This window comes from Streptomyces sp. NPDC024687, from assembly GCF_055559055.1.
Map to the genome: position 1 here is coordinate 911,555 of NZ_JBVHLJ010000003.1, position 115,343 is coordinate 1,026,897.

General features: G+C 70.3%; 95 protein-coding genes and 1 pseudogene (2 of these 96 running past the window's edge). 71 read left to right on the forward strand and 25 right to left on the reverse strand.

Annotated features, from left to right (window positions below):
* From lepB (ACZ39I_RS16040) to ACZ39I_RS16080, 9 genes are all read left to right on the forward strand, one after another.
* Nucleotides 1-720, forward strand: the 3' portion of a protein-coding gene (gene lepB / locus ACZ39I_RS16040) for a signal peptidase I (protein ID WP_467244996.1). 264 nt of this gene lie to the left of the window's left edge; the window shows 720 of its 984 coding nt (coding positions 265-984); its start codon lies off the left edge, out of view; the stop codon is at nucleotides 718-720.
* Between the two features lie 114 nt (nucleotides 721-834).
* Complete coding sequence (lepB, locus tag ACZ39I_RS16045; protein WP_467244997.1) at nucleotides 835-1,608, forward strand: signal peptidase I; 774 nt, start codon at nucleotides 835-837, stop codon at nucleotides 1,606-1,608.
* On the forward strand, nucleotides 1,598-2,122 hold the full coding sequence (locus tag ACZ39I_RS16050; protein ID WP_352389432.1) for an NUDIX hydrolase: 525 nt from the start codon (nucleotides 1,598-1,600) through the stop codon (nucleotides 2,120-2,122). The genes lepB (ACZ39I_RS16045) and ACZ39I_RS16050 overlap by 11 nt, the downstream gene beginning before the upstream one ends.
* A 56-nt stretch (nucleotides 2,123-2,178) precedes the next feature.
* Nucleotides 2,179-2,487 (forward strand): DUF2469 domain-containing protein, encoded by a 309-nt coding sequence (locus ACZ39I_RS16055; protein ID WP_003965949.1) that lies wholly within the window; start codon nucleotides 2,179-2,181, stop codon nucleotides 2,485-2,487.
* Nucleotides 2,488-2,602: 115 nt separating this feature from the next.
* Nucleotides 2,603-2,965: a YraN family protein gene (locus ACZ39I_RS16060; RefSeq protein ID WP_467244998.1), complete on the forward strand. Its 363-nt coding sequence runs from the start codon at nucleotides 2,603-2,605 to the stop codon at nucleotides 2,963-2,965.
* Nucleotide 2,966: 1 nt separating this feature from the next.
* A complete protein-coding gene (locus ACZ39I_RS16065; protein ID WP_352389434.1) occupies nucleotides 2,967-4,592 on the forward strand; it encodes a YifB family Mg chelatase-like AAA ATPase in 1,626 nt (541 codons plus the stop codon).
* Nucleotides 4,589-5,746 carry a DNA-processing protein DprA gene (gene dprA, locus ACZ39I_RS16070; protein WP_467244999.1) on the forward strand — a complete coding sequence of 386 codons (1,158 nt, stop codon included), beginning with the start codon at nucleotides 4,589-4,591 and terminating at the stop codon, nucleotides 5,744-5,746. Before ACZ39I_RS16065 ends, dprA begins: the two co-directional genes overlap by 4 nt.
* 243 nt (nucleotides 5,747-5,989) lie before the next feature.
* Complete coding sequence (whiG, locus tag ACZ39I_RS16075) at nucleotides 5,990-6,832, forward strand: RNA polymerase sigma factor WhiG (RefSeq protein ID WP_403664107.1); 843 nt, start codon at nucleotides 5,990-5,992, stop codon at nucleotides 6,830-6,832.
* Nucleotides 6,833-6,915: 83 nt separating this feature from the next.
* Nucleotides 6,916-7,473 carry a TetR/AcrR family transcriptional regulator gene (locus ACZ39I_RS16080; RefSeq protein WP_467245124.1) on the forward strand — a complete coding sequence of 186 codons (558 nt, stop codon included), beginning with the start codon at nucleotides 6,916-6,918 and terminating at the stop codon, nucleotides 7,471-7,473.
* A gap of 33 nt (nucleotides 7,474-7,506) precedes the next feature.
* On the opposite strand, the gene ACZ39I_RS16085 is transcribed toward ACZ39I_RS16080, so the two are convergent.
* The gene (locus tag ACZ39I_RS16085; RefSeq protein WP_467245000.1) at nucleotides 7,507-8,100 is read right to left on the reverse strand and encodes a M23 family metallopeptidase; all 594 of its coding nucleotides are present in this window, start codon (nucleotides 8,098-8,100) and stop codon (nucleotides 7,507-7,509) included.
* Between the two features lie 272 nt (nucleotides 8,101-8,372).
* On the opposite strand from ACZ39I_RS16085, the gene rpsB reads away from it, so the two are divergent.
* From rpsB to ACZ39I_RS16145, 12 genes are all read left to right on the forward strand, one after another.
* Complete coding sequence (gene rpsB, locus ACZ39I_RS16090) at nucleotides 8,373-9,323, forward strand: 30S ribosomal protein S2 (protein ID WP_467245001.1); 951 nt, start codon at nucleotides 8,373-8,375, stop codon at nucleotides 9,321-9,323.
* 182 nt (nucleotides 9,324-9,505) lie between these two features.
* On the forward strand, nucleotides 9,506-10,342 hold the full coding sequence (tsf, locus tag ACZ39I_RS16095) for a translation elongation factor Ts (RefSeq protein WP_467245002.1): 837 nt from the start codon (nucleotides 9,506-9,508) through the stop codon (nucleotides 10,340-10,342).
* 188 nt (nucleotides 10,343-10,530) lie between these two features.
* Nucleotides 10,531-11,289 (forward strand): UMP kinase, encoded by a 759-nt coding sequence (gene pyrH / locus ACZ39I_RS16100; protein ID WP_403664116.1) that lies wholly within the window; start codon nucleotides 10,531-10,533, stop codon nucleotides 11,287-11,289.
* A gap of 148 nt (nucleotides 11,290-11,437) precedes the next feature.
* Nucleotides 11,438-11,995 (forward strand): ribosome recycling factor, encoded by a 558-nt coding sequence (frr, locus tag ACZ39I_RS16105; RefSeq protein WP_352389441.1) that lies wholly within the window; start codon nucleotides 11,438-11,440, stop codon nucleotides 11,993-11,995.
* Nucleotides 11,995-13,179, forward strand: a complete 1,185-nt coding sequence (locus ACZ39I_RS16110) for a phosphatidate cytidylyltransferase (protein ID WP_467245003.1) — start codon at nucleotides 11,995-11,997, stop codon at nucleotides 13,177-13,179. Before frr ends, ACZ39I_RS16110 begins: the two co-directional genes overlap by 1 nt.
* A 237-nt stretch (nucleotides 13,180-13,416) precedes the next feature.
* Nucleotides 13,417-13,746, forward strand: a complete 330-nt coding sequence (locus ACZ39I_RS16115) for a WXG100 family type VII secretion target (protein WP_467245004.1) — start codon at nucleotides 13,417-13,419, stop codon at nucleotides 13,744-13,746.
* Nucleotides 13,743-14,681, forward strand: a complete 939-nt coding sequence (locus ACZ39I_RS16120) for a WXG100 family type VII secretion target (RefSeq protein ID WP_467245005.1) — start codon at nucleotides 13,743-13,745, stop codon at nucleotides 14,679-14,681. The genes ACZ39I_RS16115 and ACZ39I_RS16120 overlap by 4 nt, the downstream gene beginning before the upstream one ends.
* A complete protein-coding gene (locus ACZ39I_RS16125; protein ID WP_467245006.1) occupies nucleotides 14,678-14,941 on the forward strand; it encodes a hypothetical protein in 264 nt (87 codons plus the stop codon). Before ACZ39I_RS16120 ends, ACZ39I_RS16125 begins: the two co-directional genes overlap by 4 nt.
* Nucleotides 14,942-14,978: 37 nt before the next feature.
* Entirely contained in the window at nucleotides 14,979-16,085 is a 1,107-nt protein-coding gene (rlmN, locus tag ACZ39I_RS16130; RefSeq protein ID WP_403664130.1) for a dual-specificity RNA methyltransferase RlmN, read from the forward strand.
* Between the two features lie 131 nt (nucleotides 16,086-16,216).
* Entirely contained in the window at nucleotides 16,217-17,323 is a 1,107-nt protein-coding gene (locus ACZ39I_RS16135; RefSeq protein WP_467245007.1) for a thiamine ABC transporter substrate-binding protein, read from the forward strand.
* Nucleotides 17,299-18,969 carry an ABC transporter permease gene (locus ACZ39I_RS16140; protein ID WP_467245008.1) on the forward strand — a complete coding sequence of 557 codons (1,671 nt, stop codon included), beginning with the start codon at nucleotides 17,299-17,301 and terminating at the stop codon, nucleotides 18,967-18,969. Before ACZ39I_RS16135 ends, ACZ39I_RS16140 begins: the two co-directional genes overlap by 25 nt.
* A complete protein-coding gene (locus tag ACZ39I_RS16145) occupies nucleotides 18,969-19,994 on the forward strand; it encodes an ABC transporter ATP-binding protein (protein WP_467245009.1) in 1,026 nt (341 codons plus the stop codon). The genes ACZ39I_RS16140 and ACZ39I_RS16145 overlap by 1 nt, the downstream gene beginning before the upstream one ends.
* 370 nt (nucleotides 19,995-20,364) lie before the next feature.
* On the opposite strand, the gene ACZ39I_RS16150 is transcribed toward ACZ39I_RS16145, so the two are convergent.
* The 7 genes from ACZ39I_RS16150 to ACZ39I_RS16180 form a co-directional block, all read right to left on the reverse strand.
* On the reverse strand, nucleotides 20,365-21,057 hold the full coding sequence (locus ACZ39I_RS16150; protein ID WP_467245010.1) for an LAETG motif-containing sortase-dependent surface protein: 693 nt from the start codon (nucleotides 21,055-21,057) through the stop codon (nucleotides 20,365-20,367).
* 147 nt (nucleotides 21,058-21,204) lie between these two features.
* Nucleotides 21,205-22,326 carry an LOG family protein gene (locus tag ACZ39I_RS16155; protein ID WP_467245011.1) on the reverse strand — a complete coding sequence of 374 codons (1,122 nt, stop codon included), beginning with the start codon at nucleotides 22,324-22,326 and terminating at the stop codon, nucleotides 21,205-21,207.
* Nucleotides 22,327-22,362: 36 nt separating this feature from the next.
* On the reverse strand, nucleotides 22,363-22,782 hold the full coding sequence (locus ACZ39I_RS16160; protein ID WP_454335736.1) for a VOC family protein: 420 nt from the start codon (nucleotides 22,780-22,782) through the stop codon (nucleotides 22,363-22,365).
* Nucleotides 22,783-22,890: 108 nt separating this feature from the next.
* Entirely contained in the window at nucleotides 22,891-24,228 is a 1,338-nt protein-coding gene (locus tag ACZ39I_RS16165; RefSeq protein WP_467245012.1) for a hypothetical protein, read from the reverse strand.
* On the reverse strand, nucleotides 24,210-24,950 hold the full coding sequence (locus ACZ39I_RS16170) for an ABC transporter ATP-binding protein (protein ID WP_352389467.1): 741 nt from the start codon (nucleotides 24,948-24,950) through the stop codon (nucleotides 24,210-24,212). The genes ACZ39I_RS16165 and ACZ39I_RS16170 overlap by 19 nt, the downstream gene beginning before the upstream one ends.
* 189 nt (nucleotides 24,951-25,139) lie before the next feature.
* Complete coding sequence (locus tag ACZ39I_RS16175; RefSeq protein ID WP_467245013.1) at nucleotides 25,140-26,504, reverse strand: aspartate aminotransferase family protein; 1,365 nt, start codon at nucleotides 26,502-26,504, stop codon at nucleotides 25,140-25,142.
* 19 nt (nucleotides 26,505-26,523) lie between these two features.
* A complete protein-coding gene (locus ACZ39I_RS16180) occupies nucleotides 26,524-27,066 on the reverse strand; it encodes an Lrp/AsnC family transcriptional regulator (protein WP_390001786.1) in 543 nt (180 codons plus the stop codon).
* A gap of 185 nt (nucleotides 27,067-27,251) precedes the next feature.
* On the opposite strand from ACZ39I_RS16180, the gene ACZ39I_RS16185 reads away from it, so the two are divergent.
* From ACZ39I_RS16185 to ACZ39I_RS16195, 3 genes are all read left to right on the forward strand, one after another.
* Complete coding sequence (locus tag ACZ39I_RS16185) at nucleotides 27,252-28,691, forward strand: gamma-aminobutyraldehyde dehydrogenase (RefSeq protein ID WP_467245014.1); 1,440 nt, start codon at nucleotides 27,252-27,254, stop codon at nucleotides 28,689-28,691.
* A gap of 487 nt (nucleotides 28,692-29,178) precedes the next feature.
* Nucleotides 29,179-29,601, forward strand: coding sequence for an SRPBCC family protein (locus ACZ39I_RS16190; protein ID WP_467245015.1), 423 nt, complete (start codon nucleotides 29,179-29,181; stop codon nucleotides 29,599-29,601).
* 43 nt (nucleotides 29,602-29,644) lie between these two features.
* Nucleotides 29,645-30,160 (forward strand): hypothetical protein, encoded by a 516-nt coding sequence (locus ACZ39I_RS16195; RefSeq protein WP_467245016.1) that lies wholly within the window; start codon nucleotides 29,645-29,647, stop codon nucleotides 30,158-30,160.
* Here ACZ39I_RS16195 and ACZ39I_RS16200 read toward each other — a convergent pair.
* The gene (locus tag ACZ39I_RS16200) at nucleotides 30,153-31,298 is read right to left on the reverse strand and encodes a serine hydrolase domain-containing protein (RefSeq protein WP_467245017.1); all 1,146 of its coding nucleotides are present in this window, start codon (nucleotides 31,296-31,298) and stop codon (nucleotides 30,153-30,155) included. The two genes, ACZ39I_RS16195 and ACZ39I_RS16200, sit on opposite strands and share 8 nt — an antisense overlap.
* A gap of 223 nt (nucleotides 31,299-31,521) precedes the next feature.
* On the opposite strand from ACZ39I_RS16200, the gene ACZ39I_RS16205 reads away from it, so the two are divergent.
* On the forward strand, nucleotides 31,522-33,189 hold the full coding sequence (locus ACZ39I_RS16205) for a sigma-70 family RNA polymerase sigma factor (RefSeq protein ID WP_467245018.1): 1,668 nt from the start codon (nucleotides 31,522-31,524) through the stop codon (nucleotides 33,187-33,189).
* A gap of 130 nt (nucleotides 33,190-33,319) precedes the next feature.
* On the opposite strand, the gene ACZ39I_RS16210 is transcribed toward ACZ39I_RS16205, so the two are convergent.
* Together ACZ39I_RS16210 and ACZ39I_RS16215 are read right to left on the reverse strand one after the other, a co-directional pair.
* The gene (locus tag ACZ39I_RS16210; RefSeq protein WP_467245019.1) at nucleotides 33,320-34,033 is read right to left on the reverse strand and encodes a glycerophosphodiester phosphodiesterase; all 714 of its coding nucleotides are present in this window, start codon (nucleotides 34,031-34,033) and stop codon (nucleotides 33,320-33,322) included.
* Nucleotides 34,030-35,085 carry an adenosine deaminase gene (locus ACZ39I_RS16215; protein ID WP_467245020.1) on the reverse strand — a complete coding sequence of 352 codons (1,056 nt, stop codon included), beginning with the start codon at nucleotides 35,083-35,085 and terminating at the stop codon, nucleotides 34,030-34,032. The genes ACZ39I_RS16210 and ACZ39I_RS16215 overlap by 4 nt, the downstream gene beginning before the upstream one ends.
* Before the next feature lie 451 nt (nucleotides 35,086-35,536).
* Here ACZ39I_RS16215 and ACZ39I_RS16220 point away from each other — a divergent pair, with 451 nt between their 5' ends.
* Nucleotides 35,537-36,190: a DUF4190 domain-containing protein gene (locus ACZ39I_RS16220; RefSeq protein WP_467245021.1), complete on the forward strand. Its 654-nt coding sequence runs from the start codon at nucleotides 35,537-35,539 to the stop codon at nucleotides 36,188-36,190.
* Nucleotides 36,191-36,233: 43 nt separating this feature from the next.
* On the opposite strand, the gene ACZ39I_RS16225 is transcribed toward ACZ39I_RS16220, so the two are convergent.
* The gene (locus ACZ39I_RS16225; protein WP_467245022.1) at nucleotides 36,234-36,803 is read right to left on the reverse strand and encodes an NADAR family protein; all 570 of its coding nucleotides are present in this window, start codon (nucleotides 36,801-36,803) and stop codon (nucleotides 36,234-36,236) included.
* A 211-nt stretch (nucleotides 36,804-37,014) separates the two neighbouring features.
* On the opposite strand from ACZ39I_RS16225, the gene ACZ39I_RS16230 reads away from it, so the two are divergent.
* From ACZ39I_RS16230 to ACZ39I_RS16260, 7 genes are all read left to right on the forward strand, one after another.
* Nucleotides 37,015-38,550, forward strand: coding sequence for a gamma-aminobutyraldehyde dehydrogenase (locus ACZ39I_RS16230; RefSeq protein WP_467245023.1), 1,536 nt, complete (start codon nucleotides 37,015-37,017; stop codon nucleotides 38,548-38,550).
* 55 nt (nucleotides 38,551-38,605) lie between these two features.
* Entirely contained in the window at nucleotides 38,606-39,853 is a 1,248-nt protein-coding gene (locus tag ACZ39I_RS16235) for an ABC transporter substrate-binding protein (RefSeq protein ID WP_352389480.1), read from the forward strand.
* Nucleotides 39,850-41,016: an ABC transporter ATP-binding protein gene (locus ACZ39I_RS16240; protein ID WP_467245024.1), complete on the forward strand. Its 1,167-nt coding sequence runs from the start codon at nucleotides 39,850-39,852 to the stop codon at nucleotides 41,014-41,016. The genes ACZ39I_RS16235 and ACZ39I_RS16240 overlap by 4 nt, the downstream gene beginning before the upstream one ends.
* A complete protein-coding gene (locus tag ACZ39I_RS16245; RefSeq protein ID WP_467245025.1) occupies nucleotides 41,016-41,945 on the forward strand; it encodes an ABC transporter permease in 930 nt (309 codons plus the stop codon). Before ACZ39I_RS16240 ends, ACZ39I_RS16245 begins: the two co-directional genes overlap by 1 nt.
* Nucleotides 41,946-42,746: an ABC transporter permease gene (locus tag ACZ39I_RS16250; protein ID WP_451472123.1), complete on the forward strand. Its 801-nt coding sequence runs from the start codon at nucleotides 41,946-41,948 to the stop codon at nucleotides 42,744-42,746. It abuts the gene before it with no gap.
* Between the two features lie 3 nt (nucleotides 42,747-42,749).
* Nucleotides 42,750-44,153 (forward strand): NAD(P)/FAD-dependent oxidoreductase, encoded by a 1,404-nt coding sequence (locus ACZ39I_RS16255; protein WP_467245026.1) that lies wholly within the window; start codon nucleotides 42,750-42,752, stop codon nucleotides 44,151-44,153.
* A gap of 120 nt (nucleotides 44,154-44,273) precedes the next feature.
* Entirely contained in the window at nucleotides 44,274-44,729 is a 456-nt protein-coding gene (locus ACZ39I_RS16260; RefSeq protein ID WP_352389485.1) for a hypothetical protein, read from the forward strand.
* A gap of 133 nt (nucleotides 44,730-44,862) precedes the next feature.
* Here ACZ39I_RS16260 and ACZ39I_RS16265 read toward each other — a convergent pair whose 3' ends face one another.
* The gene (locus tag ACZ39I_RS16265; protein ID WP_467245027.1) at nucleotides 44,863-45,654 is read right to left on the reverse strand and encodes a phosphatase PAP2 family protein; all 792 of its coding nucleotides are present in this window, start codon (nucleotides 45,652-45,654) and stop codon (nucleotides 44,863-44,865) included.
* A gap of 154 nt (nucleotides 45,655-45,808) precedes the next feature.
* On the reverse strand, nucleotides 45,809-47,143 hold the full coding sequence (gabT, locus tag ACZ39I_RS16270; protein WP_467245028.1) for a 4-aminobutyrate--2-oxoglutarate transaminase: 1,335 nt from the start codon (nucleotides 47,141-47,143) through the stop codon (nucleotides 45,809-45,811).
* A 225-nt stretch (nucleotides 47,144-47,368) separates the two neighbouring features.
* On the opposite strand from gabT, the gene ACZ39I_RS16275 reads away from it, so the two are divergent.
* From ACZ39I_RS16275 to ACZ39I_RS16285, 3 genes are all read left to right on the forward strand, one after another.
* Nucleotides 47,369-49,501 carry an ATP-binding protein gene (locus ACZ39I_RS16275; RefSeq protein WP_467245029.1) on the forward strand — a complete coding sequence of 711 codons (2,133 nt, stop codon included), beginning with the start codon at nucleotides 47,369-47,371 and terminating at the stop codon, nucleotides 49,499-49,501.
* A 129-nt stretch (nucleotides 49,502-49,630) separates the two neighbouring features.
* Entirely contained in the window at nucleotides 49,631-51,289 is a 1,659-nt protein-coding gene (locus ACZ39I_RS16280; RefSeq protein ID WP_467245030.1) for a PucR family transcriptional regulator, read from the forward strand.
* 122 nt (nucleotides 51,290-51,411) lie between these two features.
* Nucleotides 51,412-52,857, forward strand: a complete 1,446-nt coding sequence (locus ACZ39I_RS16285; protein ID WP_467245031.1) for an aldehyde dehydrogenase family protein — start codon at nucleotides 51,412-51,414, stop codon at nucleotides 52,855-52,857.
* A gap of 96 nt (nucleotides 52,858-52,953) precedes the next feature.
* Here ACZ39I_RS16285 and ACZ39I_RS16290 read toward each other — a convergent pair whose 3' ends face one another.
* Nucleotides 52,954-55,809 carry a glycoside hydrolase family 3 C-terminal domain-containing protein gene (locus ACZ39I_RS16290; RefSeq protein ID WP_467245032.1) on the reverse strand — a complete coding sequence of 952 codons (2,856 nt, stop codon included), beginning with the start codon at nucleotides 55,807-55,809 and terminating at the stop codon, nucleotides 52,954-52,956.
* Nucleotides 55,810-56,136: 327 nt separating this feature from the next.
* Between ACZ39I_RS16290 and ACZ39I_RS16295 the strand changes: the two genes are divergently transcribed.
* From ACZ39I_RS16295 to ACZ39I_RS16330, 8 genes are all read left to right on the forward strand, one after another.
* Nucleotides 56,137-57,825 carry an extracellular solute-binding protein gene (locus ACZ39I_RS16295; RefSeq protein ID WP_467245033.1) on the forward strand — a complete coding sequence of 563 codons (1,689 nt, stop codon included), beginning with the start codon at nucleotides 56,137-56,139 and terminating at the stop codon, nucleotides 57,823-57,825.
* A complete protein-coding gene (locus tag ACZ39I_RS16300; RefSeq protein WP_467245034.1) occupies nucleotides 57,825-58,877 on the forward strand; it encodes an ABC transporter permease in 1,053 nt (350 codons plus the stop codon). The genes ACZ39I_RS16295 and ACZ39I_RS16300 overlap by 1 nt, the downstream gene beginning before the upstream one ends.
* Nucleotides 58,874-59,800: a carbohydrate ABC transporter permease gene (locus tag ACZ39I_RS16305; protein WP_467245035.1), complete on the forward strand. Its 927-nt coding sequence runs from the start codon at nucleotides 58,874-58,876 to the stop codon at nucleotides 59,798-59,800. Before ACZ39I_RS16300 ends, ACZ39I_RS16305 begins: the two co-directional genes overlap by 4 nt.
* 147 nt (nucleotides 59,801-59,947) lie before the next feature.
* Entirely contained in the window at nucleotides 59,948-62,155 is a 2,208-nt protein-coding gene (locus ACZ39I_RS16310; protein ID WP_467245036.1) for a WD40/YVTN/BNR-like repeat-containing protein, read from the forward strand.
* On the forward strand, nucleotides 62,155-64,134 hold the full coding sequence (locus tag ACZ39I_RS16315; protein ID WP_467245037.1) for a beta-galactosidase: 1,980 nt from the start codon (nucleotides 62,155-62,157) through the stop codon (nucleotides 64,132-64,134). The genes ACZ39I_RS16310 and ACZ39I_RS16315 overlap by 1 nt, the downstream gene beginning before the upstream one ends.
* A complete protein-coding gene (locus tag ACZ39I_RS16320) occupies nucleotides 64,131-66,344 on the forward strand; it encodes a glycosyl hydrolase family 95 catalytic domain-containing protein (RefSeq protein ID WP_467245038.1) in 2,214 nt (737 codons plus the stop codon). The genes ACZ39I_RS16315 and ACZ39I_RS16320 overlap by 4 nt, the downstream gene beginning before the upstream one ends.
* A 39-nt stretch (nucleotides 66,345-66,383) precedes the next feature.
* Nucleotides 66,384-67,094: a glycoside hydrolase family 12 protein gene (locus ACZ39I_RS16325; protein ID WP_403664245.1), complete on the forward strand. Its 711-nt coding sequence runs from the start codon at nucleotides 66,384-66,386 to the stop codon at nucleotides 67,092-67,094.
* 35 nt (nucleotides 67,095-67,129) lie between these two features.
* The gene (locus ACZ39I_RS16330; RefSeq protein ID WP_467245039.1) at nucleotides 67,130-67,750 is read left to right on the forward strand and encodes a chorismate mutase; all 621 of its coding nucleotides are present in this window, start codon (nucleotides 67,130-67,132) and stop codon (nucleotides 67,748-67,750) included.
* Nucleotides 67,751-67,823: 73 nt separating this feature from the next.
* Here ACZ39I_RS16330 and ACZ39I_RS16335 read toward each other — a convergent pair whose 3' ends face one another.
* Both ACZ39I_RS16335 and ACZ39I_RS16340 read right to left on the reverse strand, forming a co-directional pair.
* Nucleotides 67,824-69,863, reverse strand: a complete 2,040-nt coding sequence (locus tag ACZ39I_RS16335; protein ID WP_467245040.1) for a glycoside hydrolase family 31 protein — start codon at nucleotides 69,861-69,863, stop codon at nucleotides 67,824-67,826.
* A gap of 84 nt (nucleotides 69,864-69,947) precedes the next feature.
* Nucleotides 69,948-70,961, reverse strand: coding sequence for a LacI family DNA-binding transcriptional regulator (locus tag ACZ39I_RS16340; protein ID WP_393604396.1), 1,014 nt, complete (start codon nucleotides 70,959-70,961; stop codon nucleotides 69,948-69,950).
* Between the two features lie 692 nt (nucleotides 70,962-71,653).
* Here ACZ39I_RS16340 and ACZ39I_RS16345 point away from each other — a divergent pair.
* The 8 genes from ACZ39I_RS16345 to ACZ39I_RS16380 all read left to right on the forward strand — a co-directional run bounded on the left by ACZ39I_RS16345 (nucleotide 71,654) and on the right by ACZ39I_RS16380 (nucleotide 83,179).
* Nucleotides 71,654-73,585 carry an acyl-CoA dehydrogenase family protein gene (locus tag ACZ39I_RS16345; RefSeq protein ID WP_467245041.1) on the forward strand — a complete coding sequence of 644 codons (1,932 nt, stop codon included), beginning with the start codon at nucleotides 71,654-71,656 and terminating at the stop codon, nucleotides 73,583-73,585.
* Nucleotides 73,586-73,660: 75 nt separating this feature from the next.
* Entirely contained in the window at nucleotides 73,661-74,917 is a 1,257-nt protein-coding gene (dxr, locus tag ACZ39I_RS16350; RefSeq protein ID WP_467245042.1) for a 1-deoxy-D-xylulose-5-phosphate reductoisomerase, read from the forward strand.
* Nucleotides 74,918-74,925: 8 nt separating this feature from the next.
* The gene (locus ACZ39I_RS16355) at nucleotides 74,926-76,218 is read left to right on the forward strand and encodes a M50 family metallopeptidase (protein ID WP_467245125.1); all 1,293 of its coding nucleotides are present in this window, start codon (nucleotides 74,926-74,928) and stop codon (nucleotides 76,216-76,218) included.
* Between the two features lie 256 nt (nucleotides 76,219-76,474).
* Nucleotides 76,475-78,346: a recombinase family protein gene (locus tag ACZ39I_RS16360; RefSeq protein WP_467245126.1), complete on the forward strand. Its 1,872-nt coding sequence runs from the start codon at nucleotides 76,475-76,477 to the stop codon at nucleotides 78,344-78,346.
* A 181-nt stretch (nucleotides 78,347-78,527) separates the two neighbouring features.
* Complete coding sequence (gene ispG / locus ACZ39I_RS16365; protein WP_389999288.1) at nucleotides 78,528-79,685, forward strand: flavodoxin-dependent (E)-4-hydroxy-3-methylbut-2-enyl-diphosphate synthase; 1,158 nt, start codon at nucleotides 78,528-78,530, stop codon at nucleotides 79,683-79,685.
* A gap of 145 nt (nucleotides 79,686-79,830) precedes the next feature.
* Nucleotides 79,831-80,679, forward strand: a complete 849-nt coding sequence (locus ACZ39I_RS16370) for a GNAT family N-acetyltransferase (protein ID WP_467245043.1) — start codon at nucleotides 79,831-79,833, stop codon at nucleotides 80,677-80,679.
* A 77-nt stretch (nucleotides 80,680-80,756) separates the two neighbouring features.
* Nucleotides 80,757-81,287: a GNAT family N-acetyltransferase gene (locus ACZ39I_RS16375; protein WP_393604401.1), complete on the forward strand. Its 531-nt coding sequence runs from the start codon at nucleotides 80,757-80,759 to the stop codon at nucleotides 81,285-81,287.
* Between the two features lie 188 nt (nucleotides 81,288-81,475).
* Nucleotides 81,476-83,179, forward strand: coding sequence for a proline--tRNA ligase (locus tag ACZ39I_RS16380; protein ID WP_467245044.1), 1,704 nt, complete (start codon nucleotides 81,476-81,478; stop codon nucleotides 83,177-83,179).
* 56 nt (nucleotides 83,180-83,235) lie between these two features.
* Here ACZ39I_RS16380 and ACZ39I_RS16385 read toward each other — a convergent pair whose 3' ends face one another.
* The 3 genes from ACZ39I_RS16385 to ACZ39I_RS16395 are packed head-to-tail and all read right to left on the reverse strand — an operon-like array spanning nucleotide 83,236 to nucleotide 85,139.
* A complete protein-coding gene (locus ACZ39I_RS16385) occupies nucleotides 83,236-84,126 on the reverse strand; it encodes an aminoglycoside phosphotransferase family protein (RefSeq protein ID WP_467245045.1) in 891 nt (296 codons plus the stop codon).
* Nucleotides 84,127-84,144: 18 nt separating this feature from the next.
* A complete protein-coding gene (locus ACZ39I_RS16390; RefSeq protein ID WP_467245046.1) occupies nucleotides 84,145-84,606 on the reverse strand; it encodes a ferritin-like domain-containing protein in 462 nt (153 codons plus the stop codon).
* Complete coding sequence (locus ACZ39I_RS16395; protein ID WP_467245047.1) at nucleotides 84,603-85,139, reverse strand: hypothetical protein; 537 nt, start codon at nucleotides 85,137-85,139, stop codon at nucleotides 84,603-84,605. Before ACZ39I_RS16395 ends, ACZ39I_RS16390 begins: the two co-directional genes overlap by 4 nt.
* A 175-nt stretch (nucleotides 85,140-85,314) precedes the next feature.
* On the opposite strand from ACZ39I_RS16395, the gene rimP reads away from it, so the two are divergent.
* The 9 genes from rimP to ACZ39I_RS16440 all read left to right on the forward strand — a co-directional run bounded on the left by rimP (nucleotide 85,315) and on the right by ACZ39I_RS16440 (nucleotide 97,106).
* On the forward strand, nucleotides 85,315-85,830 hold the full coding sequence (rimP, locus tag ACZ39I_RS16400; RefSeq protein WP_467245048.1) for a ribosome maturation factor RimP: 516 nt from the start codon (nucleotides 85,315-85,317) through the stop codon (nucleotides 85,828-85,830).
* A 2-nt stretch (nucleotides 85,831-85,832) separates the two neighbouring features.
* Nucleotides 85,833-86,819: a transcription termination factor NusA gene (gene nusA, locus ACZ39I_RS16405; protein WP_352389512.1), complete on the forward strand. Its 987-nt coding sequence runs from the start codon at nucleotides 85,833-85,835 to the stop codon at nucleotides 86,817-86,819.
* A gap of 115 nt (nucleotides 86,820-86,934) precedes the next feature.
* Complete coding sequence (locus tag ACZ39I_RS16410; RefSeq protein WP_467245049.1) at nucleotides 86,935-87,231, forward strand: YlxR family protein; 297 nt, start codon at nucleotides 86,935-86,937, stop codon at nucleotides 87,229-87,231.
* A gap of 147 nt (nucleotides 87,232-87,378) precedes the next feature.
* Nucleotides 87,379-90,543 carry a translation initiation factor IF-2 gene (infB, locus tag ACZ39I_RS16415; protein WP_467245050.1) on the forward strand — a complete coding sequence of 1,055 codons (3,165 nt, stop codon included), beginning with the start codon at nucleotides 87,379-87,381 and terminating at the stop codon, nucleotides 90,541-90,543.
* Between the two features lie 136 nt (nucleotides 90,544-90,679).
* Nucleotides 90,680-90,973 carry a DUF503 domain-containing protein gene (locus tag ACZ39I_RS16420; RefSeq protein WP_352389515.1) on the forward strand — a complete coding sequence of 98 codons (294 nt, stop codon included), beginning with the start codon at nucleotides 90,680-90,682 and terminating at the stop codon, nucleotides 90,971-90,973.
* 32 nt (nucleotides 90,974-91,005) lie between these two features.
* The gene (gene rbfA / locus ACZ39I_RS16425; protein WP_352389516.1) at nucleotides 91,006-91,458 is read left to right on the forward strand and encodes a 30S ribosome-binding factor RbfA; all 453 of its coding nucleotides are present in this window, start codon (nucleotides 91,006-91,008) and stop codon (nucleotides 91,456-91,458) included.
* The gene (gene truB, locus ACZ39I_RS16430) at nucleotides 91,455-92,360 is read left to right on the forward strand and encodes a tRNA pseudouridine(55) synthase TruB (protein ID WP_467245051.1); all 906 of its coding nucleotides are present in this window, start codon (nucleotides 91,455-91,457) and stop codon (nucleotides 92,358-92,360) included. The genes rbfA and truB overlap by 4 nt, the downstream gene beginning before the upstream one ends.
* A 256-nt stretch (nucleotides 92,361-92,616) precedes the next feature.
* Nucleotides 92,617-95,997, forward strand: a complete 3,381-nt coding sequence (locus ACZ39I_RS16435) for a trypsin-like peptidase domain-containing protein (RefSeq protein WP_467245052.1) — start codon at nucleotides 92,617-92,619, stop codon at nucleotides 95,995-95,997.
* 158 nt (nucleotides 95,998-96,155) lie between these two features.
* The gene (locus ACZ39I_RS16440; protein ID WP_467245053.1) at nucleotides 96,156-97,106 is read left to right on the forward strand and encodes a bifunctional riboflavin kinase/FAD synthetase; all 951 of its coding nucleotides are present in this window, start codon (nucleotides 96,156-96,158) and stop codon (nucleotides 97,104-97,106) included.
* Between the two features lie 70 nt (nucleotides 97,107-97,176).
* Here the strand turns inward: ACZ39I_RS16440 and ACZ39I_RS16445 are convergent, their stop codons facing one another.
* The 4 genes from ACZ39I_RS16445 to eccE form a co-directional block, all read right to left on the reverse strand.
* Nucleotides 97,177-100,179 (reverse strand): SCO5717 family growth-regulating ATPase, encoded by a 3,003-nt coding sequence (locus tag ACZ39I_RS16445; RefSeq protein WP_467245054.1) that lies wholly within the window; start codon nucleotides 100,177-100,179, stop codon nucleotides 97,177-97,179.
* Between the two features lie 287 nt (nucleotides 100,180-100,466).
* On the reverse strand, nucleotides 100,467-100,793 hold the full coding sequence (locus tag ACZ39I_RS16450) for a DUF397 domain-containing protein (protein ID WP_467245055.1): 327 nt from the start codon (nucleotides 100,791-100,793) through the stop codon (nucleotides 100,467-100,469).
* Nucleotides 100,794-100,930: 137 nt separating this feature from the next.
* Entirely contained in the window at nucleotides 100,931-101,761 is an 831-nt protein-coding gene (locus ACZ39I_RS16455) for a hypothetical protein (RefSeq protein WP_467245056.1), read from the reverse strand.
* Complete coding sequence (eccE, locus tag ACZ39I_RS16460) at nucleotides 101,761-103,092, reverse strand: type VII secretion protein EccE (protein WP_467245057.1); 1,332 nt, start codon at nucleotides 103,090-103,092, stop codon at nucleotides 101,761-101,763. Before eccE ends, ACZ39I_RS16455 begins: the two co-directional genes overlap by 1 nt.
* Nucleotides 103,093-103,287: 195 nt before the next feature.
* Between eccE and eccB the strand changes: the two genes are divergently transcribed.
* From eccB to ACZ39I_RS16495, 7 genes are all read left to right on the forward strand, one after another.
* A complete protein-coding gene (eccB, locus tag ACZ39I_RS16465; RefSeq protein WP_467245058.1) occupies nucleotides 103,288-104,868 on the forward strand; it encodes a type VII secretion protein EccB in 1,581 nt (526 codons plus the stop codon).
* 223 nt (nucleotides 104,869-105,091) lie between these two features.
* Complete coding sequence (locus ACZ39I_RS16470; RefSeq protein WP_007385064.1) at nucleotides 105,092-105,412, forward strand: WXG100 family type VII secretion target; 321 nt, start codon at nucleotides 105,092-105,094, stop codon at nucleotides 105,410-105,412.
* Nucleotides 105,413-105,479: 67 nt separating this feature from the next.
* Nucleotides 105,480-105,773: a WXG100 family type VII secretion target gene (locus tag ACZ39I_RS16475; protein WP_057616722.1), complete on the forward strand. Its 294-nt coding sequence runs from the start codon at nucleotides 105,480-105,482 to the stop codon at nucleotides 105,771-105,773.
* Nucleotides 105,774-105,906: 133 nt separating this feature from the next.
* Entirely contained in the window at nucleotides 105,907-107,202 is a 1,296-nt protein-coding gene (gene mycP / locus ACZ39I_RS16480; protein WP_467245059.1) for a type VII secretion-associated serine protease mycosin, read from the forward strand.
* Nucleotides 107,203-107,207: 5 nt separating this feature from the next.
* Nucleotides 107,208-107,522 (forward strand): WXG100 family type VII secretion target, encoded by a 315-nt coding sequence (locus ACZ39I_RS16485; protein ID WP_007385067.1) that lies wholly within the window; start codon nucleotides 107,208-107,210, stop codon nucleotides 107,520-107,522.
* A gap of 39 nt (nucleotides 107,523-107,561) precedes the next feature.
* Nucleotides 107,562-108,995, forward strand: a complete 1,434-nt coding sequence (locus ACZ39I_RS16490; RefSeq protein WP_467245060.1) for a hypothetical protein — start codon at nucleotides 107,562-107,564, stop codon at nucleotides 108,993-108,995.
* Nucleotides 108,996-109,120: 125 nt separating this feature from the next.
* Entirely contained in the window at nucleotides 109,121-110,401 is a 1,281-nt protein-coding gene (locus ACZ39I_RS16495; protein WP_467245061.1) for a S8 family serine peptidase, read from the forward strand.
* A gap of 876 nt (nucleotides 110,402-111,277) precedes the next feature.
* Here ACZ39I_RS16495 and ACZ39I_RS16500 read toward each other — a convergent pair.
* Nucleotides 111,278-111,779 (reverse strand): annotated as a pseudogene (locus tag ACZ39I_RS16500) (hypothetical protein).
* 351 nt (nucleotides 111,780-112,130) lie between these two features.
* Between ACZ39I_RS16500 and ACZ39I_RS16505 the strand changes: the two are divergent.
* The 3 genes from ACZ39I_RS16505 to ACZ39I_RS16515 form a co-directional block, all read left to right on the forward strand.
* Nucleotides 112,131-112,895 carry a hypothetical protein gene (locus tag ACZ39I_RS16505; RefSeq protein WP_467245062.1) on the forward strand — a complete coding sequence of 255 codons (765 nt, stop codon included), beginning with the start codon at nucleotides 112,131-112,133 and terminating at the stop codon, nucleotides 112,893-112,895.
* A 328-nt stretch (nucleotides 112,896-113,223) separates the two neighbouring features.
* Nucleotides 113,224-113,598: a hypothetical protein gene (locus tag ACZ39I_RS16510; RefSeq protein ID WP_467245063.1), complete on the forward strand. Its 375-nt coding sequence runs from the start codon at nucleotides 113,224-113,226 to the stop codon at nucleotides 113,596-113,598.
* Between the two features lie 86 nt (nucleotides 113,599-113,684).
* Nucleotides 113,685-115,343, forward strand: partial view of a DUF6571 family protein gene (locus ACZ39I_RS16515; protein ID WP_467245064.1) — the 5' portion only. Its footprint extends 555 nt past the window's final position; 1,659 of the gene's 2,214 nt are visible here — the first part of the coding sequence; the start codon lies at nucleotides 113,685-113,687; its stop codon lies off the right edge, out of view.

Consider the following 115,343-nt stretch of genomic DNA (forward strand, 5'->3'; position numbering starts at 1 on the left):
CTGATCAAGACGTTCCTGGTGCAGGCCTTCTCGATCCCGTCCGACTCGATGCAGAACACCCTCCAGCAGGGCGACCGGGTGCTGGTCGACAAGCTCACCCCGTGGTTCGGCTCCGAGCCCGAGCGCGGCGAGGTCGTCGTCTTCCACGACCCGGACAACTGGCTGGCGGGCGAGCCGGTGGCGGACCCGAACGCCGTACAGACGTTCCTGTCCTGGATCGGTCTGATGCCCTCCGCGACGGAGAAGGACCTCATCAAGCGCGTCATCGGCGTGGGCGGTGACACGGTCTCCTGCAAGGACACCGGCCCGCTCAAGGTCAACGGCAAGGCACTGAACGAGGCGTCGTACGTCTACGCCGGCAACACGCCGTGCAGCCAGGACGACCAGGGCGGCCAGTTCACCGTGAAGGTCCCCAAGGGCTACATCTGGGTGATGGGCGACCACCGGCAGAACTCCCGTGACTCGCGCTACAACCAGTCGGACAAGCACCACGGCATGGTCCCGGTCGACGACGTCGTGGGCCGCGCCATCGTGAAGGCCTGGCCGATCAACCGCTGGGGCACCCTGCCCAAGCCGGACACCTTCGACCAGGCGGGCATCAACGACCGGTCGTCCGCTTCGGCCGCCCTCAGTGTGGCTCCCCAGGGGATCGCTCTCGTCGGTGTGGTGCCGGTGGCGCTGTGGCGTCGCAGGAAGGCCGCCGTCGAGCGGACCCGCTGAGCGTTGCCCGGCCGACCGATGCCACGGGCCTGGTGAAAGCTTTGCGGAGCTTGTCGCTCCGTCCGGGCAGGAGGGGCTGACCCGCTCAGGTACCGCCGGGTAGGGTGCGGAGCCATGGGTGGCGAGAGCACGACACGTACGGCCCCGCGCAGCGGGAGCACCAGCACGGGCCCGGTGGGCAGCCGGACCGGACAGCGACTGTCCGGACTGGCCGTCGCGCTGGGCCTGGTGCTGTTCCTCGGGGGATTCGCCTGGGGAGCGGTGGTCTACCTGCCGTACACCGTGCCCACCAGCTCGATGACGCCCACGATCGACGCCGGCGACCGGGTGCTGGCGCAGCGCGTCGACGGCGACGAGATACGCCGGGGTGACGTCGTCGTCTTCACCGACGAGACCTGGGTGAGCAACGCGCCCGTGGTCAAGCGGGTCGTCGCGGTCGGCGGCGACACGGTCTCCTGCTGCACGGACGGGAAGCTGACCGTCAACGGCAAGCAGATCGACGAGACCTACCTCAAGGGCGGCCCGGTCGAGGACAAGACCATCCCGACCGTGAAGGTGCCCCAGGGCCGGCTGTTCCTGCTCGGCGACGAGCGCCAGGGCTCGCTGGACTCCTCCGCCCACCTCACCGACGCCGCCCAGGGCACCGTCGCCCGCTCGGCCGTGACCGCCCGCGTGGACGCCGTTGTCTGGCCCATGAAGGGCATGCTGGAGCGCCCCACCGGCTTCGAGCCCCTGGGCGCGCTCTCCTCGCCCGGCCCGCTGCGTACGATCTTCTTCCTGATCGTCGCCGGCGGGGCGCTGGTGCTGGGCGGCGGGGCGTACGGGCCCGTGGCCAAGCTGTTCGGCAGGCGCTCCCGGGTCCGGACGGAGCCCGTCGGTGCCCGCTGAGGCGCCGGCCGCGTCCGGGGACTCGCCCGAAGGCGCGCTGCGCAAGGTGGCCCGAGTGGTACTGCTCGATCCCGAGGACCGCATCCTGCTGCTGCACGGGCACGAGCCGGACGATCCGGCCGACGACTGGTGGTTCACGCCCGGCGGCGGACTGGAGGGCGACGAGACCCGTGAAGAGGCCGCTCTGCGGGAACTCGCCGAGGAGACCGGCATCACCGAGGTGGAACTCGGGCCGGTGCTCTGGCGGCGGATGTGCTCGTTCCCGTTCGCGGGCCGTCGCTGGGACCAGGACGAGTGGTACTACCTGGCCCGTACGACGGTGACGGCCACCCGGGCCACGGCCCTGACCGAGCTGGAGCGACGCAGTGTCGCCGGAGCGCGCTGGTGGACGTGTCAGGAACTGAGCCAGGCACATGAGACGGTGTATCCGACCAGACTCGCCGAGCTGCTGCGCAGGCTGCTCGACGAAGGTCCCCCGGCCGGGCCCGTGACCCTCGACACCGAAATCGTCTAGGTGCTGACGGGACTGGCGCACAATGGTGGGATCGCACGGCTGAAGGGGAACATGCCATGAGCGCCGAGGACCTCGAGAAGTACGAGACCGAGATGGAGCTCAAGCTCTACCGGGAGTACCGCGATGTCGTCGGTCTGTTCAAATACGTGATCGAGACCGAGCGGCGCTTCTACCTGACCAACGACTACGAGATGCAGGTGCACTCGGTCCAGGGTGAGGTGTTCTTCGAGGTGTCCATGGCGGATGCGTGGGTGTGGGACATGTATCGGCCGGCTCGCTTCGTGAAACAGGTCCGGGTGCTGACGTTCAAGGACGTGAACATCGAGGAGCTGAACAAGAGCGATCTGGAGCTGCCGGGCGGGTGACGGGCGCTTTTTCGCCCGTGTGGGTGACGGGGTTTTCCACAACCGCTGAGTAGTCCACCAAGATCAACTCGGTGGGCGGGGTTGCGTGATCGTTGGCGCCGGAGGTGGTGCCGACATGAACGCACGCAGTGCACTCGGCAAGTACGGCGAGAGTCTGGCCGCGCGGCGGCTGACCGAGGCCGGGATGACCGTCCTGGAGCGCAACTGGCGCTGTGGCAGGACGGGCGAGATCGACATCGTGGCGCGGGACGGCGAGATCCTGGTCGTCTGCGAGGTCAAGACACGACGGGTGGGTGCGTTCGAGCACCCCATGGCCGCGGTGACCCCCGAGAAGGCGGAGCGCCTGCGGGGCCTCGCCGCCTGCTGGATCCATGCCCACGGAGGGGCGCCACCGGGAGGCGTCCGCATCGACCTGGTGGGCGTCGTCCTGCCCCGCCGCGGCGCGCCCGTGGTCGAGCATGCGCGGGGGGTGGCCTGAGATGGGGTTCGCGCGTACGTGCTCGGTGGCGCTGGTGGGCGTCGAGGGGGTTGTGGTCGAGGTCCAGGCCGACCTGGAGCCCGGGGTCGCGGCCTTCACGCTGGTGGGGCTGCCGGACAAGAGCCTGACGGAGAGCCGGGACCGGGTGCGGGCGGCCGTCGTGAACTCGGGTGGTGAATGGCCCCAGAAGAAGCTCACGGTGGGACTCAGCCCGGCCTCGGTGCCGAAGGCGGGCTCGGGATTCGACTTGGCTGTTGCATGTGCCGTCCTGGGTGCCTCCGAGCGGATCGACCCGCGCGTGCTCGCCGACATCGTGATGATCGGGGAGCTGGGCCTGGACGGCCGGGTGCGTCCGGTCCGGGGCATCCTGCCCGCGGTGCTGGCCGCCGCGGACGCCGGCTACGTCCAGGTCGTCGTGCCGGAGTGCGCCGCGGCCGAGGCTTCGCTGGTGCCCGGGGTCTCCGTGCTGGGCGTCCGCAGTCTGCGGCAGCTCATCGCGGTCCTCGCCGACGAACCGGTGCCCGACGAGGAGCCGCATGAGCCGGGCCGCCCCGATCCGCTGCTGGCGGGCCTGCGGGTGCCGGGCACGGGCGCGGCGACGGGCATGCACAGCGCCGGAGCCGCTCAGCAGGACCACGGACACGACCTCGCCGACGTGGTGGGGCAGACCTCGGCGCGGACGGCCGTGGAGGTCGCGGCGGCCGGGCGCCACCATCTGTTCCTGGAGGGTCCCCCCGGCGCGGGCAAGACGATGCTCGCCGAGCGGCTGCCCGCGGTCCTGCCCCCGCTGGCCCGGGAGGAATCGCTGGAGGTGACGGCGGTGCACTCGGTGGCCGGACTGCTGCCCCCGGGCAAGCCCCTGATCGACGTCGCCCCCTACTGCGCCCCGCACCACTCGGCCACCATGCAGGCGCTGGTGGGCGGCGGCAACGGCATCGCCCGTCCCGGCGCGGTCTCGCTCTCGCACCGGGGGGTGCTCTTTCTCGACGAGACTCCCGAGTTCAACACCCAGGCTCTCGACGCGCTGAGGCAGCCACTGGAGGCGGGGCACGTGGTGATCGCGCGCAGCGCGGGTGTCGTACGGTTCCCGGCGAAGTTCCTGATGGTCCTCGCGGCCAACCCGTGTCCCTGCGGTCGCTTCTCGCAGACCGACGACTTCTGCGAGTGCCCGCCCTCGGCGATCCGGCGCTACCAGGCCCGGCTCTCCGGTCCACTGCTCGACCGGGTCGACCTGCGGGTGCAGGTGGACCGTGTCACGCGTGACCAGCTTGCCGGACGCGGCGCACGGGGCGAGTCGACCGCCGTGGTCGCGGACCGCGTGCGGGCCGCCAGGGAACGCGCGGCGACGCGCTTCGCCGGCACCCCGTGGCGGACCAACAGCGAGGTGCCCGGACGCGAGCTGCGCAACCGCTGGCACGCCGTGTCCGGGGCGATGGACGAGGCCGAGCGCAATCTGGAGCGGGGCGTCCTGACCGCCCGGGGACTCGACCGCGTCCTGCGCGTCGCCTGGACCGTCGCGGACCTCGTCGGACACGACCGCCCGGACGCGACGGACGTCGCCCTGGCGCTGCAACTGCGCACCGGAGTGCCCCGGGGCGTGCCCATGGCCATCGGGGCGCTGACGTGACCCGCGACCAACCCGACGACGAGCTGCTCGACCGCGTCTTTCTGGCTCGGGTCGTCGAGCCCGGTGACGAGGCCGCGGGGCGGTGGATCCGGGAATGGGGCGTGGAGGAGGTGGCCTCGCGGTTGCGCGGGTGCGGGGAGCCGCTGCCCGGGGTGAGCGAGAAGAGATGGAGCGGCATGCGGGCCCGGGCTCTAGTGGCCGAACCGCTCCGGGATCTCGCCGTCGCGTTCCAGGCCGGCGCCCGGTTCGTCGTTCCCGGGGCAGCCGAGTGGCCGGGGCAGCTCGACGACCTCGGGGACGCGCGGCCGCTCGGACTGTGGGTCCGGGGGCGGCCCAGCCTGCGGATGTGGGCGCTCAGGTCCGTCGCCCTCGTCGGGGCCCGTGCCTGTACCGAGTACGGGGGCCACATGGCGGCCACCCTCGCCACCGGGCTCGCCGAGCTCGGGTGGGTCGTCGTGTCCGGCGGGGCCTACGGGGTCGACGGTGCCGCCCACCGCGGTGCCCTCGGCGCAGGGGGTGCCACCGTCGCCGTCCTGGCCTGCGGGGTCGATCGGCCCTATCCGCGCGGACACACCCAGTTGATCACCAGGATCGCGGAACAGGGCCTGGTGATCGGGGAGTTGCCGCCCGGCGATCATCCGACGCCCAGCAGATTCGTGCTGCGCAACAGGGTGATCGCCGCCCTCACCCGGGGCACCGTGGTCGTCGAGGCCGCCCACCGCAGCGGCTCACTGGTCACCGCCCGCGCGGCACAGCGGCTGGGCCGTCACACGATGGGGGTCCCCGGGCCGGCCACCAGCAGTCTGTCCGCCGGGGTGCACGAGCTGCTGCGGAGCGGTGCCACGCTGGTCACGGACGCCGCCGAAGTGGTGGAACTGGTCGGCGACATGGGGGAGCTGGCCCCCGACCGGCGCGGACCCGTGCTGCCGCGCGACCTGCTGGACCCGGAGGTGCGCAGGGTCCTGTCCGCGCTGCCCGGGCGACGGGAGGCCGGCGTGGACGAGATCGCGCGCGGGGCCCAGACGACCCGGGACGACGCCATCGCGAGACTGTACGAACTCCGTGCACTTGGTTACGTCGAACGACACGGCGACGGCTGGAAGTTGACACGCCAGGCGATGATCTCCGTGCGGGGCGGCCGCGGCCCGTGTTGACCGAGCGTGTTCGGCCGTCCGGGGGAACCCCGAAGGCCTTGGGAATTCCCGCAGTTGAGGCGTTCCGTTGATCACACAGTGCGACGGCCGTGCCCTGCGGGTGCGGCCCGCGGAACGCGTCCGTGCAGGAACCCGGGCGCACTGTTTGCGCACTGCGACGCCTCAGTCACGCTACGCTCACGGGGATTCCGACGCACTTCACGTACATCGCGTACTTCACGGCAGAACGGCACAAGGCGACGAATGCCCCAGCACACTTCCGGGTCCGACCGGGCGGCGATCCCCCCAGCCGCCCGTGACGGTGGCAGCGTGCGGCCGCCCGCTCCCTCGACCCTCGACGAGCTGTGGCGGTCGTACAAGGCGACGGGAGACGAGCGGCTGCGAGAGCAGCTGATCCTGCACTACTCACCGCTCGTGAAGTACGTCGCCGGGCGGGTGAGCGTCGGTCTGCCGCCCAACGTCGAGCAGGCCGACTTCGTCTCCTCGGGGGTCTTCGGGCTCATCGACGCGATCGAGAAGTTCGACATCGACCGGGAGATCAAGTTCGAGACGTACGCGATCACCCGGATCCGGGGCGCGATGATCGACGAACTGCGGGCGCTGGACTGGATCCCGCGCTCCGTGCGGCAGAAGGCGCGCAACGTCGAGCGGGCGTACGCGACGCTGGAGGCACGGCTCAGACGGACGCCCACGGAGGGGGAGGTCGCCGGCGAGCTGGGGATCGCCGTGGACGATCTGCACGCGGTGTTCAGCCAGTTGTCGCTGGCCAACGTGGTGGCCCTGGAGGAGCTGCTGCATGTCGGCGGCGAGGGCGGCGACGGGCTGAGCTTCATGGACACGCTGGAGGACCCCGCAGCGGACAACCCCGTGGAGGTCGCCGAGGACCGGGAGCTCCGGCGGTTCCTCGCGCGGGCCATCAACACCCTGCCCGAGCGGGAGAAGACCGTGGTGACCCTCTACTACTACGAGGGGCTCACGCTCGCCGAGATCGGGAACGTGCTCGGTGTGACCGAGAGCCGGGTCAGTCAGATCCACACCAAATCCGTGCTGCAACTGCGGGCGAAGCTGGCCAGTTTCGGCCGCTGACCTGGCCGGACGGGTGGAGTGACTCCCGTCGGCGGTGGTGCGTCCGTACAGTGGTTGACGTGCCAAGGATTCGAGCGGCCTCCGTGGCCGAGCACCGGTCGATGCAGCGAGCCGCCCTGCTGGACGCGGCTCGCTCTTTGCTGTCCGAGGGCGGGACGGAGGCGCTGACCTTCCCGGCTCTCGCCGAGCGGACGGGGCTCGCGCGCTCGTCCGTGTACGAGTACTTCCGGTCGAGGGCCGCCGTGGTCGAGGAGCTGTGCGAGGTCGACTTCCCGGTGTGGGCCGCGGAGGTCTCGGCGGCGATGGCCGCGGCGCAGGGCGCGGAGGCCAAGGTCGAGGCGTATGTCCGGCGGCAGCTGACACTGGTGGGGGACCGACGGCATCGGGCCGTCGTCGCCATCTCCGCGAGCGAGCTGGACGCGGCAGCCCGGGAGAAGATCCGGGCGGCGCACGGCGGACTGGTCGCGATGATCGTCGAGGTGCTCGGCGATCTGGGGCACGAGCAGCCTCGGCTGGCGGCGATGCTGGTGCAGGGCGTGGTGGACGCGGCGGTGCGGCGGATCGAGCTGGGGGCCGCGGAGGAGCCCTCGGTGATCACCGAGGCCGCGGTTTCCATGGCGCTGCGGGGCGTGCGGGGCTGAGGCCCGTCCGGGCTGCTGGGCTGTCGAGGGCGGTCAGGGCAAGGGGACGCCGAGTACGGGGAGCAGCCTCGACGGGCCCCTGCGCAGGAGCCACGGCGGGAGCAGGGACAGGGGATCGAGATAGGTCTCGCCTCTGCGCAGCCCCCAGTGCACGCAGGTCGTCGTGCAGTGGGAGCCCGTTGCTTCCACCGTGCCCACCACCTCGCCCGCCTCCACCTCGTCGCCCTTCTCCACCGACGCCGTCACCGGCTCGTAGGTCGTTCGCAGATCCGTGCCCGTCAGCTCCACCGAGACGACCCCCTTGCCCGCCACTCGGCCCGCGAAGGACACCCGGCCCGGTGCCACCGCCCGGACCGGGGTGTCGGCGGGTGCTGCCAGATCCACGCCCCGGTGGCCGCGGCCGTACACCGTCGCCGGTGGTTCCCAGCCGCGCAGGACCGTCGGGCGGGTGCCCAGCGGCCAGGTGCGGCCGATCGCCGGTACCGAGACGTCCGTAGCCGTAGCCGTAGCCGTCGGGGCGAGGGGGGCCTGCTCCGGCGCGGGTGCCGGTGCCGTCAGGAACAGCAGAAACCCCAGCACCAGCCACGTACCGCACCGCCCGAATCGACCGCATCGCTTCGCTCGCATGCGGAAACCGTCCCGCATCCGCCCCGGCCGCGGCCGGGACCTGTGGACTACTCCCGGGTTGTGGACAGCGGCGTCACCCGGTACCTCGCCGGTCCCGTACACTTCTTCTGGCGATCCGGGTCACCGGGTCGACTTCGCACGCCCCGACATCTCGCCGTCACACGGTCGGTGTCAGCGCCTCTCGGTCCTTTGCGGCAAGGCGCGTCGCGGGCGTCAGGCGCGGGTGCCCTCCGGTACCCGCGGTACAACCGAGAACACCAAGGAGAACGGCCATGGCCGTCGTCACGATGCGGGAGCTGCTGGAAAGCGGCGTCCACTTCGGTCACCAGACCCGTCGTTGGAACCCGAAGATGAAGCGCTTCATCTTCACGGAGCGCAACGGCATCTACATCATCGACCTGCTCCAGTCGCTGTCGTACATCGACCGCGCCTACGAGTTCGTCAAGGAGACCGTCGCCCACGGCGGCACGGTCATGTTCGTCGGCACGAAGAAGCAGGCGCAGGAGGCCATCGCCGAGCAGGCCACCCGCGTCGGCATGCCCTACGTCAACCAGCGCTGGCTGGGCGGCATGCTCACCAACTTCTCGACCGTCTACAAGCGTCTGCAGCGCCTCAAGGAGCTCGAGCAGATCGACTTCGAGGACGTCGCCGCTTCCGGTCTGACCAAGAAGGAGCTTCTCGTGCTCTCGCGCGAGAAGGCCAAGCTGGAGAAGACCCTCGGTGGTATCCGCGAGATGTCCAAGGTGCCCAGCGCCGTCTGGATCGTGGACACCAAGAAGGAGCACATCGCGGTCGGCGAGGCTCGGAAGCTCAACATCCCGGTCGTCGCGATCCTCGACACCAACTGCGACCCCGACGAGGTCGACTACAAGATCCCGGGCAACGACGACGCGATCCGCTCCGTCACCCTGCTCACCCGCGTGATCGCCGACGCCGTCGCCGAGGGGCTCATCTCCCGCTCGCGCGTCGCCACCGGTGACAAGGGTGAGAAGGCCGCGGGCGAGCCGCTCGCCGAGTGGGAGCGCGACCTGCTCGAGGGTGGCGAGAAGAAGGCCGAGGAGGCTCCCGCCGAGGCCGCTCCGGCCGCCGAGGCCACCGAGGCTCCTGCTGCCGAGGCCCCCGCCGCCGAGGCCGAGGCCCCGGCTGAGGCTCCCGCCGCCGAGGCTCCTGCCGCCGAGGCCGAGGCCGAGGCCGCTCCGGCCGCGGACGCCGAGCAGGCCTGATCCGTCAGCGTCAGGGGTGACGGCGGGAGCGGTACCGCATTCATCAGCGCCTCCGGCGCGGTGAACTCCGCTCCCGCCGTTCACCCGTAGGTCATCGGAGAGTCGGCGGCCCCCGGCTACATGGGGGCCGCAGACCCCGTAGATCTTCGATCTTCCAGACTTCGAGAAAGATTCACAGACTCATGGCGAACTACACCGCCGCCGACGTCAAGAAGCTCCGTGAGCTCACGGGCGCCGGCATGATGGACTGCAAGAAGGCGCTGGACGAGGCCGAGGGCGACGTCGAGAAGGCTGTCGAGGCGCTCCGGATCAAGGGCCAGAAGGGCGTCGCCAAGCGCGAGGGCCGCTCCGCCGAGAACGGCGCGGTGGTCTCCATCATCGCCGACGACAACGCCTCCGGCGTTCTCGTCGAGCTGAAGTGCGAGACGGACTTCGTCGCCAAGGGCGAGAAGTTCCAGGCCGTCGCCAACGCGATCGCCGAGCACGTCGCCAAGACCTCCCCGGCCGACCTGGAGGCCCTGCTCGCCTCCGAGATCGAGGCCGGCAAGACCGTCCAGGCATACGTGGACGAGGCCAACGCCAACCTCGGCGAGAAGATCGTCCTGGACCGCTTCGCGCAGTTCACCGACGGCTTCGTGACCGCGTACATGCACCGCACGATGCCCGACCTGCCCCCGCAGATCGGTGTCCTCATCGAGCTGGACAAGCCGAACGCCGAGATTGCCAAGGGCGTCGCCCAGCACATCGCCGCCTTCGCGCCGAAGTACCTCTCCAAGGAGGACGTGCCGGCCGAGGTCGTCGAGTCCGAGCGTCGTATCGCCGAGGAGACCACCCGCGCCGAGGGCAAGCCCGAGGCCGCGATCGCCAAGATCGTCGAGGGTCGCCTGAACGGCTTCTTCAAGGACGCCACGCTGCTCGGTCAGCCGTACGCGCTCGACAACAAGAAGTCGGTCCAGAAGGTTCTGGACGAGGCCGGTGTCACCCTGAAGCGCTTCACGCGTATCAAGGTCGGCATCTGAGTCCGTACCGCGAGCGACGCGCGGGCCCTATAGGGTCGTCAGCAGTCGTCCGGTACGCCGCCACGCACGCGCGTGGCGGACGACAGCAGATCTGACGAGGAGGCCATTGCCGCGCATGGGATGCGAACCAGTTCCCACCGGCAGTGGCCTTCTTCGTATGTGCAACAGGTGAAAGAGGCGGGATCCCCATGACCACCAAGGCCCAGAAGAGCGACGACGGCAATGTGCGCGGCCGGTTTCTGCTGAAGCTGTCCGGAGAGGCGTTCGCCGGTGGCGGGGGCCTGGGTGTGGACCCCGACGTGGTGCACAAGATCGCCCGTGAGATCGCCGCCGTCGTCCGGGACGGTGCCGAGATCGCCGTCGTCATCGGTGGCGGCAACTTCTTCCGCGGTGCCGAACTCCAGCAGCGCGGCATGGACCGCGCCCGCTCGGACTACATGGGCATGCTCGGCACCGTGATGAACTGCCTCGCCCTCCAGGACTTCCTGGAGAAGGAGGGCATCGACAGCCGGGTGCAGACCGCCATCACCATGGGCCAGGTGGCCGAGCCGTACATCCCGCTGCGCGCCGTCCGCCACCTGGAGAAGGGCCGCGTGGTCATCTTCGGCGCCGGCATGGGCATGCCGTACTTCTCCACCGACACCACCGCCGCCCAGCGCGCCCTGGAGATCGACGCCGAGGCACTGCTCATGGGCAAGAACGGCGTGGACGGGGTCTACGACTCCGACCCGAAGACCAACCCCGACGCGGTCAAGTTCGACTCCCTCGGATACGGCGAGGTCATCACCCGTGACCTGAAGGTCGCCGACGCCACGGCCGTCACGCTGTGCCGCGACAACAAGCTCCCGATCCTGGTCTTCGAGCTCCTGGCCGAGGGCAATATCGCCCGAGCCGTCAAGGGTGAGAAGATCGGCACGCTTGTGGGTGAGCAGGACAGCCGGGACTGACCCGGGATACACCCGGTCCCTGGCCGGGGGATGGACAATGTCCTGCCGGTCCGGAACCGTGCAGGAAGAAGACGCGACGCAGCCGGCCGCCGCCCCCACGCATACGGAACAGCAGCCGGGCCTACTTCAAGACACGCAGGAGCAAGTGGTGATCGAAGAGACCCTCCTCGAGGCCGAGGAGAAGATGGAGAAGGCCGTCGTGGTCGCCAAGGAGGACTTCGCCGCGATCCGCACCGGGCGTGCGCACCCGGCGATGTTCAACAAGATCGTGGCCGACTACTACGGCGCGCCGACGCCGATCAACCAGCTGGCTTCGTTCTCCGTGCCGGAGCCGCGCATGGCCGTGGTGACCCCGTTCGACAAGAGCGCGCTGCGCAACATCGAGCAGGCGATCCGCGACTCCGACCTGGGCGTCAACCCGAGCAACGACGGCAACATCATCCGAGTGGTGTTCCCCGAGCTCACCGAGGAGCGCCGCCGCGACTACATCAAGGTGGCCAGGAGCAAGGCCGAGGACTCGCGCGTGTCCATCCGCTCGGTCCGCCGCAAGGCCAAGGACGCGATCGACAAGCTCGTCAAGGACGGCGAGGTCGGCGAGGACGAGGGCCGCCGTGCGGAGAAGGAGCTCGACGACGCGACGCACAAGTACGTCGCCCAGGTGGACGAGCTCCTCAAGCACAAGGAAGCGGAGCTTCTCGAGGTCTGATGAACGACTCTTCCTGGGCGACTCCGCCACACGCCGGGTACTGGGGGCCGTCCGACCAGGGGCCTGTCCAGGGGGCCGCCCCGGCGGGTCCCGCGTACGATGCGCATGACGCGCAGCACACTCGCCCCATGCCCATCGTGCCCGACGGACCCGCCGTACCCCGATACGGCGACGACCAGGATGACGACCGGGGGACCGCTCGGCTGAGCGGTCCCTTGTTCCGGGACGGTACGTCCCGGGACGGGACGTACCGCGACGACACGTTCCGTGCAGAGACCGCATCGGCGCAGCCCTACGCGGCGGCACCGCAGAAGCAGAATCCGGAGCCCATGCCCGACGCCTCGCAGCCGGCACCCGCGCCGCAGAAGAAGAGCGCGGGGCGGGACCTGGGCGCGGCCATAGGGGTCGGGGTCGGGCTCGGCGTGGTGATCATCGCGTCGCTGTTCTTCGTCAAGGCCGCGTTCGTCGGCGTGATAGCGGTCGCCATCGTGGTCGGGCTGTGGGAGCTGACGAAGCGGCTGGAGGAGCGCAAGGGCATCAAGGCGCCGCTCGTGCCGTTGGCGCTCGGCGGGGCCGCGATGGTCGTCTCCGGGTACGTCCGGGGCGCGGAGGGTGCCTGGGTCGCCATGGCGCTCACGGCACTCGCGGTCCTCGTCTGGCGGATGACGGAACCGCCGGAGGGATACCTCAGGGACGTCACGGCGGGTGTCTTCGCGGCGTTCTACGTGCCGTTCCTGGCCACGTTCGTCGCCATGATGCTGGCGGCCGAGGACGGGGCGGCTCGCGTGCTGACCTTCCTGCTGCTGACCGTCGTCAGCGACACCGGCGCCTACGCGGTCGGCTGGCGCTTCGGCACCCACAAGCTCGCGCCGCGCATCAGCCCCGGCAAGACCCGGGAGGGCCTGGTCGGAGCGGTCACCTTCGCGATGGCGGCGGGTGCGCTGTGCATGGAGTTCCTGATCGACGACGGCGCGTGGTGGCAGGGCCTGCTGCTCGGGCTCGCGGTGGCGGCCAGCGCCACGCTGGGTGACCTCGGCGAGTCGATGATCAAGCGGGACCTCGGCATCAAGGACATGGGCACGCTCCTGCCGGGCCACGGCGGCATCATGGACCGTCTGGACTCCCTGCTGCCGACGGCGCCGGTGGTGTGGCTGTTGCTGGTGCTGTTCGTGGGCAGCGGCTGACGCACGAGGACGGGCGAGGGGCGGTAGCGACGGCTGCCGCCCCTTTGCGTTGCGTCACCGCAGGCGTGGTGGGGCCGTCATCGCGGGCATGGCGGAGATCTGTCACGTGGGCATGGCGGAGGCCAGGGCGGCGCAAATTGTGTGTCAGGCCTTGCTTGGCATACGTAAAGGGGCCGTTTCCGCGGGAGTTCGTCCGGGATGCTGACCGCCGCGTCGGTTTTCGAACGGGGGAACAGGATGAGCGGGCAGTTCGGGGTGGACCCCGAGACGTTGACGGATCTGGCGGGCAGGTTCGACCGGGAAGCGACGGGGCTTGCCGGGCCGATCGGGGCGTTCTCGGGGAGCGCGGCGGAGATCGGGCAGGCATTCGGGCTGCTGGGGATCTGTGACGGGGCGACGGAGAAGTACCGGCAGCTGCTGGAGAGCACTGTCAGGGCACTCGGGCAGCTTCCGGACGTGCTCAGGAGCGACAGCGACCGGCTGCGGTTGAACGCGACTCACTACACGGCCTCGGACCGCACTGCCCTCGACTATCTGCACTCCGCGGCCTCGGGTGGCCGTCCGTGAGCATCAACAGCTGGATCGACGGCAAGGTCCTGGAGATCCTGCAGGCCGCCGGTGTGGAACTCCCGGGCGGCGACGGCGACACGCTCCGGGCCATCGCCCGCGCCTGGGACGCCATGGGCACCGAACTGACGGACGTCGTAGGAGCCGTCGACGCCGCGATCGCCGGAGTCGACCGGCAGGGGTGGCACGGAGCCGCTCGGGACGCCTTCGAGAGCCACTGGGCGGAGCGGAAGAAGGTGGTTCAGGACGTTGCCGGCAACTTCCACCACGTCGCCGACGGTCTGCGCTCCTATGCCGACGAGATCGACGGGATCAACAAGGAGATCATCGACATCTGTGTGGAGATCGCCGAGATGGAGATCGCCGGGGTCGCGCTGTCGTTCTTCACCGGCTTCATCTCCGACCTCGTCGCGAACACGGCGGTGGCGGACTCGGGAAGCCTCATGGTGACCCAGGCCGTCAACGGGCAGCCGGTGACCGTGGGCGCCGACCTCAGGAACGGCGCGCTGCTCGCGGGCGGCACCGCCGGGTTCACCGCGGGCGCCGGCGCCATCGGGACCCGGGTCACGGGGGTGGCCGGAGACCTCCTGAGGGGGGAGGGCCTGCTCGGCACCGCGGTCAACGGAGCGCTCGGCAACGTGACGGGCGGTCTGACGGCCGACCACGCGAACGGCCAGGACGCCTCGACCATGGGTCAGGACGCTCTGACCAACGCCGTCGCCGGTGCCGCCGGAAACGCCCAGAACCACGGGGTCAACCATGCCTTGGAGGAGCACGGCAGCCTTGGCGGGGAACACCTCAGCGACCGGGGGAAGCTCGCGGACGCGGCGTTCAAGAACACCGTGGGGACCACTCTCAACACCGGCGTCTACGCCGCCGCGTCCGGTATCGAGTCCGACATCCAGAACCTGACGAAGGACGAGAACGACAAGTGAGCCCCCTCGGCGGAGCGGCCCTCGCGGCCGTGTTCACCCCCAACCCGGACCACCCCTCGACCTGGTCCGGCTTCTTCGGACTCGCCGCCTTCGTCATCGGATGCGTGATCGCCCTCGTCGGCATCTACGCGGCGGTCAGCACCTACCGTGGCCTGGAGCCGTCCCGCCGCCGCGGCCAGGCGCTCCCGATGACCCTCGCCGGCGGCTTCTTCGCCCTCGTCGGCCTGGCGGTGATGGCCCTCGGCGTGTGGATCTACTGACCGCGGTCCCGGAATGATCTGCGACACTGGTTGAGCTATGCCTAAGCCCGGAGAACTCACTTTCATCGCCCCCCGCGGAGCCAAGAAGCCGCCGCGGCATCTCGCCGACCTCACGCCCGCCGAGCGCAAGGAGGTCGTGGCCGGGATCGGGGAGAAGCCGTTTCGTGCGAAGCAGCTCTCGCAGCACTACTTCGCGCGGTACGCGCACGACCCGGCGCAGTGGACGGACATCCCGGCGGGCTCGCGCGGCAAGCTCCAGGAGGCGTTGCTTCCCGAGCTGATGACCGTCGTACGGCATCTGTCGACCGACCAGGGGACCACGCGCAAGACGCTGTGGCGGCTGTTCGACGGGACGCTCGTGGAGTCGGTGCTGATGCGGTACCCGGACCGGGTGACCATGTGCATCAGCTCTCAGGCGGGCTGTGGCATGAACTGTCCCTTCTGTGCCACCGGGCAGGCGGGACTGGACCGGAATCTGTCCACCGCCGAGATCGTGCATCAGATCGTGGACGGGATGCGGGCGCTGCGGGACGGGGAGGTTCCGGGCGGGCCCGCCCGGCTGTCCAACATCGTCTTCATGGGCATGGGTGAGCCGCTCGCCAACTACAAGCGAGTCGTCGGCTCCATTCGCGCGCTCACCGATCCCGCCCCCGACGGGCTCGGGCTCTCGCAGCGCGGTATCACCGTGTCGACCGTCGGGCTGGTGCCCGCGATCCAGCGGTTCTCCGACGAGGGCTTCAAGTGCCGGCTCGCGATCTCCCTGCACGCCCCCGACGACGAACTGCGCGACACCCTCGTCCCCGTGAACACGCGGTGGAAGGTGCGCGAGGTCCTCGACGCCGGGTTCGAGTACGTCGAGAAGAGCGGGCGCCGGCTGTCCATCGAGTACGCGCTGATCCGGGACATCAACGACCAGGCGTGGCGCGGTGACCGGCTGGGACGGCTGCTCAAGGGCAAGCCGGTGCACGTCAACCTCATCCCGCTGAACCCGACTCCGGGGTCCAAGTGGACCGCCTCCCGGCCCGAGGACGAGAAGGCGTTCGTGGAGGCCATCGCCGCCCATGGGGTGCCGGTGACGGTCCGGGACACCCGTGGGCAGGAGATCGACGGGGCCTGTGGCCAGCTCGCGGCCACCGAGCGGTAGTCTGACGACCGTACGCACGTACATCTTCATATCCGACAGGGGAGCGCCACAGCGCTGAGAGTGCGGCAATCGGGCCGCAGACCCTCTGAACCTCGCCCAGGTCATTCTGGGTAGGAAGTTCGGTCATCACCGTGAACAACAAGAAGTTCTGTGCTGTCGTCGTCGGCCTCGGCCTGGTCACGCTGTCCGCGTGCGGCTCGTCGTCGGACGACTCCGCAAGCTCCGGCTCCAAGACCGTCACGCTCGTCAGCCACGACTCGTGGGCCGTCTCCAAGAGCGTTCTCGCCGACTTCGAGAAGAAGTCCGGCTACCGGGTCAGGGTCCTGGAGGATGGCGACGCCGGGCAGGCCGTCAACAAGGCGATCCTCACCAAGGACAACCCCCAGGGCGACGTCTTCTTCGGTGTCGACAACACGCTGTTGTCCCGCGCGCTCGACAACGGCCTCTTCCAGCCGTACGAGGCCAAGGGCGCCGATGGGATCAAGGCCGGGTACCGGGTCGACGGGGACAAGGTCACGCCCATCGACACCGGCGACATCTGCGTCAACTACGACAAGGCCTACTTCACCGCGCACAAGCTCCAGCCGCCGACGTCGTACGACGATCTGATCAAGCCCGCCTACAAGAACCTCCTCGTCACCGAGAACGCCTCCACCTCCTCGCCGGGCCTCGGCTTCCTCCTCGGGAGTGCCGCGAAGTACGGAGATGGGGGCACCTCCCGCTCGAGCGAAGCCGAGAGTGGGGGAGGCTGGCAGGGCTACTGGAAGAAGCTCAAGGCCAACGGCGTCAAGGTCGTCGACGGCTGGGAGCAGGCCTACAACGAGGAGTTCTCCGGTTCCGCCGGGGGCAAGAAGGCGAAGGCCGACCGGCCGCTCGTCGTGTCGTACGCCTCCTCGCCGCCCGCCGAGGTGATTTACGCCGACCCGAAGCCGAAGACCGCCCCCACCGGGGTCGCGCAGGGCACCTGCTTCCGGCAGATCGAGTACGCCGGACTGCTGAGCAACGCGAAGAACAGCAAGGGCGGCAAGGCGCTCCTGGACTTCCTGCTCACCAAGGAGTTCCAGCAGGACATGCCGCTCAACATGTTCGTCTATCCGGTCATCGACGGCGCCCAGGTGCCGGCCGAGTTCACCGCCTACGGTCCGCAGGCCAAGGATCCCGAGACCATGGACCCGGCGAAGATCGCCGACAACCGTGACGACTGGGTCAAGTCATGGACCTCGCTCGTACTGAAGTAAGGCCCCGCAAGGGCGTCAGGAACGCGGCGGCCCGGCTCGGGCTCGTGGCCGTGCCCGTCGCGTTCTTCGCCGTCTTCTTCGCCTATCCCGTCGCCGCGATCGTCACGCGCGGACTCAAGGCGGGCGGGACCTGGCACTTCGGCCGGATCACCGATGTCCTCGCCCAGCCGGACATCCGGCACGTCCTGTGGTTCACCACCTGGCAGGCGCTCGCCTCCACCGCGCTCACGCTCCTGATCGCGCTCCCCGGCGCGTACGTCTTCGCGCGCTTCGACTTCCCCGGCAAGCAGATCCTGCGGGCCGTGGTCACCGTCCCCTTCGTGCTGCCGACGGTCGTCGTCGGTACGGCCTTCCTGGCGCTGGTGGGACGCGGCGGGCTGCTGGACGACCTGTGGGGCGTACGGCTGGACACCACCGTGTGGGCGATCCTGCTCGCGCACGTCTTCTTCAACTACGCGGTCGTCGTACGGACCGTCGGCGGCCTGTGGGCCCAGTTGGATCCGCGTCAGGAGGAGGCCGCGCGGATGCTGGGCGCGTCCCGGCTCCGGGCCTGGCGGACGGTCACGCTCCCCGCGCTCGGGCCCGCCGTGGCCGCCGCCGCTCTCATGGTGTTCCTCTTCACCTTCACCTCCTTCGGCGTGGTGCAGATCCTCGGCGGGCCGACCTTCTCGACCCTCGAAGTGGAGATCTACCGGCAGACCTCCGAGATCTTCGACCTGTCCACGGCCGCCGTGCTGACGCTGATCCAGTTCGTCGCGGTGGGCGCGGTCCTCGCCCTGCACGCGTGGACCGTACGGCGCCGGGAGACCGCGCTGCGGCTCGTGGACGCGTCCGTGACCGCCCGGCGGCCGCGCGGCGCGGGGCAGTGGGGGCTGCTGGCCGGGGTCGTGGGCTGTGTCGCCGTACTCCTCGTGCTGCCGCTCGCCGTGCTCGTCCAGCGGTCGCTGGATGCCCCCGGTTTCGGCTACTACCGGGCGCTGACCCGCAGCGACGGCGGGATCTTCCTCGTCGCGCCCATCGAGGCGGTCGGGAACTCGCTGGAGTACGCCCTCGCCGCGACCGCCATCGCGGTGGCGGTCGGGGGTCTGGCGGCGGCCGCGCTGACGCGACGGGACGCGGGACGGTTCGTACGGGGCTTCGACGCGCTGCTGATGCTGCCGCTCGGGGTGTCCGCGGTGACCGTGGGCTTCGGGTTCCTGATCTCCCTCGACGAGCCGCCGCTGGACCTCAGGCAGTCCTGGATCCTGGTGCCGCTCGCCCAGGCGCTGGTCGGGGTGCCCTTCGTCGTGCGGACCATGCTGCCGGTGCTGCGGGCCGTGGACCACCGGCTGCGGGAGGCCGCGGCCGTGCTCGGGGCCTCCCCGTGGCGGGTGTGGCGGGAGGTCGATCTGCCCATGGTGCGGCGGGCGTTGCTGATCGCGGCGGGCTTCGCCTTCGCCGTGTCGCTGGGCGAGTTCGGGGCGACCGTGTTCATCGCACGGCCCGACAATCCGACCCTGCCGGTCGCCGTGGCCCGGCTGCTCGGGCGGGCCGGGGACCTCAACTACGGCCAGGCAATGGCCCTTTCGACGATCCTGATGGTGGTGTGCGCGGTGGCGCTGCTGGTGCTCGAACGGCTGCGGACCGACCGGACCGGGGAGTTCTGATGCTGCTGAGCCTTGAGGACGCGACGGTTCGGTTCGGCGGGCGGGCCGTCCTCGACGGAGTCGGTCTCGATGTCGCCGAGCACGAGATCGTGTGCGTGCTCGGGCCCAGTGGCAGCGGGAAGTCGACACTGCTGCGGGCGGTCGCCGGGCTGCAACCTCTCGACGAGGGACGGGTCCTGCTCGACGGGCGTGACCAGGGCGGGGTGCCCGCGCACAAGCGCGGGGTCGGGCTGATGTTCCAGGACCATCAGCTGTTCCCACAGCGGGACGCGGGCGCCAACGTGGCCTTCGGGCTGCGGATGCAGGGGGTTTCCAGGGCTCGACAGGACGAGCGGGTGCGCGAGTTGCTCGACCTCGTCGGGCTTCCGGGGGCCGGCCGGCGGGCCGTCGCGGGACTCTCCGGGGGTGAGCAGCAGCGGGTCGCGCTGGCCCGGGCGCTCGCTCCGCGGCCCCGGCTGCTGATGCTGGACGAGCCGCTCGGGCAGCTGGACCGTTCCCTGCGGGAGCGGTTGGTCGTCGAACTGCGGGAGCTGTTCGGGCGGTTGGGAACCACCGTGCTCGCGGTGACCCACGACCAGGGGGAGGCCTTCGCGCTCGCCGACCGGGTCGTGGTGATGCGGGACGGGCGGATCGCCCAGTCCGGTACGCCGCTCGAGGTCTGGCAGCGGCCGGCGGACGAGTTCGTGGCCCGCTTCCTCGGCTTCGAGAACGTGGTCGAGGGGACGGTGACGGGCGAGGCCGCGGACACGGTGTGGGGCAAGGTGCCGGTGCCTTCGGGAGCCGCCCAGGGGGTCCGGAGCGTGCTGGTGCGGCCCGCGGGGGTGCGGCTCGTGGCGGCCGACGAGGGGCTGCGCTGCACGGTCGGCGCGCGGACCTTCAAGGGCACGCATGTCGCCGTACACCTGCATCCCTCGGAAGGCGACGGGCCGCGGCTGGAGGCGGCGTGCGCGCTGCGCGAGGCGCCGGAGGTGGGGGACGTGGTCGGGGTCGAATTCAGCGCTGCCGAAATTGTGGTGCTTGGCTGACGGGGGCGGACCTACGACTCACGTCGATATGCAGTGCTCGGCGTCGTCGTCGGCCGGGGGGGAGGTTGCGCTCACCCGCGCTTGCGGCGTGCCGCTGCGCCCACCCGTGCCGCCCCAGCAGCATGACTGCCCGCAGCTGCGCACGGAATGCGGTGACGGGATGCGGCCGGTCGGAGCTACGTAAGCCTCCTCGCACGCCCCTCTGTTCCGCGCACCGACAAGCCGGGGCCGTTGACCTCCGTCATGCTCGCCTTCTACCGGCGACTGCCGCCGGGCCACCCGGAGTTCTGGCTGGAGCGGACGGCCTTCGGGTGAACAGGGCGGTGGCCCGCCCCCGTTGAGGGGACGGGCCACCGAACTGCTGTGGGTGTCAGCGGCTGCCGGCGCCACGGCGGCGCAGGCCGAAGAACACGGCGCCGCCACCGAGGGCGACCAGGGCGATCGCGATCCCGGCGATCAGGCCGGTGTTGGAGTTCGCACCGGTCTCGGCGAGGTTGGAGTCGCCGGCCGCGGGCGACGGGGCGTTGCTCTCGACGGTCGCCGGAGCGGTGGTGCCCTCCGAGGCCGACGGGGTCGGGGTCGGGGACTCCTCGGCCGGGGTGCTGGCGGAGTCCGACGGGGTGGGCGTGGGCGTCGGGGTCGGCGTGTCCTCGGTCTTGCAGGCGGTCGCCGGGGTGGTCAGGTTGGGCTTGATGTCCTCGCCCTTGATGTAGGGCAGGGCTTCGACGTGGATGCGGTACTCCGCGTTGGGCGCCCAGTCCTCCTCGAAGGTGATGGTGGTGCCGGCCTTGGAGCCCTTCACCGTCTGCTCGCCGACCTTCTTCGCGTCGGCGCCGTTGTTCTGCAGGTACACCGAGACGGTGGCCTCGACGCCGGCCTTGTCCACGTCGGTGACGGTGATGACGCCCTTGTCGCCGTCACACTTCGCTTCGGCGGAGAACTCGTTGATGTTGCAGGCAAGGGCGTTGCCGGAGGCGCCGAGCACGATCGCGGTCGTGGCGGCGGCGACGCCGAGGAAGCGCGCGGCGCGGGAGGTGCGGCGGGATATGGGCGTGAATGCCACGTTCATCCTTCACGGGGTGCGCAAATGCGGGGGGTTGGAAGGTTGGTGATACGACATCACCAACCCCAGGAGTCTCACAGGTCTATAAGCGCTGCATAAGAAGTGTCAACGTGCAGGGGCCTTACAACCGTTGACTTTGCCTTCTTATTACACTGTGAGACGTTTCAGCGCCGCCGGAGCGTCCTCGATCCGGTCGACCAGGGCGATGCGGGACTCCATCGACCGCTCCCGCGCGAGCGCCTGCAGCAGCGGCCAGGTGGGCAGCTTGTTCGTCCAGTGGGCGCGGTCGACGAGGACCATCGGTGTGGGTTCGCCGCGCGACTCGTAGTAGTTGGGCGTCGCGTTGTCGAAGATCTCCTGCACGGTGCCGGCGGCACCCGGCAGGAAGACCACACCGGCGTTCGAGCGGGCCAGCAGGCCGTCCTCGCGGGTGGCGTTGGCGAAGTACTTGGCGATGTGCGAGGCGAAGGCGTTCGGCGGCTCGTGCCCGTAGAACCAGGTCGGGATGCCGACGGAGTGGCCGCCCCGGGGCCAGCGGGCCCGGATCCGGAACGCGGCGCGCGCCCAGTCGGTGATCGACGGGGTGAAGGACGGCGCCGCGGCGAGGAGTTCGCACGCCTCGTCGAGCATGGTGTCCTCGAAGGGGGCCGCGTAGGCGCCGAGATTGGCCGCCTCCATCGCGCCCGGGCCGCCACCGGTGGCCACGGTGAACCCGGCGCGGGTCAGTTCGCGGCCGAGGCGGGCGGCACCGGCGTATTCGCGTGTGCCGCGGGCCATCGCGTGACCGCCCATCACACCCACGACCTGTGTGCCGCGCAGGAGTTCGTCGAGGGCGTCGGAGACGGCGTCGTCGTGCAGGGAGCGGAGCATCGACGCGTATATGTCGCCGTCGGCCCTGGTGCGCTGGAACCAGGCGTAGGCGAGGGCGTCGGGAGTCTGCTCGTACCCCTTCTCCAGTCCGTCGAACAACTCGTCGGGGGAGTAGAGCAGTCCGCGGTACGGGTCGAAGGGCAGGTGCGGGACGGGCGGGAAGACCAGGGCGCCGTCCGCGCGGAGCTTGGCCGCGGCGTTCTCCCGCATCGGGCAGCCCAGGAAGACGGCTCCCGAGGTGTCGGTGGCGAGCAACTCCCGTGTGCGGTCGGTCAGATCGACGGACTGGACCCGGAAACCGGTGAGGGTGCCGCGGGCCGGTACGACCGCGTCGAACTCCTCCAGCGTCTCGATCTCACGGTCGTCGTGGTGTGCCGCATGGGCGGGGCTCGTCTGCACCCGCCCATGCTCGCACGCCGTGTTGCGGCCCGTGGGTCAGCCCTGGATCGCCGCCGGGTCCATCCACACGACCTCCCAGCCGTGGCCGTCGAGGTCGTTGAAGGAACGGCCGTACATGAAGCCCTGGTCCTGGACGTCGTCGTTGGCCGTGCCGCCCGCGGCGACCGCCTTCTCGACCAGCTCGTCCACCTTGGCGCGGCTCTCGGCGCTCAGACAGAGCAGCACCTGGCTGGTTTTCGTCGCGTCCGCGATCTCCTTCTTGGTGAAGGTCGCGTAGAACGGCTTCGTGAGCAGCATCGCGACGATGGTCTCGCTGATCACGACGGAGGCCGCTTTGTCGTCGCTGAACTGTTCGTTGAGCGGGTAGCCGAGCTCCGTGTAGAACTTCTTCGAGGCGTCGAGGTCGTTCACGGGCAGGTTCACGAAGATCATCTGCTGGTACGTCGGCGAGGTCATCTGAGTCTCTCCCATCGGGGTGCGTGCTGTTCGGTGGGTTAGACGGGTGGGACCGGCGGAAGTCATCGGCGACCCGAGATTTTTTTCGTACGAGTTTCCGTGCCCGGTTCAGGAGGACAGGGGCAGGGCCGCCAGCTCGGCCACGACCAGGGTCAGCGGGCCGAAGAGGGCCAGCAGGGCGCCCGCACGGAGGGCCGCGGCGCTGCGGAGCATCGTCGCGGGGGCGCCGAGGCGGACGAGCGCGGCCGTGGTGTCCGACCGCGCGTGCTTCGCCTCCACGGCGGCGGTCAGAAGCGTGGCGAGCGTGCAGCTCGTCACGAGGAGCAGACCGAGGGTGGTGAGGGGCCCCACTTCGGGTCCTGTCGTGTCGTACAGGCTGGCCATGGCGTAGGCACCGGAGGCCACCGCGCAGACGATGCCCAAGGGGCGGCCGATACGGGTGGCTTCCGCCATGAGGACCCGTCCGGCGAGGAGGCGGAGGGCGCCGGGCCGGGTGGACTGGAGGAGGCGGCCGCAGAGGTGGGTCAGGCCCGGCCCGGCGACGGCCAGGCCCACGGCGGTGAGCAGCCAGCCGATGAGGACGGAGGGGGCGCCCACGAGGCCGCCGGGGAGAGGGGCTGCCGGGGTGCTGCCCTGACGGTTGGCGTAGGCCTCCACGGCCAGGCCCGCGGCGAGGACCGCGACACCCCAGGGGAGGCCTTTGGGCGCTTCCCGGGGAAGTGGGGGCAGAGCGCTGTCCTGGCCGGGGTCCGGGGCCGGGTTCTCGTCGGTGGGGGTGGCCGCGGGGGTGCCGTCGGCCGGGACGGCGGGCTCACCGGCGGTCCGGCGCGCGCGGAAGCGGCCGTACGCGCCGAAGGGCTCCCTGGCCGTCGTCCTGCCGTACGCCCCGAAGCGGCCGTACGACCGTGCCTCCCTCTTCGCCGCCGCCGGCCTGTCGTCCCGTGGCCGCAGGACGAGTGCCACCGTCACCGACGCGATCGCCGGGACCAGGCCCAGCAGGGTCAGGGCCGCCGGCAACGGGAGGGGGGCGCCCGCTGCCAGGAAGTCCGCCGCCGCTCCGTCGAAGGGCATACCCGTCAGGTCGCCGCGCAGGTGGAGGAAGAACAGCAGCGCCAGCATCGAGCCGAGGGTGCAGGACAGGGCCGTCGTCGTGGCCGTGACGGCCATCAGGCGGGCCGGGCCGAGGCCGATCGCGGCGAGACCGGGGCGGGGGCGGGTGCCCGGGTCGGTGCGGGCGACCGCCAGCGCGAAGTGGACCGTCGCCGCCACGGGCGTCAGGCACCACGCCAGGCGCAGGGCTGCGCCGGACGGGTCCTCGGGGTGGCTGATCGCGTGGCCGAGGGTGCACAGGAGGAGGAAGCCCGTGCCCGCCGAGGCGAGCGCCACCAGGAGGCGGCGCAGCTGTACGGCGGGACGGGCGCCCCAGGTCAGACGGAGAGCGAGCACGCGGTACGGCCTTCCGAGTCGGCCATCGGGGGCAGGTGCACGGTGTTCACCCGGCGTCCGTCCAGGAGGGTGACCGTGCGGTCCGCCAGGGCTGCGGTGTCGGCGTCGTGCGTCGCCAGGACCACGGTGATGCCGTGGGAGCGTGCGGCCGTCGTGAGCGTGCGCAGGACGTGCGCGCGCTCCGCCCGGTGCAGCGGAGCCGTCGGCTCGTCCGCGAACAGGACCGACGGGGCCGGGGCGAGGGCGCGGGCGACACAGACGCGCTGGCGTTCCGACTGGGTCAGCTCGTGCGGGCGGCAGCGGGTCCGGTCGCCGATGTCGAGGCGCTCCAGCCACTCCACGGCGGCCGTCCTGGCGCGCCGGCGGCCCGTGCCGCGCAGCATGAGGGGGAGGGCGGCGTTCTCCCAGGCGTTGAGCTCGGGGACGAGCACCGGGGACGGGTCGATCCAGCCGAAGCGGTCGCGGCGCAGGCGCTCACGGGTCATCGGGCCCATGGTGTGCACGGGCACGCTGTTGAACCAGACCTCGCCGCGCTGGGCCGGGGTGAGTCCCGACAGACATCTGAGCAGCGCGGTCTTGCCGCTGCCGCGCGGCCCGCTGACGGCGAGGATCTCGCCCTCGCGCACTCCCAGGGAGACGCCCTGCAGCGCCGGCGAGCCGTCGCGGTGGGTGAAGTGCAGGGAGCGTGCCCAGAGCACGTCGTTGTCCGGCGGGGCCTCCATGGGCGTACACCTCGTTCTGGTCCGTTGTGCCTTGCAATCCCCCGAGTGGGGGAACGAAAGCAGGGCCGATCGGTTACCAGGCACGCTAAGGAGGCGGGGGCGGGACGCCGTACAGCACACGGCCCGGGGTGCCTGCCTGTCACTCGGACGGGCGCACTCCGGGCCGTGGAAGCCGCTAGGTCGCCGGGGCTAGAGCTTTGTCCAGGCCTCGGTGAGCGTCGCGCGCAGGATCTGCTCGATCTCGTCGAAGGTCCCCTGGTCGGAGATCAGCGGCGGGGCGAGCTGGACGACCGGGTCGCCGCGGTCGTCGGCACGGCAGTACAGGCCGTTGTCGTACAGCGCCTTGGAGAGGAAGCCGTACAGGACGCGCTCGGTCTCCTCGTCGTTGAAGGACTCCTTCGTCGCCTTGTCCTTGACCAGCTCGATGCCGTAGAAGAAGCCGTTGCCGCGGACGTCGCCGACGATCGGCAGGTCGTGCAGCTTCTCCAGGGTGGCGCGGAAGGCGCCCTCGTTGTCGAGGACGTGCTGGTTGAGGTTCTCGCGCTCGAACAGGTCGAGGTTGGCGAGGCCCACCGCGGCCGACACGGGGTGGCCGCCGAAGGTGTAGCCGTGCAGGAAGACGTTGTCCTCCTTGTAGAACGGCTCGGCCAGGCGGTCGGAGATGATGCAGGCGCCGATGGGGGAGTAGCCCGAGGTCATGCCCTTGGCGCAGGTGATCATGTCCGGGACGTAGTCGAACTTGTCGCAGGCGAACATGGTGCCCAGGCGGCCGAAGGCGCAGATGACCTCGTCGGAGACCAGGAGCACGTCGTACTGGTCGCAGATCTCGCGGACGCGCCGGAAGTAGCCGGGCGGGGGCGGGAAGCAGCCGCCCGCGTTCTGGACCGGCTCCAGGAAGACCGCGGCGACCGTCTCCGGGCCCTCGAAGAGGATCTGCTGCTCGATCTGGTCGGCGGCCCAGCGGCCGTACGCCTCGGGGTCGTCGCCGTGGATCGGGGCGCGGTAGATGTTGGTGTTCGGGACCTTGTGGGCGCCCGGGACCAGCGGCTCGAAGGGGGCCTTCAGGGCCGGCAGACCGGTGATGGACAGGGCGCCCTGCGGGGTGCCGTGGTAGGCGACCGCGCGGGAGATGACCTTGTACTTCGTGGGCTTGCCGGTGAGCTTGAAGTACTGCTTGGCGAGCTTCCAGGCGGTCTCGACCGCCTCACCGCCACCGGTGGTGAAGAAGACCTTGTTGAGGTCGCCGGGCGCGTGCTGCGCGAGGCGCTCCGCGAGTTCCACGGCCTTCGGGTGGGCGTAGGACCACACCGGGAAGAACGCCAGCTCCTGCGCCTGCTTGAACGCCGCCTCGGCGAGCTCGACGCGCCCGTGGCCGGCCTGGACCACGAACAGGCCCGCGAGACCGTCCAGGTAGCGCTTGCCCTTGTCGTCGTAGATGTAGGTGCCCTCGCCCCGGACGATGGTCGGGACCGGGGAGTTCTCGTACGAGGACATGCGGGTGAAGTGCATCCACAGGTGGTCGTACGCGGTGCGGCTGAGGTCCTTGGAGCTCACGGTTATCGGGTCCTCACGGTTATCGGGTTCCCCACATGTAGGTCTGCTTCTTGAGCTTCAGATAGACGAAGCTCTCGGTGGAGCGCACTCCGGGGATGGCCCGGATGCGGCGGTTGATGACCTCCAGCAGGTGGTCGTCGTCCTCGCAGACGATCTCCACCATCAGGTCGAAGGAGCCGGCCGTCATCACCACGTACTCGCATTCGGACATGGCGGTCAGCGCGTCGGCCACGGACTCGACATCGCCCTCGACATGAATGCCGACCATCGCCTGGCGCCGGAAGCCCACGGTGAGCGGGTCCGTGACGGCGACGATCTGCATCACGCCCTGGTCGAGCAGCTTCTGGACGCGCTGGCGCACGGCCGCCTCGGACAGGCCCACGGCCTTGCCGATCGCGGCGTACGGACGGCGGCCGTCCTCCTGGAGCTGCTCGATGATGGCGAGGGAGACGGCGTCCAGATTCGGGCTGCTGCCGTTCCTGGACTCGTGCCGGGCCTCGCTCCTGGACTCGCGGGAGTCCCTGGGGTCTGCGCTTCGACTGGCCACGAGCTCACTGTGCACGAGGTCTCGTCGGTTTCGCAAGGTTGGGGCGATGAAATTCGTTGTTCACGTGACTGATACCTGCGGATTTCGCAGCCTTGACGCGATCGGGGGTGTTGAAAACGTGGGCCTGGCGATTAGGGTGGGTGTCTCAGTCAGTGGACAGTTTCACCCCCCCCGTTTCAAACCCTCCAGGAGGCCTGGCAGTGAGCACCGAGCTGCGTCGTCTGCGCAACTACATCGACGGTGAGTTCCGGGACGCCGCCGACGGGCGGACCACCGAGGTGGTCAACCCCGTGACCGGTGAGGCGTACGCGACCGCGCCACTGTCCGGACCGGCGGACGTGGACGCGGCGATGGCGGCGGCCGCCGCGGCCTTCCCGGTCTGGCGCGACAAGACTCCCGCGGAGCGGCAGAAGGCCCTGCTGAAGATCGCGGACGCTTTCGAGGAGCGGGCCGAGGAGCTCATCGCGGCGGAGGTGGAGAACACCGGCAAGCCGATCGGGCTCACCCGGTCCGAGGAGATCCCGCCGATGATCGACCAGATCCGCTTCTTCGCGGGCGCGGCGCGGATGCTGGAGGGACGGTCGGCCGGTGAGTACATGGAGGGCCTGACCTCCATCGTGCGGCGCGAGCCGGTCGGGGTCTGCGCGCAGGTCGCGCCGTGGAACTACCCGATGATGATGGCCGTGTGGAAGTTCGCGCCGGCGATCGCGGCGGGCAACACGGTGGTGCTGAAGCCGTCGGACACGACCCCGGCGTCGACCGTGCTGATCGCGGAGATCATCGGGTCGATCCTGCCCAAGGGCGTCTTCAACGTCGTCACCGGTGACCGGGACACCGGGCGGCTGATGGTCGAGCACCCGACGCCGGCGATGGCGTCGATCACCGGGTCGGTGCGGGCCGGTATGTCGGTCGCCGAGTCCGCGTCCAGGGACCTGAAGCGGGTGCACCTGGAGCTGGGCGGCAAGGCTCCGGTCGTCGTCTTCGAGGACACCGACATCCCGAAGGCCGTCGAGGACATCTCGGTGGCGGGCTTCTTCAACGCCGGGCAGGACTGTACGGCGGCCACGCGCGTGCTGGTGCAGTCCTCGATCCACGACGAGTTCGTCGCGGCGCTGGCCAAAGCGGCCGCCGACACGAAGACCGGGCAGCCGGACGACGAGGACGTGCTGTACGGCCCGCTCAACAACCCGAACCAGCTCAAGCAGGTCTCCGGGTTCATCGAGCGGCTGCCCGCGCACGCCAAGGTCGAGGCCGGCGGTCACCAGGTCGGCGAGAAGGGGTACTTCTACGCGCCGACCGTGGTGTCCGGGCTGAAGCAGGACGACGAGATCATCCAGAAGGAGGTCTTCGGGCCGGTCATCACGGTCCAGTCCTTCACGGACGAGGAGCAGGCCGTGTCCTGGGCCAACGGCGTCGAGTACGCGCTCGCGTCCTCGGTGTGGACCAAGGACCACGGCCGCGCGATGCGGATGTCCAAGAAGCTGGACTTCGGATGCGTGTGGATCAACACGCACATTCCGCTGGTCGCGGAGATGCCGCACGGCGGCTTCAAGAAGTCGGGGTACGGCAAGGATCTGTCGGGCTACGGCTTCGACGACTACACGCGGATCAAGCACGTGATGACGTCGCTGGACGCGTAAGTGGGTGTGTGGTTCTTCGGCCGCGGGCGCGTGGGGGCTGGGCGCGCCCGCGCGGCGGTAGCCGCACATTGATACAGCCAAGTCCTTCGGCAAGATCAGCCCCGCGCCGATGAACCACCACCGGGCCGGCGCGAAGGTGCGCGCGGCTCGTACGGCCGGGCTGGGCGAGTGACCTCAAGGGCCGGGTCACTCTGCTCTCCGGTCTCGACGAGGCCTTCGTGCTGCTGATGCAGGGCTACGCCCCCGAGGTCCCCGCGGAACTCGCCGCCTGGGTGAGCTGCGTCTGCCCCGTCCCCGCCGCCCACGACGCGGGCAGACGGGGTCTTCGTCGTGATGCAGGTCGCCGGTTCGGTGCTCCCCGGCCGGGGACGGAGTGTCCTCCTCGTCGTTCTCCTCGCGCTGGTGTCCCGGCCGCCGGTGGAACCGTGTGTGCCGCCCCGACGGGGGTAACCGCTTCGCACCGCAACCGTCGGAAGAGAGGTACCCCATGTCCGCGTCCCTCGTGGAAACGGTCGATATCGAGGCTCCCGTCGCTGTCGCGTGGGCCCTGTGGAGCGATGTGACCCGGTGGCCGGCCTTTCTGAGCCACGTACGCCTGGTGGAGCCGCTGGACGAGCGCCGGTTCGCCTGGCAGCTCCAACTGCCCGGCGCCGACAAGAACTTCGTCGCCGAGCTGACCGAGGTGATCCCCGAGGAGCGCATCGCCTGGCACACCGTGGAGGGGGTGCACCACGCCGGCGTCGTCACCTTCCATCGGCTCGGTGAGACCACGAGCCGGGTGACGCTGCAGATCGAGTACGACCCCAAGGGGTTCATCGAGCACCTCGGCGCGCTCACGAACCTCGACTCCGCACTGGCCAACTACGACCTCGGCGAGTTCCAGAAGCTGGCGGAGACCGCCGCCTCCTGACCAACCTTTTGAACATGTTCAATTCCAGGCGTACGCTGCTGCCATGAGCGACAGAGCCGCCCAACTCAAGGGCATCCGCGTATGGCTGGCCTTCTTCGTCGTCTGCCTGGCGCTCAGCGGGGCCACGGCCTTCCCCCTGGTCCACGAACTGCGCTGGACCGAGGACGTGCTGCGGCACCTTCCCGCGCCGGACGCGCTGACGGAGTGGATCGCGCGTGTCCGGCGCGGGCTCGACACCGCCGACTCCGACTACCCCTTCCTCCTCTACGGCACGGACTGGCTGGCCTTCGCCCACCTGGTCATCGCGGTGGCCTTCTACGGCCCCTACCGCGACCCGGTCCGCAACATCTGGGTCGTCGAGTTCGGCATGACCGCCTGCGCCGGGATCGTCCCGCTCGCCCTGATCTGCGGACCGATCCGGGGCATCCCGGTCTGGTGGAGCGTGATCGACATGGCGTTCGGGGTGTTCGGAGTGCTCCCGCTGTACGTCGTACGGCGGAAGATCAAGCGGCTGGAGCGGCTGACCGCGCCTGCCGCTCGCCCCGTGCCGGCTACTTGAGCGCGGCCGTGATGATCCGGCCGACGACCGGGTTCCCGTCCTCGCTCTTCGCGTCGGTGGTGTTGACCGAGTACACGAGGGTGCGGCTCAGGTCGCAGGTGGCGGCGATCGCCGAGTTGTAGCCGTACCGGCCGCCGGACTTGACCCAGTAGACCTTCCCGTCGGACTCGAAGCGCTGGAGACCGCCCGCGCTGTAGCTCGCGCCGGTGATGCCCGACGGGACCGCGAACATCTCCTTCAGCTGCGGCCGCTCGACGATCCGGCCCCGGAAGAGGCCGGTGAGCAGCCGCTCCAGGTCCGCCGTCGTGGAGATCATGTCCCCGGCCGCGAACCGGTCCGCCTGGTTCCACTCCGTGACGTCCAGGAACTCCGTCGTCCCGTCGGCCTTCTTCACCGCCTGGTACCCCCGGTTGTGCGGGCCGAGGATGCGCGGGTCGGTGCCCGGGAAGTACGTGTCCCGCATCCCGGCCGGAGCCAGCACCAGCCGGCCGGCCTCGGAGGCGTACGACCGCCCGGTCACCCGCTCGATCAGCAGGCCGAGGAACGTGTAGTTGATGTTGAGGTAGTGCTGCTGCTTCCCCGGGCAGAACTCCGGCTTCTTCGCACCCGCGGACGCGGCGACCCGCTGGGGGCTGAGCGTGTCGAAGCGGTGGGCGTAGACCTCCTCGAAGGTGGTGCCGAGCCCGTCGCCCGCCGGGATGCCACTGGTGTGGTCGAGCAGTTGTCGCACGGTGACCGGCCGGAACTGCGGTCCCAGGAGGCCGGGCAGGTAGTGCTGGACGGGCGTGGCCAGGTCGATCCGGCCCTCGGCCACCAGGCGCAGTACGGCTGCCGCCGTGACCACCTTCGTCGTCGAACCGGCCCGGAACCGCGCGTGCGGATCGGTGGGCCGCCCGCTCTCCAGATCGTGCACGCCCGAGCTGCCGTGCCAGTCGCCGCCCCTGCCGCCGACCCGGACCAGGGCCGCGGTGGCGTTCGCGTCGGGCAGCCCCGCGATCGCGGCGCGTAACGCCTTCGCGTCGGGGGCGGAGGCGGGGGCGGACGCGGTGCGCGCACTCGCCGTCGAGAGTGGCAGGCCGGCGGTCAGGGGGACGGCGAGGGCACCGGCGAGAAGGCTTCTGCGACGGAGGTCACGCATGGGTCGGCTCCAGGGGGTGTGGGATGTGTGTGATCATCCTGCGAGGCCGACGAGACGGCGGGATCGTCGGCGAGTAGGGCCCCGACCCTGGTGGGGCCCCGAGCAACTTCCGCTGTGCGTAGGGGAGTTGCCCAGGGATGCCCCCTAGGGGGCCGGAAAAGTGTTATCGCGGAGCCTTCACTCCGTCTCCACGTGGGAAGGGGAACCGGCCGGAAAGGACGACGTGGACACGCGGCAGTGGCGCGACACCATCGCGGCGGCGCAGGACGGCGACCGGCGGGCGCTGGACGAGCTCGTCGAGGGCTGGCTGCCGCTGGTGTACAACATCGTGGGCCGCGCCCTGAACGGCCACGCCGACGTCGACGACGTCGTCCAGGAGACCATGCTGCGGGCCGTCGGCAACCTCGGCAGTCTCCGCGACCCGGACAGCTTCCGGTCCTGGCTGGTCGCCATCGCCATGCGCCAGATCCGCGACCGGGCCCGCCGCAGGACCTCCGCCCCGCTGGACGAGTCGGCAGCGCGCGAAGCCGCCGACTTCGCCGAACTCACCGTGCTGCGACTCCAGTTGGAGGGGCAGCGGCGCGAGGTCGCGGAGGCCGTGCGCTGGCTCGACGACGAGGACCGGCAGCTGCTGTCGCTGTGGTGGCTGGAGGTCGCGGGCGAACTCACCCGGCGTGAACTGGCCGCTGCCGTCGGCATCAGCCGGCAGCACGCCGCCGTGCGCGTCCAGCGGCTGAAGGAGCGCCTGGAAACCTCCCGGGGCATCGTCCGCGCCCTCGACGGCGCCTGCCCCGACCTGCGCGAACTCACCGCCCGCTGGAACGGCCGGCCCGACTCGGTCTGGCGCAAGCGACTGGCCCGGCACATCCGCGGCTGCGGCTACTGCGGGGACACCCGCGAGGCCGTCGTACCGGCGGAGCGGCTGCTGGTCGGGATCGCACTGGTGCCCGTCCCGGTCGGGTTCGCCCTCTCGCTGGCCCTCGGCGGCAAGACGGCAGCGGCCGCCACCGCCACGGTCGCCTCCGTGAGCTGGTCCGCCAAGGTGCTGGGCGCGCTCACCCAGCCCCTCGTCGCGGTCACCGCAGGGGCGACGATGGTCGCGGGCGGCGCGTACGTCGTCACGCGGACCCCGGACGCCCCGGCGCCGCGGGTGGCGGTCTCGCCCACGGCGGCGAGCACGTACCGGCCGCCCCCGGTGCCGGACACGCAGTCGGCCTCGCCGCCCCCTTCCCCCTCCCCTTCGACGACACCTGCGAAGACCGTCCGCTACGGCAGTGTCGTCGATGCCGTCGACCGGGCTCCGGACCCCGACTCCCCGCCCGCCGCCCTGCCGCACCGGCCCGAGACCGGCATCACCAGCACCGGCGGCGCGCACGCCGTCATGAACCACCGCGGGGACAGCGTCACGCTCACCGGCCGGGGCTACGTCCTCGTCCGCTGGCAGATCTCGCCCCAGTACCGGGCCGGCAGCCTGGTCATGCCGTCCTGGACCGGCCTCAACGGCGAGCTCTTCCACGTCGCCTCGGGCGGCGGCCGCCGTATGGACGATCCCGTCAGCGCCACGGACGCGAGCGCCACCGGAATGGGCAACTCCACCGTCGGCTACGCCGTACCGCCCGCCGGCACCCAGCAGATGTGGCAGAACGAGTACTTCTACGTCGACGGCAGTGTCACCCTCACGGTCAACGAACGCGGCGCCGACTACGGCCTCAGCGTCTTCCCGTCCAGCTGGGACGCGGCGGACAAGGACATCACCACCGGCCCCGACCAGGGCGTCAAGCGCTACGGCCTGGTCCGCGACACCGGCCGGGACGACACCCCCGTGCCGCAGTACGTCACCCGCTCGACTCCCGCCGACCCGGCGACCGTCCCTCAGCGGTCCCGGGTGTAGGCGCGATGCCCGCGCCATAACGCTCCTGGGCGTCCCTCACCTCGTCCCCGTGGTCGTGCGTGATCCGGCTGTGGGTGGGGGAGGGGGCGGACGCGCAGGCGATTTCGCCGCCGCGGGCGTACTCGGGGGCCTAACTCCCGTTCGCCTGTGCTCTCAGCGCGCAGAGCACGTCCACCCGGTTCGTCGTGATCGAGTCGACGCCCGCGGCGGCCAGGCGGCGCATCGAGCGGCGGGTGTCGGGGGTCCAGACGGAGACCAGGTAGCCGTCGGCGTGGATACGGTCCGCGAGGTCCCGGTCGATCAGGCCGAAACGGTAGTTGAGCCAGCGGGGCCTGACCGCGTCCAGGAGGACCGGGCGCGGGGGCGCGAGGGTCGTCCAGGTGAGCGCGATCTCCGCGGACGGGTCGGCCTCGCGGACGGCGAGCATGGCGGTGGCGCCGGCGCAGTAGTAGACGCGGTCCTGGGCTCCATGCTCGCGGACCACGTCGACCACGCGGCGGGCGACCCGTACCTCTCTGGTGCCGGGCAGGTCGAGCATCAGGCGGCTGCCGCTTGCATCGCCGCTGCCGGCGGTGGCTTCGAGGGCCTCCGCGAGTGTCGGCACCCGGCCGTCCGTCAGGCCTCGCACCTCGTCCGCCGACAGGGACAGCAGCGGGCGGTCGTGCTCCCACAGCCGCTTCAGCGTGTCGTCGTGGAGCAGCACCGGGACGCCGTCCCTGGTGAGACGTACGTCGATCTCCACCGCGTCCGCGCCCCGGTCGAGCGCGGAACGCAGGGAGTCGATCGTGTTCTCACGGACGCGGTAGGGGTCGCCGCGGTGTGCCACGGCCGTCAACTGGGTCACTGCGTGAGCCAGTTGGCCGTGTACGTGTCGATCTCGTCCTTGATCCTCGTCTTGCCGGGCTCGTCGAGGAACGACGCGTCGACCGCGTTCTTCGCGAGTGCGGCGAGACCCTGCTCGTCGAGGTCCAGGAGCCGCGCCGCCACCGCGTACTCGCTGTTCAGGTCGGTGCCGAACATCGGGGGGTCGTCGGAGTTGATCGTGACGATGATCCCTGCCTTCACGAACTCCTTGATCGGGTGCTCGTCGAGGGTGCGGACGGCCCGGGTGGCGATGTTGGAAGTGGGGCACACCTCCAGCGGGACACGGTGTTCGGCGAGGTGGGCGAGGAGCGCCGGGTCCTGGGCGGAGCTCGTGCCGTGGCCGATGCGATCGGCACGCAGGTGGGTGAGGGCGTCCCACACCGTCTCCGGACCCGTCGTCTCGCCGGCGTGCGGGACCGAGCGCAGGCCGGCGGCGATGGCCCGGTCGAAGTACGGCTTGAACTGGGGGCGGGGGACGCCGATCTCGGGACCGCCGAGGCCGAAACTCACGAGGCCCTCCGGGCGCAGGCGGTCGTCGGTGGCGAGGCGGGTCGTCTCCTCGGCGGCCTCCAGACCGGCCTCGCCGGGGATGTCGAAGCACCAGCGCAGTACGGTTCCGAACTCCGACTCCGCCGCCTTGCGGGCGTCCTCGATGGCCTCCATGAACGCGCGCTCGTCGATACCGCGGCGGGTCGAGGAGAACGGGGTGATGGTGAGCTCGGCGTAACGGACCTGCTGGCGGGCGAGGTCCCTTGCGACCTCGTAGGTGAGGAGCCGTACGTCCTCGGGGGTGCGGATCAGGTCCACGACGCTCAGGTAGACGTCGATGAAGTGGGCGAAGTCGGTGAACGTGAAGTAGTCGACGAGTGCCTCGGGGTCCGTGGGGACCTTGGAGTCGGGGTGGCGGGCAGCCAGTTCCGAGACGATGCGGGGGGAGGCGGAGCCGACGTGGTGGACGTGGAGTTCGGCCTTGGGCAGGTCGGCGATGAAAGCGTGCGGGTTGGTGGTGGTGTTCGTCGTCGGCGGCGTCATGGGGCCTCCCCCTTGGTGGGCGCGGGGTGCGGTGATCGGCTGATCGGTGCGGAACATGTTAGGCGGGGTCTGGTTCGGTTTCGGGTGCGGGTTGGGTGGGGGCGGGCGTTGTGCGCAGTTCCCGCGCCCCTGGATGCCTGCGGCGGCCCGTTGCGGTTCGGTGGGGGCTGGTGTAGCGCGTGGGGTTCGGTGGGTGGGTCGTACGCGGGTGCACGAGTCCCACCCAGGGGCGCGGGGAACTGCGCGACCAGCCCCCACCGGCTCGCACCCGCCCGACGACCTCACCCGGCACCCCCTAGGCGCCCGGTTCAAGCCCAGCGCAGCGGGACCGCGGGGAACTGCGCGACCAGCCCCCACCGACCTGCACCCGCCCGACAACCTCACCCGGCACCGCCTAGGCGCCCGGCCGAGCCGTAACATGGCCGCACGAACGACCTAGGGGGACGTGAGCATGACGGACGGAACGCAGCCGAGCGGGGACGGTCGGGATCCGTGGGCGCCGCCGGAGAGTGGGCCTTCGTTGGAGAAGAGCCCCTCGCCGTCGCCTGCTGTGCATGATCAGACCACCGTGAGCTCGGGGCCGAACGACAGCTACGGCTTTCCGCCTCCCGCTCCCGGCTACGGGTACCCCGCCCCCCAGCAAGACGCGCCCATCGGTGGGCCCGCCTCCGTGCCGCCACCCCCCATCGGGCCCGAGGGTCCCGGCGCTCCCGTCGGCTACGGCTACCCCAGCTATCCGCAAGCTCCGCAGGGGTACGGCGGCTGGGCCCCGCCGATGCCGCCGCAGAACGGCATGGGTGTCGCCGCGATGGTGCTGGGCATCCTGGCCTGCGCCCTGTTCTGCATGTACGGGATTCTGTCGCTGGTGCTCGGGATCCTTGCCATCGTGTTCGGTATCAAGGGGCGCAAGCGGGCCGCGCTGGGTGAGGCCACCAACCACGGGCAGGCGCAGGCCGGTTTCATCATGGGGATCATCGGAACGATCCTCGGCGTCGCCGTGCTCGTCCTGCTCGCCATCGGCATCACCGCCGCCATCAACTCGGATGACGAGCCCGACTACTACGACGGGTCCCTCGCTGTCGTGGCGGTCGCCCCGGTGGTGTAGCGCCCGTCGAAGAAAGGGGGCCGCCGGGATTCGGTGGCCCCCTTCAGGCGTTTCTGAGGCGGTCCCTTGCTTGCATGAGGGCGAAGCCCAGGAGGTTCGGGCCTCGCCAGCGCTCGGGGTGATTCGCTGCCTCGTCGTCCGCCGCGAGTCCGATGCCCCAGACCCGGTCCACCGGGCTGGCCTCCACCAGGACGCGGTCACCGGTGTTGAGGAGGAACGCCCGCAGGTCTTCGTGGGCCGTGAACTTGTGGATACTGCCCTCGACGACGATCCCGAAGCGCTCCCGCTGCCAGGTCTGCTCGTCGAAGCCGCGGACCAGGCGGCCCGCATTCTTGGCCTGGGACGGGTGGCCGGCGGCCAGTACGCGGCGCTCCGCCTCCTCGTCTTCGAAAAGGCGCGCCTTCGCCGCCATCATCCAGTGCTCGGCGGTCGCATAGGTCACTCCGTCGACCACGAACGGTGACGGCCACCACTGGCTCAGACAGCTCGCGCCGACCCGGCCGTCCGGGCGCGGGCGGTGGCCCCAGAAGTGCAGATACTTGATCTTCGCTCCGGCCCGGACCTGCCTGACCAGGGCATCCTGTGAATCGATCGTCCCCGTGATCTTCCCCATGCACCCGAGTCTGGCAGGAACCACTGACACTCCGTCCTTTCTTTTCCGGACCGGCTCGACACCTGGTCGACAGATTCCGTCGCGTAACCCAAAGGCAACAACGGAATCCCTTGTATGAGTGCCATTGCTCTGCCAGGATCGGCACTCAAATCGAGCTGGAGCTACGCCACCCGCCCGCGGTAGCCGCGGGGTGACGGCGGAGGAGAGCGACATGCACAACCCGGGCAGTTCCACCCCGGACCGGTTCGCGGCACAGGAGCGGTTCGCCGACGGCGCGCAGTTCATCGGAGGGCGTCTCGCCAAGGGGACCTCCGGTCGTACGCACGCGGTCGTCGATCCCGCGAGCGGTGAGGAGGTCTTCACCTATGAGCTGGCGGGCGTCGAGGACGTGGACGCCGCCGTCGCCGCGGCCCGCGCGGCCTTCCCGGGCTGGGCGGCCCTCACTCCCGGTGAGCGGTCCGACGCCCTGCACCGGTTCGCCGCCGTGCTCGCCGAGCGTGCCGAGGACTTCGCCCGGGCGGAGTCGCTGCAGTGCGGGAAACCGCTGAAGCTGACCCGGGAGTTCGACGTTCCGGGGACGATTGACAACACGTCTTTCTTCGCCGGTGCCGCTCGGCATCTTCAGGGGCAGTCCGCCGGTGAGTACTCCGGGGACCACACGTCGTACGTGCGGCGTGAGCCCATCGGCGTCGTGGGGTCCATCGCGCCCTGGAACTATCCGCTCCAGATGGCCGCCTGGAAGATCCTTCCGGCGATCGCCGCGGGTAACACCATCGTTCTGAAGCCTGCCGAGATCACCCCGCTGACCTCGCTCCTGTTCGCCCAGGCCGCGACCGACGCCGGGATTCCCGACGGTGTCGTCAACATCGTCACCGGGACCGGCAAGGAGGCGGGGGAGCGGCTGGTCGGGCATCCCGACGTGGCCATGACGTCCTTCACCGGGTCGACGGCCGTCGGCAAGCGGGTGGCCGAGATCGCCACCGCCACCGTCAAGCGGCTGCACCTGGAGCTCGGCGGCAAGGCTCCCTTCATCGTCTTCGACGACGCCGACCTGGAGGCCGCCGTCAACGGGGCCGTCGCCGGCGCGCTCATCAACACCGGGCAGGACTGCACGGCCGCCACGCGCGCGTATGTACAGCGGCCCCTGTACGAGGCGTTCGTCGAGGGGACCGCCGCCCTCATGGAGAGCGTGCGGCTCGGGGACCCCTTCGCCGCCGGAACCGATCTCGGGCCGCTCATCTCGCATGTCCAGCGGGACCGGGTCGCCGGGTTCGTCGACCGTGCGCGTGGCTACGCGCGCGTGGTGGCGGGCGGAGAGGCGCCGGGCGGGGAGCTCGCCAAGGGGGCGTACTACAAGCCCACGCTCGTCGCCGACGCCGCCCAGGACAGCGAGATCGTCCAGTCCGAGATCTTCGGGCCGGTGCTCGTGGTGCTGCCCTTCGACAGCGACGACGAGGGCATCCGGCTCGCCAACGACACGCCCTACGGGCTCGCCGCCTCCGCCTGGAGCCGGGACGTCTACCGGGCGAACCGGGCCACCCGGGAGATCAAGGCCGGGTGCGTGTGGGTCAACGACCACATCCCGATCATCAGCGAGATGCCGCACGGCGGATACAAGGCGTCCGGCTTCGGCAAGGACATGTCCTCGTACTCGTTCGAGGAGTACACCCAGATCAAGCACGTTATGTTCGACAATACGGCGGTCGTCAGGAAGGACTGGCACCGCACGATCTTCGGGGACCGATAGCCGTACTCAGGCCGCCCGACCCGCGGCCGCCACCTTCCCGAAAGGGCACCAGCGCATGGAGCAGTACGAGCCCGACCGCCTGTCACCGGCCCAAGTGGCCGCCGTGCGGCGCAGCTTCCGCAACGGCCGGGCCGCCATGACCCGGCGGTCCCTGTTGCGTGCCTCCGCGGGCGGCGCGCTCGCGGTCGGCGGCCTCGGGACGCTGAGCGCCTGCGGCATCCCCGCGGCCGGCAACACCCAGGGCGGCGTCTCCGCGGAGGACCACTCGGCCAAGGAGAAGACCGTCAACTTCTCCAACTGGACCGAGTACATCGACGTGGACGAGAGCGAGAAGCACCACCCCACGCTCGACCAGTTCAAGAAGCAGACCGGCATCTCGGTCAAGTACACCGAGGACATCAACGACAACGTCGAGTTCTTCGGGAAGATCAAGCCCCAGCTGGCGGCGGGGCAGGACACCGGGCGCGACATCATCGTGCTGACGGACTGGCTCGCCGCCCGGCTCATCCGGCTGGGGTGGGTCCAGAAACTGGACGCGTCCAACCTGCCCCACGCGTACGCCAATCTGTCCGCGCAGTTCCGTGACCCCGACTGGGACCCGGGACGGGCGTACTCCTATGTGTGGCAGGGCATCTCGACCGTCATCGCCTACAACAAGAAGGCCCTCGACGGCCAGGAGGTGAAGTCGATCTCCGACCTGCTCGACAACGCCAAGCTCAAGGGGCGGGTCGGCTTCCTGTCGGAGATGCGCGACAGCATCGGCATGACCCTGCTCGACATGGGAAAGGACCCGGCGCACTTCACCGCCGACGACTACGACGCGGCCATCGCGCGCCTCCAGAAGGCCGTCGACAAGGGGCAGATCCGCCGCTTCACCGGCAACGACTACACCTCCGACCTGACCAGCGGCGACTTCGCCGCCTGTGTCGCCTGGGCCGGTGACGTCGTACAGCTGAAGGCGGACAGTCCGGACATCGACTTCATCATCCCGGACAGCGGATACATGACGTCGACCGACAACATGCTGATTCCCAACAAGGCCCGGCACAAGACGAACGCCGAGCGGCTCATCGACTTCTACTACCAGCCGAAGCCGGCCGCCGAGCTCGCCGCGTACATCAACTACGTGTCTCCGGTCGACGGTGTGAAGCCCGAGCTGGAGAAGATCGACCCGGATGCGGCGAACAACCCGCTGATCATCCCCGACAAGGCCATGGCCGCGAAGTCCCACGCCTTCCGCTCCCTGAGCGCGAAGGAAGAGACGGCCTTTGAAGAGAAGTTCGCGAAGCTGACTGGGGCGTGATCACCGTGACGAACAAGAGCACAGACAACAGCGGCGACGTCCGCCTCTCCGGCATCAGCAAGACGTACGACAACGGCTTCACCGCCGTACAGCCGCTCGACCTGACCGTCCCCCAGGGCTCCTTCTTCGCTCTGCTCGGTGCCTCCGGCTGCGGCAAGACGACCACCCTGCGCATGATCGCCGGTCTCGAGGAGCCCACGACGGGCACCGTGCACCTCGGCGACCAGGAGGTGACCCGGCTGCCCCCGTACAAGCGGCCGGTGAACACCGTCTTCCAGTCGTACGCCCTCTTCCCGCACCTCGACATCTTCGAGAACGTCGCCTTCGGTCTGCGCCGGCGTGGCATCAAGTCGGTGAAGAAGCAGGTCGAGGACATGCTGGAGCTCGTGCAGCTCGGGGAGCAGGCGCGGAAGAAGCCGCACCAGCTGTCCGGTGGCCAGCAGCAGCGGGTCGCCGTGGCGCGGGCGCTGATCAACACGCCCAAGGTGCTGCTCCTCGACGAACCGCTCGGCGCCCTCGACCTCAAACTGCGCCGCCAGATGCAGCTGGAGCTCAAGCGCATCCAGACCGAGGTCGGCATCACCTTCGTGCACGTCACGCACGACCAGGAGGAGGCCATGACCATGGCCGACACGGTCGCCGTGATGAACGCGGGCCGCGTCGAACAGCTCGGCTCGCCCACCGATCTCTACGAGAACCCCAACACCACCTTCGTCGCCAACTTCCTCGGCACCTCCAACCTCATCGAGGCCGAGGTCGACTCCACGAGCGGCGGCGAGATCGTACTGAAGGCGGGCGGCGGAAAGCTGGTGCTGCCCGAGGCGCGGTACGCCGGACCGGCCACGACCGGCGGCAAGGTGCTGGTCGGCGTACGGCCCGAGAAGATCTCCCTCACCCACGCCGACGAGGCCGGGGAGATCCCCGTGGGCCGCAACCGGATCACCGGGACGATCGCCGACTCCTCCTTCATCGGCGTCTCCACGCAGTACGTCATCGACAGCCCCGTCTGCCCCGAGTTCGAGGTCTACGCCCAGAACATCGACCGCGACGACCGGCTCGTACCCGGCGCCGAGGTCGTCCTGCACTGGAACCCGGCCCACACCTTCGGCCTGGACGCCGCCCAGGACATCGACGCGGGCATCCAGGAAGAGGCGACGCTCTGATGGCGACGCTCACCGAGGCGCCACCGCCTCTGACCCCGACCGCGCCCGAGAAGAAGCCCCCGCGCAGGAGGGGCCGCCTCACGCCGTACTGGCTGCTGCTGCCCGGCATCCTGTGGCTGCTGGTCTTCTTCGCGCTGCCGATGATCTACCAGGCCTCCACGTCCGTGCAGACGGGCTCCCTGGAGACGGGCTACAAGGTCACCTGGCACTTCGCGACCTACTGGGACGCGCTGGCCGACTACTGGCCGCAGTTCCTGCGCTCGATCCTGTACGCCGGTGCCGCGACTGTCCTCTGCCTGGTGCTGGGATATCCGCTCGCCTATCTCATCGCCTTCCGCGCGGGGCGCTGGCGGAACCTGATCATGGTCCTGGTGATCGCGCCGTTCTTCACCAGCTTCCTGATCCGCACCCTCGCCTGGAAGACGATCCTCTCGGACAGCGGTCCGGTGGTGAGCGCCCTCAACACACTGCACGTCCTGGACGTCACCAACTGGCTCGGCTGGACCACCGGCGACCGCGTCCTGGCCACGCCGCTCGCGGTGGTGTGCGGTCTGACGTACAACTTCCTGCCGTTCATGATCCTGCCGCTGTACACCTCGCTGGAGCGCATCGACGGACGGCTGCACGAGGCGGCGGGCGACCTGTACGCCAAGCCGGTCACGACCTTCAGGAAGGTGACCTTCCCGCTGTCGATGCCGGGCGTGGTCTCCGGGACGCTGCTGACCTTCATCCCGGCGGCCGGCGACTACGTGAACGCCGACCTGCTCGGCTCCACGGACACCCGCATGGTCGGAAACGTCATCCAGACGCAGTTCCTGCGCATTCTGGACTATCCGACGGCCGCGGCCCTTTCCTTCATCCTCATGGCCGCGATTCTCTTCATGGTCACGTTCTACATCCGTAGGTCCGGCACGGAGGATCTGGTTTAAATGACCTTCGTCAACTGGCTCAAGCGCCGTCTCGTCGTCATCGCGGGACTGATCACGCTCGGATATCTGCTGCTGCCCAACGTCGTCGTCACGGTGTTCTCCTTCAACAAACCGAAGGGGCGCTTCAACTACGAGTGGCAGCAGTTCTCCACGGACGCCTGGAAGGACCCGTGCGGGGTCGCCGACATGTGCGGCTCGCTGTCCATCAGCCTCCAGATCGCGTTCTGGGCGACGGTCGGAGCAACCGTTCTCGGCACGATGATCGCCTTCGCGCTGGTCCGCTACCGCTTCCGCGCCCGCGGCGCCGTGAACTCGCTGATCTTCCTGCCGATGGCGATGCCCGAGGTGGTCATGGCGGCCTCGCTGCTCACCCTGTTCCTCAACATGGGCGCGCAGCTCGGCTTCTGGACGATCCTCATCGCCCACATCATGTTCTGCCTGAGTTTCGTCGTGACGGCGGTCAAGGCGCGCGTGATGTCGATGGACCCACGCCTCGAGCAGGCTGCCCAGGATCTTTACGCCGGTCCCGCGCAGACCTTCCTGAGGGTCACCCTGCCCATCGCCGCCCCGGGAATCGCCGCGGGCGCGCTGCTCGCCTTCGCGCTCTCCTTCGACGATTTCATCATCACCAACTTCAACGCGGGCTCGACCGTCACCTTCCCCATGTTCGTCTGGGGTTCGGCACAGCGCGGAACGCCCGTCCAGATCAATGTCATCGGCACGACCATGTTCCTCGTCGCCGTACTCCTGGTCCTGACCTCCATGGTCGTCAGCAATCGCCGCAACAAGCAAAAGGCGTGAGCCATGAGCCGTTGGACAAAGGCCCTTTCCGAGGCCCAGCCGATCCCGTACTGGCTGGACGACCCCGGCCGGCCCCACCCCGAGCCCGCCCTCACCGGCGCCGAGACCTGCGACCTTCTGGTCGTCGGCGGTGGCTACAGCGGGCTGTGGACCGCGCTCAACGCGAAGGAACGCGACCCCGGGCGGGACGTCGTCCTGCTGGAAGGCCGTGAGACGGGCTGGGCCGCCTCCGGTCGCAACGGCGGCTTCTGCGCCGCCTCCCTCACCCACGGCCTGCCCAACGGGCTCACCCGCTGGCCGGACGAGATCCACAAGCTCCAGGAGCTGGGCGCCCGCAACCTCGACGAGATCGAGAAGGCGGTCGCCCGGCACGACCTCGACTGCGAGTTCGAGCGCACCGGCGAGATCGACGTGGCGACCGAGACGTACCAGGCCTGGGAACTGCGTGACTGGTACGGGGAGCTCCAGGAGAAGGGCCTCGCCGACGGCGTCGAATTCCTGGACGCCGACGCGGTGCGCGAACAGGTCGCCTCACCCACCTTCGAGGCGGGGCTGTGGGACCGCCGGGGCGTAGCCATGCTCAACCCCGCCAAGCTCGTCTGGGGCCTGAAGCGGGCGTGCCTGCGGCTCGGCGTCCGGATCTACGAGCACACCCCCGCGCTCACCCTGAGGCCGTACGGCGCCGGCATGGCCGTACGTACTCCGTACGGCTCGGTCCGGGCCCGGCAGGTCGCGCTCGGCACGAACATCTTCCCGAGCCTGGTCAAGCGGGTCCGGGCGTACACGGTGCCGGTCTACGACTACGCGCTGATGACCGAGCCGCTGAGCGAGGAGCAGCTCGCGTCGATCGGCTGGAAGAACCGCCAGGGGCTCGGGGACTCGGCGAACCAGTTCCACTACTTCCGGCTCTCCGCCGACAACCGCGTCCTGTGGGGCGGTTACGACGCGGTCTACCCGTACGGCGGCCGGGTGCGCGCCGAGTACGACGACCGGCCGGAGACGTACGCCAAGCTCGCCGGGCACTTCTTCACCTGCTTCCCGCAGCTGGAGGGCGTCCGCTTCACGCACGCGTGGGGCGGCGCGATCGACACCTGCTCCCGGTTCTCCGCGTTCTACGGAACCGCCCACCAGGGCAAGGTGGCGTACGCGGCCGGCTACACGGGTCTCGGCGTCGGGGCGACCCGGTTCGGGGCGGACGTGATGCTGGACCTGCTGTCCGGCGAGGCCACCGAGCGGACCTCGCTGGAGATGGTGCGCAAGAAGCCGCTGCCCTTCCCGCCGGAACCCTTCGCCTGGACCGGCATCGCCCTCACCAAGTGGTCGCTGGCCCGTGCCGACGCGCACGGCGGGCGGCGCAACCTGTGGCTGCGGACCATGGACAAGTTCGGTCTGGGATTCGACAGCTGAACGGTCGTAGGTGATCCGATTCACTCCGACGAGTGGTCAGAACTCGCGTAATGCTCGCCGGGAAACCTCCCTCTCTCTCGTGACGCAACCAGTGTCGATGAGAGAAAGGGAGGTCTTCTCATGACAGGGGCGAAGACGGCGGTCGAGTGGCTGGCATCCGTCGCACCGGATCCCGAGGCCTGCCGCTGGGAGTGGGAGCGCAACCCCCTGGGGGTCGCACTGCTTCCGGCGGGCAAGGCCTGGGACGTACTGATCCTGCCGGGTGAGCTCGGCTATCCGACGCTCGACGTCCTCACCCGCATCCTCGACCGGCTCGGCCCGGTGCTCGTCGACTTCGGCGACGCGCGGATGGGGTTCTTCGTGCCGCCGGGTACCGCGGCACGCTGGCTCGGCACCGGTGTCCGTACGGCCGGCGCCGGCACCTGGATCGTCGTGCCGTACCCGGGCCGGGTGGCCGGGGGAGGGGTGCGCTGGCTGGTGCCGCCCGACGGCTCCGGCATTCTCGTCGATCCGGCGCTGCTCGAACTGGCGATGCACGAGGCGGCGGCGGGCCTGGCGACGGAGGGTGACGGCTGAGCCGACGGTTCCACCGCGCTCCCGTCGGCCGCCCGTGCGGCCGACGCGGACCCGACGACTCCTGTGTCCAGTGGGAGTACGGCGCTGCGGGCGTCCTCCGCCGGCAGCGACGACGCCCAGTGCGCCCAGGGGTTCAGCGACGGTCCAGTCGTGCCAGGAAGAGCCGGAACCCGAGCAGCAGGACCGTGCACAGGCACCAGCTGCCCACCACGTCCAGGGGCCAGTGCCAGCCGCGGCGGACCAGGCCGAAGGAGACGCCGAGGACGAGAAGGCCGCAGCCGATGACGAGCGCGCGGCGGATCCGGGCGGACCGGAGCCAGGGGAGGACGAGGAGGGTGGCGGCGCCGTAGGCGATCGCGGCCGTGGCGGTGTGGCCGGAGGGGTAGTAGCCGGTCCCGGGTGAGACCGGGGTGCCCGGGCGGTCGGTGAGTTCCTTGAGGGGGACGACCAGGGCGGGGACCAGGGCCATCAGGACGGCCGCGGCGGCGGACGGCAGCCACCATCGGTCCGTACCAGTACTGCGAGCCCGCCAGGTCGCATAGAGGAGGGCCACGACCAGGACCGGGACCGCTACCTCGACATTGCCCAGGTCGGCGAGGGCCGCCGAGACGCGGTCCGGGTGGATCAGTGCGCGGCTGACCCGCTCGTCGACACGCAGAAGCGGCCCGTCCTCGACGACCTGCCAGGTGATCAGGGCGAAGAGGAGGGCCGGAATTCCGAGAAGGAGGATGAGGAAGGCCGGCCGCCCCGGAACAGGGGGGGTGGTTCCGGGGCGGCCGATCGGATCGGATGGTCGGCCGCCCCGGGGGGTTTGGGGCGGGCGACTGTCCGATCGGTGAGGAGATCCGGAGCCAGAGGCTCCAGTTGTGTGCGCGAGGGCACGACCAGGGCGAAGCTGGGGAGGCCCCGTCCTGATGTCGCCCACAGTCCCCTGTGGGCGGGGTGTATCTCTCATCTGGGTAGAACCTACGGCAGGGCGACGGCGTACGACAGGCGGAATCGCATCCTCACAACCACCTCGCACACCTTCTTCACACCCTCTGCCGCTGGCCACCGCAGCCCCGCAGTTCCCTGTGCGGTCAGATGCGGGTGAAGGCCTGCTCGATGATGTCGAGGCCCTCGTCGAGGAGGTCCTCGCCGATGACGAGCGGGGGCAGGAAACGCAGGACGTTGCCATAGGTGCCACAGGTCAGGACCAGCAGGCCCTCCTGGTGGCAGGCCTTGGCGAGCGCCGCGGTCGCCTCCGGGTTCGGCTCCTTGGTCGTACGGTCCCTGACGAGCTCGATGGCGATCATGGCGCCGCGGCCGCGGATGTCGCCGATGACGTCGAACTTGTCCGCCATGGCGGTGAGGCGGGCCTTCATGACCGTCTCGATGTGCTTCGCCCTGGCGTTGAGGTCGAGCTCCTTCATCGTCTCGATGGCGCCGAGCGCGCCCGCGCAGGCGACCGGGTTGCCGCCGTAGGTGCCGCCGAGGCCGCCGGCGTGGGCGGCGTCCATGATCTCGGCGCGGCCGGTGACAGCGGCGAGCGGGAGACCGCCGGCGATGCCCTTGGCCGTGGTGATCAGGTCCGGGACGATGCCCTCGTCCTCGCAGGCGAACCACTGGCCGGTGCGGCAGAAGCCGGACTGGATCTCGTCGGCGACGAAGACGATGCCGTTGTCCGTGGCGAACTTCGCGATCTCCGGCAGGAAGCCCTTGGCCGGCTCGATGAAGCCGCCCTCGCCGAGGACGGGCTCGATGATGATCGCGGCGACGTTCTCCGCGCCGACCTGCTTGGTGATCTGGTCGATGGCCTGGGCGGCGGCCTCGGGACCGGCGTTCTCGGGGCCGGTGGGCCAGCGGTAGCCGTAGGCGACGGGGACGCGGTAGACCTCGGGCGCGAAGGGGCCGAAGCCGTGCTTGTACGGCATGTTCTTCGCGGTCAGCGCCATGGTGAGGTTGGTGCGGCCGTGGTAGCCGTGGTCGAAGACGACGACGGCCTGCCGCTTGGTGTACGCCCGCGCGATCTTCACGGCGTTCTCAACGGCTTCGGCGCCACTGTTGAACAGGGCCGACTTCTTGGCGTGGTCGCCGGGGGTCAGCTCGGCCAGCGCCTCGGCGACCTCCACGTAGCCCTCGTACGGGGTGACCATGAAACAGGTGTGGGTGAAGTCGGCGAGCTGCTGCGTGGCGCGGCGTACGACGGCCTCGGCGGAGGCGCCGACGGACGTCACGGCGATGCCCGAACCGAAGTCGATCAGCCGGTTCCCGTCGACGTCCTCGATGATCCCGCCGCCCGCGCGTGCCGTGAAGACGGGCAGCACGGACCCCACACCCTGCGCGACCGCGGCGACCCGGCGGGCCTGCAGCTCCTGCGACTTGGGGCCGGGGATGGCGGTGACGACGCGGCGCTCCTGCGGAAGTGCGGTCATGAGGGGCTCCTGGGGTGGTGCGGGCGCTTGCTTCTCTTCTCGCAGGCTAGGCCGGGGACCGGGGGGTGGGCATGCTCCATGTGGGCGTTGTCCGGAGAACGGGTTGTCCGCGGTGGACATGGCGCCGGCCACGACGCCCGGCCGCGTAAGCAGTGAACTCCCCTGGCGGGGGCGTTAGATTGGCCGCTGACGGTGGACGGAACGGCTGGTCAGGGAGCAGGGGCGATGGACAGCGACGGGACGCAGGACGCGCGGGGTACGCATGCGAATCCTGTGCCGCGGGCACGGTCGGGGATGCCACCGATGCCCGCGCAAGCGCCCTCGGTGCCGCCCCCGGACAGCGCGGCGTTCCTGACGTGGCTGCGGACACCACGGCCCGAGACGCTGCCCGGGGTGTGGCGGTTCGGGCACCGGCCCAGGCCGGAGGCGGAACCGGAACTCGTCCCCGGCCGCCAGCTCATCAGCGGCGCGCTGATCGCGTTCCTCGTCGGCTGGCTCGTGTGGTCGCTGCTGCAGAACGGCTATGTCGGCACCTGGTGGTGGCTTCCGCTTCTTCTGATCACCCCTGACTCCTGGCGCGGCGCCGACGGCGCCCTCGGCCAGACGGGCACCACCCTCCTGTACAAGGGTTACGAGGTGCTCATCGCGTTGATCATCATGGCCGTCGTGGGCAAGCTCGGCCGCTGGGGCGAGGTCTGGCGCCGCTTCGGCCCCCCGGCCTGGCGTCAAGCCGCTCCCGCCCACGAGCCGCCGCCCGCCCCCGAACAGGACCCCGCCGAATGGCCCCAGCTTCGTGCCGTCGGTGCCGTCGATGCTGCCGAGCGGCTGGCTGCCGAGGCCAGGGCCGGGTTGATGCGGGACGTGGACCATGCCCGGATCGCGCGGGCCTGGCAAGGCGTGCGCAGTGGCCGGTTCAGCCTCGCCACGTTCACCCATGCCGTGCTCCAGGAGGGCGCCGCCGCCTGTGTGCACCCCTCCGGGGAGCGAGATCTGCCCGCACGGCTCGCCCGGCATGACCTCCTCACGGGCCAGGTACGGCTGGGGACCACCGCCGACGACGCCCGCAACCCGTACGCCTATCGGGGAGCCGGACTGGGGCTGGGCCCCGAGCTGCTCGGGACCTCGCTGCTCGCGGTCGGGCCGGCCGGGTCCGGGAAGACCGGGACCGTCGTCAGGCCGATCGCCGAGTCGTTGTGTCTGCACGCGCTCGCCGGGCGGGCCGCCGTCGTGGTGGTCGGTGCCGCGGGCGCGGGGCTCGGACCGGCCGACGCCTACGACGTCGTCGTACAGATCGGGAATCCCGAGTCGGTGTACGACCTCGACCTGTACGGGGGGACGACCGATCCGGACGAGGCCGCGGCCGTGCTCGCCGAGGCGCTCGTGGGGGACCTCGCCGAGCCTCATCAGGGGGGCGACACCCGGCGCTCCACCACCGTGCTCGCCCAGCTCCTCGGACCGTTTCGGGCGGTCCACGGCCGCTTCCCCTCCGTACCGGAGCTGCGGCAGCTGCTCGACGGCGCGCCCCGGCCGATGGCCGCGCTGCGCAAGGGCCTCGAGGACTCCGGGCAGGAGTCGCTGCTGCGCGAACTCGACGCGCGGGAGCGGCAGATGGGGAACCCCGGGGATGTCGGGGGCATTCTCGCGGACCGGGTCGCGCTGCTCGACCGGCCCGCCTTCGCCACGTTCTTCCAGAGCGCGGGCTCCGACTCCTCCGGGCAGTCGCGGCCGTTCTCGCTGAAGGCCCTCGACCACCCCGTCCGGGTGCGGATCGACCTGCCGCAGCGCGGGCACGCCGACGCCTCCCGGATCCTGGCGCGGCTGGTGCTCGCGCAGTTCACGGCGAGCGTCGCGGTGCGCGAGGACCGGTCGCTGTTCGCCTGCCTGGTCGTCGACGACGCCACCGGGGTTGTGACGCCGGAGGCCGTACGGGGCGTGCAGCGGCTGCGCTCCGGCAATGCGGGAGTGGTGCTGACGCTGCGGACCCTGGACGACGTACCGCGGCCGCTGCGCGGGCCCCTGCTCGGCGCCATCGGGTGCCGGATGGCGCTGTCCGGGCTCACCCCGTGGGACGGGCAGGACTTCGCCGAGGTGTGGGGCAAGGAGTGGATCGAGGCGCGGGACGTCACCGACCGGCAGATCATCGCCGAGACCCCGGCCGGCAAGGCGCTGCACGCGGTGCGCCGGGTCATCACCGGCAAGGCGCCGACCGCGCGGGCGGTGACCGTGCGGCAGGTCGAGCGGGAGCGGTGGTCCGCGTCCGAGCTGGCGCACGGGGTGCCGCCCGGGCACGCGGTGCTGTCGCTGACCACCGTGACGGGTGAGCACGCGCCGCCGCTGCTGGTGGATCTGCGGGGATGACGACGTGAGGGCGTGACCTGAGGACCGTACGGTGAGGCAGAATCGTCACAGGCCGTTCATACACACCGGCCAAAAGATCACTGCTCTCCGCAGGCTTCTTCGCACACCTCTTCGAAGGTCCCGGGCCCCATGCCACCCACCCTCGCCTCGCTCGTCCACCACTCCGCGCTCAAGCTGACCGTGCGCGCGGGGGAGGACAGGCTGGACGTGCCCGTGCGCTGGGCGCACGTCAGCGAGCTCGCGGACCCCGTCCCCTACATGGAGGGCGGGGAGCTGCTGCTGATCACCGCGCTCAAGCTGGACGCGGCGGATCCGGAGGCGATGCGGCGGTATGTGAAGCGGCTGGCCGGGGCGGGAGTGGTGGGGCTCGGGTTCGCCGTCGGGGTCACCTACGACGAGATCCCCCAGGCCCTTGTCGACGCCGCCCGCGACGAGGGGCTCCCGCTGCTCGAGGTGCCGCGCCGCACCCCCTTCCTCGCCATCAGCAAGGCCGTATCCGCGGCGATCGCGGCCGACCAGTACCGCTCCGTCACCGCGGGCTTCGCCGCCCAGCGGGAACTGACCAGGCAGGCCCTGACCGACGGCCCGGAGGGGCTGCTCGCCGCGCTCGCCTCCCAGGTGGACGGCTGGGCGGCGCTCTACGACGCCTCGGGAGCCGTCGTCGCCGCCGCGCCGGAGTGGGCAGGGCGGCGGGCCGCGCGCATCACCGCCGACGTCGAACGGCTGCGGGAGCGGCCCGCGCCCGCCTCCGCCGTGGTCGGGGGAGCAGGCACTTCCGACAACGACGACCGCGTGGAGCTGCACTCCCTGGGTACCGGCCGGCGGCCGCGGGCGGCGCTGGCGGTGGGGACGGCTGCCGCGCTCGGTACGGCCGAGCGGTACGCGGTGCACTCGGCGATCGCGCTGCTGACGCTCACCACCGAGCGCTCCCGCTCCCTGCACGCCGCCGAGCAGCGGATCGGGGCGGCCGTGCTGCGGATGCTGCTCGCGGGGGAGCCGGAGCACGCGCGCACGGTCGCGGGCGACCTGTACGGCGGTCTCCTGGACGCGCCCTTCCGGCTGATCGTGGCCGAGACGGCCGCGGTGTCGTCCGTGCGGATCGCCGCCGATGCCCCCGCCCGGGTCCCCTCCGCCGCCGCGCTCGCCGCGGCCGCCGACACGCACGGCGATCCGCTCGGGGCGCTCACCGAGATCGTGGAGTCCGCGGCGGCCCGCTCCGGCGAGACCGTGCTCGTGGTGCCCGAGCGGGAGCGCCTGGTGGTGCTGGCCGCGGACGGCGGGGCCGCCCTCACCGCGTGCGGGGAGTACGCGGTGGCGCTGGAGGCGGCGCGGACCCGCGAGCAGGTGGGCGCCGGGGACGAGGCGGAACTGGTCGTCGGCGTCTCGGCCCCCGCCGGACCGATCGCCGCCGCGGCCGCCTACAAGCAGGCCGAACAGGCACTCTCGGTCGCCCGGCGGCGGGGCCGGGTCTGCGTCGAGCACGAACAGCTGGCCTCCGGATCGGTGTTGCCGCTGCTCGCCGACGACGCGGTACGGGCCTTCGCGGACGGGCTGCTGCGGCCGCTGTACGAGCACGACGCGACCGGGCGGGGCGACCTGGTCGCCTCGCTGCGGGCCTGGCTCTCCCGGCACGGCCAGTGGGACGCGGCCGCCGCCGACCTGGGCGTCCACCGGCACACCCTGCGGTACCGGATGCGCAGGGTCGAGGAGATCCTCGGCCGCTCGCTGGACGATCCCGACGTACGGATGGAGCTGTGGCTGGCACTGAAGACGGCCTCGGCGGAATAGACAGAGCCGGGAGCCGGGAGCCGGGAGCCGGGAGCCGGGAGTGCCGAACCGGAGTGTCCGAGGGCTCCGCTGCGCCACCCCGGACAAATTCGATCCCGCCCCCGCGGGCCTACCGTGGGGACATGACTTCCACCCACGCCTTCTGGCTCGCCGGCCGCCAGGTCACCGGCGAGGACACCTTCGACGTCACCTCCCCGTGGGACGGCCGGCTCGTCGGCAAGGTCGCCGTGCCGGACGACGAGCAGATCGAGGAGGCCGTGGCCGCCGCGTACGCCGTACGGGACGAGTTCGCCGCCACGCCCGCCCACGTCCGCGCCGCCGCCCTCGACCACGTCAGCCGCAGGCTCGTCGAGCGCACCGAGGAGATCGCCCAGCTGATCTCCGCCGAGAACGGCAAGCCGATCAAGTGGGCCCGGGGGGAGGTCGGCCGTGCCGTCTCGGTGTTCCGGTTCGCCGCGGAGGAGGCCCGCCGGTTCAACGGCGGTGAGGCCCAGCGCCTCGACACCGACCCCGGCGGCCAGGGCCGTCTCGCGCTGACCCGGCGCTTCCCGAAGGGCGTCGTGCTCGGGATCGCGCCCTTCAACTTCCCGCTCAACCTCTGCGCCCACAAGATCGCCCCGGCGATCGCGGCCGGCGCGCCGATCATCCTGAAGCCGGCCCCCGCGACCCCGCTCTCCGGACTGATCATCGGCGAGCTCCTCGCCGAGACCGAGCTGCCCGCCGGCGCGTGGAGCATCCTGCCCGTCCCGAACGACCGGATGCCCGCCCTCGTCCAGGACGAGCGCCTGCCCGTGATCTCCTTCACCGGTTCCGAGAAGGTCGGTTACGCGATCATGGACTCGGTGCCCCGCAAGCACTGCACGCTGGAGCTGGGCGGCAACGGCGCCGCAGTCGTCCTCGGCGACTACGCCTCCGACGCCGACCTCGACTGGGCCGCGACCCGCATCGCGACCTTCTCCAACTACCAGGGCGGGCAGTCCTGCATCTCCGTGCAGCGGGTGATCGCCGACGCGTCGGTGTACGACCGGCTGCTCCCGCGGATCGTCGCCGCCGTCGAGGCCCAGGTCACCGGCGACCCGGCCGACGACAAGACCGACGTGGGCCCGCTGGTCAGCGAGGACGCGGCCAAGCGGGTCGAGGCGTGGGTGAAGGAGGCCGTCGAGGCGGGTGCCACTCTGCTCACCGGCGGCGACCGCGACGGCGCCTCCTACGCGCCGACCGTCCTCGCCGACGTCCCGGCCGACACGACGATCTCCTGCGAGGAGGTCTTCGGACCCGTCCTGACCGTGCAGAAGGCGGACGGCGAGGCGGCGGCCTTCGCCGCGGTCAACTCCTCCAAGTACGGCCTCCAGGCAGGTGTGTTCACCCACGACCTGCAGGCCGCCTTCCGCGCCCACCGCGCCCTCGAGGTCGGCGGAGTGGTCATCGGTGACGTGCCCTCCTACCGCGCCGACCAGATGCCGTACGGCGGCGTCAAGCAGTCCGGTGTGGGCCGCGAGGGCGTGAAGTTCGCGATGGACGACTACACCTACGAGCGGGTGCTGGTGCTGACGGGGCTCGCTCTCTAGCTAATGGGAACCATTTCCATATAGGCTTCTCGAAGAGGCCCGGCGCCGATGCCTTCCGGTGCCGGGCCTCTTCTTGTCGTCAGCCGCTCCGGTCCCTCAACCGGAGAAGCCGACCCGCGCGAGCCGCAGCGGGCCGCGCAGCCTGAGGTGGACGTCGTGCACGCCCTCGGCGACGAGTCCGGCGCCGACGGCGGTGTAGTCGTACGGTCCCGAGCCGGACCCCTCCACCTCCCATGCGGCGAGCACCGCGCCCCCGTCCAGCGACAGTTCGACCGAGCCCTCGCCGGACACCGTCACCGTCGCCTCGCTGACGCCGGTGCCGAAGTCGCAGTCCCGGTAGACCAGTTCACCGGTACGGCCCTCGGCGGCCGTCACCGCGTCGCCCGCCGCCTTCGTCCGGTCGACGATCTCGACACCGCTCTGCTCGTCGAAGTCCGCGCCCTCCAGGCCCTGTTGGAGCACGGAGCGCGGTGCGCCGGGCTCGCCGTCGAGCACCACCGTCGCCCGCAGCCGGATGTCCTCGCTGGAGGCGCCGGCCAGGAGCTCGTGGGGGCCCGACTCCAGACGCCACCGGCCCTGTGCCACGTCCCAGAACTCGAAGGCGTGCAGCGGTACTTCGAAGGAGAACTCCTGACTGGCACCCGGAGTGAGCGTCACGCGCCGGTGGGCCACCAGCTCGCGGCGCGGGCGGGGCAGTGCCGGGTCGATCGCGCGGGTGTAGAGCTGGGCGACCTCGTCGGCGGTGACGTCACCGGTGTTCGTGATCGTGAACGAGACGTGCACCGTCCCTTCCGTCACCCGGGAGGCGAGGTCGCCGTACGAGAAGGACGCGTACGACAGCCCGTGGCCGAACGGGAACAGGGGCGTGCCCTCGAAGTAGAGATAGGTCTGGCGGCTGCCGATGACGTCGTAGTCGAGGAGGCCGGGCAGGTCCGCGTCGCTCTCGTACCAGGTCTGCGGGAGGCGGCCGGCGGGGGAGACGTCCCCGGCCAGGACGCGGGCCAGGGCGGTGCCGGCCGCCTGGCCGCCGTGGGCCGTCCACAGGGCCGCGGCCAGGCCGGACGTGTCGACCGCATAGGGGTAGGCCGAGACCAGGGCCAGGACCGTGCGGGGGTTCGCGGCGCGCGCCGCCCGCAGCAGGCGCTCCTGGTGGGCGGGGAGCCGCAGGGAGGCGCGGTCCTCGGTCTCGCGGCCGTTGATGTGCGGGTCGTTGCCCGCGACCACCAGGACGACGTCGGCCTCGGACGTGACGCGGGTCACTGCGTCCTCGCCGCGTTCGGCGATGATCAGCTCAAAGACTTCCGGCTGCGCCCCGGGTTCCGGGTTCTCGTCGGCAACCTTTACTCCGTCCGCGGCCACACAGACGTGGCGGCCCGTACCGATGTGCCTGAGGAGGTGACCGCTGCCGTGCTGCTCCAGGCGGAAGGTCTCCTGGACGACCCAGCCTCCGGGCTGGTCGGCGGAGGCGCGCAGGTAGCCGTCCTCGGCGACGGAGAGATAGCGGCCGTCGGGCGCGCGGAGCGTGAGGACGCCCTCGTCCCAGTCGATCAGCGCGAACTCGGTGCCGGTCGCGTCGGTCGTCAGCGGCGGCAGGTCCGTGCGGCCCGCGAGCAGCGCCGGGTCCAGGGCGCCCTCGGCGCCGCGCGCCGCGTCCTCGCCCTCTTCGGCGGCCAGGACGTGCAGAAACGTACCGGCGGAGGTCTTCAGCCGGACCCGGTCCACACCCTCCGCGAACTCCACCCGCTCGGCGCCGAACCGCTCGTACAGCCCCTCCAGCGGGGTGGAGCGGTGGATGAGCGTGCCGCTGTACCAGTCCAGCTTGCACTCGTCGGCCAGCAGACCGACCACGGCGAGCCGGGTGTCGGGGGCGAGCGGCAGTACGCCGTCGTTCCTGAGCAGCACGATCGCCTGCTCGGCGGCCTCCTGGGCGAGCGCGCGGTGCGCCGGGGTGTCGAAGTCCCGGACGTCGGCGTGCGGGTCGTGCTGCGGGTCGAACTCGCCGAGCCGGAAGCGGACCGAGAGCTGGCGGCGGACCGCGGTGTCGATCTCGGCCTCGGTCAGCAGGCCCTGGTCGAGAGCCCCCTGGATGCGCGCGATCATCTGCGAGCTGTCCGTGCCGTGGTCGGTGAAGCTGTCGACCCCGGCCCGGAGGGAGGCGGCGGTGGCCTCCTCGTGGCTGTCGAAGTAGTGCTCGTGGTCGACCAGGTTGGAGGGGGCGCCCGCGTCCGAGCAGACCAGCAGCTCCTCCTCGGTCCAGGTGCGCAGCTGCTCGCGCAGATACGGCGAGACGTGGTTGGGGCGGCCGTTGACCAGGTTGTACGCCGGCATCACGCCGGCCACCGCGCCCGCCTCGACCGCCTCACGGAAGGCGCGCAGGTCGTACTCGTGCAGCACCCGGGGACGCACCGAGCTCGACGAGGTGGCCCGGTCCGTCTCGTTGTTGTGGGCCAGCCAGTGCTTGAGCACCGGGGCGGTGCGCCAGTACGTGGGGTGGTCGCCGCGCAGCCCGTGGGTGTAGGCGGTGGCGATGGCCGAGGTGAGCTTCGGGTCCTCCGAGTAGCCCTCCTCGTTACGGCCCCACAGCGGATGGCGGAGCAGATTGACCGTCGGCGCCCAGATGTTGAGGCCAACCCTGTCGTCGCGGGCGCGCATCGCCCGGACCTCCTTGGACACCGCCTCGCCGATCCGCCGTACCAGATCGGTGTTCCAGGTCGCGCCCAGGCCCACCGCCTGCGGGAAGACCGTCGCCGGGCCCATCCACGCGACGCCGTGCAGCGCCTCCTGGCCGGTGCGGAACGCGGCGATGCCGAGCCGTTCGACGGCCGGTGCGAACTGGTGCAGGAATCCGATCTTCTCGTCGAGGGTCAGCCGCGACAGCAGATCGTCGATGCGCTTCGCGAACGGCAGGTGCGGATCGCGAAATGGCGGTGTGTGCGGCGGGTGTGCGGTCACGTGGGGATCCCCTTGTGATGGATCGGTTCGATGCTTTCGAAGCGCTTCGATGCTCATTCGACTTCGGGGTGGGTGTCAAGAGATCCACACCGTCACTTCAAGCGGTGCATAAGAAAAGGTCACCTCTCCTACCGCGGAGGAATCTTGGGATCGACCCTTGTGCACCCCTGGGTGTTCACTTAACCTCACAGCAACATCGAAGCGCTTCGACTACGGATTCCGTCGCAATGGTCGATGCATCGCTTCAGCTCAGCCAGTTCCACTCAAGACACCGCAGCCGACGGCTCCACCGCCGGGTGTCCTGGTGCGCCATGAAGGGTTGACGCAATGACGCCGAACGCCGCTTCCCCCTCCTCCGGTCCTTCCGGGCCCAGCCGGAGAAGCTTCCTCGCATCCACGGCGGTCGCCACCGCCGCGGTGGCGGGCGGGATGCCGCTGCTTGCCGCCTGCGGGGATTCGGGGGGTGGCGAGCGCGAGGGGACCACGTCGGGCAAGGCCGCGGACAAGCTGCTCCCGGCGTTCGTCGCCAGCACGGTCGCGAACCCGGACCTGCCGTCCAAGAACGGCTCGGCCGCCGGCTACACCGGCAAGGTCGACCTCGCCGCCCTGAAGGCCTCGGTCCCGGACAAGCTCGGCACCGGCGCCCCCTTCAAGATCATGTCCCCCTTCTGGGGCTCCCCGCCGAAGGCCGGCTGCGCCTACTACAAGGCGCTCGACGCCGCCGCGGGCACCAAGATCACCTGGCAGAACCAGGACGGCAACACCTACGGCCAGAAGCTCGGCGCCGTCCTCGCCTCCAGCTCCATACCCGACATGGTGGTCGTGCCCGGCTGGGAACTGGTCGGCAAGATCTCCAACGCCGTCACCGCGAAGTTCATGGACCTCGGCCCCTACCTGGCGGGCGACAAGGTCAAGAAGTACCCGAACCTGGCCGCGATCCCCTCCGACGCCTGGCGCATGGGCATCTTCGGCGGTGCGCTGCGCGGCATACCGATGCCCGCCGCCACCGCGAACTGGATCGCGCCCCTGTACCGCAAGGACGTCTTCGACAAGAAGGGCTACTCGGTACCCAAGTCGGCCGACGAGTTCATGAGCTGGGCCAAGGAGGCCACCAGTTCCAAGGCCAAGGTGTGGGCCTGCGGTGACATGACCTGGTCGGCGTGGAGCTTCTTCGGCGTCCGCGGCTCCGGGACGAGCGGCTGGGACATCGGGTCCGACGGCAAGCTCACGTACCGCATCGAGCAGCCCGAGTACCTGGAAGCCCTGGAGTGGGTCCGCAAGCTGTTCGACGCGGGTGTGGTCCACCCCGACGACAAGGCGCGCTCGGGCGATGCCGGCCAGCGGTTCACGGCCGGGCAGATCCTGGTCTGGAACACCAACATCGCCGACTGGTACGGGAAGGTCTCCGAACAGGCCTCGTCCAACCCGGACCTCGTGATCGACGCCATGGACCTCTTCGGCGCGGACGGCGGCAACCCGAAGCTGTACGCCTCCCAGCCCGCCACCATCTGGTCACTGATCCGCAAGGGCGCCTCGAAGACGACGATCGAGAACGCGCTGGCCGCCGCCAACTTCTCCGCCGCGCCCTACGGCACCAAGGAGCGGATGCTCGTCGACTACGGCGTCGAGGGCACCCACTACACGGTCAAGAACGGCGTCCCGGTCAAGAACGACCTCGGCAACTCCGAGGTGCTCAACGCCTGGGTGATGCTCGCCGCACCGGCCGCCTACTTCGCCCACCCCGACTTCCCCGAGGTCGCCCGCAAGCAGGTCGAGTGGCAGCAGCGGATGGGCGCCTTCATGAAGAAGACGTCCACGTTCGGGATGAACATCGTCGAGCCGACCCGCTACGCCAACCTCTCCAGCCAGTTCGAGCAGCTGGAGATCGACTACGTGCGCGGCAACCGCAAGCTGTCCGACGTCCAGGCCGCCATCTCCACCTGGAAGTCCTCCGGCGGCGACAAGCTGCGCGACTGGTACAAGCAGCTCATCGACAAGAACGGCAGCGGCAACTGATGTCTCTCACGGCCGGGAGCAGGCCCGACGGGACTCGTCCTCCCGCGGCCGTCGAGGAGCCGACGGCCGCGGTCACCGCCGCGCTGGTCAAGGAGCGGATACCGCGCAGGGCGAGCAAGGCCGGCAAGGTCCCGTTCCGGACCCGGCTGCGCCGCGACCGCACGCTCATCCTGATGACGCTGCCCGTCATGGTCCTGCTCCTGCTCTTCAACTACGTCCCGCTGCTCGGCAACATCGTCGCCTTCCAGGACTACGACCCCTACATCTCCAGCAACGGCGTCACCGCGATCTTCCACAGCCCCTGGGTCGGCGTGGAGCAGTTCTCGCGGATGGTCGACGACCCGCTGTTCTGGGGTGCCGCGAAGAACACCATCGTGCTGTTCGTGCTCCAACTGGTGCTGTTCTTCCCGATCCCGATCGCCCTCGCGCTGCTCATCAACAGCGTGATCCGACCCCGGGTACGGGCCGTGGCGCAGGCGGTCATGTATCTGCCGCACTTCTTCTCGTGGGTCCTCGTCGTCACCGTGTTCCAGCAGATCTTCGGCGGCGCGGGCATCATCGCCCAGACTCTGGAGGACCATGGCTGGAGCGGCTTCGACCTGATGACCAACGCGGACCTGTTCAAGTACCTGGTCACCGCGCAGGCCGTCTGGAAGGACGCCGGCTGGGGGATCATCGTCTTCCTCGCCGCGCTGGCCGCCGTGAGCACCGACCTGTACGAGGCCGCCGCCATGGACGGAGCCGGGCGCTGGCGCCGCATGTGGCACGTGACGCTGCCCGCGCTGCGCCCGGTGATCGCGCTGCTGCTCGTCCTGAGGGTGGGCGACGCGCTCAGCGTCGGCTTCGAGCAGTTCCTGCTCCAGCGGGACGCGGTCGGTGTGGGGGCCAGCGAGGTCCTCGACACCTACGTGTGGAACATGGGTATCCAGAACGGCGACTTCAGCTACGCGGCCGCGGTCGGCCTCGTCAAGGGAGTCATCGGAGTGTGTCTCGTCCTGGCCGCGAACAAGTTCGCGCACCTGCTGGGCGAGCAGGGGGTGTACCAGAAGTGAGCCTCAACACGCAGCTCGTCCGCAGTCTCAAGGCCCTCGCCCGGCCCGCGTGGGAGGAGGAGCCCAGCAAGGTCGGCATCACCGCGAAGAGCGGCTTCCTGGCACTGTGCTGCCTGGGCGTGCTCGGTCCGCTGTGGATCGTCATCGTCACCAGCCTCTCCCCGAAACCGGTGATCGACCGGGTCGGCGGACTCGTCGTGATCCCGCAGGGCATCACCTTCATCAACTACACGGAACTGCTCAGCGGCGGGCAGGTCAGCCGGGCCATCATGGTGTCCGTCGGGGTCACCCTCTTCGGCACGCTGTTCTCGATGGCGGTCTCGGTGCTGGCGGCCTACGGACTGTCCCGGCCGGGGAGTCTGGGGCACCGCTTCTTCCTGGTGACCATGATGGCGACGATGTTCTTCGGCGCCGGGCTCATTCCGACGTACCTGCTGGTGCAGTCGCTCGGGCTCACGGACACCTATCTGTCCCTGATCCTGCCGAGCGCGGTCAGCGTCTTCAACATCCTGGTGCTGCGGGCCTTCTTCATGGGCATCTCGCCCGAACTCACCGAGTCCGCGCGGATCGACGGGGCCGGGGACGTGCGGATCCTGCTGACCATCATCATGCCGCTGTCCCGGGCCGTGCTGGCCGTGATCTCGCTGTTCTACGCGGTCGGTTACTGGAGTGCGTGGTTCAACGCGTCGATCTATCTGAGCGACCAGGACATGATGCCGTTGCAGAACGTGCTCATTCAGCTGGTGCAGAAGAACACGGCGAATCCGACGGGGTTGCAGCAGGCGGTTCGTACGGGGCAGTTGTCGGCGCTGGGATTGCAGATGGCTGTGATGGTACTGGCGTTGATTCCGGTGGCGATTGCTTCTCCGTTTGTGCAGCGGCATTTCAAGAAGGGCATGTTGACGGGCGCGGTGAAGGGGTGACCTGCGCCTAATGCAGGGGGGCCTTCGATCGTCCGGCGGCTGCGGGTTCGTGGTGGCTTGGCGCGCCCACGCGGCGGAGCCGCACATCGATACAGTCCCGCGCCCCTGAGTGGGTTCACTTTCCCTTAGTTCAGAGCGAGGTTTGTCATGCTTACGTCCGGGCCCAGCCGTCGTGCTGTTCTCGCCGGGGCCGCGGCCGCTGCCGCGATCACCGCCGTTCCGTCCTTCCCCGGTGTGGCCTCGGCCGCCGACTCCGCCACCCCCACCTACCGCTGGCGCCAAGTAGCCATCGGCGGGACCGGATTCGTCACCGGTGTTCTCTTCCACCCCTCCGTGCGCGGACTCGCCTACGCCCGTACCGACATCGGCGGGGCCTATCGCTGGGACGAGCGGAGCGCTCGCTGGATTCCGCTCAACGACGATCTCGGCTGGGACGACTGGAACCTCCTCGGGGTCGAGGCCATGGCCGTCGACCCCGCCCACCCGAACCGGGTCTACCTCGCGCTCGGCACCTACGCCCAGTCCTGGGCCGGCAACGGGGCAGTCCTGCGGTCCGAGGACCGTGGTGCCACCTGGGCCCGTACCGACCTCACCGTGAAGCTCGGTGGGAACGAGGACGGGCGGGGGGCGGGCGAGCGGCTGCTCGTCGATCCGCGGGACAGTGACACGCTGTGGCTGGGGACCAGACACGACGGGCTGCTCAAGTCCACGGACCGGGGCGCGACCTGGAAGGCCGCGAGCTTCCCGGCCACCCCGAGCGCCACCGGCCAGGGCATCACCCTCCTCGTCGCCGCGGGCCGCAGCGTCTACGCCGGCTGGGGCGATTCCGACGGCACCACCGCCAACCTGTACCGCACCTCCGACGGCACCACCTGGGAAGCCGTCCCCGAGCAGCCCTCCGGTACCTCCGCCAAGGTGCCGATCCGGGCCGCCTATGACTGCCACACCCGCGAGCTGTACGTCACCTACGCCAACACGCCCGGCCCCAACGGGCAGTCCGACGGCAGCGTGCACAAGCTGGCCACCGCGAGCGGTAAGTGGACCGACGTCACCCCGGTGAAGCCCGGCGGGACCACGAGCGACGGCTCCTCCGACACCTTCGCCTACGGCGGAGTCGCCGTCGACGCCCGCCGCCCCGGCACGGTGGTCGTCTCCACCAACAACCGCTGGGCGGCCGTCGACACCCTGTACCGGACCACGAACGGCGGCCGAACCTGGACGTCCCTGAAGGACTCCGCGGTCCTCGACGTCTCCGAGACCCCGTTCCTCACCTTCGGTGCCGACGCGCCCAAGTTCGGCTGGTGGATCCAGGCCGTCGCCGTCGACCCGTACGACTCGAAGCACATCGTCTACGGCACCGGCGCCACCCTCTACGGCACCCGGGACCTCAAGCACTGGGCCCCGCAGATCCGCGGCCTGGAGGAGACCTCCGTACGGCAGCTGATCTCGCCCCCGACCGGTGAGGCACACCTGCTGAGCGGGCTCGGGGACATCGGGGTGATGTACCACGAGCGGCTCACGGCCTCACCGTCACGGGGCATGGCGAGCAACCCCGTGTTCGGGTCGGCGACGGGACTCGCGCAGGCCGCGGCCAAGCCCTCGTACGTCGTGCGCACGGGCTTCGGCGACCACGGCAACGGCGCCTTCTCGAACGACGGCGGCAGGACCTGGGCGCCCTTCGCGGCCCAGCCGGCTCAGGCCAAGGACTCGCCGGGGCCGATCGCCACCAACCCCGACGGCAGCGTGCTGCTGTGGACCTTCGTGCACTGGGACGGCACCAAGTACCCCGCCCAGCGCTCGACCGACAACGGAGCGACCTGGAGCGAGGTCGCCGGCTACCCCAAGGGCGCCACCCCGCTGGCCGACCCGGCCGACCCCACACGCTTCTACGCGTACGACACCGACACCGGCACCCTGTTCGCCAGCACGGACGGCGGCCTCACCTTCACCGGGCGCGCGAGCGGACTGCCCTCCGGCGACAGCCAGTTCCAGCTGACCGCGGCCCCGGGGCGCTCCGGCGACCTGTGGCTGAGCACCAAGACCAACGGCCTGTACCGGTCCACCGACGGCGGAGCGACCTTCACCAAACTCACCAGCTGCTGGGCCTCGCACACCCTCGCTTTCGGCAAGGCGGCCAAGGGCGCCGATCAGCCCGCGATCTACATGGTCGGCTCCACCGAGGCGATCACCGGCGTGTACCGCTCCGACGACGGCGCGAAGAGCTGGGTGCGCGTCAACGACGACCGGCACCAGTGGGGCTGGATCGGCGCGACCATCGCCGCCGACCCGCGGATCCACGGCCGCGTCTACATCGCCACCAACGGCCGGGGCATCCAGTACGGGGAGCCCGTCTGATGGCCGGGCTGAGCGCGGTGACCAACGGCCGCATCCTCTACGGCGGCGACTACAACCCCGAGCAGTGGCCCGAGGAGACCTGGCAGGACGACGTCCGGCTGATGAAGGCCGCCGGCGTCAACTCCGTCACGCTCGGCGTCTTCTCCTGGGCGAAGCTCGAACCGTGGCCGGGGGAGCGGGTCTTCGGCTGGCTGGACCGGCTGATGGACCTCATGCACGACAACGGCATCGGGGTCGTCCTCGCCACCCCCACCTCCTCGCCGCCGCCGTGGCTGGGCCACCTGCACCCCGACACCCTGCCCGTCACCGAGGACGGCCGCACCGAGTACTGGGGCGGACGCCAGCACTTCTCGCACTCCAGCGCCACCTACCGCCGTTACGCCGCCGCCATCACCGAGGACCTCGCCGCCCGCTACGGCGGCCACCCTGCCCTCACCATGTGGCACATCAACAACGAGTACTGCACCTACGACTGGAGCGACCAGGCCGCCGCCCGCTTCCGCACCTGGCTGCAGCACCGCTACGGTTCCCTCGACGCCCTCAACTCCGCTTGGGGCACCGCCTTCTGGAGCCAGGGCTACGGCGACTGGGCCGAGATCCACACACCCCGTCAGGCCCACTACATGAAGAACCCCACCCAGGTGCTGGACTTCAAACGGTTCACCTCCGACATGCTCCTGGAGTGCTACCTCGCCGAGCGGGACATCGTCCGCCGGGCCACCCCGCACACCCCGGTGACCACCAACTTCATGCCCCTGTGGGTCGGCCAGGACGCCTGGCGCTGGGCCGAGGAGGAGGACGTCGTCTCCGTCGACATCTATCCCGACCCGCGTGACCCCCTGGGCGCACAACAGGGCGCCCTCGTCCAGGACATGACCCGCTCGCAGGCACGCGGCCCCTGGATGCTGATGGAGCAGGCCGCCGGACCGGTCAACTGGCGGGGCGTGAACCACCCCAAGCCCCGTGGCCTGAACCGCCTCTGGTCCCTGCAGGCCGTCGCCCGCGGCGCCGACGCCGTCTGCTACTTCCAGTGGCGCCAGTCCCGGCAGGGCGCGGAGAAGTTCCACTCCGGGATGGTCAGCCACGCGGGGGAGGAGGGGCGCACCTACCAGGAGGTCAAGCAACTCGGCGCCGAACTGACCGCCATATCGCGGCATGTGACGGACAGCCATACCGCCAACGACATCGCCGTCCTGCACGACTGGCACGCCTGGTGGGCCGGCGCCCAGGACGGCCGGCTCTCCCACGAGGCCGACTACCCGGACGTGCTGCGGACCTGGCACCGCGCCCTGTGGGAGGCCCACCTCACCACCGACTTCGCCCACCCCGAACACGACCTCACCGCCTACAAGGTGGTCGTCGTCCCCCAGCTCTACGCCCTCACCGACGCGGCGATCGACAACCTCCTCGCCTACGTCCGCCAGGGCGGCACCCTCGTCTCCGGCTTCCTGACCGGTGTCGCCGACGAGGACGACCGGGTACGCCCCGGCGGCATGGACGCCCGGCTGCGCGAGCTGTTCGGCATCCGCACCCTGCACGAGTGGTGGCCGCTGGACGCGGGGGAGCACGCGGAATGCGACGGCTCATCAGGCGGATTCCAGGGCACCCTGTGGTCGGAGGAGATCGACAAGACCGAGGACGCCACCGCGGAGGCCTCGTACAAGGGCGGTGAGCTCGACGGGCTGCCCGCCGTGCTGCGCAGGGGCCGCGCCTGGTACCTCTCGACGCTTCCCGAGCCTGGCGCCCTGCGCGAGCTGCTCGCCCGGATCGCCACGGGTGCGGGCGTACGACCGGTCCTCGCCGGACTGCCCGACCAGGTCGAGGCCGTCCGCCGCGGTGACCTGCTCTTCCTGCTCAACCACGGCCGCGAGCCGGTGACGGTCGACGTGACCGGCACCCACCAGGACCTGCTGACGGGGCACTCCGTCACGGACCGGGTCGCGCTGGGCCGCTACGGCGTGGCGGTGCTGCGGCCATGACCGACGGACCCGTCCACGGCACCTGGGAACCCGAACCGGCCGCGCGCTGGGAGGACGGCTTCCTCAGCGGCAACGGCCACCACGGCGCCCTCCTCTTCGGCGAGCCGAACGACGAGCGGGTCGTCGTCACCCATCACACCCTGGTCCGCCCCAACGGCGCCGAACACGCCCGCCCGCCCCGCCTCGCCGCCGAACTCCCCGCGCTCCAGGACCGGTTGCTCGCCGGCGAACTCGACGCCGCCGAGCGCTTCACCGACGGACGCCCGCTGCAGTGGGTACAGCCCTTCCACCCCGCCTTCCACATCAGGCTGCGCCGTCCGCGCGCCGCCGTCGCCGGCTACCGCAGGTCCGTCGACTTCACCACCGGCGTCCTGCACACCGAGTGCGAGCAGGGGCGCGGGCAGGTCTTCGTCTCCCGCGCGGACGACGTCATCGTCCAGCACGTCGAGGCCGCGGACCTGGTCGTCTCACTGGACCACCGGCTCCCCGGCTCGCCCAGCACCCTGATGATCGGCCAGAGCATCGTCCGCGCCGCCGACGGGGCCCTCCTCACCCTCAGGGTCCGCTACCCCGACAGCGACCGCCGCTACACCGGCATCACTCTGGTCGTCCCCACGGGCGGCCGCACCGCGCTCATCCCGCCCGGCGCCCACGTCACCGGCGCCGAGTCCGTCCTGCTGCTGACCCGCGTCGTACGCCACACCGGCGAACTGGACACGGCACCCCACGTCGAGGCCCTGCGCGAGCTGGCCCCCGAGCCCGAATCCGGGTCCGAGCCGGGGTCCGTCACCTACGCCCGGCTCCTCGGCAGACACACCGGCCTCCACCGCACCGCCTACGAACGCGTCACCCTCGACCTGGCCGCCGACCCCGACGAACGCGCTTTGCCCGGCTCGGAGTTGCTGGCGAGGCCCGACAGCCCCGCCCTCCTGGAACGCCTCTTCGCCGCCGGCCGCTACCACCTGCTCTCTTCGAGCGGCCTCTTCCCGCCCCGCCTCACCGGCCTGTGGACCGGCGACTGGGACACGGCATGGTCGGGAGCCTTCACCAACGACGCCAACGTCAACCTCCAGACCGCGTCGGCCGCGTCTGCGGCCCTTCCCGAAGTGACGGAAGCTCTCGCCCGTCTGATCCACCGTCAGTTGCCGGACTGGCAGGACAACGCCCGCGAGATCTTCGGCGCCCGGGGTGTCGTCGCCCCGCCGCACTCCGACGGCGAGTCCGGGCTGACGTACCACTTCAGCCGCGAGTACCCGCTGCACCTGTGGACCGCGGGCGCCGACTGGTTGCTCAAGCCCCTCGTCGACCACGACGAGAGCCGCGGCGAACAGGACCCGCGCACCGCCCGCGCCCTCGCCGAACTCGCCCTGTTCTACGAGGACTTCCTCACCCGCACGGACGCCGACGGCCATCTCGTCGTCGTCCCCTCCTACTCGCCGGAGAACCGCCCGGCGAACGCCAGTTGGGGTGCGATCAACGCGGCCATGGACCTCTCGGCCGCCCGGCACGCCCTGCTCACGGCCGCCGCCTACCACCCGGAGAAGGCGGACGCCTGGCGGGCCCTCGCCGACCGGCTCCCACCGCACCGGATCAACGCCGACGGAGCCCTCGCCGAATGGGCCTGGCCCGGCCTCGACGACACCTACGACCACCGCCACCTCAGCCATCTCTACGGCGTCTGGCCGCTCGACGAGATCACCCCGTACGACACCCCCGACCTCGCCCGGGCCGCCCACCGCGCCCTCGAACTGCGCGGCTCCGAGAACGACTCGGCCCACGGCCACCTCCACCACGCCCTCGTCGCGGCCCGCCTGCGCGACGGCGAACGCGTCGCACACGCCCTCGGCCAGGTCCTCAAGGGCGACTTCTTCCACGCCTCGCTGATGAGCGCGCACTACCCGCACCGGAACGTCTACAACGCGGACGCCGCCCACACCCTGCCCGCCGTTCTCGTCGAGATGCTCGTGCAGTCGACACCGGACCGGCTGGTGCTGCTCCCGGCACTCCCCACCAGCTGCCCCCGAGGTGAACTCCGGGGCATCCGCACCAGGTTCGGGGCCGCACTCGACCTCACCTGGAGCCCCACCGAAGCGACCGCGGTGCTGCGCCCCACCCGCAGCCACCGCGTCGAACTGAGGACTTCCTCCGGCGCCGAACCGCTCGACCTCGTCGCCGGAGAAGACCACGTCATCCGTCTGGAGGCGTGGTAACTCCCCCCGCATCTCCCCCCACCCATGGAAAGGGACACCATGGCAAGCACCCTGCGCAAGATCACCATGGCCGTACTGGCCCCGGCGATGGCGATCGGCGCCACCGTCGGACTCGCCTCCGCCCCCGCGTCCGCCGCCGTCTGGAGCTCCTGCGACCAGTGGGCCAACACGAGCCTGAACGGCTACACCCTCTACAACAACATCTGGGGCTCCGGCGCCGGCAGCCAGTGCATCTGGGCCAACTCCGGCACCAACTGGGGCGTCAACGCCAACCACCCCAACACCGGCGGCATCAAGTCCTACCCCAACTCCAAGAAGGTGATCAACAAGTCGATCACCTCGCTCGGTTCGCTCTCCAGCAGCTACAACGTCTCGGTCCCCTCGTCCGGCGCGTACAACACGTCGTACGACATCTGGGACACCGACTACGACTACGAGATCATGCTCTGGGTCAACAAGACCGGAGCCGTCGGCCCGCTCGGCACCTCGCAGGGCAATGTGACGCTCGGCGGCCACACCTGGACCGTCTACAAGGGCACCAACGGCGCGAACCAGGTCTTCTCCTTCGTCCGCACCTCCAACTCCAGCTCCGGCACGGTCAACATCCTCCCGATCCTGAAGTGGATCAAGGACACCAAGGGCTGGTTCGGCAACGAGACCATCGGCGACGTGCAGTTCGGCTTCGAGATCACCAGCTCGTCCGGTGGCCTGAACTTCACCGCCAACAACCTGACCGTGAGCAGCAGTTGACCTGATCGTGGGGCAGGGTCGGGTTTGATGGGGGCATGCGTACCACCACCCCCCTCCGACGTGCCCTGATCACCGTGACCGCGACCGCGGCCGTCGTTCTCACCGCGACGGGTTCCGCGGTCGCGGTTCCCGTCTCCGGGACGGCCGCGGCACCCCACGCCGCCGCCCACTCCCTCTCCGCCCTGCATCCCGTCGTCGAACTCGCCGCCGAACGCCTCGCCACCGCCGACCTGATCGCCGCCGCCAAGTGGGGCACCGACAGCCCCATCGACGACCCCGCCCGCGAACAGCAGGTCCTCGACAACGTCGCCGCCCAGGCCCAGCAGCTCGGCGCCGACCCGGACGAGATCCGCGTGATCTTCCGTGACCAGATCGAGGCGAACAAGCTCGTCCAGCGCGGCCTGTTCCAGCGCTGGACCGACCACCCCGACCAGGCGCCGACGACCAAGCCCGACCTGAGCGTCGTACGGCAGGAGATCAACCGCGTGACCAGCGCCCTGGTCGAGGCACTCGCCACCACCGCCGACGACCGGGACGCGGTCACCTGCCGCCCCGAACTCCTCCTCGCCGCCCTCCAGGTCCACCACGAGAACCACCTCGACGCCCTGCACACCCGGGCCCTGGTACGTGCCCTGCGCTCGTTCTGCGGAAGCTGACCCCCACACCCCCACACCCCCACACGACGAAGCGGCCGGCCCACCCCCGTGGGACCGGCCGCTGTCGTTGTCGCTACTCCGCCACGGGAAGCTGCGCCCCGTCCCGCAGGAACAGCGGAATCCGGTCCAGCGGGGCGTCCACGGTCACCGTCCTGCCGCCCTCGTACGTCTGCCCGGTCCACGCGTCCGTCCAGGTCGCCCCCGCCGGAAGATACGTCGTACGGGCCGTCGCGCCCGCCGTGAGCACCGGGGCGACCAGGAGATCCGCGCCGAAGAGATACGCGTCGTCGACCGTCCACGTCGCCTGGTCGTCCGGGAACTCCAGGAACAGCGGGCGCATCGGCGTCAGGCCCTCCTCATGGGCCTCGCGCATGACCTTCAGGACGTACGGCTTGAGCCGCTCACGCAGTCGCAGGTACTTCTCCAGGATCGCGCCGGCCTCCCCGCCGTACGACCACACCTCGTTGGGGCCGCCGGTCATGTCCGGGCCCAGCGGCATGCCCGGGTCGCGGAAGCCGTGCAGCCGCATCAGCGGGGACAGCGCGCCGAACTGGAACCAGCGGACCATGACCTCGCGGTACGCCGGGTCGTCCGGGTCTCCGCCGTGGAAGCCGCCGATATCGGTGTTCCACCAGGGGATGCCGGACATCGCGGTGTTCAGGCCGGCCGCGATCTGCTCGCGCAGGGTCGGGAAGTCGGTGCCGATGTCACCGGACCACAGGGCGGCACCGTAGCGCTGACTGCCCGCCCAGGCGGAGCGGTTGAGGGTGATGACCTCCTCGCCGGCGGCCGTCAGGCCCTCGTGGAAGGTGCGGGAGTTCTCGGCCGGGTACATGTTGCCGACCTCAAGGCCGGGACCCGCCCAGTAGCGCAGGTTCTCCTGGAAACCGGGCTTGAGCTCCGGCTCGCAGGCGTCCAGCCAGAAGGCCGTGATGCCGTACGGGGCGAGGTAGTTGTCACGGATCTTCGACCACATGAACTCCCGGGCCTCCGGGTTCGTGGCGTCGTAGAAGGCGACCTGGACGGTGGAGGCGACCCCCTTGTCGGGCCAGTCGGCGTGCGCCATCGGGCCGTACTGGGTGCCGATGAAGTAGCCGCGCTGCTCCATCAGGGCGTGGTTCTCGCTGAGCGGCGACACCGACGGCCACACGCTCACCACCAACTTGACGCCCAGCTCCTCCAGTTCACGGACCATCGCCGCCGGGTCGGGCCACTCGACCGGGTCGAACTTCCACTCGCCGAGGTGCGTCCAGTGGAAGAAGTCGCAGACGATCGCGGAGAGCGGCAGTCCGCGCCGCTTGTACTCCCGCGCCACCGACAGGAGTTCGTCCTGGGTGCGGTAGCGCAGCTTGCACTGCCAGAAACCCGCCGCCCAATCCGGCAGCATCGGCGTCCGGCCGGTCACCGCGCTGTAGCGGCGCTGGCCGTCGGCCGGGGCGCCCGCGGTGATCCAGTAGTCGATCTGGCGGGCCGAGTCGGCCACCCAGCGCGTGCCGTTGTGGGCCAGCTCCACGCGGCCGATCGCCGGGTTGTTCCACAGCAGGGTGTAGCCGCGGCTGGAGGCGAGGACCGGGATGCCGACCTCGGCGTTGCGCTGGATCAGATCGAGGACCAGGCCCTTCTGGTCCAGCTTGCCGTGCTGGTGCTGGCCGAGGCCGTACAGCTTCTCGTCGTCGTAGGCGGCGAAGCGCTGCTCCAGACGGTGGTGGCCGTTGCCGACCGCGGTGTACAGGCGCGAGCCGGGCCACCAGAAGTGCGCGCGGGCCTCCGCGAGGAGCTCGGCCGAGTCCGCGGTGCTCAGGAAGCGGAGCTGTCCCTCGGCGTCGACGTGGACGGTCAGCGCGCCCACCGTCAACCAGGCTTCCCCGTCACCGGTCTTGACCGTGCTCTCGGTGGCCGGCGGCTCGTCGAGCAGGGCGCCCGGCAGTCCCTCCAGGATCGGCCCGCCGAGCCGGGCACGCACCCGCACGGCGTCCGGGCCCCAGGGCTCGATGCGCACGGTCTCCTGGCGCCCGCTCCACTCCAGCGCGCCGTCCCGCTCCCGGAACGTGCCGACGGTGGGGGACGACTGCGCGAGACTGACCTTGGGCTGGATTTCGGCAGGCTGATTCACGAGGAGTGCTCCTGAGGGAATGCAGACAGGGGCGTGCCGCACAGGCACGCGATGCGTGGTGTGTGAGGTCCGGTGGGTGAGGTGTCAGGACACCGAAGGTGCCGGGCCCGTGCTCGCCCGGACCGTCAACTCGGGCTCGATCAGGACGACTTCGTCCTCACCGCGCCCCTCCAGCTTGGCGACCAGCCGCTCCAGGGCGTGCCGGCCCATCTCCTGGGCGGGAATGGCGACCGACGTCAGCCGCACCGAGGCCTGCACGGCGACCTGCTCGGGGCAGATCGCGACCACCGAGACGTCCTCGGGGATGGCCCGGCCCTGCTGGCGCAGCAGCGCGAGCAGCGGCTCCACGGCCTGCTCGTTCTGCACGACGAAGCCCGTGGTGGACGGCCGCTCGTCGAGGATCCGGGCAAGGGTCACGGCCATCGCGTCGTACCCGCCCTCGCACGGCCGGTGCAGCAGCCGTACGCCCAACTCCTGGGCGCGCGACCGGAGTCCGTCCAGAGTGCGCTCGGCGAAACCGGTGTGCCGTTCGTAGACCGCGGGGGCCTCGCCGATGACAGCGATGTCGCGGTGACCGAGCTTCGCGAGATGCTCGACGCACAGGGCGCCGGTGGCCCGGAAGTCGAGGTCGACGCAAGTGAGCCCGGACGTGTCGGCGGGGAGACCGATCAGCACGGAGGGCTGGTCGGTGCCCCGCAGGAACGGCAGCCGCTCGTCGTCGAGTTCGACGTCCATCAGGATCATCGCGTCGGCGAGCCCGCTGCCGGTGACGCGGCGTACCGCGTCGGGGCCCTCCTCGCCGGTCAGCAGCAGCACGTCGTAGCCGTGCGTCCGCGCGGTGGTGGCCACCGCGATGGCGATCTCCATCATCACCGGCACGTACATGTCGGTGCGGAGCGGGATCATCAGCGCGATGATGTTCGACCTGCTGCTGGCGAGCGCGCGGGCACCGGCGTTCGGGTGGTAGCCGAGCTCGCGGATGCTCTCCTCGACCCGCTGCCGGGTGCTCGTCGAGATGGACCGCTTGCCACTGAGGACATAGCTCACCGTGCTCGCCGAGACTCCGGCGTGCTGGGCGACCTCGGCGAGGGTGACCATCCAGCTCTCCAAGCTTTGTGAAGCGCTTCGACAGTGCGCAGTGCGAACAGGTGCGGGTGGGGGTGGTTCGACAGTAGCTCCCCCGGGAGTGGGTGTCCATAGGTTGTCGAAGCGCTTCGACAAAGACTGCGGAGCCCGCACCGCACGCAGGAGGATCCACAGGCAACAGACCCACGCCGGCCCGGCCGTTCCCGGCCTCCGCGGCCCGCGGGCCTCCTGCCTACCACGACCGGACGCCAAGGAGCCATGGACCGGGCACACGGAGCCCGGCCGGTGAACCGACCCGCACGGACGCCCGGCGGGGGCGCAGGTCGGGAATGCCGACGGCGGCCCGGACCAGGTCGGACGCAACGCTCGGGGGTGAAGCCGCCGGCGCTCCGGCCCTCGTCGGGGTTGTTGATGTACGGCCGCGATGATCTTGCGGCCGCGCAGGGCGTCGGTGAGGTCGGCGCCGAAGAAGAAGCTGACCAGGCCGGTGAGCGTGCCGCGGCCGTGGGCGTCCATGCCGAGCAGCCGGCCCGCGGGAACGGGCGGCGGGGGCCCACTGGACACCCGGTCGTCTTCCGTCGACATCGGCCGAACGGCCGCGCGAGGGGTGGTGACCTCGCCCGGGATCGGGTACATACGATCGGGTAGCACCCGTCGGTAACCATACGGCCCCCATGATCCCGATTCACGACGAGGTGAGCCTGATGTCCGCACCGTCCACCAAGCCGATCGTCACCGAGCGCGAGGCCCGCGAGGTGGCGGAGGCCGCCCGGGAGCAGGACTGGCGCAAGCCCAGCTTCGCCAAGGAACTGTTCCTCGGGCGTTTCCGGCTCGACCTCATCCACCCCCACCCGATGCCCCCCGACGAGGACGCCCAGCGCGGCGAGGACTTCCTGGCCAAGCTCCGCGACTTCTGCGAGACCAAGGTGGACGGCGCCCTCATCGAACGCGAGGCCCGGATCCCCGACGACGTCGTGGCCGGCCTCAAGGAGCTCGGCGCCCTCGGCATGAAGATCGACACCAAGTACGGCGGCCTCGGCCTCACCCAGGTGTACTACAACAAGGCACTGGCCCTCGCGGGCTCCGCGAGCCCCGCGATCGGCGTGCTGCTCTCGGCCCACCAGTCGATCGGCGTACCGCAGCCGCTGAAGCTGTTCGGCACCCAGGAACAGAAGGAGAAGTTCCTGCCCCGGTGCGCCCGCACCGACATCAGCGCCTTCCTCCTCACCGAACCGGACGTCGGCTCCGACCCGGCCCGCCTCGCGACCAGCGCGGTGCCCGACGGCGACGACTACGTCCTCGACGGAGTGAAGCTGTGGACGACCAACGGCGTGGTCGCCGACCTGCTCGTCGTCATGGCCCGCGTGCCGAAGTCCGAGGGTCACAAGGGCGGCATCACCGCCTTCGTCGTGGAGGCCGACTCGCCCGGCGTCACCGTCGAGAACCGCAACGCCTTCATGGGCCTGCGCGGCATCGAGAACGGCGTCACCCGCTTCCACCAGGTCCGGGTCCCGGCGGCGAACCGCATCGGCCCCGAGGGCGCGGGCCTGAAGATCGCCCTGACCACCCTCAACACCGGCCGCCTCTCCCTGCCCGCCTCCTGCGTGGCCGCCGGCAAGTGGTGCCTGAAGATCGCCCGCGAATGGTCCGCCGCCCGCGAACAGTGGGGCAAGCCGATCGCCCACCACGAGGCCGTCGGCTCCAAGATCTCCTTCATCGCGGCGACGACCTTCGCCCTGGAGGCCGTCCTGGACCTGTCCTCCCAGATGGCCGACGAGAACCGCAACGACATCCGCATCGAGGGCGCCCTCGCCAAGCTCTACGCCTCCGAGATGGCCTGGCTCGTCGCCGACGAACTGGTCCAGATCCGCGGCGGCCGCGGCTTCGAGACCGCCGACTCCCTCAGGGCCCGCGGCGAGAAGGCGGTCCCCGCCGAACAGGTCCTGCGCGACCTGCGCATCAACCGCATCTTCGAGGGCTCGACCGAGATCATGCACCTGTTGATCGCCCGCGAGGCCGTCGACGCCCACCTCTCCGTCGCCGGAGACCTCATCGACCCCGACAAGTCCCTCGGCGACAAGGCGAAGGCAGGCGCGAACGCGGGCGTCTTCTACGCCAAGTGGCTCCCGAAACTGGTCGCCGGACCAGGACAACTCCCCACCTCGTACGCCGAGTTCAAACGCGAGGTAGACCTCTCGCCGCACCTGCGCTACGTCGAACGTACGTCCCGCAAACTCGCCCGCTCCACCTTCTACGCCATGTCCCGCTGGCAGGGCCGCATGGAGACCAAGCAGGGCTTCCTCGGCCGGATCGTCGACATCGGCGCCGAACTCTTCGCGATGAGCGCGGCCTGCGTACGCGCCGAACTCCTCTACACCACCGAGTCCCACGGCCGCGAGGCCTACCAGCTCGCCGACGCCTTCTGCCACCAGTCCCGCCTGCGCGTCGAGGAACTCTTCGGCCGCCTGTGGAACAACACCGACGACCAGGACCGCAAGGTCGTCAAGGGAGTCATGTCCGGCACCTACGCCTGGCTGGAGGACGGCATCGTCGACCCCTCCGGCGAGGGCGTCTGGATCGCGGACACGACCCCCGGCCCCTCCGAGAAGGAGAACGTCCACCGGCCCGTCCGCTGACCCCTCACGACAGCGCGCCCCCCGAGAGGGGGACGCGCTGTCCCCACACACCGTCCTTACGGCAACAATGGAGGGATGAGCGACAGTCCAGCCCCCCTCGCCGACCCCCACCTGGTCTACGACCCCGTCGCGGGCGACGGACCCAAGGACGTGGCGATCCTCGGTTCCACCGGCTCGATCGGCACCCAGGCCATCGACCTCGTGCTGCGCAACCCCGACCGGTTCCGGGTGACCGGGCTCTCCGCCAACGGCGGCCGGGTCGCGCTCCTCGCCGAGCAGGCGCACCGGCTGAAGGCGCGGACCGTCGCGGTCGCCCGCGAGGACGTCGTACCGCAGCTGCGTGAGGCGCTCAGCGGGCTCTACGGCACGGGCGAGCCGCTCCCCGAGATCCTCGCCGGCCCGGACGCGGCCACCCAGCTCGCCGCCTCCGACGCGCACACCGTCCTCAACGGCATCACCGGCTCCATCGGACTCGCGCCCACCCTCGCCGCCCTGGAGGCGGGCCGCACCCTCGCGCTCGCCAACAAGGAGTCGCTCATCGTGGGCGGCCCGCTGGTCAAGGCCCTCGCCAAGCCCGGCCAGATCATCCCCGTCGACTCCGAGCACGCGGCCCTCTTCCAGGCCCTGGCCTCCGGGACCCGGGCCGACGTACGCAAGCTCGTCGTCACCGCGTCCGGCGGCCCCTTCCGCGGCCGTACGAAATCCGACCTCGCCCAGGTGACCGTCGAGGACGCCCTCGCCCACCCCACCTGGGCCATGGGCCCGGTCATCACGATCAACTCCGCGACCCTCGTCAACAAGGGTCTCGAAGTCATCGAGGCACACCTCCTCTACGACATTCCCTTCGACCGCATTGAGGTGGTCGTGCATCCCCAGTCGTATGTCCACTCGATGGTTGAGTTCACGGATGGATCCACGATCGCCCAGGCGACGCCCCCCGACATGCGGGGGCCGATCGCCATCGGTCTCGGCTGGCCCGAGCGCGTCCCCGACGCGGCACCCGCCTTCGACTGGAGCAAGGCGTCGACCTGGGAGTTCTTCCCGCTCGACAACGACGCGTTTCCTTCGGTCAACCTTGCGAGACACGTGGGACAGCTCGCGGGCACGGCCCCGGCGGTGTTCAATGCCGCCAACGAGGAGTGCGTCGAGGCCTTCCGGGCCGGCGCACTGCCGTTCAACGGGATCATGGAGACCGTGACCCGGGTGGTGGACGAGCACGGCACCCCTCGCGGGGGAACCTCGCTCACCGTCGCGGACGTCCTCGAAGCGGAGACCTGGGCGCGGACCCGGGCCCGGGAACTGACGGCACAGACGGCGGAGGCCCGTGCATGACGACCCTGATGTTCATCCTCGGCATAGGGCTCTTCGCCTTCGGCCTGCTGGTGTCGATCGCGTGGCACGAGCTGGGGCACCTGTCCTTCGCCAAGCTCTTCGGCATCCGTGTGCCGCAGTACATGGTCGGCTTCGGCCCGACCGTCTTCTCACGCAAGAAGGGCGAGACGGAGTACGGCGTCAAGGCCATCCCCTTCGGCGGCTACATCCGCATGATCGGCATGTTCCCGCCCGGCGACGACGGCCGTATCAGCGCCCGCTCCACGTCCCCCTGGCGCGGCATGATCGAGGACGCCCGCTCGGCCGCCTTCGAGGAGCTCCAGCCCGGCGACGAGAAACGCCTCTTCTACACCCGTAAGCCCTGGAAACGCGTCATCGTGATGTTCGCGGGCCCCTTCGCGAACCTGATCCTCGCGGTCGCCCTGTTCCTCACGGTCCTCATGGGCTTCGGGATCTCCCAGCAGACCAACACGGTCAGCTCCGTCTCCAAGTGCGTGATCTCCCAGAGCCAGGACCGCCAGACCTGCAAGGCCTCCGACCCCGCCTCCCCGGCCGCGGCGGCCGGCCTCAAGGCGGGCGACAAGATCCTCTCGTTCAACGGGGTTCGGACGGACGACTGGAACAAGCTCTCCGACCTCATCCGCGCCAACCCCGGCAAGACGGTCCCGATCGTCGTCGAGCGGGACGGCAAGGACGTCACCCTCACCGCGAAGATCGCGAGCAACCTGGTCGCCAAGAAGGACTCCAGCGGGCAGTACGTCCAGGGCAAGTACGTCACCGCCGGCTTCCTCGGCTTCAGCGCGGCCACCGGCATTGTCAAGCAGGACTTCGGCGACTCCGTGGTCTGGATGGGCGAACGCGTCGGCGAGGCCGTCGACTCCCTGGCCGCCCTGCCCGGCAAGATCCCGGCCCTGTGGAACGCGGCCTTCGGCGACGCCCCGCGCGAGCCGGACTCCCCGATGGGCGTGGTCGGCGCGGCCCGCGTCGGCGGCGAGATCTTCACCCTCGACATCCCTCCGACCCAGCAACTGGCCATGGCCCTGATGCTGGTCGCGGGTTTCAACCTCTCCCTGTTCCTCTTCAACATGCTCCCGCTGCTGCCCCTGGACGGCGGCCACATCGCGGGCGCCCTGTGGGAGTCCCTGCGCCGCAACCTCGCCAAGGTCCTCAAGCGCCCGGACCCGGGCCCGTTCGACGTGGCGAAGCTGATGCCGGTGGCTTATGTGGTGGCGGGAATCTTCATCTGCTTTACCTTGCTGGTGCTCGTCGCGGATGTAGTTAACCCGGTCAAAATCAGCTGAGAATCGGTCATTTTCTATCACGCTCCTGAATAACGCCTCGCCTTTCGCTCGTGTAGCTCAGACGGGTGAAAGGCGAGGCTTATTCGTACGGAGCAGGTGCGCACTTCGTACGTTCTTGCTGTTCATGGATGACCCCAGCGGTGCGCCAACACCCTGGGGTCTGGCCAGTCTCGAAGGGACTGACATGCAGCAAGGTACTGCGCCCTGCGCAGAAGACAAGGGCAAAGGATCCGAGGCGCTCGCCGTCGCCGCGTACATGCGGGTCTCGACAGCGGAGCAGAAGAGAAGGTACGGAATTCCGGCTCAGGCCGACGCCACTCGAACGTTCGTGGAGAAGCGCTCGGCGTGGAGGTTCGCTGGGTCCTGGGAAGACCTCGGCGAATCAGGCTCGACGACTTCGAGGCCTGCACTGAATGAGCTGCTCACGGAAATCGCCGCAGGCCGGGTCGATGTCGTACTCGTGTCCAGCCTTGACCGTTTGGGGCGGACCGAAGCGGCCATCTGGTGCTGTCTCTGGCAGATCGAGGATGCCGGGGCCGTACTTGAGTGCTGCGACCAGGCATTGGGGGAACCGGGACTCGACAGGTGGCTAACGATCGACCGGCTGGCACAGGCAGTAGAGGCGGACTACGGCCGTATCGTCACCCGAACCCAGTCAGGTCGGCAGCTCAAGGCAGTGGGCGGCGGTTGGCCGGGCGGTCCGGCCCCCTATGGTTACAGAATCAGTGGGAAAGGCGCCTTCGGATCGACTCTCGAGGCCGATCCGACTGAGGCCGCCGTGGTGAGGCTTTTGGCAGACCTTGTGATCGAAGGTGGCCGGACCCTCACGGACCTTGCCGAGGAACTGAACAGGCGGGGCGTTCTCACACGCAGCGGCAGGCGTTGGACGAGGGCGAACCTTCACCGACGGCTGAAGAGCGCGGCGTTTCTCGGAGAGGCCGTCTTTCGCCGCTCCGACCAGCAGTGGGGCGACCATTGCACCAGGCTTGATGGCTCCGGACGGCCTTTGTATGGCGAGAGCGTGTCGATTCCGCTGCCTCCGATCCTCTCGGCGGACCGGACCCGTGCCTTTCAGCGAGCGCTGGCGGAGCTGGCCCGTCCGCGCAGGAATCCCTTGGGGGAGTATCCGCTCACCGGGCGAATCCATGGGCCGTGTGGACGGCCGTACGTCGGGTGCTTCCGCAGCAACGACGGGGTGCGGACGTACCGCTGTTCGGGATGGCAGGAAAAGGTCCCCTGCGGTTGCCTCTACCTGCGTGCGCATCACGTCGAGGAACAGGTGGCACGACACGTCAATACTCTGCTGGCATCCATGTCACCCCATGCTCGGCCGATGCTCCCAGCTGCCTCCGAGGCGCAGAGGCGACTGAACCTGCATGCCGAACGAGTGAGGTGCCTGGAGCGGCTTGTCGCGCAGTGTGCGGAGGAGCTGGACGGATTGCGGTGCCAGGCCCAGCACAGTCGTGTCGTTGCCGCTGCGCTGCGGCAACTTGAAGCTGACCAGGGGGCGTTGGAGCGAGTCCTTGCCCACGCGCGGGACTGGCTGGCGGAGCTTGAGGTTCGAGTCCTCAAGGATGTCCGGCTCACGGATGTCCTAGGGGCAGCCGTACCGGACAGTCAGGCACTGCTGCCTTCGGAGCAGCGAAGCCTGATCGAGCAGCTCAACGTACGAGTCGACATCGTGGATGCGGAGTTTCGGTACCGCGAGGGGACGAAGTGCTCGGCCGCCCAGTGGCATGAGCGGACAGGGGTGCTTGTTCCTGCCGATCCCACAGACAGTCTGTGGGCTCGCATCGACGAGTTGCTCCGCTCCAGGTACCGGCCTCACCATTTCCGTTCGCCGCTCGATCTGCGGGCTGCTCTCACGGGGATACTTCATCGTCTGCGCACAGGGATCCTGTGGCGGGATCTTCCGGAGCGTTTCGGCGAGCCTGGAAAGTCCGGTTCCGGCAGCGAACCTGGTTGGCGGACGGTGTGTGGGCGGAGATCGTGGAGATCCTCGGTGAGGAGGGAGAGGGCACTCCCGTGCCGAGCCACGCAACCGCTCCGGCACTGTCCATCAGTTCGGGTCCTGTGGCTGAGCCGCAGTCCGATATCTCGCTGGGTGCCCGCGCAGTTAACCCAGTGAAAATCTCCTAGTCGTACGGCGTTGGCGGTGGCCCGGTGTGGTTCATGCCGGGCCACCATCCGTTGGGTGGGTTTGAGGGCCGGGATGTGCTCGTGCCCCTGTCGGTGCCGTAATCTCGAAGCCTGGAGCCCGCCGCTGACGGGACCTGGACCTTGATCCACGACTTGGGGTTGCACAGCAGATGACTGCGATTTCTCTCGGCATGCCGTCCGTTCCGACCAAGCTCGCCGAGCGCCGGAAGAGCCGGCAGATCCAGGTTGGCACGGTCGCGGTGGGCGGTGACGCCCCGGTCTCGGTCCAGTCGATGACGACGACCCGTACGTCCGACATCGGCGCCACGCTCCAGCAGATCGCCGAGCTCACGGCCTCCGGCTGCCAGATCGTCCGCGTGGCCTGCCCGACCCAGGACGACGCCGACGCCCTCGCCACCATCGCCCGCAAGTCGCAGCTCCCGGTGATCGCCGACATCCACTTCCAGCCCAAGTACGTCTTCGCCGCCATCGAGGCGGGCTGCGCGGCGGTCCGGGTGAACCCCGGCAACATCAAGCAGTTCGACGACAAGGTCAAGGAGATCGCGAAGGCCGCGCGCGACCACGGCACCCCGATCCGCATCGGCGTGAACGCGGGCTCCCTGGACCGCCGCCTGCTCCAGAAGTACGGCAAGGCGACCCCGGAGGCGCTCGTCGAGTCGGCCCTGTGGGAGGCGTCCCTCTTCGAGGAGCACGACTTCCGGGACATCAAGATCTCGGTGAAGCACAACGACCCGGTCATCATGATCGAGGCGTACAAGCAGCTGGCCGCGCAGTGCGACTACCCGCTCCACCTGGGCGTCACGGAGGCCGGCCCCGCCTTCCAGGGCACGATCAAGTCGGCGGTCGCCTTCGGCGCGCTGCTCTCCCAGGGCATCGGCGACACGATCCGCGTCTCCCTCTCGGCACCCCCCGTCGAGGAGGTCAAGGTCGGCAACCAGATCCTGGAGTCCCTGAACCTCAAGCAGCGCGGCCTGGAGATCGTCTCCTGCCCGTCCTGCGGCCGTGCCCAGGTGGACGTCTACAAGCTGGCCGAGGAGGTCACCGCGGGCCTGACCGGCATGGATGTCCCGCTCCGCGTCGCCGTCATGGGGTGTGTCGTCAATGGCCCGGGCGAGGCCCGCGAGGCCGATCTCGGCGTCGCCTCCGGCAACGGCAAGGGCCAGATCTTCGTCAAGGGCGAGGTCATCAAGACCGTCCCCGAGTCCAAGATCGTGGAGACCCTCATCGAGGAGGCCATGAAGCTGGCCGAGCAGATGGAGGCGGAGGGGGTCTCCTCCGGGGAGCCCTCGGTGTCGGTCGCGGGCTGATCCGAAAAGTCCGGGGCGTCAGCCCTCAACGGGCAGGGCACGCCTGGGCCACTGCTGAGCGAGCGGTAACCGAACGCAGGGCGGCGCGGCCCGGCTTCCGCAGGTACAGTGCGGAGATCAGCAGACCCCAGTGTGAGGCCCGCCCGTGTTGACCCAGACGACCTCCCGGGTCCTCGAACCGAGCGACCTGGACGCCGCGCTCGCCGTCCTGTACCGCGATCCGGTCGCGAACGCCTTCGTGACATCGAGGGTCCAGGTCGCCGGACTCGACCCCTGGCGACTCGGCGGCGAGATGTGGGGCTGGTACGAGGACGGCATGCTCACGTCCCTCTGCTACGCCGGCGCCAACCTCGTCCCCATCTGCGCGACCCCGCGAGCCGTCCGTGCCTTCGCCGACCGGGCGAGAAGGGCCGGGCGCCGGTGCTCCTCCATCGTCGGTCCCGCCGAACCCACCGCGCAGCTCTGGCGCCTGCTGGAACACAGTTGGGGCCCGGCCCGGGACGTCCGTGCCCACCAGCCCCTCATGGTCACCGACCGCATGCCCACCGACACAGCCCCGGATCCGTACGTCCGCCGCATCCGCAAGGACGAGATGGAGGCGATCATGCCGGCGTGCGTGGCGATGTTCACGGAAGAGGTCGGCGTCTCCCCGCTGGCCGGTGACGGCGGCCTCCTCTACCAGGCCCGCGTCGCCGAACTGGTCGGTTCCGGCCGCTCCTTCGCCCGCCTCGACGAACACGGCAAGGTCGTCTTCAAGGCGGAGATCGGCGCCGCGACGGACCGGGCCTGCCAGATCCAGGGCGTCTGGGTGGCCCCCGAGTACCGCGGCAGGGGAGTGGCCGCGCCGGGGATGGCGGCGGTACTGCGCTACGCCCTCGCGGACGTGGCCCCGGTGGTCAGTCTCTACGTCAACGACTTCAACACGGCGGCGAGAAGGACGTACAAGAGGGTGGGCTTCCGGGAAGTGGGCGCTTTCATGAGCGTCCTCTTCTGAACCGGCCCGCAGTCACCGGACGGCCCGCAGCCACCCGCACCCGGCACACGACCGGAACTCCCCTGTACGCTCCCCGCATGGACCTCGTCATCGGCCCCCTGGACCTGTCCGCCCACGTGGACGAGGCCCTCGCGGTACAGGCCATCGCCTTCGGCCTCGGCGCCGACGAGGTAGCGGTCCGCCGCCAGATCGTCCTCCGCCACATGACCTACCCCGGCGCCAGAGCCCTCGGCGCGACGGTCGGCGGCCATCTCGTGGGGTTCGTGTACGGCATGCCCAACGACCGCACCCACTGGTGGTCCACCGTCGTCGAGCCCTACCTGCGCGCCCAGCACAACGACATCTGGCTCGACGACTCCTTCGTGATCACCGAGCTGCACGTCCACCCGCACCACCAGAACCGGGGCATCGGCCGCACCCTGATCACCACCATCACCGACAGCGCCACCGAGCCCCGCTCGATCCTCTCCGCGATCGACACCGACAGCCCGGCCCGCGGCCTGTACCGCTCCCTCGGCTACCAGGACCTCGCCCGCCAGGTGCTCTTCCCGAGCGCCCCGAAGCCGTACGCCGTGATGGGCGCCCCCCTCCCGCTGCGCCGCCACTGAACACCGGATTTCCACCCCTACAGCCCGCCCGGCTAACCTCCTGGGGGTGCCCGACACATTCCCGCCTGCCCGGCGACGCCCGGCACGCACGCTCGCAGCGGACGCCGCCGGGGCCGCCCTCCGGGCGGACGGCGGGAGTCTGCCGGGCACCCCAGCCATCACCCTTTTCCGGCAGGAGTACGAGAACCATGGCCAACGCACCGGTCCAGCGCATGTCCCAGTTGATGGCGAAGACGCTGCGCGACGACCCGGCGGACGCCGAGGTCCTCAGCCACAAGCTGCTCGTGCGCGCCGGGTACGTCCGCCGTACCGCCGCCGGCATCTGGAGCTGGCTGCCGCTCGGCAAGAAGGTGCTGGCCAACGTCGAGCGGATCGTCCGCGAGGAGATGGACGCGATCGGCGCCCAGGAGGTGCTGCTCCCCGCCATCCTGCCGCGGGAGCCGTACGAGGCCACCGGCCGCTGGGACGAGTACGGCCCCGAGCTGTTCCGCCTCCAGGACCGCAAGGGCGGCGACTACCTCCTCGGCCCGACGCACGAGGAGATCTTCACCCTGCTGGTGAAGGACCAGGCGTCCTCCTACAAGGACCTGCCGGTCATCCTGTACCAGATCCAGCACAAGTACCGTGACGAGGCCCGCCCCCGGGCCGGCATCCTGCGCGGCCGCGAGTTCCTGATGAAGGACTCGTACTCCTTCGACACCGAGGACGAGGGCCTGGCCCAGTCCTACGCCCTGCACCGCCAGGCCTACCAGAAGGTCTTCGAGCGCCTCGGCCTCGACTACCGCATCTGCGCCGCCACCGCCGGCGCGATGGGCGGCTCCAAGTCGGAGGAGTTCCTCGCTCCCGCCGAGGCCGGCGAGGACACCTTCGCCGACTGCCCGAACTGCGATTTCGCGGCCAACACCGAGGCGATCACGTACGAGTTGAGGCCCGTGGACGGAGCCTCCGTCCCGGCCCTCGAGGAGATCCCGACCCCGGACACCCCGACCATCGAGACCCTCGCCGCCCACCTCGGCGTCGAGGCCTCCGCCACCCTCAAGAACCTCCTCGTGAAGGTCGACGGCGAGATCGTGGCCGTCGGCGTCCCCGGCGACCGCGAGGTCGACCTGGACAAGGTCGAGGCGCACTTCGCGCCCGCCGCCGTGGAGCTGGTGACGGCGGAGGACTTCGTCGGCCGCCCCGACCTCGTCCGCGGCTACGTCGGTCCGCAGGGCCTGGGCGAGAAGGTGAAGTACATCGCCGACCCGCGCGTGGCCCCCGGCACCGCCTGGATCACGGGCGCCAACAAGGAGCACACGCACGCGAAGAACGTCGTCGCGGGCCGTGACTTCGAGGTCGACCAGTACGTCGACGTCGTGGTCGTCCAGGAGGGCGACCCGTGCCCGAAGTGCGGCACCGGCCTCAAGCTGGACCGCGCCATCGAGATCGGCCACATCTTCCAGCTGGGCCGCAAGTACGCCGACGCCCTCAAGCTCGACGTCCTCGGCCAGAACGGCAAGCCGGTCCGCGTGACCATGGGCTCCTACGGCATCGGCGTCTCCCGCGCGGTCGCCGCCCTCGCCGAGCAGACCGCCGACGACAAGGGCCTGTGCTGGCCCGCCGAGGTCGCCCCGGCCGACGTGCACGTCGTCGCCGCCGGCAAGGCCCTGCAGATCGAACTGGCCCTCGACGTCTCCGAGAAGCTGCGCGAGGCGGGCCTGAGGGTCCTCGTCGACGACCGCGCCGGCGTCTCCCCGGGCGTGAAGTTCACCGACTCCGAGCTGATCGGCGTACCGAAGATCCTGGTCGCGGGCCGTCGTTCCGCCGAGGGGGTCCTGGAGCTCAAGGACCGCCGCACCGGTGAGCGCGAGGAGCTGACGGTGGACGAGGCGATCGCCCGCCTGAGCGCCTGACTGTCTGAGAAACAGCGTGGGGCGGCGGTCGCGTCGGCGGCCGCCGCCCTACGGCCTCAGAGCCACCCGGCGAACTCCAGCAGCAGCTCGGCATCCTTCGGCCGCCCCACCCGCAGCGCCCGGACCCCCGACTCCACGGCCCGGAACAGCGTCCACCCCCGCAACCGCTCCTGGTCCACCTCCAGCGACTCCGCGAGCCGCTTGATCCGCCGACGGGTCGTCGCCGCCCCCGAAGGCGTGGCGATCAGGTCCTCCACCCGGTCCCGCACGAGCCGGGCCAGGTCGAACGCGCACTCCCCGACGACCGGATCCGGTCCCACGGCCAGCCAGGGGGACCGTTCGCCCGCGAGCACCTTGCTCTGCCGGAACGTCCCGTGCAGCAGCCGCAGTTCGGGCGGTGCGGCCAGCAGCTCCTCCCGAGCCGAGAGAGCCGCGTCCACCAGCCCCGCCACCTGTGCGGGAGCACCGCGCATGGCGGCGGCCTGCCGCCCGGTCCGCTCGGCCACCGTCTCGAAGACCGGCCCCTCGGGCGGCGGGACCCACAGCCGCCGCAGCGCCCCCGCCGCCTCCAGCAACGCCTTCGCCTCCGGCAGCGACCGCACGGAGACATCGGGATGCAGCCGCTCCAGCAGCAGTACACCCTCGGCGACGAACGGCTCCAGCAGCTGTACGGCCCCCCGCCCGTCCCAGTGCGCGAGAGCCGCCCGCTCGCTCTCGGGACGGGCCCGGGGCGGGGCCAGCTTGAGCACGGCCGGCGTCCCGTCGGGCCGCCGCACGAGCACGACGAGGCTGCTGCGCCCGCCGGGCACCTGGACCCGCTCCACGGTCAACTCGCGCAGCGCGACGGCCTGTCCGGCGGTCTCGGGCAGCTTGTCCACCCAGTCGTCGGCGTCCGGCACGCTCTCACCGAGCGCCCGCACCAACCGCTGCGGTGGTTCGAAAGCCATGCGCGAGTCGTTCCCTTCCTAAGAAACCGAGGCGGAGGACGAGGGCGAGCCCGTGGTCGCCCGCTCGGCGAGCCCAGGGAAGGCTACGCTCTCGCCGCGCCAGCGCACGGCCCGCACCGCGGCCTCCCGCAGCGCCTCGGCGGCCGTGCTGCGCCGCTCGCCCCCGGTTGCCCGCACCACGTCGGAGTACACCCCGGCCACCCGGTCCTCCAGGCCGGCGGCGAGCCGCACGGCCGCGGCCGAGTCCGGCACCGGGAAGGGCAGCGCGTACGCCGCCGCCGCAGCCACCGGCGTCCCGCCCAGGCCCCGCACCTCGCGCGCCAGGGCGTCCCGGCGGGCTCGGTGGGCGTCGTAGGCGGCCCTGGCCTCCACGCGCCGGTCCTCGCGGATCCGGCCGCCGACGACGCCGTAGCCGTAGACGGCGGCGTGCTCGGCGGCCAGCGCCTTCTGGAGGGCCTCCAGCTCCTGCTTGTCGCTCATCGGGCACCCTCCGTCAGCAGATAGGCGTGCGCCGCGCCGGCCGCCGCCACCGAGGCCAGCAGGCGGGCCAGCTCACCCGGCATGTCCAGCAGCGTCTTGGCCCGCCGGTCGGCGAGCGCCCGCTCGGCGGCGGCGAGCTGGGCGAGGGCGTCCTTCTCGGCCGTGGGAACAGGCATCGGAGGGGACGAGGACGGAGGCGAGGACGGGGCCGGGGAAGCGGTGGCTGTGGGAGCGGCCGTGCCTGCCGCGAACGCCTCCGCGTGCCGCGCGGCCTCCCACCGCAGAGGCCCCAGCAGTCCCGCCAGCGCCGGATGGGCGGCGAGGACGGCGTCGTACCGCCCGACGATCCCCTGGCTGTCCCGAGCCGCACGCTCGCGTGCCCGCTCGACGACGGACGGGCTGCCGGCGGTGCCCTCATCGCCGCTTCCGGTCCCGTCGGAGCACCCGACGAGAAGGGCGCCCCCGGCGACCGAGGCGAGCAGGGATCTTCTGCGGGGCCCCGAGGGGACGCGCGGCGAAGGAGGGTACGGCACGACAGACGTCCTCAAAAGCTCGTACGAACACACGGGCGGGAGGTCGGGCCCGCCGGCGATCACGGTACCCGCGCATCCGGGGTCACCTGGACGGCAACACCCTCCGCGACCGGATACCCTTTGACCAGACACGCGACCTACCCACAACAGCACACGCGGCCGAGGAGTCACCCGGATGAGCACCACCCAGAGCGAGAGGCTGCGAGAGCTCCTGGAACCGCTCGTCACCTCCCAGGGTCTGGATCTCGAAGAGATCGCAGTGGACTCCGTAGGACGAAAGCGAGTGCTGCGCGTCGTCGTCGACTCGGACACCGGTGCCGACCTGGACCAGATCGCCGATGTGAGCCGCGCGCTCTCGGCGAAGCTCGACGAGACCGACGCGATGGGCGCGGGGGAGTACACCCTCGAGGTCGGCACCCCGGGCGCGGAGCGCCTCCTCAAGGAGCACCGGCACTATGTGCGCGCCGTGGACCGGCTGGTGAAGTTCCAGCTGACCGAGGGCGACGAACTGGTCGCCAGGATCCTGAAGGTCGACGACGACGGCCTCGACCTCGAGGTGCCCGGTGTGAAGGGCCGCAAGGCCACCGCCCGCAGACTCGCCTTCTCCGACTTCGACAAGGCGCGCGTGCAGGTCGAGTTCAGCCGCAAGGACAGCAAAGAGCAGCAGGACGAGCAGGAAGAGGAGGCGTAGCCGTGGACATCGACATGAGTGCCCTGCGGGGCTTGGTTCGGGAGAAGGAGATCTCCTTCGACCTGTTGGTCGAGGCGATCGAGTCGGCCCTCCTCATCGCCTACCACCGCACCGAGGGAAGCCACCGCCACGCGCGCGTGAAACTCGACCGGGACTCCGGGCACGTGGTCGTGTGGGCGAAGGAGGACCCCGAGGACCTCGAAGAGGGCCAGGAGCCCCGGGAGTTCGACGACACCCCGTCCGACTTCGGCCGTATCGCCGCCACCACCGCCAAGCAGGTCATCCTGCAGCGGCTGCGCGACGCCGAGGACGACGCGACGCTCGGCGAGTACGCGGGGCGTGAGGGCGACATCGTCATGGGCATGGTCCAGCAGGGCCGCGACCCGAAGAACGTGCTCGTGGACATCGGCAAGCTGGAGGCCATCCTGCCGGTGCAGGAGCAGGTGCCCGGCGAGACCTATCCGCACGGCATGCGGCTCCGGTCGTACGTCGTACGGGTGGCGCGGGGTGTCCGCGGTCCGTCCGTCACCCTGTCGCGCACGCATCCCAATCTGGTGAAGAAACTCTTCGCCCTGGAGGTGCCGGAGATCGCCGACGGGTCCGTCGAGATCGCCGCGATCGCCCGTGAGGCCGGTCACCGCACAAAGATCGCCGTACGGTCCACCCGTTCGGGTCTGAACGCCAAGGGCGCCTGCATCGGCCCCATGGGCGGCCGTGTGCGCAATGTCATGGGCGAGCTGAACGGTGAGAAGATCGACATCGTCGACTGGTCGGACGACCCGGCCGAGATGGTGGCGAACGCCCTCTCGCCGGCCCGCGTCTCCAAGGTCGAGGTCGTGGACATGGCCGCCCGCTCCGCGCGGGTGACCGTCCCCGACTACCAGCTCTCCCTCGCCATCGGCAAGGAGGGGCAGAACGCCCGCCTCGCGGCCCGGCTCACCGGCTGGCGGATCGACATCCGTCCGGACACCGAGCAGGCCGGCGAGTAGCGCCGGGACCGGCGGCAGGGAATAGATCCAAGCCGTACGTGGCTTAGATCACGACAACAACCGTTCGATCGCTGCCCCCAAGGGGTGAGGTCGCTACGGGGAGGTAGACTTAAGAGTGTCTGGCCGGACGCCCGCCCGAGCATGCCCTGAACGCACCTGTGTGGGTTGCAGGCAGCGAGCGGCCAAGACCGATCTGCTGCGCATCGTGGCGATCAAGGACGCATGCGTCCCCGATCATCGCGGTACGCTGCCCGGCCGGGGTGCGTACATCCACCCCACCCTGGTCTGTCTCGACCAGGCGGTACGCCGCCGGGTGTTCACGAGGGCGTTGCGCGCCCCGGGAGCACTCGACACAAAGGCGTTGCGCCAGTACGTCGAGCAGACAGACAGTTGCGAGCAGGCAACACCGTAAGAAGCGTCGCGCGGAACCCCCGTGCGGCCCTGGTACCCCGCGAGTTGGAAGTAGGTCGAGATTGCGATGAGCACTCGATGAGCACGCGATGAGTACGCCCATGAAGTAGCGACGGTCCGGACGCAACCCGGACCTAAAAGGAGCGAAGTGGCTAAGGTCCGGGTATACGAACTCGCCAAGGAGTTCGGAGTGGAGAGCAAGGTCGTCATGGCCAAGCTCCAAGAACTCGGTGAATTCGTCCGTTCGGCGTCTTCGACCATCGAAGCGCCCGTTGTCCGTAAGTTGACGGACGCCCTCCAGCAGGGCAACGGAGGCGGCAAGCCCGCCCCCGCACGCAAGGCCGCCCCGGCTCGTCCGGCGGCCCCCTCTCCCGCGCAGGCCGCCCGTCCGGCCGCCCCGCGCCCGCCGGCCCCGAAGCCGGCCGCCGCCGAGACGCCCGCGGCTCCTGCCGCGCCGGCCTCGTCCGGCCCCCGTCCCACCCCGGGCCCGAAGCCCGCGCCGCGGCCCGCCCCGGCGTCCCCGGCTCCGACCACGCCCGAGTTCACGGCACCGCCGTCGGCTCCCGCCGCACCGGCCTCCCAGGGCCAGAGCCAGGGGCAGAGCCAGGGTCAGGGCTCCGGCCCGCGTCCCGGTGCTCCGCGTCCGGCCGGCCAGGCCCCGCGTCCGGGCGCCCCGCGTCCGGCCGGTGGTCCCGGCCAGGGTGGTGGCCAGGGCCGCACTGAGCGCAGCGACCGTCCCGGCGCTCCGCGTCAGGGCGGCCAGGGCGCACGTCCCGGTGCTCGTCCGGCCGGTCCCCGTCCGGGCAACAACCCCTTCACCTCTGGTGGCTCCACCGGCATGGCGCGCCCGCAGGCGCCCCGTCCGGGCGGTGCCCCGCGTCCCGGCGGCCCTGGTGGCCCCGGTGGCGCTCCCGGCGGCGCTCCGCGTCCGCAGGGTCAGGGCCAGGGCGGTCCCCGTCCCCAGGGCGCGGCGGGCGGTCCCCGTCCGCAGTCTCCGGGCGGCGCCCGTCCCACCCCGGGCGGCATGCCCCGTCCGCAGGGCGGCGGTCCCCGTCCCGGCGGCGGTCCCGGCGGCGCTCGTCCCAACCCCGGCATGATGCCGCAGCGTCCCGCTGCCGGCCCGCGTCCCGGCGGTGGCCCCGGTGGGGGTCGCGGTCCGGGCGGCGCAGGTCGTCCCGGTGGCGGTGGCGGCGGTCGTCCCGGTGGCGGCGGCTTCGCCGGTCGTCCGGCCGGTCCCGGTGGCGGTGGCGGCGGTTTCGCCGGTCGTCCCGGTGGTCCCGGTGGCGGTGGCGGCGGTTTCGCCGGTCGTCCCGGTGGTCCCGGCGGTGGCGGCGGCGGTCGTCCCGGCTTCGGCGGTCGTCCCGGTGGTCCCGGTGGCCGTGGTGGCACGCAGGGCGCCTTCGGCCGTCCCGGCGGTCCCGCGCGTCGCGGTCGCAAGTCGAAGCGGCAGAGGCGCCAGGAGTACGAGGCCATGCAGGCCCCGTCGGTCGGCGGTGTGATGCTGCCTCGCGGCAACGGACAGTCCGTCCGCCTGTCGCGCGGTGCCTCCCTCACCGACTTCGCCGAGAAGATCGGCGCCAACCCGGCGTCGCTCGTCGGCGTGATGATGAACCTCGGCGAGATGGTCACGGCCACGCAGTCCGTCTCCGACGAGACGCTGAGGCTCCTCGCGGACGAGATGAACTTCGTCCTCGAGATCGTCAGCCCCGAGGAGGAGGACCGCGAGCTGCTCGAGTCCTTCGACATCGAGTTCGGCGAGGACGAGGGTGGCGAGGAGTTCCTCGTCGCGCGTCCGCCGGTCGTGACCGTCATGGGTCACGTCGACCACGGCAAGACCCGCCTCCTCGACACCATCCGCAAGACGAACGTCGTCGCGGGCGAGGCCGGCGGTATCACGCAGCACATCGGTGCGTACCAGGTCACGACTCAGGTCAACGACGAAGAGCGCAAGATCACCTTCATCGACACCCCGGGTCACGAGGCGTTCACCGCCATGCGTGCCCGTGGTGCCAAGTCGACCGACATCGCGATCCTCGTGGTGGCGGCCAACGACGGTGTGATGCCCCAGACGATCGAGGCGCTGAACCACGCCAAGGCGGCCGACGTGCCGATCGTGGTCGCGGTCAACAAGATCGACGTCGAGGGTGCCGACCCGACCAAGGTGCGCGGTCAGCTGACCGAATACGGCCTCGTGGCCGAGGAGTACGGCGGCGACACCATGTTCGTCGACATCTCCGCCAAGCAGGGCCTCAACATCGAGGCTCTTCTGGAGGCCGTGGTCCTCACCGCGGACGCCTCGCTCGACCTGCGGGCCAACCCGGAGCAGGACGCGCAGGGTATTGCGATCGAGTCCCGTCTCGACCGCGGCCGCGGTGCCGTCGCGACCGTCCTGGTCCAGCGAGGCACCCTGCGGGTCGGCGACACCATGGTGGTCGGCGACGCGTACGGCCGTGTCCGCGCGATGCTCGACGACAAGGGCGACAACCTGGAAGAGGCGGGTCCGTCGACTCCGGTCCTCGTCCTCGGTCTCACCAACGTCCCGGGCGCCGGCGACAACTTCCTCGTCGTCGACGAGGACCGTACGGCCCGCCAGATCGCCGAGAAGCGCGCGGCGCGTGAGCGCAACGCCAACTTCGCCCGGCGCGGAGTCCGGTTCTCCCTGGAGAACCTGGACGAGGCCCTCAAGGCCGGTCTGGTGCAGGAACTCAACCTCATCATCAAGGGCGACGCGTCCGGTTCGGTGGAGGCTCTCGAGTCCTCGCTGCTCCAGCTCGACGTCGGCGAAGAGGTCGACATCCGCATCCTGCACCGCGGTGTCGGTGCGGTCACGGAGTCGGACGTGGACCTGGCGATGGGCTCGGACGCCATCGTGATCGGCTTCAACGTGCGCGCCGCAGGGCGTGCCGCGCAGATGGCCGAGCGCGAGGGTGTGGATGTCCGTTACTACTCGGTCATCTACCAGGCGATCGAGGAGATCGAGGCGGCCCTGAAGGGCATGCTCAAGCCGGAGTACGAAGAGGTCGAGCTCGGTACGGCGGAGATCCGCGAGGTCTTCAAGTCGTCCAAGCTGGGCAACATCGCCGGTGTCCTGGTCCGCTCCGGCGAGGTCAAGCGCAACACCAAGGCGCGCCTCATCCGCGACGGCAAGGTGGTCGCGGAGAGTCTCACCATCTCCGGTCTGCGCCGCTTCAAGGACGACGTCACCGAGATCCGCGAAGGGTTCGAGGGCGGTATCAACCTCGGCAACTTCAACGACATCAAGGTCGACGACGTCATCGCGACGTACGAGATGCGCGAGAAGCCGCGAGGCTGATCGTCACAGCACGCGATCGGGGCCGGTCGGCGGACGTAATATCCGTCGATCGGCCCCGGCCGTTGCGTGTACGGTTCCCGTATCGGCGTCGAAGCGTGGCGCCCGTACCCCGAACCGGCGGGACATCCGGACACGTATGTATGTGGGGACTCTGTCCTTCGACCTGCTCCTCGGCGACGTGCACTCGCTGAAGGAGAAACGCTCTCTCGTCCGTCCGATCGTGGCCGAGCTCCAGCGCAAGTACGCGGTGAGCGCGGCGGAGACGGGCAACCAGAACCTCCACCGCAGGGCCGAGATCGGGCTCGCGGTGGTCTCGGGGGACACGGGACACCTCAGCGACGTACTGGACCGCTGCGAGCGGCTGGTCGCGGCGCGGCCCGAGGTGGAACTGCTCTCGGTTCGACGCAGGCTCCACAGCGACGAAGACTGAAGCAAGAAGTAAGTACTTAAGGAGACGGACCAGTGGCCGACAACGCGCGCGCCAAGAGGCTGGCGGACCTCATCCGAGAGGTGGTGGCCCAGAAGCTGCTGCGCGGGATCAAGGACCCGCGGCTCGGCTCACACGTCACCATCACGGACACCCGGGTCACGGGTGACCTTCGGGAGGCGACCGTCTTCTACACGGTGTACGGCGGGGACGAGGAGCGGGCGGCCGCGGCCGCCGGACTGGAGAGCGCCAAGGGCGTGCTCCGCAGCGCGGTCGGCGCGGCGGCGGGCGTGAAGTTCACCCCGACGCTGACCTTCGTGGCCGACGCCCTGCCCGACACCGCCAAGACCATCGACGACCTCCTCGACAAGGCGCGCCAGTCCGACGAGAAGGTGCGCGAGGTCTCGGCCGGCGCCAAGTACGCCGGCGACGCCGACCCGTACCGGAAGCCGGACGACGAGGACGAGACGGACGACGCCGCCGAATGACGCAGAAGAACCGGACGCCCGACGGCCTTGTCATCGTCGACAAGCCGTCGGGCTTCACCTCGCACGACGTGGTCGCCAAGATGCGCGGGATCGCCAGGACCCGCCGCGTCGGACACGCCGGCACCCTCGACCCCATGGCGACGGGTGTGCTGGTCCTCGGAGTCGAGAAGGCCACCAAGCTCCTCGGGCACCTCGCGCTGACCGAGAAGGAGTACCTGGGCACGATCCGGCTCGGCCAGACGACCCTGACCGACGACGCCGAGGGCGAGATCACGGGGTCGGTCGACGCCTCGAAGGTCACCCGCGACGCCGTCGACGCCGGGATCGCCCAGCTGACCGGCGCCATCATGCAGGTGCCGTCCAAGGTCAGCGCCATCAAGATCGACGGGGTGCGCTCGTACAAGCGGGCACGGGAGGGCGAGGACTTCGAGATCCCGGCCCGTCCCGTCACCGTCTCGTCCTTCGCGGTCCACGACGTCCGGGACGCGGTCGCCGAGGACGGCACGGCCGTCGTGGACCTGGTCGTGTCGGTGGTCTGCTCCTCCGGCACCTACATCCGGGCGCTCGCCCGGGACCTGGGCGCGGGCCTGGGAGTGGGCGGCCATCTGACGGCTCTGCGCCGCACCCGTGTGGGCCCGTACAAGCTGGACGCGGCCAAGACCCTCGACCAGCTCCAGCAGGAGCTGACGGTGATGCCGATCGCCGAGGCCGCGGCAGCCGCCTTCCGGCGCTGGGACGTCGACGACCGCCGGGCCAAGCTGCTCACCAACGGCGTACGGCTCGACATGCCCGACGAGTACGCGGGCGCCGGCACGGTGGCCGTCTTCGACCCCGAGGGCCACTTCCTGGCGCTGGTCGAGGAACACAAGGGCAAGGCGAAGAGCCTGGCCGTCTTCGGCTGACGCCTGACCGTGGGGCACCGAGGCCGTCTGCCCGTGGAGCGGCGATCACGGGGTTGTGCCGCCGCTCCACGGTCCCCCCTCGGTTCCCCCACCCCTAGGGTGTATCCGCCGTCCCCCTTCCATTCACCCGCGCGGGCAGGCGCTCGGAGTGAACCGGGGGTGTGGAAGGGGGCGCGTTCACGACGCGTTCTGTCCCGCTGATCACCGCACGCCTACCGTCGACAACAGGAACGTGCGTACGGCGGGGAGGTCGGCCATGGCGGCAGGGGGTGACTCCGTCCAGGGAGCCGTGGAACTCGTGCGGATCCACGATCCGGCGGGGCGGCTGCGCGGAACCGGCTTCGTCGCCGACCATCACGGCACCGTCGTCACCAGTCACGAGAGCGTCGACGGGTCGGCCCGGCTCGTTCTGCGGGCCGGTGACCGCAGTTGCGAGGTGGGCGCCGACGCGGTGACCCCGCTGCCCGGGCTGAATCTGGCACTCGTGCGGACCGAGGGCCTCGCCGTGGACCCGCTGCCCTTCTCCGTGCGCGACACCGTCGAGACCGGCGCCTATGTGAGGCTTCCCGCCGGCTGCTGGCGCGAGGCCCGGGTCCTCGGTGCGGCCGCCGTGACCTACACGGCCACCGACCGCAGCCATCTCCTCGAGGGCGCACTGGAGTTGGCGATCGGCACCGCGGGCCGGGACGCGCTGCGGCCGGGCGGCGGGGCCGCCGGAGGGCCCGTGCTCGACGCCGCCACCGGCGCGGTGGTCGCCGTCCTCGGCACCGCCCTGCACAGCGCCCACAGCGCCGGCGGCTACGCGGTCCCGATCGGCACCCTGCGCACCGGCCCCCTCGCCGACCTGCTCGCGGAGAACGCCGCGACGGTCCCGGCGTACGGCGCCGACCTCAACCTCGCCGGTGTACTGGAGCTGACGGCCACCTCGGTGGGTCAGGACGGCCCGGCCGGTCACGGATCCCCGGACGACCGGACAGCGCCGGTCGAACGAGCCGCGGTCACCAGGGAGTTCGCCGCGTTCACCGAAGGTCCGGCACTCGTCCTCGGCCTCGTCGGACCGCCCGGCAGCGGCCGTACGACACAGCTCGCGGCCCTCGCCGACCACCGCCACCGCGGCCCCGCCCCGGCCCCCACGCTCTGGCTGCGCGGCGCCGACCTGGAGGCCACCGACACCTCGGTGGCCGACGCGGCCAGCCGCGCGCTCACCAGGGCCGCCCGGATCGTGGCGGCCTCCGCCGACACCGTCCCCGCCGACCTGGGCGACATCAGCCCCGAGCGGCTGGCCCGGCTCTCCCGCACCGCGGGCCGCCCCCTGTTCCTCCTCCTCGACGGTCCCGAGGAGATGCCCACGGTCCTGGCCCACCGCCTCGCCGAGTGGACCGAGGGCACGGCGAAGTGGCTGGGGGAGACCGGGGCGCGGCTGGTGGTGGCGTGCCGGGCGGAGTACTGGGAGGGGGCCGCCTTCCCGAAGGAACTGCTGCACGGCGACCCGGAGGGCGACTTCCCGCCCTGCGTACGGCTCGGCGACCTCACCGACGACGAGGCCCGCCGCGCCCGGGCCCGCTACGCCCTCCCCGACGGCACGCTCGCCGCCTCCGACGCCCGCCACCCCCTCGCCCTGCGCCTCCTCTCCGAGGTCCGCGCCGCCCTCCCGTACGCGCCCCACGCCCCCCTGGACCGCGACCAGGTCTTCGAGGCCTACCTCGACCTGATGTGCCTGCGCATCGCGGTACGGCTGGCCACCCCGGGCGGCCTGCGCGGCGCCGCCGTCCGCCGGCTCGCCGCGAAGGTCTCCGGACAGGTCCACGAGGCCGCCCGCCGCAGCCTCGGCCCCGGCCAGGGCGAACTCGACCGGGAGTCGTTCGAGGCGGTGTTCCCCTGGGGCCAGGCCCCGAAGCGGCTCGGCGGCACCGGCTGGGCCTCCGCCGTCCTCACCGAGGGGCTCCTCGTCCCTGCCGGCAGCGGCTACCGCTTCGCCCACGAGGAGCTCGCCGACTGGATCCAGGGCATGCACCTGGACCTGGACGAGGCCCTGCGCGCCCTGGTCCACCGCCGCCGCACCGGCCGACGACACCCCCTTCCCGTCCCGCACCACCGCATCGGACCCGTCGTCCAAGCCCTGCTCCTCGTCGCCCGCCAACACGGCGCACCGCAACTGGCGTACCGGCTCGAGGAGTTGCTGCACGCCCTCGACGCCGACCCGCACTCCTGGTGGGCGGCCCGTCTGCTCACCGAGACCCTGCTGCGCGTGCCCGACGCGACGCCGTACACCGGTGTCCTGCGGCAGCTCGCCGACCGTCTGGTGGCCCGGCGCCGCCAGGAGGAACCGGTGCCGGCCGCGTTCGGCCCCGCCTTCTGGACCGCCCTGCGCCTTTCGCAGGGCACCCGCTTCGACCTGCTCCGCCGTCTCGTCCTCGCCGACGGGCCGCCGCACGAACCCGGCCCCCGGTTCCTGGACGCCGTCGCGGAGCTGCTCGCCGCCGACCCCACCGCCGTACAGCCGCAGCTCACCCGCTGGTTCGACGACGAGCGGCCGTTGCCCGCGACCCCGCACGCCACCGTGGCGAGGGCCGCCCAGGCGCTGCTGCACACGCACCGGACTCGGGCCCTGGACGACCTCGCGGAGGTGCTCGTCGGCTGTGCGCACCCGCGGGCCGACGAGCTGCTCGCCGTGCTGGCCGAGGAGGAGCCGTCGACGGTGTGCCGGGCCGTGGACCGGTGGGCGCACGACGAGCGGCCGGCCCGGCGGGTCGCGGCGGTGGCGTACGGACTGCGTGCCGCCCCGCACCTGCGCACCGAGGCCGACCGCGAGCTTTTGCGCTACGCGGCCCTCACCCTGCTGGCCCGCCCCGAGGACTGCACCCTGCACGGGGGCGCGCTCGCCCTGCTGGTCCGCGATCCACACACGCGTGCCCGTCATCTCCCGCAGGCGCTCGGTCACTTCGCGGCCGGCGACCCGCACTTCCCGCCGAGCGCGCTGGTCCCCGCGCTCGCCACCGACCCCGAACCGGTCCTGGACGCCTTCCGGGCGCGGCTGCGCAGACCGGGCGCCGGGGAGGTGCTGCGCACGCTCGCCGACGTCACCACGCCCGCCCTGGCCCGCCGGGTGGCCGCGCTGGTGCGGGAGGCGGTGCAGCGGCGCCCGGAGACGGCCGGGGACGTGGCCGCGTACGTCGACCGGCGCCTCGACCAGGGCCCCGCCGCCCGGGCCCTGCTCCACCCGCTGGTCACCGGCCTGCTGGACGGCGGCCCGCAGGAGGTGCGGGCCGCGCTCGCCGCCGTACTCGCAGGGCCCGGCGACCCCGCCTCCCGCCCGCTGCGCCAGGAACTCCTAGACGTCCTCCTGGATCACGAACACGAGCCCGCGGTCCTGGTCGCCCTGCTGCCCGCGGCCGCCGCCCGCGCGGACGCAGACATCCGCGACCTCGTCCACCGCATCGGCCTCCTCCTCGTCCGCACCCCGGACGGCGCGACCCGCTTCGACCGCGGCCTCGTCGACCTCGGCAGGCGGGTCCCCGGCTTCGCCGGGCTGGTGGCCGGCTGGCTCGCCGAGCGCCCGCAGGAGTGGGCTGCGGTGGTCGGCCCCGGCACCCGGCGGATGATCGAGAACCTGGCGGGGGCGCGGGTTCCCGCGTGAGTCCGCCGAGTTCGGCGGGCCCCGGAGCCCTCGGGGCCGCGTGCGTCGGGTCACAGCCCCCATGCCGATGCGAGCGACGGGCGCGCGGCATGGCACCCTTAGACCTGCGTAAGTCGCAAGAGTCAATACGGACACGGGTTCGACGAGGAGCGGTCACAGTGCAGCGCTGGCGTGGCTTGGAGGACATCCCCGAGGACTGGGGGCGCAGCGTCGTCACCATCGGTTCCTACGACGGGGTCCACCGCGGGCACCAGCTGATCATCCGGCATGCCGTGGACCGGGCGCGCGAGCTGGGCGTGCCCTCCGTCGTCGTCACCTTCGACCCGCACCCCAGCGAGGTCGTCCGCCCCGGCAGCCACCCGCCGCTGCTGGCCCCGCACCACCGCCGCGCCGAGCTCATGGCCGAGCTGGGCGTGGACGCGCTCCTGATCCTCCCCTTCACCACGGAGTTCTCGAAGCTCTCGCCCGCCGACTTCGTCGTCAAGGTCCTGGTCGACAAGCTGCACGCCAAGGCGGCTGTCGAGGGTCCCAACTTCCGTTTCGGCCACAAGGCCGCGGGCAACGTCGACTTCCTCGTCGAGCAGGGCAAGACGTACGACTTCGAGGTCGAGATCGTCGACCTGTACGTGTCGGGCACGGCGGGCGGCGGCGAGCCCTTCTCCTCCACCCTGACCCGGCGTCTGGTCGCCGAGGGCGATGTGGAGGGCGCCGGGGAGATCCTGGGCCGCCCGCACCGGGTCGAGGGCGTGGTCGTCCGCGGCGCCCAGCGCGGCCGTGAACTCGGCTTCCCGACCGCCAACGTCGAGACCCTTCCGCACACCGCCATCCCCGCCGACGGCGTCTACGCCGGCTGGCTGCACACCCAGGGCGAGGCGATGCCGGCCGCGATCTCCGTCGGCACCAACCCGCAGTTCGACGGCACCGAGCGCACGGTGGAGGCGTACGCCATCGACCGCGTCGGGCTCGACCTGTACGGGCTGCACGTGGCGGTGGACTTCCTCGCCTATGTGCGCGGGCAGCAGAAGTTCGACTCGCTGGACGCGCTGCTCAAGGCGATGGCCGGCGACGTGCAGCGGTGCCGTGAGCTGATCGCGGGCGCGCAGGCCTGACCGACGGGACGACAGACGACACGACAAGAGGGCCGGCACCTTCACGGTGCCGGCCCTCTTGTCCGTTGCGCTACGGCTGCGGCGGCCGGCCCGCGTTCGGGTCGTACGGCGGCTGCGGGAACCCCGGCTGCGGCTGACCGGGCTGACCCGGCTGACCGGTCTGCCACGGCTGGCCGGGCTGTGCGCCCGGGAAGCCCTGGAACGGCGGCTGGGGCTGTTGCGGCTGCGCGGCCGGGGCCTGCTGGTGACCCGGCATCGGGGGAGCCATGGTCGGCGGCTGGTGGCCGCCCTGCCCGGTCCACAGGCCCTGCTCCTGCTGGGCCCGCACGAAGTCCTCGGCCACCATCGCGGCGAGGTCGAAGTACGCCTCCCGGACCTTCGGCCGCATCATGTCGAGGTCGACCTCGGCACCGGCCGCGAGGTGTTCGTCGAACGGCACCACGATGACGCCACGGCAGCGCTGCTCGAAGTGGGTGACGATGTCCTCCACCTTGATCATCTTGCCGGTCTCGCGCACCCCCGAGATCACGGTGATGGACCGCGAGACCAGGGACGCGTACCCGTGCGCCGACAGCCAGTCCAGCGTCGTGCTGGCGCTGCTCGCACCGTCCACCGACGGCGTCGAGATGATGATCAGCTGGTCGGCGAGGTCCAGGACCCCGCGCATGGCGCTGTAGAGCAGACCTGTGCCCGAGTCCGTGAGGATGATCGGGTACTGGCGGCCCAGCACGTCGATCGCGCGCCGGTAGTCCTCGTCGTTGAACGTCGTGGACACGGCCGGGTCGACGTCGTTGGCGATGATCTCCAGGCCCGACGCCGCCTGGGAGGTGAACCGGCGGATGTCCATGTACGAGTTGAGGTACGGGATCGCCTGGACCAGGTCACGGATGGTCGCGCCGGTCTCGCGCCGCACCCGGCGGCCCAGCGTGCCGGCGTCCGGGTTGGCGTCGATGGCGAGGATCTTGTCCTGCCGCTCGGTGGCGAGGGTGGAGCCGAGGGCGGTCGTCGTGGTCGTCTTGCCCACGCCGCCCTTGAGGCTGATCACCGCGATCCGGTAGCAGGACAGCACCGGGGTGCGGATGAGGTCGAGCTTGCGCTGCCTCTCCTGCTCCTCCTTCTTGCCGCCGATCTTGAACTTCGACCCACCGGGAGTGGGGCGGCTGCTCTTGGCCTTCTGCTTCTTGCTGTTGACGAGCCGGTCGGAGGTCAGCTCGACCGCGGCGTTGTAGCCGAGCGGCGCACCCGCGCCGGCGACCTGCTGACGCTGGTCGTGCTGGACGGCGGCGGGCCAGGCGGCACCGGTACGCGGATCCACGCCCGGCTGGCCGGGGGCGCCCGCGTAGGGGTTGGGCTGGGGTGCCTGCGGTGCCTGCGGCGGCTGCTGTCCCGGGTGGGCCGGCGGCATGGGCTGACCGGGGTGGCCCGGGGCCTGCTGCTGGGGCTGGCCCGGGGCGGGCGGCTGCGGGTAGCCGTAACCGCCCGGGGCGGGCTGGGGGGCCTGCGGGAAGCCGTAGCCGCTCTGGGGGTTCGGGGGCGCGGGGGGCTGTGGGAACCCGTGACCGGCCTGCGGGTTCGGCGGAGCGGGCGGCTGGGGGTAGCCGTAGCCGCCCTGGCCGGGCTGCGGGGCCGGGGGCTGGGGGAAGCCGTAGCCGCTCTGCGGGTGCTGGGGAGCGGGGGGTTGCGGGTAGCCGTAACCGCCCTGCCCCGCCGGGCCGTCGGGCTGCGGCGGCTGGGCCGGCCAGCCGGAGGGCGCCGGCTGCGGTGCCTGCGGCGGGGCCGCGGGGGCCGTCGGCTGGGCGTGCGGGGGCGGGGTGCCGGGGTACGCGGCGGGCGGCTGCGGCTGTCCGCCGGTCGACCATTCCGGGGCCGACGGCGGGGCCGTGCCGGAGTCCGCCGACGCGAACTGCGGCGGGAGCGGCGGGACGGCGCCCTGCGGAGCCGGCGGGGGCCGCCAGCCGTCCTGCTGGGCTTCGGGCTGCTCAGGGGCGGAGGGCTGCGCGGGCTGGGGCTGCTCCGGGGCAGCCGGGGGCTGCTCGGGTACGGTCGTCGGCGCGGACGGGGCGTCCGGTGCGGCGGCCTGCGGCTCCGCACCGGTCTCGGCGTCACCGGCGGCGGTGTCGGCCGGGGGTTCCGGCGCCTCCGCGCTCGGCGGGGCCTGGGGGGTGTCCGCGTCCTGGCCGGCGGTGCCGGGTTCGTCGTCGTCGCCGGACGCGGCTGCCGCCTCGCTCGGGGCGGGGGCGGGGGCGGGCGCGGGGGCGGCCGGTGCGGTGTCACCCGACGCCGGGGAAACCTGCGGAGCCTCGCCGGAGGCCGACGGCTCGGGACCGGTGGGCGCGTCCGCCGACGGGGCGGCCGGGGGCTGCGGGGCGCTCGTCGTCGGAGCGGCGGCGGACGGGGTGTCGTTACGGCCTTCCCCGTCCCCTCCGGCCGAAGGTACGGCGGTGTCGGCGCCCTGGGCGGCGGGCGGCCCCGGGGGTGCGGGAGTCACGGGTGCGGTGGGGGCGGCGGGCGGCGTGGGGGCGACCGGGGGAGCGGGCGCCGGAGACGCCATGGCAGGCGCGGGAGGCGCCGGGGCCACGGGCGCCGGTGCCGCGGGCGGTTGCGGGTAGCCGTAGCCGCTCTGGGGGTTGGGTGCCGCGGGCGGCTGCGGATAGCCGTAGCCGCTCTGGGGGTTCGGAGGTGCCGGGGGCTGCGGGTAGCCGTAGCCGCTCTGCGGGTGCGGAGGAGCCGGCGGCTGTGGGGCCGCGGGGTTTCCCGCCCACGGCGGCGGAGGCGGCGGCGCAGTCGCGCCGGCCGCACCCGCGGACGGATCGAACTGCGGGCCGGGGACGGGCGCCGACGGTGCGGAACCGGACGTATCGGGGTAACCGGGGTGGGGTGCAGGCGTAGTGGGGGCAGGGGCGGGCGCGGGAGGCACCGGCTCGGCCTCGGGCGCGGCGCTCTGCGTGTACCAGGCAGGTGCGGCGTAGTCGATGGTGAACTCGCCCGTCATCTCCGTGGCGGACTCCGCGTCGGACTGGTCGTCGCTGGGCGTGGTCCAGCCCGCGCGCAGCCCGTCCCGATCGCTCTGCACAATTCCTCCTGGTTGGTCGAGCACCCTCGTGCCGGGTGGGCACTCATGTGCCGGGCTGGGGGCGACCGTTCCTGTGGTCCGATCCGACTGAAGTCCCCTGGACGCGAACAACCCACCCGTGGGTTCCTACGTCGCACCCGCATCAAGCGTAAACGCCACAGGCGTCGGCGGGGCAGGCCCGTTCGCTGTGCGCTCGCGCCCAACGGGCTGGTGCCTGCCCTGATGTCGGCCTTGTGACGGTTGTCCGTGTTCTGAGCCCGGGCCGCGGTGCCTGCTCGGCTGCCGCGCTACTCGGCCTGCTCCGCGGTGGGTCCGCCGTTGTGCAAGGTGGGCTCCAGGTCGAACTCGCCGTCGCGGGCGCCCAGTACGAAGGCCCGCCACTCCGCCTCCGTGTACCGCAGCACGGTGTCCGGGTCCAGGGAGGACCGCATGGCCACCGCGCCCTCGGGGAGGTAGGCGATCTCGACGCGTTCCTCGTGCTCCTCGGTGCCGGGCGCGCTGAGCCACTCGACGCCGGAGATGTCCAGGGCGTACAGCTCGTCCCGTTCCCTCGCCTTTCGTGCCTTGACGTCCTCGTCCGGCGTCTTTGCGGCGATGTCGTCCGTGTCAGACATGGTCGGCGGGCCCTTTCTCATGAGCGAACCTCGTGCAGGAGCACCCTACTTGGCCTGGGCCGCCTCACACAGCGCAACGGTTCGGTCACCAACTCGCGTGAGGGGCCGAGACCTTGGCCGCGCCACAGGGCCGCCCGTCAGTCCATACGGCGGGGCGCCCCGAGCAGGCCGGTCTCCGCGTCGGTGGGCTGGGTCATCACGTACTGCCGGTGCTTCTGTGTGCACCACAGGGCGACGTTGTCGGCGAGGGACGGCAGGGACGCGGCGTCGCCCTGGGGCAACCGCATGGACTTGCCGACCACCTGGGACTCCTGCGGAGAGATCCGCTGGACGCCGACGACGTCCGCGTTGGCCAGCAGCCGCGGCGCGGTCGGGCCGAGGTAGGGGAGCAGGGTCAGCACCGACTGCCAGGGCGCCGTGGTCAGACGGCTGCGCGGCGGGCGGATGCCCAGGTCGCGGATGACGAGCACCGGGCTGGCCGGGGACGGGCCCTGCGGGGCGATCCGCCCCACCTGGTGCACCGTCACGCACTGCTGGCCGCCGCCGGCCGCCTGCGCCATCGGCGCCCACAGCTGCGGACGGGCCGTCTCCACGGCCACGCGCGCGCCGATCGCCGCCGCGCGCAGGGCGATGACCTGGGCCATCCAGGTACCGCCGACCAGCACCATGTCCAGGCGGGTGGGGCGGCACAGTCCCAGCACCGCGGGCTGGTTGTCCTGGTCGATGCCGAGGATCAGACCGTCGTCGCCGACGGGCAGGGTCAGCTGCGCCAGGACGTCGGCGTCGACGAGGTGACGCTCACGCCGGGGACCGAGCAGACCGAAGGCCTCGCGCAGCCGCCGCTCGGGACCGAGCCGGGCGGGCTCGGGGGAGCGGGGCAGATGCCCGGGACGCTGTCCGGGGAAGCCCGGGGTCGACGACGATCCGAAGCCGGAGCGCCCGGAGGGGCGGACGGTGGGAGCGGACATCAGCGGGTACCTCCCAGCGGCAGGGTGGCCAGAACTCCGGGCAGCTGCTCACGGTCGAGCCGTACGAGACCGACCTTGAACGCGGATGCCGCCCGCTCCAAGTGCTCGGCGGCCTCGCCCAGTTCGTTCTCACCGCGGCCGGTCAGGCGCACGTGTCCGGACAGGGCCAGGACCTTGCCGCGCTGCCTGCTGAGGGTGAGCGAGAAGGTGCTGGCGAGCGTGGGCGCGGAGGTCAGCGCGCCGACCAGCCGGGGGAACGCCGGTCCGGTGCCGCCGAACTGCGGCCACTTGGAGATCCAGTACGTCGTGTGCAGCCGGTCGTCGCAGCGCCAGGTACGGGTGGTCTCGGCCGTACGGCGGCCCGAGCGGCTGCCGTCCAGGGCGGCACCGCCGGTGGTGGCCATCGGGTTGACACAGCTGGAGGTCGCGACGGCCCCGCAGATGTCCGACTCGCTGAGCACCTTGGCCTGCATGCCGGCCCCCATGAGCCGGCTGGCCAGCTGGTCGGCGACCCGCAGCAGCGCCCGCCGGGCGCCCTGCATGCCGCCGCCGCGGGCCGCCACGGCCTCCGGGCACAGCTCCGGGTCGAGCTTGAGCGCGACCCAGGTGATGCGCAGCCCCGGCGTCATGCTCTGGGCCTGCAGCGGCCCGTAGGAACGGACCGCCATGGCCTGCGGGGGCAGGTGCGGGGCGGGCGCGGGCTGGGTGTGCTGGACGACCTGGACCGAGGCGAGCCGGATGTCGTCCACCTCCAGCAGGCCCTGCAGCAGATCGAGGGGGATGTCGCCGGTGCCGTAGGAGGGACGCAGGGGGGTGTCCGCGGCCTGCACCTGGACCAGCGCGGTGAGAAACGTACCGTCGCCGAGCATGCCGATCTCGCGCTGCTCGCGGTCCTGGAAGCTGTAGGTGCGCAGCGCCGGGTCGCACTCGACGGCCGGCGCGAAGCCGGGGTCGGTGCCGGGGGGCACGGGCTCGGCGTTGCGCCTGCGGCGGTCGCGGAGGGCGCGGGCGGTGCTGAACCACTCGGGCAGCGGGCGGCCGCGCCGGCGCAGCAGTCCGGCGAGGACCAGCGGTACGGCGAGCACGATGCCGACGGTGAGACCGATGGGGCGCAGCAGCCAGCCGATGAGCAGGACGGCGGCGGCCAGTTCGAAGCCGATCAGCTGCTGGACCCGGATGGGGCCGATGCTGCCGGGGCGCCGGGCGAGCGACGGCGAGGCCGGACTCGGGGGAGCGGACCGCTGTGCCGGTTCCGGCACCTGCCCTGGCCCCTGGTTCTCCTGGGTACGACGGCTGCCGTTACGGCGCCGGGACCTGGTCGCAGTGCTCATCCCCCGGTACAACCCCTTTGCATTGTCTGGCCGCGACTCGAGCTGGCGGCGGATCACCGTACCCCGTACCGTACGGTGCGATCGTCACACGGCATAGTAGAGGCCCCTGCAGGAGCAAACGCCACGGAGTACCGGGCGGCCCTGGGGAGTTCCGCATTCGGAATCAAAGCGAAAAAACGGGGAGTTGACCCATCGATGGCGACACGTCGGGATGAGCTGAACGCTTACTCCTTCGCGCGCAGGCGCACGGTGGCGGCGTTTCTTCAGCCGTCTCCGCACGGTTCGGAAGAGGCGGCACCGCGCCCCCTGAAGACCGTCCTGCCGAGTCTCGGTGTGGCGGCGCTGGTGCTCATCGGATTCGGCGCCTGGGGCATGCTCAGCCCGACCGCGCCGAAGGGCTGGGACCAGCAGGGCAAGAACATCCTCGTCGGCAGCGAGTCGACGACGCGCTATGTGCTGGTGAAGACCAAGGGTGAGAACAAGCTCAGCCTGCACCCGGTCCTCAACCTGGCGTCCGCCAAGCTGCTGCTGAACGGCGAGAACCCCCAGGTCCTGAAGGTCAAGGAGTCGGTGCTCGACAACAGCAAGTACCCGATGGGCGCCACCGTCGGCATCCCCTTCGCCCCGGACCGGCTGCCGTCCGCGGAGGACGCGAAGACGGCGAAGACCTGGGCGCTGTGCCAGGCACCCGGTGAGGACGGACAGCCCGTCAGCGCGACGTACGTGCTGGACAAGGGCGACGACACCAAGCTGTTCCAGAAGAGCGGCGGCCGGCTGAAGCAGGACCAGGTGCTGTACATCGAGGGTCCGACGGACCCGACGATCGGACACGGCCAGCGGTTCATGGTCACCTCCGACGGCAGCGCCTATCTGATCGGCGGCAAGCTGTGGCGGCTGATGACCGACGACCAGATGCAGGACATCGAGCGTGCCGTGTTCGGTGACGGAGTGCAGCCGCAGAAGGTCAGCGCGGCCTTCGTCAAGACGCTGAACCCCGTGGGCACCCTCGACTTCCCCACGCTGCAGGACCTGGGGGCGCAGGCGGGCTCGGAGGCGCACATCGAGGGCCTTCTGCCCCAGTACTCCAAGGTGGGCCTCGTCCTGGAGGCGCCCTCCGGCAGTTCGACGCAGAAGTTCATCGTGCTGAAGGACGGCGTCAAGGCCGTCTCCGACTTCACGGCACAGATGTGGCTGCGCAACCCCTTCATCAGCGCCGTGTACGCGGCCACCGACCCGGAGCCGGTGAAGGTGAGCTTCAACGACATCCAGCCGGAGACGGGCGAGTGGCTGAAGGAGAAGAACTGGCCCGCCGAGTCGGTGAAGCAGGCCAACACCGTCTGGGAGCTGGGCGGCGAGAAGACCTCGTGCAGCATCTGGCACGGCGGTGAGAAGAACTCGAAGACCGGCAGGCCGCTGATGTCCGTGTGGACCGGCCAGGACTTCCCGAAGGACGTCTCCCAGAGCGGTTCGCGGACCTACGTCTCGCCCGGCAGCGGCCTGCTCTTCAAGCGGATCACCGGCACCGACGCCGGCGGCGGCAGCACCTTCCTGGTGACCGACACCGGCCTGCGCTACTCGATCCCCGCCCGCAACGACAGCGAGGTGACGGGCGGCGAGAAGGCCGACAACCAGTCACAGCAGCAGACCAACACCTCCCAGGTCCGGCTCGGTTACGGCAAGATCCGCGCGGCGTCGGTCCCGGCGACATGGGCGGACCTGCTGGCGGCGGGTCCGGAGCTGAGCAGCGGCAACGCGGAGCAGGCGCAGGGGTCGTAGCCCGGACATCGGGCCGCGTGTAACTCGCACTTCACGAACGCACTTGTGAAAGTGGTGAGTTGACTTCATCGCGATCTTGATACAAGTCCCAACTGATGTTCGCTCCGTCAGCGGATGCGACTAGAGTGGAACCAGACCGGACGGGATACGCCTGCCACCATTCGGTGTCGGCGTTCCGAGTGAGGGTCTACTCAGAACTCCTACGTCTCATGGGGGACACAACATGGCTGGACAGCAGTTCACCATGACCGAGGAGGAGATGGTCGCTTTCAGCGGCAAGATCTCCTCGGTCAACTCCTCGATCCAGGGCGAAATCTCCCGCCTGCAGACCGTGATCGACACGATCACGGGCGGCTGGAAGGGCTCGGCGGCCACCGCGTACAACAACCTGCAGTCGCAGGTGAACCAGGATGCCAACAAGATCAACCAGATCTTGAACGACATCAAGGAAGCGATCGACCAGAGCACCAAGGCCTACGCGGCTTCGGAAGAGGAGCAGCGCGCGTCCATCCAGAACATCGCGGCCTCGTCCCCCTTCGGATGATCGGACCCGTGCGCCGCGGCGCGCGTCCGTGACCGACCATCCACACATCCGAGGAGACATAGAAGAGATGTCCGGGCAGATTCTTGTAAATTTCGCCACTATCTCCCAGGCCGCGCAGGACGTCCGCAGCACCGCGGGCAAGATCCGTACGCAGCTTGACGAGCTGGAGAGTGGCGTCAAGCGCATCTCCGCCAGCTGGGAAGGCACGGCGCAGGAGTCCTACCGCGCCAAGCAGGCCGAGTGGGACCAGCGCGCCGCCTCCATGCAGCAGACGCTGGAGGCCATCGCCAAGGCCCTCGACAGTGCCGCCCAGAACTACCAGGCGACCGAGTCGAAGAACGCCCAGATCTGGGGCGGCTGACGTGACCGCTTGATGGGGGCGGGTGCGCTGTCGCGCACTCGCCCCCATCGGCGATTCACGGGGCGTACGGACCTTTCCGCTCAAAGCCGGTTCATGCGTCCCGTACAGAAACAAAACGGGAGGACGTAAGACAGTGGGATCCGGGGCATCGCGCGTCGCGCGTCGGAGCGCCGCAGGCACCGCCGCCGTGGCGGTGCTGGCCTGTGGGCTGCCCTTGGCGGGGGCCACGCCGAGCATCGCCGCCGAGCGCGTGCGGACCACCTTGGCCGACGACGACGTGCGCTTCCAGGTCGACGACACCAGCTGCTCGTTCCCGTCCGACGTCATCAAGGGAACGCCCTGGTCGCTGCAGCGCGTGGTCCTGGACCAGCTGTGGCAGGCCACCAAGGGCAAGGGCGTCAAGGTCGCCGTCATCGACACCGGTGTCGACACCGTCAACGCGCAACTCAAGGGCGGTGCGGTCGCCAACGGCAAGGACTTCCTGCACCCCGGCGGCAATGGCAAGTCCGACAAGGTGGGCCATGGCACCAAGGTGGCGGGCATCATCGCGGCCCGGAAGCTCGACGGCACCGGTTTCGTCGGCCTCGCCCCGGAAGCAACGATCCTTCCGATCCGGCAGAACGACGACCAGGGCAGCGGCAACGTCGGCACGATGATGCAGGCCATCAGGTGGGCGGCCGAGCAGGGCGCCCAGGTCATCAACATCTCGCAGGACACCGCGTCGAAGATGGACCCGTCGGTCGACGAGGCCTTCCGTGCGGCCATCAAGTTCGCCCAGTCGAAGGACGCGCTGATCGTGGCCGCGGCCGGCAACGACGGTGCGGACGGCAAGGTCAAGGAGACGTACCCGGCGGCGTACCCGGGCGTCCTCGCCGTCGCCGCCTCCGACCGCAACAACGCCCGCGCCCCCTTCTCCCAGTCGGGGCCGTTCGTGGGCGTCGCGGCACCGGGCATCGACATGGTCTCGACCGTCCCGGTGGGCGGCAACTGCGTCGACCAGGGCACGAGTTTCGCGGCCCCGTACGTCTCGGGTGTCGCGGCGCTGATCCGCGCGAAGCACCCGGACTGGGGCTACAAGCAGGTCATCACCCAGATCGAGCAGACGGCGGACCGGACCAAGGCGGGCCGCGACGACTTCGTGGGCTGGGGCGTCATCGACCCGGCGGCAGCGGTCAACGACGACACGACGGAACCCTCCGCCGCCGGCCCGAAGCCGGACTCGGCCGGCGGCCCCGCGGGCGGCGCCGACGTCCAGGCCGCGACACTGGTCCTCGGCGAGACCGAGCAGCAACGAACGGAACGCTACGCGCTGTACGTCCTGGCGACGGGATTCGCGCTGGTGCTGCTGCTGTTCGGGGGCGGGCGGGTCCTCAATGACTGGCGGCGCAAGCAGGGTGTGGGTAACAACGTGGAGTCAACGGGGAGCTGAGCATTATGGCTGAGCAGTACAAGGTCGATCTGAGTGAGATCGAAGGCACGATCACCAAGCTCAACGGCGTCATCAGGGACATGTCGACGTCCAAGTCGAGCTGCATGGGCAACACGTACCTGCCGCAGGGCGCGCTGGGTACGGGCTTCGGTGAGGCGAAGGCGCTGTACGACGCCCACGAAGCGATGAAGGAGCGTCTCTACGAGATCGTCGCGCACCTGGAAGACGTGCTGGACGACTTCGGTAAGAAGACGAAGAGGACGCATGACGCGTTCAGCGACGCTGAGGCGGAGAACTATGCGGCGTTCAACCGGAAGTAACGGGATGTCCTGCTACGTGGATATGAGGGGGCGGTAGACATGGGCGACAAGGGCGTCGACGACTTCGAGTACGTCGAGACGAATCAGTGCATTTCGGCGAAGCACACCACGCCGTTCGGGCTCAACTACGACATGGACCAGATGAAGGACATGGTCCGTGACGCCGACCCGGGGACCGTGACCAGGGTCGCGACGGCCTGGGAGGCTCTCAGCAAGGACCTGGTCGGACCCGGCGGGATCAAGGAAACCCTCGATACCGCCGTCGAGCACGTCCTCGCCCACTGGGAAGGACAGAGCGCGGATCTGTTCAGGGAGCGCGCCCAGGTGATCGGCAAGAAGATCACCGACAGCTCCAAGTACGCCACGCACACCTCGATCTCCCTCAAGGGCGCCGCTGCGACTCTCTCGCAGATCAAGCCCGAGGTCCTGGCGATGGAGAAGCCGGGCAAGGTCTCCAGTGCACTCGACTACGTCGGCAACATGGGCGACCGCGACGACTCGGGCGCGAACAACGCCCTCAAGAGCGGCGCCGGCTCCCAGGAGGCCCTCGACGGCAACGCGGGCAGCCTGTCGGAGGGCCGCGAGGCGCAGCTGCGGATGGCTGTGAAGATGGAGGCGTTGGGGGCGGCTTATAACAGTCGGGCTGCGGAGATGGGGTCGTGGAAATCCAGGCCGCCGGTGCCGCCCGACAAGTACGACGAAAGCGAAGACTACCCAGGTGATCCCGGCGGTGTTGCGCCCGCCCCCGTGATCGTGCCGTCGGAGAGCGCTACTCGAAGCCCGAATGCCGCAACCACGGGCACTGCCCGTAGTGGTCAGGTCGGCTCGATCAGCTCATCGCAGCCTGTCACCCCGCCTTCGGGCATCACGGGCGGCGCACACCAGCCGACCGTCTCACAGCCTCAGGTCGGCACTGCTATTGATGGCATTGCCGGTGGTGGCACCGGAGCGCCTATAACTGGCGGCATCGGCACGGTGGGCGGTGGATCCGCCGGCGGTGGCGTTGGCGGTGGTGTCGGTGGTGGTTCAGGCTTCGTCGGCGGTGCGGTGGGCGGTGCAGCTGGAGGAGTCGGCGCCGCTCGCGGTGGCATGGTCGGTCGGGCTGGCGCTGCTGGGGGTATCGCAGGTCGTGCTGGTACTGGTGCCGGCGGCGTGGGCGGCGCAGGCGCTGCCAAGGGCGCGGCTGGGCGTGCCGGAGGGACGGCTCGTGGCGGCGTAGTCGGTGGCACGCCCAAATCCGGTGCGGGCGCGGGCAGGGGCACCGCCGGTGGCTCGGGTCTGCACAGCAGCCGCGGTGCCGCAGGAAAGGGAGCCAGCGCTGTCCGCAAGGGCGGCATCGCAGGCGCCCCCGGTTCGCGTACTGGTCGTCGCAAGGAAGAAGAGCAGCGCGAGGGCGAGCGTCCCGACTACCTGGTCGAGGACGAGGAGACCTGGGCACCGCAGACCAATGCGGCGCCGCGAGTCATCGAGTAGAGCCGATCAGTGCTTACCGGCACGTGACAGGATGCGTGGACGTGGCCTCAGGGTCACGTCCACGGGCGTAAGGGAAGAGGGAAGACGGGATGGCCTTCACGCGAACGGTGCATGCTCTGGGCGCCATGGCATTGACGAGTGCGCTAATCCTTACTGCGGCTCCTGATGCTTCCGCCGACCAGACGAGACGTGACCAGTGGGCACTGGAGACGCTGCAGGCCGAGTCCGCGTGGAAAATCTCCGAGGGTAATGGTGTCAAAGTCGCGGTCATTGATGATGGTGTCAATGCTGAGCACCAGGACCTCAAGGGGAACGTTCTCGGAGGTAAGGACTTCTGGGATGGCGACAACGATCCGTCCCCTGCGCCTGGGGATGATCACGGCACGGCCATGGCATCACTAATTGCTGCACATGGGCACGGAGCGGGGTCTTCTGATGGCGTAATTGGACTCGCTCCAGAGGCAAAGATTCTTCCCATTCGATGGGATATGGAAGGCGAAGCTGGCTTCGCGGATGAAATTCGCTATGCAGTGGACCGTGGCGCATCCATTATTAATATCTCTGTATCCAACCATCAGGACCTGACTGAAGACCGCGAGGCGGTGTCCTACGCGTTGAGTCACGATGTCTTGATTGTGGTTGCAGCCGGAAACGAAGGCGTAAACGGTATTGATTTTCCGGCAAAATATCCTGGCGTCCTCACGGTTGGAGGAGTTGATGACAACGGAGTCATCTGGACTAAGTCGAATTCAGGTCCAGAAGTTCTACTGACTGCTCCTGCAACGCGCATCGTGAGTGCGAGTTCCCCTGGCAACAAGTTGCGTTTGGGGACCGGAACTTCAGACTCGGCCGCACTGGTGTCTGGGGCTGCGGCATTGCTCCGCTCGAAATTCCCTGACCTTACCGCAGGACAGATCGCCAACCGCCTCGTCAAGACAGCCGTCCTCCCCACCTCCGTCAAAGGGCTCTCCCTTCCTGACGAGAAGTACGGCTACGGAACTATCCGCCCACTTGCCGCGCTGACGGAGGACATCCCTGCAGGCTCGAAGTACGGGCCACTTAAGGTTTCAGAAGCCGAGACTCCGTCCGCTGCCGCAAATACTGGCACATCTGACGCCGACTCCGCAGCGGAAAAAGAGAAGGCAGACCAGAAGCAAATGGTCTTCTTCGTCGTCCTCGGTGTCGTGGCCCTCGTAGTGATCGGCCTCATCGTCCTTCTGATCGTGAAGATGTCTCGGCGGAACAAGAACAAGAATGGTGGGCCCGGCGGTTCGGCTGCCCACCCGCAGTACGGTCAGCAGCCCCTCCCTCCGCAGCAGAATCCGTACCAGCAGCCTGTCTCGCCGCCGCAGAACCCCTACCAGCAGCACTCGCCCCCGCCTCAGGGTCAGTGGCCGCCGCAGTAGGCGTGAGTACCACTGGTATGGGGGCGTGCTGACGGTCAACTGCGTCGCCACCACCGCCAGGTCAGCAGAGTTTGAAACAGGTCCAGGCAGTGAGTGCGGCCTTCGGTGGACGGCTGTAATCTGACCATCGATTCTTCTGCCTGGGGGTCGAGACTCAACATCACGGGGGAGTTCGACGACGGTGGCTGGCCATTACAAGGTTGGCCTTGAGGCGCTTACTCAGCTGAGCACGCAACTCGGTGAATGCAGGGACGCCCAGCGTTCGGCCATGAAGTGGCTGAAGAACATCGGCCCATAGGGTTCGGGCTACGCCGAGTTGGAAGAGGCGTGCGAATGACCGGTGGTTACGGCCGGGAGAGCCTAGACCGCCCAAATCGGCGCTGCGTATCTGGACGCGTTACTTCCTGCAGTGGATCTGGGGCCCCTTGTCTGGGCGCTGGCACGAATTCCGCTCCTTCTGCTGACTGTTCTCGAGGTCGACGTACAGAGTTCGGGAACCGGACGAGCCAGGAAACCGCGTTGGCGGCGTCGAATCTGGGTGGACCGGGAACGCCTGTGGCTCGACCGGATCCGTGACCCGCAGGAACAGGAGCGTGAGTTGCGACAGTTCCTCGCAGATCACCGCCTGAACTGTGTCCCACCGCGTCCTGGGGCCCCTGTGTTTCGCTTCCCTGCTCCGGGGGCAAACATCGACTGGGTGCCGGCCGACGGTTTTGAGAAGAAGCTGCCCGATTGGCTGCAGCTGCGGTGCCCGTGAGCTGAGCTGAGCTGAGCTGTGTCTGCGGCGCCGGCTAGGGCGGGACTGGTACCGCTACCCCGAGTACGCGCCCCCTGGTGAAGGCGAACAACCTTGCGCCCCGCAATGGCCGTTCGACCTCACAACTTGCCGAAGACCACTCCACGCCAGGTCCAGCCCGACTTGAGGACGGTGTCGCGCAGGGGATTGACCAGGTCCGCACTGTCGAAGTGGAAGGTCTTCGCTGCTTCGAGGCTGCCTGCGTCGCCTCGGCGGACTGGAGACGGTCCTGCTCGGTCCGCGTGTGTACGCCGACGACATCTTGAGCCTCGGAGGGTTCCCGACGCGCTTGACCTCCCACGCTTCCTCAACGGCGCGTACCTCATGGTCATCGTCGTCCAGGCGCATGCGGATGCGGATGGCGCGCGACAGTTGGGACTGGACGAAGAAGGTCTGCCAGGTCGGCTCGGCCAGTCGCCATTCCGCGACCAGGTCGGCGTCCTCCGGAGCGCCGTCGCGGATGACGTACGGGAGGTCGGGCCGGTTGAGGCCGAGCAGGGCGGCCTGCACTTCCCTGAGGGAGGCCGGCGTGACCCCGTCGGCGGGGTGCTGCGTGCCGGTCAACTTGTCGAAGAGTCCCACGAGGTCAATCTACGGGCTCCGCGGCCACTGATCGTAAGGACATCCGGAAGAGCCCATTGTGGGGCGGGGATTCTCGGTGGATTGCGTGAAATGCTGGTGGTCATTGTGTGTGAATGCGGCTGTGCTTCCGTGGCTCGTTCGGGCGGCTAGACTCCAACGCCGCTGATGTACCACGGTGAGCCCTTCGTGAGTACGGCTACGATGGGACGGCCGTACAAGCGTTGGATGCGGTAACCCCTGAGAGTTTCGGGCGACAACTCCGCCCACGGTAAGCAGAGTTGGCTTGTCGGGCGATTGTTGTTTAGATGATCACGCAAGTTCGCCCGCAATCGAATACTCACGGGGGTCTTTATGAAGACGCATATTCTGTCTGCCCGGCATGCAGCCGTCGCGCTCACTTGCGCCGTTGCGCTCGGGTCGCTCACGGCCTGCAATGGCGACAGTGATACCGCGAAGTCCGCAGCCGGATCCACCCCGTCCAAGGGCGCGGAAGCCAGTCCCGCCGCCAAGTCGAACGGGATCGACAAGCTCTCCGTGCAGGAGATCTACAACACGGGCATGAAGACCAATGCCGCGGCGGGATCCTTTCGCGAGAAGATGGAGCGCGACGGCAACGAGAGTGATCTGAGGCTCTCCGCCACGGAATGTGTGGGTACCGTCGAGATTTCGGAGAAGGGCTCCTTCGAGATCATCCGCAAGGGCAACGACATCTGGGCCAAGGCCGACTCGACGTTCGCCAAGGGAATGAACTCGGCGCTCGGCAAGACCGCTTTCTCCACCGGCAAGTGGACCCATGGGACACCGAGCAACGCGTTGATGGCGAAGCTCGCCAGCTGGTGTCACCAGGAGCAGTTCACTGCCCCCGACACGCTCGATGCCGGCAGCAAGGCGACCAAGGGCAAGGTGACCACGGTGGACGGTCAGGAGGCTGTGGCGGTCGTACTGGCGGAAAAGGGTGAGTCCGTCACGTGGTACGTGGCGACCACCGGTAAGCCGTACTTCATCAAGCAGGACAGCACCCGAGACGACATGCAGGACCTCACGGACTCCGACTTCGGGAAGCCGGTGGGTGCGAAGGCGCCCGCCGGACCGGTCGTGGAGGCGCCGACCGTCTGATCTCCGGTGAGCGGCCGACGGCCCGGCGGCAGGTACCCGCCGGGCCGTCAGCCGCTCACTCTCCCGTCCCACAGTGCGGCCAACAGTGGGCCCCCGAAAGGAAGATCCGGTATCTTTCGGCCTGCTGATTGGCATGTCCTTGCCTGGGTCGCCGAGCGCGAGCTTCGGCCGGAGTGGGCACCTCACGTCGTACGGATGCGACGAAATCCGTGGTCGAGTGAGCGAACCGGGCATGTCCACCACTTTCACAACGGGGATGGGACAAGGGATGAGTACTCCCTTCGATACGCCGCAGCACAGCGGATCCACTCGGACGAGGCTGAACTCCGTGCCCGCAGAGGGCGGTAGCGGGAGCGGCGGTGGCGGTACCAACGTCGACACCCAGCGCCTCGACGAGGCAGCCAACGCCCTCGTCGAGCTCCGCGGTGCCACCGAGAACGCCGACAACGGCGCCGACGACGACTGCCTGAGCGCCTCCCGGGGGCTGAACAAGCACAGTGCCGGGGGCATGGCCGAGGCGGGTTCCTGGGCCACCGCCGGTTCCCTGGTGACCATGGACGTCCGTTGGGGCTCCCAGGTCATCAACCTCAAGAGCCTGCTCCAGGACATCAGCGACAAGCTCCACACCACCTCCGGCCACTACACCAGCACCGAGCAGGAGGAGCAGGCCCGGCAGCGCTCGCTCGGCACGCCCTTCGGGTGAGCTGGGCCGCCCGGGCCGCTGTCGTAGTACCGGCCGGGCGAGCCCATCGAGTCGGACCGGAACCCCCTCACAAGGAGCAGTCGCACATGGTGTCCATCCCCTATCTCGACAAGGCCGACCTCGGCCCGCTGGCCGACGCCGCCTCCTCCTGGAAGGCGCTGCCGGCCAAGTACGACGCGTTGCAGCGGGAGTTCGAGCAGCGGGTCATCAACCACCTCAAGGGCCACTGGGAGGGTGACGCCGCCGAGGCTGCCTTCGTCACCATGGACAAGGCCCGTACGGAGTACGAGAACGCCGCCACCGAGGCGGAGCGCATCGCCAAGCTGCTGCTGGACGCGCACGGCGAATTCACCGCCTCTCAGAAGCAGTTGCACGCCCTGCTCGACGAGGCCCGCAACGACCACTACAAGGTGTACGACGACGGCCGCGTCGAGGACGTCGACTCGCGCTGGGACAGCCCGACCGCCTCCGCCTCGCCGGGCTTCGCCGAGGAACGCAAGAAGAAGCTGGACTCGCTCGTCTCCCGGCTGACGCGGGTCCTGGAGGTGGCCACCGCCGCGGACGAGGCCGCCAGTTCGGCCCTGGAACGCGACGCCAACGGCGACAGCCAGTCCTTCAACACCAGCGTCTACACCACCCTCGACTCCGTCGAGGCCGACCAGGCCGCCGCCCTGATGAACAAGAAGGGCCGCCTCTCCGACGCCGAGATCACCAAGCTCAACCTGCTCCTCTCCGCCAACAAGAACGACCCCGAGTTCTCGAGGGACTTCGCGGTCAAGACCGGTGGCGAGAACATGCTGAGCAAGTACAACGAGCTCATGAGCCCGCCGGCCGGGACCACGCTCTCCAAAGCGCAGCTGGCCCAACTCAAGGAGCTCAAGGCGAACTTGGGCACCACCATCGGAACGGCGACCACGTCGGACGATCACCGCAAGGGCGGCCCCGACCCGGAGATCACCAAGTTCCAGAACGACCTGCTCAAGGCGGGCCAGCGCGACTTCAACGCCAACCCCACCGAGTCGCCGTACGGCCTCAGCGGCTACCAGCTCACCAGCAGCCTGATGAGCGAGGGCAAGTGGGACAAGGACTTCCTCCAGGACTACGGCGACGCACTGATCACCGCGGAGAAGAACGGCGCCAACGCGGGGCAGAACCCGGACGCCTACTGGGGGTACCCGCGCACGCTGGGCACGACCAACATCGGGGCGCTCGACCCGATGGCCGGGTACATGGACGCCCTGGGGCACAACCCGGAGGCCTCCACCGAGTTCCTCACCTCGGACGCCACCATCGACGGTGAGAAGGTCGATCACCTGGACTACCTGCTGAAGGACCGGCACTGGCCCGAAGGTCCCGGCTACACGGGTGACTCCGGCAACCCCAGTGGTTACAACAACCTCGGTCATGCCTTGGAATCCGCCACCTCAGGCCGCCCCTTCGACAGCGACGGAGCCCCGGTCAAGCACACGGCCGATCGCGCGGCTCTGATGAACGAACTCGTCGGCACCATCGGCGGCGATCCCGGTCTGATCAGTGGCTCTCCCAGGGACGAAATGCGGGACAGCCTGGGCAACATGACGGCCGAGTACATGGCTGACGTCCAGGCCGCGTTCGGGAACGAACAGGGCACGATCAAGCCCTTTGGCGAACCCGTCAATCCCCCCAAGGGGTTCGAGACTGGCACGCTCGTGCCCTTTCTTGCGAACGTCGGGCGCGACCCGGATGCCTACGTCGCGATCAGCGAG

Coding starts and splice junctions, on each gene's coding strand:
- ACZ39I_RS16160 (WP_454335736.1), bottom strand. CDS start 22,782: ATGACCTCGCCGACGTACCAGCAGATGATCTTCGTGAACCTGCCCGTG.
- ACZ39I_RS16220 (WP_467245021.1), top strand. CDS start 35,537: ATGACGGACGGAACGCAGCCGAGCGGGGACGGTCGGGATCCGTGGGCG.
- ACZ39I_RS16250 (WP_451472123.1), top strand. CDS start 41,946: ATGACCTTCGTCAACTGGCTCAAGCGCCGTCTCGTCGTCATCGCGGGA.
- tsf (WP_467245002.1), top strand. CDS start 9,506: ATGGCGAACTACACCGCCGCCGACGTCAAGAAGCTCCGTGAGCTCACG.
- ACZ39I_RS16085 (WP_467245000.1), bottom strand. CDS start 8,100: ATGCGAGCGAAGCGATGCGGTCGATTCGGGCGGTGCGGTACGTGGCTG.
- rpsB (WP_467245001.1), top strand. CDS start 8,373: ATGGCCGTCGTCACGATGCGGGAGCTGCTGGAAAGCGGCGTCCACTTC.
- ACZ39I_RS16490 (WP_467245060.1), top strand. CDS start 107,562: ATGGGCGACAAGGGCGTCGACGACTTCGAGTACGTCGAGACGAATCAG.
- ACZ39I_RS16295 (WP_467245033.1), top strand. CDS start 56,137: ATGACGCCGAACGCCGCTTCCCCCTCCTCCGGTCCTTCCGGGCCCAGC.
- lepB (WP_467244997.1), top strand. CDS start 835: ATGGGTGGCGAGAGCACGACACGTACGGCCCCGCGCAGCGGGAGCACC.
- eccE (WP_467245057.1), bottom strand. CDS start 103,092: ATGAGCACTGCGACCAGGTCCCGGCGCCGTAACGGCAGCCGTCGTACC.
- ACZ39I_RS16170 (WP_352389467.1), bottom strand. CDS start 24,950: ATGGAGGCCCCGCCGGACAACGACGTGCTCTGGGCACGCTCCCTGCAC.
- ACZ39I_RS16420 (WP_352389515.1), top strand. CDS start 90,680: ATGTATGTGGGGACTCTGTCCTTCGACCTGCTCCTCGGCGACGTGCAC.
- rimP (WP_467245048.1), top strand. CDS start 85,315: ATGAGCACCACCCAGAGCGAGAGGCTGCGAGAGCTCCTGGAACCGCTC.
- ACZ39I_RS16390 (WP_467245046.1), bottom strand. CDS start 84,606: ATGAGCGACAAGCAGGAGCTGGAGGCCCTCCAGAAGGCGCTGGCCGCC.
- ispG (WP_389999288.1), top strand. CDS start 78,528: ATGACTGCGATTTCTCTCGGCATGCCGTCCGTTCCGACCAAGCTCGCC.
- ACZ39I_RS16340 (WP_393604396.1), bottom strand. CDS start 70,961: ATGGTCACCCTCGCCGAGGTCGCCCAGCACGCCGGAGTCTCGGCGAGC.
- ACZ39I_RS16380 (WP_467245044.1), top strand. CDS start 81,476: ATGGCCAACGCACCGGTCCAGCGCATGTCCCAGTTGATGGCGAAGACG.
- ACZ39I_RS16505 (WP_467245062.1), top strand. CDS start 112,131: ATGAAGACGCATATTCTGTCTGCCCGGCATGCAGCCGTCGCGCTCACT.
- ACZ39I_RS16060 (WP_467244998.1), top strand. CDS start 2,603: ATGAACGCACGCAGTGCACTCGGCAAGTACGGCGAGAGTCTGGCCGCG.
- ACZ39I_RS16065 (WP_352389434.1), top strand. CDS start 2,967: ATGGGGTTCGCGCGTACGTGCTCGGTGGCGCTGGTGGGCGTCGAGGGG.
- ACZ39I_RS16300 (WP_467245034.1), top strand. CDS start 57,825: ATGTCTCTCACGGCCGGGAGCAGGCCCGACGGGACTCGTCCTCCCGCG.
- ACZ39I_RS16285 (WP_467245031.1), top strand. CDS start 51,412: ATGACTTCCACCCACGCCTTCTGGCTCGCCGGCCGCCAGGTCACCGGC.
- ACZ39I_RS16225 (WP_467245022.1), bottom strand. CDS start 36,803: ATGGGGAAGATCACGGGGACGATCGATTCACAGGATGCCCTGGTCAGG.
- ACZ39I_RS16320 (WP_467245038.1), top strand. CDS start 64,131: ATGACCGACGGACCCGTCCACGGCACCTGGGAACCCGAACCGGCCGCG.
- pyrH (WP_403664116.1), top strand. CDS start 10,531: ATGACCACCAAGGCCCAGAAGAGCGACGACGGCAATGTGCGCGGCCGG.
- ACZ39I_RS16255 (WP_467245026.1), top strand. CDS start 42,750: ATGAGCCGTTGGACAAAGGCCCTTTCCGAGGCCCAGCCGATCCCGTAC.
- ACZ39I_RS16325 (WP_403664245.1), top strand. CDS start 66,384: ATGGCAAGCACCCTGCGCAAGATCACCATGGCCGTACTGGCCCCGGCG.
- ACZ39I_RS16435 (WP_467245052.1), top strand. CDS start 92,617: ATGGCGGCAGGGGGTGACTCCGTCCAGGGAGCCGTGGAACTCGTGCGG.
- ACZ39I_RS16345 (WP_467245041.1), top strand. CDS start 71,654: ATGTCCGCACCGTCCACCAAGCCGATCGTCACCGAGCGCGAGGCCCGC.
- ACZ39I_RS16190 (WP_467245015.1), top strand. CDS start 29,179: ATGTCCGCGTCCCTCGTGGAAACGGTCGATATCGAGGCTCCCGTCGCT.
- ACZ39I_RS16360 (WP_467245126.1), top strand. CDS start 76,475: ATGCGGGTCTCGACAGCGGAGCAGAAGAGAAGGTACGGAATTCCGGCT.
- ACZ39I_RS16475 (WP_057616722.1), top strand. CDS start 105,480: ATGTCCGGGCAGATTCTTGTAAATTTCGCCACTATCTCCCAGGCCGCG.
- gabT (WP_467245028.1), bottom strand. CDS start 47,143: ATGACCGCACTTCCGCAGGAGCGCCGCGTCGTCACCGCCATCCCCGGC.
- ACZ39I_RS16375 (WP_393604401.1), top strand. CDS start 80,757: ATGGACCTCGTCATCGGCCCCCTGGACCTGTCCGCCCACGTGGACGAG.
- ACZ39I_RS16215 (WP_467245020.1), bottom strand. CDS start 35,085: ATGACGCCGCCGACGACGAACACCACCACCAACCCGCACGCTTTCATC.
- dxr (WP_467245042.1), top strand. CDS start 73,661: ATGAGCGACAGTCCAGCCCCCCTCGCCGACCCCCACCTGGTCTACGAC.
- ACZ39I_RS16055 (WP_003965949.1), top strand. CDS start 2,179: ATGAGCGCCGAGGACCTCGAGAAGTACGAGACCGAGATGGAGCTCAAG.
- ACZ39I_RS16310 (WP_467245036.1), top strand. CDS start 59,948: ATGCTTACGTCCGGGCCCAGCCGTCGTGCTGTTCTCGCCGGGGCCGCG.
- ACZ39I_RS16315 (WP_467245037.1), top strand. CDS start 62,155: ATGGCCGGGCTGAGCGCGGTGACCAACGGCCGCATCCTCTACGGCGGC.
- ACZ39I_RS16455 (WP_467245056.1), bottom strand. CDS start 101,761: ATGTCCGCTCCCACCGTCCGCCCCTCCGGGCGCTCCGGCTTCGGATCG.
- ACZ39I_RS16230 (WP_467245023.1), top strand. CDS start 37,015: ATGCACAACCCGGGCAGTTCCACCCCGGACCGGTTCGCGGCACAGGAG.
- ACZ39I_RS16115 (WP_467245004.1), top strand. CDS start 13,417: ATGAGCGGGCAGTTCGGGGTGGACCCCGAGACGTTGACGGATCTGGCG.
- ACZ39I_RS16200 (WP_467245017.1), bottom strand. CDS start 31,298: ATGCGTGACCTCCGTCGCAGAAGCCTTCTCGCCGGTGCCCTCGCCGTC.
- ACZ39I_RS16450 (WP_467245055.1), bottom strand. CDS start 100,793: ATGTCTGACACGGACGACATCGCCGCAAAGACGCCGGACGAGGACGTC.
- ACZ39I_RS16245 (WP_467245025.1), top strand. CDS start 41,016: ATGGCGACGCTCACCGAGGCGCCACCGCCTCTGACCCCGACCGCGCCC.
- ACZ39I_RS16275 (WP_467245029.1), top strand. CDS start 47,369: ATGGACAGCGACGGGACGCAGGACGCGCGGGGTACGCATGCGAATCCT.
- ACZ39I_RS16495 (WP_467245061.1), top strand. CDS start 109,121: ATGGCATTGACGAGTGCGCTAATCCTTACTGCGGCTCCTGATGCTTCC.
- ACZ39I_RS16385 (WP_467245045.1), bottom strand. CDS start 84,126: ATGGCTTTCGAACCACCGCAGCGGTTGGTGCGGGCGCTCGGTGAGAGC.
- ACZ39I_RS16235 (WP_352389480.1), top strand. CDS start 38,606: ATGGAGCAGTACGAGCCCGACCGCCTGTCACCGGCCCAAGTGGCCGCC.
- ACZ39I_RS16110 (WP_467245003.1), top strand. CDS start 11,995: ATGAACGACTCTTCCTGGGCGACTCCGCCACACGCCGGGTACTGGGGG.
- ACZ39I_RS16330 (WP_467245039.1), top strand. CDS start 67,130: ATGCGTACCACCACCCCCCTCCGACGTGCCCTGATCACCGTGACCGCG.
- truB (WP_467245051.1), top strand. CDS start 91,455: ATGACGCAGAAGAACCGGACGCCCGACGGCCTTGTCATCGTCGACAAG.
- eccB (WP_467245058.1), top strand. CDS start 103,288: ATGGCGACACGTCGGGATGAGCTGAACGCTTACTCCTTCGCGCGCAGG.
- ACZ39I_RS16485 (WP_007385067.1), top strand. CDS start 107,208: ATGGCTGAGCAGTACAAGGTCGATCTGAGTGAGATCGAAGGCACGATC.
- ACZ39I_RS16145 (WP_467245009.1), top strand. CDS start 18,969: ATGCTGCTGAGCCTTGAGGACGCGACGGTTCGGTTCGGCGGGCGGGCC.
- rlmN (WP_403664130.1), top strand. CDS start 14,979: ATGCCTAAGCCCGGAGAACTCACTTTCATCGCCCCCCGCGGAGCCAAG.
- ACZ39I_RS16280 (WP_467245030.1), top strand. CDS start 49,631: ATGCCACCCACCCTCGCCTCGCTCGTCCACCACTCCGCGCTCAAGCTG.
- ACZ39I_RS16260 (WP_352389485.1), top strand. CDS start 44,274: ATGACAGGGGCGAAGACGGCGGTCGAGTGGCTGGCATCCGTCGCACCG.
- ACZ39I_RS16355 (WP_467245125.1), top strand. CDS start 74,926: ATGTTCATCCTCGGCATAGGGCTCTTCGCCTTCGGCCTGCTGGTGTCG.
- ACZ39I_RS16140 (WP_467245008.1), top strand. CDS start 17,299: ATGGACCTCGCTCGTACTGAAGTAAGGCCCCGCAAGGGCGTCAGGAAC.
- ACZ39I_RS16470 (WP_007385064.1), top strand. CDS start 105,092: ATGGCTGGACAGCAGTTCACCATGACCGAGGAGGAGATGGTCGCTTTC.
- ACZ39I_RS16195 (WP_467245016.1), top strand. CDS start 29,645: ATGAGCGACAGAGCCGCCCAACTCAAGGGCATCCGCGTATGGCTGGCC.
- whiG (WP_403664107.1), top strand. CDS start 5,990: ATGCCCCAGCACACTTCCGGGTCCGACCGGGCGGCGATCCCCCCAGCC.